Raw genomic sequence first — 115,343 nt, forward strand, 5'->3', positions numbered from 1 at the left:
AAGTGGTGGTGGCCGAGCCGCCACTAGAAACTAACTGAACACCATCAGCATGTATAGTAGTAGAGGTTGCTGAACCGTCACTCTCGACGTGCTGATAGCCTCCACTATTGATGGTAGCAGTAGTGGCTGTGCCGCCACTGAGGATGTACTGTCCACCACCTTCGATGGTGGTAGAATTCGCCGAACCTCCAGCGTAGACGTTCTGATAACCCCAGGTGTTGATGGTGGTGTCACTGGCCATACCACCACTGGAGACGTGCTGATAACCGCCACTATTGATTGTAGTAAAAGTGGCCAAGCCACCGCTGAAGATACTCTGAGTACCACTGTTTATCGTGGTTGTAATGGTCAGGCCGCCATTAGAGACGAGCTGGACTCCAGCGCTTATAGTAGTGCTTGTGGCCGTTCCTCCGCTGACGAACTGGTTACCACCATCAAGGATGGTAATGGTAGCCTCCCCGCCATTATAGATGAGCTGAGAACCACCGCTCATTATGCGTGTCGATGTAGCCGACCCGCCACTGGACACGCGCTGATTACCACTATAAATGGTGGTGCTAGTGGCCGACCCGCCACTGGATACATGCTGAGCACCACCACTGATGGTGGTTTCAGTGGCAGTGGCACCAGTGGAGACGTGCTGATTACCCATGACTTTAATGGTGGTGTCGATGGCAGTGCCGCCATTTGAAACGTGCTGTTCTCCATCAATTCCAACGATAGAGGTATTAACCGCTAGACCGCCATTAGAAACGTGCTGCTTTCCACCGATTTTAATATCAGTAGAGGTTGCCCGGCCGCCACTTGAGATGTACTGAGTACCACCGCTGTTAATGGTAGTAGAGGTGGCTGAGCCGCCTCTGTAAACGTGCTGACTACCACGGTCGAGGGTAGCATTGGCGGCCAAGCCACCACTAGAGATGAGCTGTTCACCACCGTTACTGACGGTGCTATAAGTGGCGATGCCACCATTTGAGACATGCTGAAAGCCACCGCTAATGATGGTAGTAGAATTGGCACTACCACCACCGTAGATGTGCTGGTTGCCATTGCCTCTAATGGTAGTAACATTGGCCCAACCGCCACTGGAGACACGCTGAATGCCACCGCTATTGATAGTGGTGTAAGAGGCCCAGCCGCCATTTGAAACTAACTGAGTGCCACCTGTGTTGATGATGGTAGCAGAGGTATAACCGTCACTAGTGATGAACTGACTACCACCGCTATTAATGGTGGTGGAGATGGCCCTGTCCCCTGAATGAATACCCTGTATGCCCGTTACCGTCACACCCACATAATCCGCAGCCATAACCGGACCTGAAGGCAGCAGCACGGCACCCAGCAGCAACGCCAAAGCACTTTTCTTTGGCGTCAGCTTCGGACGACCGGACCCGGTCGCCAGTTCAGAAGTCACAACCCACTGCTGGCGCGACTCGCACCAGACGGTGGTATATATCTTGTTCATATCTATGTCCCTTACTTATCAACTAATCCTGAATGCAGACGGTCCACCATGCCGATGACCTGTTTACCGGTTATCAGACTCGTGCACTCGTACTGACGTGGGGTGTTCTTGTGATGCGGACACCACAAATAATCCACGTGGTCAAAATCAACGGACGTGTCATCCCAGCAGCCGTTACAGCCATGGCTGCTGAACACCCGCCAGGGGGTGTAAAATTCGCTGTTGGGGAGACTGAATCCGCTGATTAACACCACAGGGATACCGGACGCCCAGGCTAGCCATGACAGCCCGCTGCCAAGTCCGATAAAGAAGCTCGCATGCCTTAACAGGTCCACACGCTCCTGAAGCGGAATATCGCCCGTGAAGTCTTCGGCGCCCTGGGGAATGTGGTTCCAGACGAAGCCCTGGCCGTAATGCGCATGGCGGTCAATGCACAGCACCCGATATCCCAGAGACTTAAGGTGAGCAACTACCTCTGCCCAGCCATGGCCGTTGTTCCAGTACTTGGCCTGGTTAGTGGACTGCACGGCGATGCAGACGTACGGCTCCGCAATTTTTCGCTCTGCATCCAGCTTCAGACGGGGCGGGCACTCCCGCGGATCGACCCCGAGGATATAGCCGGCATTGCGGTGGAAGCCGACCTTCCTGAAGTCAATGGGCTGATGTGTGGTATCACCCTTAAAGAAAAGTCCGACATACCAGGATGCATAGGGATTAACCGTCTGCAGATTGTCCTTAGTGGAGAACGTGATCTCGGGATACTGCGCGCTGAGCAGTTCAATGATTTCCTGCCCCATGACGCACTCAAGCTGACAGCGGTGCAGCTGGCGAAAACGCTCTGCGTAATGGAACCAGCCAAGCATGTCGCCCAGAGTTCCCGTCGGGAAAAAGATGACGACGGGCTTGTCCTTCATATCCAGCGTTTCATCCAGGACCGGGCTCACCGATCCCTGGTGGAATACCTGAATGCGGAAGCGGACGTAATATTTTTTATTACTGGTTACCCAGCCGCCTTCTGAATCACACCTGAAAAGAATATTGCCGCTGTCGTCATCCATTAAGATGACGTGCCATTTTCCTTCCGGAAGCAAAACGCGCGCGCCATAGTTAAAATCATAAAGAATTCCTTCTGGCCCTTTGTATGATGGAAGCTCTGGAGGGTTTGTGAAATTAGCTGACATATATAAATTGTCCTCGGTGGTAATTTTAAATTTGTAACAATTAGGTTGAATGCACTACTGTTATTTAAGTAATGCTTTTCTATGACAGGTTGCGAACTGCTGTATTTATGTTTTTGAAAAGTGTTATATGTGCGTGCAAAACTCGTGCATGCTTACAGGTTTTGAAAATAGATAACCCTGAAAAATATCCACCCCTTTATCTTTCAAAAGCGATAGTTGTTCTTTATTTTCTATACCTTCAGCAATAACATGAATTTGCAGCCGCTCTGCGAGAGTGATAATGGAATCAATCACCGCGGAATAGATTAATGATCCATTGCTGGCAATTGTGAGGCATTTATCAATCTTGATTGTTGAGAAACCTGCATGTTCAATATATTTAAGGCATGAACTCCCGCTGCCGAAATCATCAATCGCAAATCGCACTCCTGACTCAGTAAGCTGTTGCATAGCATCGAGTGCAAAGTCGTCCAGGTTCATTGTTCCGCGTTCGACAATTTCCAGCGTGACAGCAATGCGTCCGTCGAATACTTTCTTAAAGTCCTTCACTGCATCAATAACTCTTGAAGAGTTCAACTGTCTCGCACAGATGTTGAAGGAGAGATAAAAGTCATCAGGTAGAGTACCTTCATAGCCTTCGAAAAATGTTTTAACATCAGACATCAGACTGCAAGTGACATCATTAATCACCTCGCATGATTCCATTGCCGAAAGGTATTTTTCGGGAGATTGGTAAATCCCATCTTTGAGAACTCTGAGTAATACCTCTCCGCCTACGATCTTATCTCCCTTACATACCGGCTGAATGAAGGGAACAAATTCAGCATTGGTCAGTTCCGCTGATAAGATTGTTTCTCTAATCACTGTACGAGCTTTGATGAAGAAACGTTCTGCCTTTATGAGCATTTTGGTGCTTATCATAATGTCGCTCCTTATCTACTGGATTCGCTACCCGAGCGGTCTCTTCGTTACCGGGGCTGTGAATGGCGGTAGGGCGGATGACTGCTCCTGAAGATTAAGAACCTGCTCATTCACTTCTGCGAATAATCCTATCAACCAAAAACACAATGCAGGTATATGTATCGGTGATTTGTTAAATTACAAATTAATATTCTGATAAGGTCCGATTTTACAAGCAATGTAACTGCTAAAGCTGCTGTCACGCCTGGCTGTGCTAGGATGAGACACAGAAGCTGATGGGTTTCCGTAAGTTGGAGAAACGAGAGAAACCATTCAATTACCATCATGGATAAGGAGTCAGAGATGGTTTTCGTGATTGATAATAGGGTTTTCTATCGATCGGAAGATGGTGCTATATGGCCATCCGGAGACGAAGGCTCTACTGTCATTCTGACCCTGACAATGAACAGACTTCTTGCATGTCTTCTGGAAAAGCATGGTCAGGTTCTGACGCGAAATGAACTTCTGGATAGCGTCTGGGATGCTCATGGTCTTCGTTCCTCGAGTCACACCCTAAACAAATACATCTCCGAACTGAGAAAGCATTTCCTACAGTTTGGGATTGTCGATGAGTGTATTACTACTGTGCCTCGCGTTGGCTTTATGTTTAATAGTGATGTCGAGGTAAGGGTTCAGACTCAGCCCATTACTGATGATGAGTCTCGGTTAGAAGATGACAAAAATGACGCGCAAATAGCAAAGCAACGGTCTCCTGTGCGAGTTAAATATAGAAAATGGCCTATTGCTCTGGCATTGGCAGTCGTTTTAATAAGCGCGACCTTGATTACCTTAGGGCTTAGGGTTCCATCAAAAGATCTAGCTCAGGTGAGAGAATTAAAGACTTATTTTCTCTTTAACTATGGATCGTGCCCTGTATACACAGTACAGAGAAACTCCGCATCACTTTCTGAACAAAAAAAGGAATTGTTCATCGAGTTAGCGAAAGAGAATGGAATTAACTGTCTCGAGGGAGCCTCATTTTTGTATCAGGTTTCTGAGTCATATCTTTACGGTAACAAAGGACGCGCTTTCATCAGTCGCTGTACGTCCAGAAACGATAAATACATTTCCTGCCTCAATAACTACTGGAGTGGTTATGAACGCAATTAATAAAAAAACAGGTAGCCTGGCCGTAATTTTACTCGTCGTCCTGGCGTTATCGGTGTGGTTCTATGTTCACATGCGTCAGAAACAGAGTGCGTTAAATGTAAACTGTTCCACAATAGTACGTTATAACCACCATGAACCTGATTTCATCGCTACGCTGGAGTTTGTTTTCCGTTTGGATAAAAATCACGATGGCCAGGCTGTCCTGTCGGGTAATATCCATTCAGAAAGAGGTGTTCATATCATCTCGCGTACAATTCTCTTTAGCTATGAGATGAGCAGGCCAGGTGAGATTTCACTGACAGATACGCGCTACGTTAAAAATCCACGAGATACTGCTGATGATGAAAGTTTCAAAAGCAGCTTCTTTTACGTTCCTGAAGGTACCGTTCGTCCGCTAAAGATAGAGCCTTCAAGTAATGGCTGGCTGATAGGAAATCTGCAATCGCCATTTGCGCTTTGCGTGAACAGGTAAGAATACGTCAGACATTAATCTCGAAAGGAGCCGTAACATGACTCACATTTTTGTGAAGTAATTTATCGGAAGCGAGTCATAAGTGTTGGCTTGAAAAACCGGGCTTCGCGCCCGGTTTTTTATCTTACAACCAGCACAGGGCATTTCGCATGCCGTACCACTGCCGCAGCGTTTGAACCCAACAGATATGTCGATATATCAGGTTTGTGGGAGGCGATGATAATCAGGTCGGCGCCGATCGTGTCAGCGAGCTTAAGGATTTGATCCTTAGGGGATCCCGTCACGGCGTGAGTCTGAATTTTGTCTGCCGGGATTTTGAATTGCTTAACAATTTCATCCAGTTTCGCTAAGGCCGCGTGCTGGAACTCTTTCATCTTCGGCATTTCTACGGAGTAGGCCAGACCTAATGATGAATAATATGGAAGCGATGGAATAACGGTAAGAAAGTGGACTTGAGCTGTGTTAAGTGCTGTATGTGCCTGAACGAAGGGGATAACCATGTGCGTCAGGCTATCCTCCGAAATGTCAATTGGAACCAAAATTGAGTTATACATTTGTCCCTCCTGAGTGTTTTTCACCCACATCAGGTTAGACCGTTAATTTCAGGAAAACAGAGAGCAAGCTGTCATAATGGGGATAAATTTCGGTTATGTGATATTCGTACAGTCAAACCTGCCTGTCATTATGTCGCGACAATGAACATTCTCGCTTCCTGGGCCGCGTTAGGGTCACTGACCGTGCAAACGGCAAAGGCAATACCGGGCGTTAAGCCCGGTAATAGACTTATATTGCGTGACAGCTGACGGACGCGATAATTTTATTTCCGCCCATATTATCCATAATCAGATCGAGCAATTTCCGGTATTCCTCCCGAGTCATCACCTCGGCCCGTATTTCGGTTTTCCCTTCTGCTTGCGCCGTTGCGGAATAAATCGCTTTCAGACTTAACGTTAACTCTTTCGCCATGTTTACGACGCTCTGCCGCACCGCATCTTCATGCTCATCATTGCAGGTGATTTTCAGGACATAGCATTTTTCACCTTCATGGATCGCAGGCAGTTGATTAATCCGCTGCGCGGCTTCGCGAAGCAGGATGTTGGCGCAGAGAATAATTAGGCTGGCCATGGCGGCATTCCAGAACTGGCCTAAACCGCACAGCACGCCAATTCCGGCCGAGCACCACAGCGTTGCGGCGGTATTCAGACCTCGAATATTCATTCCTTCACGCATAATGACGCCTGCACCAAGAAAGCCTATCCCGGAGACGATCTGCGCTGCGATACGCCCCGGGCTATCAGGAGAGGTGGATACAGAACTTAAAATGAACACCGCCGCGCCCGTGGCAACCAGTGCATTGGTACGAAGCCCGGCCATACGCTGGCGCCACTGTCTTTCCGCGCCAATAATTGCGCCCAGCAGCATCGCTGCGAGCAGATGAGAGATATAAGGGAACATCAGCCAATCGCCTGTAACGTTATTAATTAATAAGCGTCAGTGCTTTGCTAAGCACATCATCACGCCGTTTAAATGCTAAGCGTGTCAGGATGACGGTGGCGGAAAGAGTGAATGTGTAAACATGAACATGCGATGCCCCACAAATTGAGTGGTTCTTACTGTATCGGGATACAATCGCTTAAAGAGGATTGCTGCCCACCGTTTCAGGTAAGCAGCGAGAAATTTGCGCTAGCTTACCTTCGTATCGACGATAAAATAACTTTCCAACGAAGGTCTCCTGTGAAAATTTATTGCCAGTATAGGCACGCAAGCTAATGAGTAAAGCAAAAAAACAGCCTCCGTTATGGATTGTTTAAGTTCGGAAGGCATGTTTTTAAGACGTCATCTGATTTTCAAAAATACCCGGTATACTACATTTCCTTTTTTACAGGCGATAACAGACAAAGGCAGGCAGTATGTCTCTTCGTTCGCTGCGGGCATTGTGCCTGACAAGTTTTTTCATTGCGGATGTCCGCGATGGCCTCGGTCCTTTTCTCGGTATTTTTCTGACCGAACGCCACTGGGCTCCCGATGATATCGGCATCCTGATGACGGCCGGTGGCCTGGCGGGATTACTCGCTACGCTGCCCGCGGGATTCATCACCGACACATCACGCAGCAAGCGGACCGTGCTGGCGCTGGTGTGCCTGCTCATCACCCTTAGCACGCTCCTGCTTTGGTTTAGCCAGCAGAGCGGCGTTGTCGCCGTTTCGCAAATTGTCTCCGGTATCTGCGCGGCGTTTGTCGGGCCGCTGATCGCCGGGATTTCGCTGGGCCTGACCGGCCAGAGCGGGTTCAGCGCGCAGATGGGCAAAAATGAGGCGTTCAATCACGGGGGCAATTTTGTCACCGCGGTGATTGCGGGCGGTATTGCCTGGTACTGGGGCGTCGGCGGGATTTTCCTGCTGATGACCTGTACCACGCTGTTAACGCTGTGCGCGCTGCTTGCCATTCGCACCGGCGATATTGATAACGACGCGGCGCGCGGGCTGTCCTCTTCGGCTAATCTGCCGGTCCCTGGTTTTGCCGTGCTGATTAAAAACCGTGCGCTTTTTGTGACCGGACTGACGCTGCTGCTGTTTCACCTGGCGAACGCCGCGCTGCTGCCGATGCTGAGCATGAGAGTGGCCGCAGCTCCCGCCTCGATCAACCCCGGTTTGTACGCGGCGGCCACCGTCATTATCTCGCAGGCCGTGATGATCCCAGTCGCCATCTGGGTCGCCCACAGAATAGACCGCTACGGCTACTGGCGCTTGATTATGCTGGCACTTATGGTGATGCCGGTGCGCGCGGCGCTGGCGGCGTCGACGGACGCGCCGTTAATGATGATCCCGGTACAAATCCTCGACGGATTGGCCGCAGGGATCCTGGGGGTTGTGGTTCCGTCGTTTATCGTGGTGCTGCTACGCGGGAGCGGACACGTCAATGCCGGGCAGAGCGTGGTGATGCTGATGCAGGGGGTTGGGGCATCCATGAGTCCGGCGTTAACCGGCATGATTGCGGGTCATTACTCCTTTGCGGTGGCATTCAGCGTCCTGAGCGCGATTGCGCTGGTGGCCGTCCTGCTATGGTGGTGCTTTGCGCACCGGGCCTGGGAGGCAGACAGTACGCCGGGTGGGGCATAGCCGCCGCCCGGCGTCATGCTTATGCCAGTTCGTTAGGGCACGCTTCGCCCTTTTCCAGCTGCTGCAGGTTACCCAGCGTGGTTTCCGAAATGCTGATCAGCGCTTCGGCCGTCAGAAACGCCTGGTGTCCGGTAAACAGCACGTTATGGCAGGCGGACAGGCGGCGGAACACGTCGTCCTGAATCACATCATTAGACTTGTCTTCAAAGAACAGATCGCGTTCGTTCTCGTACACGTCCATCCCCAGCGCGCCAATTTTCTGGGTTTTGAGCGCTTCGATAGCGGCCTGAGAGTCAACCAGCCCGCCGCGGCTGGTGTTGATGATCATCACGCCATCTTTCATCTGGTCAAACGCCGCCTGGTTGAGCAGGTGGTAGTTCTCCGGCGTCAGCGGACAGTGCAGGGAGATTACGTCAGACTGTGAGAACAGGGTCGGCAGGTCGACGTATTCCACGCCCAGGTCCAGCGCAGCGGCGCTCGGGTACGGATCGAACGCCAGCAGACGCATGCCGAAGCCTTTCAGAATGCGCAGGGCAGCCACGCCAATTTTACCGGTGCCGATCACGCCCGCGGTTTTGCCGTACATGGTGAAGCCGGTCAGCCCTTCCAGCGAGAAGTTGGCGTCACGGGTACGCTGATAAGCGCGGTGAATACGACGGTTGAGCGACATCATCATGCCAATCGCATGTTCCGCCACCGCTTCCGGTGAGTACGCCGGCACGCGCACCACCTTCAGACCCAGCTCTTTCGCCGCGTCGAGGTCCACGTTATTAAAGCCCGCGCAGCGCAGGGCGATGTACTTCACCCCCTGTTTTTTCAACTCTTCCAGCACCGGACGACTGCCGTCATCGTTAACAAAAATGCAGACGCCTTCGCAGCCGTGCGCCGTTTTGGCGGTTTTTTCGGACAGCAGAAAGTCGAAAAATTCAAGCTCAAACCCGTAAGCCTCGTTAACATGTTGCAGATACTTTTTGTCGTACTGCTTTGTGCTATATACCGCGAGTTTCATAAGACTTTCTCCAGTGATTTTGCATTCACGTTAGCATGATTAAAATTATCTTACAATTTCTAAAATATTATTGAATTCAATAAGTTCTATCAATTATTCTAGAGCATCTATCCTTAAAAATGGCATTCCCTTCAACTGACTGGCTAAACATGCGACAATGATCGGCACTGCCGGCTTAATTCTTTCGCTAAATCAGGATATTAACTGCCCATGAAGGGTAAATACAAAGCCGCTCTTGCGCTTTTACTGCTGTTCATATTATTGCCGCTGACGCTGCTGATGACGCTCGCCCAGTGGGTACCGACGCTCGCCGGGATCTGGCTGCCCGTCGGGACGCGCATCGCTTTCGAAGAGAGCCCGAAACTGACTCGCCACGCGCTGGTGATCCCCGATCTTCGCTATCTGGTTGAAGATTGCGAAATTGCCCGCATCGATAACGTGACGCTGTCACATCCGAGCCGCTGGAAGCTGGATATCGGTGCGCTGGATCTCAATTCCGTCTGTCTGAGCAAAATTCCCCAGTCTGCGCCCTCAACGGTCGCCCCCAAAACGCTGGCACAGTGGCAGGCCGTGTTACCCAATACCTGGATCACCGTTCACCGTCTGACGCTGTCGCCCTGGCAGCAGTGGCAGGGCGAACTTCATGCATCGCTGACGCCGTCCATTCAGGAGATCGCCTATAAAGGCGAGCAGGTCAGCATTAAAGGTACGCTTCGCGGTCAAACGCTCTCGGTCAGCCAGTTCGATGTACAGCTCCCGGACCAGCCGCAGCCCATTAAGCTGGTGGGCGAGTTTACCCTGCCGCTGGTTCCGGACGGCGTGCCGGTGAAGGGCCACGCGGTCGCGACCTTTAACGTGCCACAGTTAACGTCTCTGGTCGATGCCGATCTGGACTGGGAAGACAACCAGGGACAGCTGGTGGTGATGGCGCGGGACAACCCCGATCCGCTGCTCGATCTGCCGTGGCACATCACCGCGGAGCAGCTGAACATCAGCGACGGACGCTGGAACTGGGATCTTTCCGGTATGCCGCTGAGCGGACGCGTTTCGCTTCGCGCCGACAACTGGCAGCAGGGGCTGGATAAAACCACCCTGACCGGACGACTGAACGTGCTGACCCACGGTGATGCGGGGAAAGGCAATGCGGTACTGAATATTGGGCCCGGCAGGCTCAGCATGGAAAACAGCGATATGCCGCTGCATCTCAGCGGCGAGGCGAAGCAAAACGATCTTATTCTGTACGCCAAATTGCCCGCCACGCTGACCGGCAGCCTGTATGAACCGCAGCTGGCCTTTGAGCCGGGGGCGCTGCTTCGCTCGCGCGGGCGCATCATCAACTCACTCGATATTGATGAAATCCGCTGGCCGCTGGCGGGCGTGAAGCTGACGCAGAAGGGCGTTGACGGCCGTCTGCAGGCGATTCTGCGCGCCCATGAAAACGAGATGGGTGATTTTGAACTCCACCTGGACGGTCAGGCCAACGACTTTTTACCCGACAACGGCCTGTGGCAGTGGCGCTACTGGGGAAAAGGCGGCTTTACGCCGATGCATGCCCGCTGGGATGTCGCCGGGAAAGGCGAGTGGCGCGACAAGCTTATCGAGCTGACGGCGCTCTCCACCGGTTTTGACAAGCTCCAGTACGGCACGATGGAGGTCAGCAAGCCGCGCCTGGTGCTGGAGCAACCGGTGCGCTGGTTGCGTGACCCGGATAAACCGGCATTCAGCGGCGCGCTGTCGCTCAACGCCGGGCAAACCCGTTTCTCCGGGGGCAGCGCGTTGCCGCCCTCGGTCCTGACCTTCAGCGTCGACGGCACCGACCCGACCATTTTTCAGTTCAAGGGCGACCTCCATGCGGACAAAATCGGCCCGGTACAGGTGAACGGACGCTGGGACGGCGTACGCCTGCGCGGGCAGGCCTGGTGGCCGAAACAGTCGCTCACCGTCTTCCAGCCGCTGATCCCGCCGGACTGGAAAATGACGCTGCGCGACGGAGAACTTTACGCGCAGGTCGCCTTCTCGGCGGCGGCCGATCAGGGCTTTGAAGCGGGGGGGCACGGCGTGCTGAAATCCGGCAGCGCCTGGATGCCGGATAACCAGATTAACGGCGTCGATTTTGTGCTGCCGTTCCGCTTCAGCGAGGGAACCTGGTCCCTCGGTACGCGCGGTCCGGTCACGTTGCGCATTGGCGAAGTGGAAAACTTGGTGACCGCGCGCAACATTACCGCCGATCTACAGGGTGATTATCCCTGGACGGAGGACAATCCGCTGCTGCTCACCAACGTGAAGGTGGAAACCCTCGGCGGGAAGATCACCATGCAGCAGCTGCGGATGCCGCAGCACGATCCGGCCCTGCTGCGCGTGGACAATATCTCCTCCAGCGAGCTGATTAGCGCCGTCAATCCGAAACAGTTTGCCATGTCAGGGCCGGTGAGCGGGGCGCTGCCGTTCTGGCTGGACAATGAAAAATGGATCATTAAAGATGGCTGGCTGACCAACCCGGGCCCAATGACGCTGCGCATCGACAAAGATACGGCCGACGCCATCGTCAAAGATAATATGGTTGCGGGCGCGGCGATTAACTGGCTCCGCTATATGGAAATTTCGCGTTCGTGGACGAGAATCAATTTAGATAACCTGGGTGAATTAACCATGCAGGCGACCATCAAGGGGACCAGCCGGGTGGATGGCAAAAGCAGCTCCGTCAACCTGAACTATACCCATGACGAGAATGTCTTTACCCTCTGGCGCAGCCTGCGTTTTGGGGACAACCTGCAAACCTGGTTTGAGCAACATGCGGCGATACCTGCTCCCCGCAGTTTGACTGGCAAGGAAAGTGAGGAACAACAATGAAAAAGATGGCTGGTGTGCTCACCGTTGCCGTTGCCGCGCTACTGACCGGCTGTACGCCGCGCATTGAAGTCGCTGCGCCAAAGGAGCCGATTACCATCAATATGAATGTCAAAATCGAACATGAGATCCATATTAAGGTCGATAAAGACGTTGAAACCCTGCTGAAATCGCGCAGCGATCTGTTCTGAGGATGTCATGAAACGATTAGCTCTGATTTTACTGGCGCTGGGGATGAACGTGCAGGCGGCCGCGCTGACCTTAAGTGATGCCCGGGCGCAGGGGCGCGTGGGGGAAACCCTGAGCGGCTATCTTGCCCCGATTCAACAGGACGCGGAAACCCTGGCGCTGGTCAATCGTATCAATGCGGCACGCACGGAAAACTACCAGAAGCTGGCCGACAGAAATAATTTGCCGGTCGATGAAGTCGCGAAAATGGCGGGTCAAAAGCTGGTTGCCCGCGCGCAGCCGGGCGAATACGTAAAGGGCATTAACGGAAAATGGCTCAAAAAGTAGCTAGCGGTAGCGCCTGCGGTATTCACCCGGCGAGACGCCAAAACGCTGCTTAAACGCCGTAGAAAAATGGCTATGGTCGGTGAACCCCCAGCTGTAGCCAATGCCCGCCAGCTTTTCATCATCACCGGTAGATTGCAGCGCCTGCGCGCAGAGATCCAGACGACGGTTTTTGATGTACTGCGCCACCACCAGCCCCTTCTCGGCAAACATGCGGTACAGGCTGCGCACGGACATGCCGCTCTCGGCGGCAATCCATTCCGGGCGCAGCGATTCAGACTGAATATGGTCGTCAATCAGCGCCACTACGTGCTGGAACTGGCGCTCCTTGCGCGGCTGAATGATTTCACGCTGCTGGAATGCGGGGCGCAGCAGGCAGATCATCGCTTCAAGCGCCGCTTCGCTCTCCCGGTCACTCAGGTCGGCATTGCTCATGCTCTCCATCAACAGGCGGTGGCTCAGCTGTACGGTGGGCAAGGTGCGGGAAAGGGCGGTCGCGCAGCTTATCTCCTGGAAACGACACTGCTGCTCAATAATCTGACGGGGAACCAGGAGCGAAATCTGGCGGGATTTTTCCCGCCAGTTGATCGAGCAGGGACGCGACGCGTCAATCAGCGTGATATCACCGGTTCTGAGCAGCGCGCGACGGTCATCCTGCTCAATTTCCGCGCTGCCTTCAAGCTGGAACACGGTATAGAACCAGGCATCGTTACTCTGAGCGATCTCCTGACGGGAGCGGAACAGGTTAACGCCGCCTGCGGTCACGGTGCTGAGCTTCAGGCTGCGCGCATAGCTGGTCTCCAGCTCGCCGAAGAACCTCCCCTCGGTGGGCTGCGCGTTAAAGCGCCCGCAAACCTGGTTAATTTGCGCCAGCCACTGCTGATACTGTTCCTGCTCGCTTGCACACGCCATCGTTTCTCTCACTGCACCGTCAACGTTTTCGCATTGTTGCATTTGTGTTGCATTTTGTCAGAGCTATGAGGCTGACTATAGGAAAGAACACTCACCGGTAACAGCGATATAAGCGGCAATTATCGCGATTTGCGGAGCCTGTCACAGGTGGCAAAGCGAATGTCACAGAGACAAAAGCGAGAATGCAAAACCCCACTTAGACTGGATGGACACCCTGCGAAGAATAACGAAGGAGTATCCTATGTCTGAATCACAGGTGGCCATTCAGCCTGCCGTACAACAATTTTTAGACCGACAGCATGGCCTGTGGATTGAAGGGCGTCAGGCCGCGTCGGACAGTGAAAAGCGGCTGAATGTCTTCAACCCGGCCACGGGCGAGGTGATTGCCTCGACCGCCGATGCCAGCGTCGATGACGTTGACCGTGCCGTCATGTCCGGCTGGCGCGCGTTTGTCGCCCGCAGCTGGGCCGGAAAACTCCCGGCGGAGCGCGAGCGGATCCTGCTTCATTTCGCCGATCTGGTTGAACAGCACAGCGAGGAGCTGGCCCAGCTCGAAACGCTGGAGCAGGGCAAATCCATCAACATTTCCCGCATGTTTGAAGTCGGCTGCACCCTGAACTGGATGCGCTATACCGCCGGGCTGACCACCAAAATTTCGGGTAAGACCCTCGACCTCTCCATCCCGCTGCCGCAGGGCGCCCGCTATCAGGCGTGGACGCGAAAGGAGCCGGTTGGCGTGGTGGCCGGGATTGTGCCCTGGAACTTCCCGCTGATGATCGGGATGTGGAAAGTGATGCCTGCGCTGGCTGCGGGCTGTTCTATCGTCATTAAACCGTCAGAAACCACGCCGCTGACCATGCTGCGCGTGGCGGAACTCGCCAGCGAAGCGGGCATTCCGGACGGGGTGTTCAACGTGGTCACCGGGAGCGGCGCGGTGTGTGGCGCAGCGCTGACCTCGCATCCGCATATTGCCAAGGTAAGCTTTACCGGCTCAACGGCGACGGGTAAGCAAATCGCCCGCGCGGCGGCAGATACGCTAACCGGGGTGACCCTGGAGCTGGGTGGGAAAAACCCGGCTATCGTACTGAAAGACGCGGACCCGGCGTGGGTGATAGAAGGCTTAATGACCGGGAGCTTCCTGAACCAGGGGCAGGTGTGCGCGGCGAGCTCGCGCATCTACATTGAAGCACCGCTGTTTGACACGCTGGTCAGCGGGTTTGAGCAGGCGGTGAAATCCCTGAGCGTCGGGCCGGGCATGTCGCCGGAGGCATTTATCAACCCGCTGGTGTCGCGCGCGCACTGTGACAAGGTGCAGACCTTCCTGGATGAAGCGACGTCGCGCAATGCGGAGCTGATCGTCGGTAACCGGGGGCCGGAAGGCAAAGGCTATTACGTATCGCCTACGCTGTTGGTGAACCCGGATGCCTCGCTGCGCCTGACTCGCGAAGAGGTGTTCGGCCCGGTGGTCAACCTGGTACGCGTCGCCGACGGGGAAGAGGCGCTCCAGCTGGCAAACGACACCGAATATGGCCTGACGGCCAGCGTCTGGACGCAGAATATCAGCAAGGCGCTGGAGTACACTGACAGGCTGCAGGCGGGCACCGTCTGGGTGAACAGCCATACGCTGATTGACGCCAACCTGCCGTTCGGCGGCATGAAGCAGTCCGGCACCGGGCGTGACTTTGGTCCGGACTGGCTGGACGGCTGGTGTGAAACCAAGTCGGTTTGCGTGCGGTATTAAAAAACAAGCCGGGTGGCGGCTACGCCTTACCCGGCCTACAACGACTCGCACCGTAGGCCGGGTAAGCGCAGCGCCACCCGGCTTTTATTTACAGCGACCACCTATCCCGCCCGGCCTCCTTCGCCCGATACAGCGCCGCATCGGCGCGGGCGATGATCTCGGTGCCCGCTAACCCCTCCGCCATGCTTGCAATCCCCATGCTCACGGTGACATGGTCGCTAACGGTTGACGCGCCGTGCGGTATAGACTCCGTTCGCAGGCCGTCCTGAATGCGTAAGGCCACCTTTTCAGCGATGTTTTCCGGGCAGTTAAACAGGATCACCACGAACTCCTCGCCACCGTAGCGTGATACCACGTCGTCAGGCGTGCGTACCGACTGCTTCAGCACCCGCGCCACGCGCGTCAGGCAGTCGTCTCCCGCCTGGTGCCCGTAGGTGTCGTTGTAGCGTTTGAAATAGTCGATATCCAGCATAATCACCGAGAAGGTTTTTTTCTGCTCAACCGCGTTCTCCAGCACCACTTCCATTTTCCGGCGATTGGCGGTTTTGGTTAACGGATCCTGATGCGCCAGCGCATCCAGCCTGGAGATCAGCAACTGATTTTGCTGGTTGCGTCGCCAGGCCTCGTCAAACCAGCTCAGCAGGATGAAACGCCCGCAGATCAGGATCAGCGAGAACACGCTCCAGATGACAATGAAGTGAAGGTTGAGGCCATCGTTCAGTGTCCAGTTTGCTATCGGCAGGGTGATCCAGAGCGGGAGTACAAAGGCGAGTAGCCCTTCAGGGTAAAAATAGAGCGCCGTTAAGCCGGCGAGTAACAGAATGACGCACAGCGGCCAGACGTGCGGGAGCAGCAGCTGGGTGATAAACCAGAAGCAGGAGACCGACCAGATGGCGCTGCAGATAAACAACACCACGCTGATGCCGGCGATGCGCCGCCAGGCCATGAGGATCAGCGCGGCGGAGAGGATGATAATGCCGAGCATGGAGGCGTCGACCATTCTCGTCAGATGCGGCGAGTGGGGATAAAGGGGATCGCTGGCCTTAAGCAGGACGTGTCGCAGCAGAATCATCACCGCGAAGCTGATATTGACGAAGGCCAGCCACGGCAGGTTCATCGCCAGCCCGTGCATGACCATGGCATGGCGTGTCGGCCAGGTTGCCCGTTCAAGTGTCGGTTTTTTTCTTTTTTCCATAAAGCCCTTTCCCGTCCGGGGGATAAATCATGCAGGTGAGATATCAGTAACTATAAGCAAGCCAGGACGATCCTCAAATGCAGAGGCAAAAAAAACCGGGCAATTGCCCGGCAGGTGGTTATTTTTCGTCTTTCTTTTTCCCGAGCGTTGGCGTCTCGTCGAAGAAGTTCCACGGTTTAAGCAGGGTATGTACCCATTCCGTCGGCATAATCGGCCATTCCTCCGCGCGGGCGACGTGGGTGGTGCCGGTGGTCATCCAGACCACGTCATCCTGATCGTTGAGCGACTCGTTATCCTTGCTGTACTGCCCCAGGCCCGTGTCGTGTACGGAGCGGTTCGGGAATTTCCCTTCAGGGTAGAGCTCATCCGGGTGGTAACGGGTCACCCACAGCTGTTTGTCCATAAAGCTCAGGCGATGGTAAATCCACTCGTCCGGGGCAAATTTCGCGCCGGTTGCCACCGGGTGCGTACCGCCCGCGTAAGGGATAATCTGATACGAAACCGGGTTGCCCATGCGGTTCTCTTTACTTGTGTTGCTCAGCAGCCGAATGGTGCCCGGGTCGAATTTCTGCGCCGCCTGCTGCTCGGTATCAATATCGTACTGATTAATCTGCATGGTGCTGGTGCGCGGGCCCCCGGCGGTATTCGGTTTCACTTCCGGGTCCATCGCCACCAGCTTGTTGTTGATGCCGTCCACGTCCATATCAAGACGGAAGTTGTAGATGTGCTGGTGCGTGGTGCCCACGATGTTATGGTCGATCAGCGTGCCGTATTTGGTGTCGTCTTTGGCGGTGGCGTCGTGCATGGTTTTCGCCTGAACGCCTTTCACCGCCTCGATACCCGTCGCGCCGGCATCAATGCCGATGGTGCCATTTTCATGGAACACCCAGTCGAAGATGTAATCGTAGTTGCCCACGGTACTCACCCAGCGTACCACCAGTTCACGACGTTCGGTGCTGACGTTCGGTTGGCCCATCTCCTGATGCTTATATTCCGGCCCCGCGTAGCGTTCGAAAATGGCGATCGCGCGCGGGATCTCCATCGGCGCGCCGGTGTAATCCGGGATAGTTTCATTGAGCATCACGGCGTTGGACGGCACGTCTTTACCGCGTACCAGCGGTGAGGTCAGGGTGCCCATGCCGTAGTCGCCGGAGTCGAGATAGGCTTTAAAGTACCAGCCCACGTCCGGATCGCCATAAGGGACGATCATGCCGCCGAGCGACCCCTGATACATAATCTGGCGCTTTTTGCCGTTGTCGTTATAGGTGACGGTTGAAATCATCGGGCCCACGCGGGAGTCCAGGCTCAGATGGAAATCCCAGTTCTGCCAGTGCACCATATCGCCGGTGATGGTGTAGTTCTTGCCTTCCGGCTCGACGATCTCCAGGGGTTTCTTCACCGTTTCAACCCGGTCGCGGCCGTCATACGGGCGCGGGGTGAGCGGAACCGGGATGACCGGGCCTTCTTCGATCTTCTGAATTTTCTTCTGCTCAAGATCGACAACCGCGACCAGGTTCTCAATCGGGTGCGCCCAGTAGTTGCCGTCGCCGACATCCAGATAGCTCACCACCTTCAGCAGGCGATCTTCCTGCTTCAGGCCGTCTTTACCATCGAAATAGCCGACGGTCAGCGGCGTGGTAATCACTTTTTTCGGGTCGGTGATGCCGTGCTTTTTCAGCACTTCGGCGAACTCGGTGCTGTCGTTGATGATCTGCTGAACCGCGGTGAAATCATCCAGCAGCACCATGCCGTGCGCGTCTTTTACCGGTTCCCAGCGCAGGATTTTTTTATCCTTCAGATCCACCACGCTTTCGATAACGTGCTTGCCATCCAGCATGACGATCTTCGCCTGGCGGGGGGCATCCACGGCCGTACCGTTAAGCACAAAGTCCCACACTTTGGCTTTCTCAGGCTCTGCAAGGGCGATTTGGGTAAAGCGGGTATTTGGCTTAAAATCCGCCGAAGCTTTCACAATCTCAACGGCCTGCTTAATTTCGTCCGCCGTTAGCGCGTTTAACGGGTGAGGGCGTTTTTCAACCTGGAAGGTCTGATCGAGGCCAGACTGGAAAACATCGTTAATGAAGGTATCCGAAATAAAGGCTTTCTTGCCCTTCATCACCACCGGCACCTCGAGCCTGAGGGTTTTACCGTTGACGACGGCGGTTTTCGCGCCCGGTTTGACCTTCACAAAGGCACCGTCTTTCGCAATGGTGAACATCTGTGCGTAATCATCCCACTGAACCTCCGCACCGAAGTCCTGCAGCGTTTTGTCCATCGGGACCATATGCGCCTCGCTGCCGTGGGCGAAAACAGGGGATTGCCAGGCGCAACACAGCGCAACGGCCATGGCCAGCGCCGTTCTACGGGCAGAAAAAGAAGAATTGCTTCCCATCGTAGACCTCATCTTGTTGTGTTTATTGTGTTGTGACAGCCTTATCCTGACAGGCCTATGAGAAAAGCGTTTGCCTGCATCTGCCAGGTTATTTGCCAGTCTTGCCAGGTTAAAAAAAGAGCGGGGCGGTGTCACACCCCGGCTGGTCGTCGTAGGCCGGGTAAGCATCGCGCCACCCGGCAGGAAAGGCGGTGAAGGGAAGGTGTCAGAAATCACCCCGCTGGCGCGCCACCAGCGTCAGGATGGAGTAGAGCGCCACGGCCTGCTGGTGCTGGTTGAAGATCTCAACCGCCCATTCCACCACGCCGGTCGGTTTTTCCTCTGCGGTGCGCTGTTTCTTCAGCGTTTTACGCTTGCAGGTCAAACGCACCTGAATGGTATCGCCCGGCTTAACCGGCTCGATAAAGCGCAGGTTCTCCATGCCGTAGTTGGCAATCACCGGCCCGACGCCCGCATCAACAAACAGCCCCGCGGCGGCGGAGATCAGGAAGTAGCCGTGCACCACGCGCTCGCCGAAGATCGACTCTGCCGCGCCGATCTTGTCCATATGGGCGTAAAAGTGGTCCCCGCTCAGGCAGGCAAAGTTCACGATGTCTGCTTCCGTGAGGGTGCGGCGCGGCGTCAGCAGGCTGTCGCCCGGCTGTAGCTCCTCAAAGTATTTGCGGAACGGATGCACGCGATCTTCCTGCACCGTTGCGCCCCGCACCCACTGTTTGCCAATCGCCGCCAGCATCGTCGGACTGCCCTGAATCGCGGTGCGCTGCAGGTAGTGCTTCACCGCGCGCAGGCCGCCCAGCTCTTCGCCGCCGCCCGCGCGGCCCGGGCCGCCGTGCACCAGCTGAGGCAGCGGGGAGCCGTGGCCGGTGGACTCTTTCGACGATTCCTCGTTAAGGATTTGAATGCGCCCGTGGGCGCGCGCCGCACCGGCAATAAACTGGCGGGCAATGTCCTGGTCTGCGGTGACAAGCGTACCCGCCAGGCTGCCGCCGCCCGCGCGGGCAAGCTGCATCGCGTGGCGTGCATTGCGATACGGCATTAGCGTCGCAACCGGGCCGAAGGCTTCGGTAGAGTGAACAGCAGGGGTTTCATCCGGCTGCGGGCAGAACAGCAGGGTCGGCGGGAAGAACGCGCCCGCGGCCTGCATATCCGCTTTGCCACCCAGACGGATCCGGCAGCCTGCGGCGATCAGCTGCTCCACCTTCTCCTGCACGTCCGCGCGCTGTTCGGCGTTGACCAGCGCACCCATCTTCACCCCTTCCTGCGCAGGGTCGCCCACCACCATTTTTTCCAGGCGGGCAATCAGCGCCTGGCTCACGGCGTCAATCTGGTTTTGCGGGACGATAATCCGGCGAATGGCCGTACATTTCTGCCCGGCCTTGGCGGTCATCTCGCGGACCACTTCCCGGACGAACAGCGCAAACTCCGACTGGTCTGGCGTAACGTCTTCCCCCAGCACGCAGCAGTTCAGGGAGTCCGCCTCCATGGTGAACGGAATCGAATTTGCCACGATATTCGGGTGCACGCGCAGGCTTTGCCCGGTACTGGCGGAGCCGGTAAAAGTCACCACGTCCTGGCTGTCGAGCTGGTCGAGGAGATCCCCTGCGCCGCCGCAGATCAGGCTGATGGCGCCGTCCGGCACCAGCCCGCTGTCCACGATGGATTTCACCATCGCCTGCGTCACCTGCGCGGTCGCGGTAGCGGGTTTAATAATGGCGGGCATCCCGGCAAGCCAGGTCGGCGCCAGCTTTTCCAGCATCCCCCAGCAGGGGAAGTTAAAGGCGTTGATGTGCACCGCCACGCCGGACTTCGAGGTGAGAACGTGGCGCGCTGCAAAGCCGCCTTCTTTCGACAGCGGGATTAACTCGTCTTCCGGCCACAGCGTGTCATCCGGCAGCTCGCGGCTGCCCAGGCTGGCGTACGTGAAGAGGGTGCCGATGCCGCCTTCAATATCCACCCAGCTGTCCGCCTTCGTTGCGCCCGTCTGGGCCGACAGGGCATAGAACGTCTCTTTTTCGCTAAGCAGGTGCTTTGCCACCGCCTTCAGCATGGCCGCTCGTTCGATAAAGGTCATCTCGTGAAGCGCTTCACCGCCGCGCTCAATCGCATAGCGACGGGCGGCCGCCATGTCCAGCCCTTCGCTGGTCACGCTCCACAGCGCTTCGCCACTGATGGCGTGATGAATAGTGCGTTCGCGGCCCCGGCCAGACTGCCAGGTACCGGACACGAAGCTGGCTAACTGCTGCATCGCTTATCTCCAAATGTTACGTAATTTACTCATTAATAGTTTAATCATGAATCATAAAAATCAAGCTGAGTTTTAATGAATTGTTAACATTGTGATCCGGTCTGATGAATTGCAGCGCGTAAAGCGAGTGTTCAGGGGGCGTGCAGCAAAAGCCTTGCGAGCAACATCACAAAACCAGGAAACAATTCTTGGGGTTATATTTAACCTTTGTGTAACTTTTAAAAAACAAAGTGATTCAGAATTACGCTTTAATTTGCAAACTAACGAATCATAAAGGTGATGACGTGACGCAAGAACAACGGTTTGAGCAGCGCATAGCGCAGGAGACGGCGATTGAGCCTCAGGACTGGATGCCTGACGCCTACCGTAAGACGTTGATCCGTCAGATTGGCCAGCATGCGCACTCCGAAATTGTCGGCATGCTGCCGGAGGGGAACTGGATCGCCCGTGCGCCGACGCTGCGCCGAAAAGCGATCCTGCTGGCGAAAGTGCAGGACGAAGCCGGGCACGGGCTCTACCTCTACAGCGCGGCGGAAACGCTGGGCTGCGCGCGGGAAGACATCTACCAGAAGATGCTCGACGGCAGGATGAAGTACTCCTCCATTTTTAACTATCCGACCCTGAGCTGGGCCGATATCGGCGTGATCGGCTGGCTGGTGGACGGCGCGGCCATCGTCAACCAGGTGGCGCTGTGCCGAACCTCCTACGGTCCGTATGCCCGCGCGATGGTGAAAATCTGTAAAGAAGAGAGCTTCCACCAGCGCCAGGGCTTTGAGGCCTGCATGGCGCTGGCGCAGGGCAGCGAGGCCCAGCGGCAGATGCTGCAGGACGCCATCAACCGCTTCTGGTGGCCGGCGCTGATGATGTTCGGGCCGAACGACGACAACTCGCCGAACAGCGCCCGCAGCCTGGCCTGGAAAATCAAACGCTTCGGCAATGACGAACTTCGCCAGCGCTTTGTCGACAACACGGTGCCGCAGGTGGAGATGCTGGGCATGACGGTGCCGGATCCCGACCTGCGTTTGGATGAAGAGAGCGGTCATTATCGCTTCGGCGCGATCGACTGGCAGGAATTTGACGAGGTCATTAACGGGCGCGGGATCTGCAACCACGAGCGCCTGGCCGCCAAACGTAAAGCCTGGGAAGAGGGGGCGTGGGTGCGCGAAGCCGCACTGGCGCACGCGGAAAAACAACACGCCCGCAAAGTGGCTTAAGAGGAATCACGATGAGCAACGTCTACTGGCCGCTGTACGAAGTGTTCGTACGCAGCAAACAGGGGTTATCCCACCGTCACGTGGGCAGTCTGCATGCCGCCGACGATCGCATGGCGCTGGAAAATGCGCGCGATGCCTACACCCGCCGCAGCGAAGGATGTTCTATCTGGGTGGTTAAGGCGAGCGAGATTGTCGCCTCCCAGCCGGAAGAGAGCGGTGAGTTCTTCGACCCGGCGGAAAGCAAGGTTTACCGCCACCCGACGTTCTACACCATCCCTGACGGCATCGAGCATATGTGAGGCAAAGAATGAATTCAGTGACTGCCTATGCCCTGCGTCTGGGCGACAACGGTCTGGTGCTCTCCCAGCGTCTCGGCGCCTGGTGCGGCCACGCGCCGGAGCTGGAAATTGACCTCGCGCTCGCCAACATCGGTCTCGACCTGCTGGGCCAGGCGCGCAATTTCCTGACCTATGCCGCGGAGCGGGAAGGCCAGGGCGATGAAGACACGCTGGCGTATGGCCGCGACGAGCGCCAGTTCCGCAACGTCCTGCTGGTCGAGCAGCCGAACGGCAATTTCGCCGACACCATTGCCCGCCAGTACCTGATAGATGCCTGGAACGTGGCGCTGTACGAGCGCCTGACGCAAAGCAGCGACGGCCAGCTTGCGGCCATAGCCGCCAAAGCGATTAAAGAGGCGCGCTACCACCTGCGCTTCAGCCGCGGCTGGCTGGTGCGTCTGGGCGACGGGACCGAAACGTCTGCGCAAAAAATGCAGCAGGCCATCGACAGCCTGTGGCGTTTTACTGCGGAGCTGTTTGAGGCGGATGACGTTGAGCTGGCGCTGATTGATGCCGGCGTGGCGGTTGACCCGCGCGTCCTGCGCCAGCCGTGGGAAAGCGAAGTCTTTGCCGGTTTGAATGAAGCCTGCCTGCAGGTGCCCGAAGAGGTGGCGTACCGCACCGGGGGTAAGAGGGGGCTGCATACCGAACATCTGGGACCGATGCTGGCGGAGATGCAGTATCTCCAGCGCGCCTATCCCGGTCAGCAGTGGTAAAGGAGAACGCTATGCAACGCCTCGTCGACATCGCGCCTGCGCAAATTCCGCAGATCTGGGCGCTGTTAAGCCAGATCCCCGATCCGGAAGTGCCGGTGTTAACCATCACCGATTTAGGCATGGTGCGCAGCGTGAAGGCGCAGGGGGAAGGCTGGGTTATCGGCTTCACGCCAACCTACTCGGGCTGTCCGGCCACGGAACACCTGCTGGGGGCGATCCGCGACGCGATGACCGCGAACGGCTTTACTCCGGTACACATTGTGCTCCAGCTTGAGCCCGCCTGGACCACCGACTGGATGACCGCCGACGCGCGCGAGCGCCTGCGGGCGTACGGCATCAGCCCGCCCGTGGGGCATAGCTGTCACGCGCATATTCCGGCGGAGGTGAGCTGCCCGCGCTGCGCCAGCACCGACACCTCGCTTATCAGTGAATTTGGTTCGACGGCCTGCAAAGCGCTCTACCGCTGCAACACCTGCCGCGAGCCCTTCGACTATTTCAAATGTATTTGAGGCTGCCATGACAACGTTTCATTCATTAACAGTGGCAAAAGTGGAACCCGAAACCCGCGACGCGGTGACGATTACCTTCGCCGTGCCAAACGATTTGCAGGACGCCTACCGCTTCCGTCCCGGCCAGCACCTGACGTTAAAAACGAAGCTGGGCGGGGAAGAGCTGCGCCGCTGCTACTCCATCTGCCGGAGCACCGCCCCGGGTGAGATCAGCGTTGCGGTCAAAGCCATCGACGGCGGGCGTTTTTCACGCTATGCCCGGGATGAGATCAAAGCGGGTATGGCCCTGGAGGTAATGGTGCCTCAGGGGCTGTTTGGCTACCAGCCGCGGGCCGAACGCGAAGGCCACTACCTGGCCATTGCGGCAGGTTCCGGGATCACCCCGATGCTGGCGATTATCTCCGCGACGCTGGCGATCGAACCGAACAGCCAGTTCACCCTGATCTACGGCAACCGCAGCAGCCAGAGCATGATGTTCCGCCAGGCGCTGGCGGACCTGAAGGACAAATACACGCAGCGGCTGCAGCTGGTCTCCATCTTCAGCCAGGAGCGGCTGGACAGCGATCTGCTTTACGGCCGCATCGACGGGGAAAAGCTGCAGGCGCTGGCGAAAACCCTGATCAACTTCCGCCAGTACGACGAGGCGTTTATCTGCGGCCCGTCGGCGATGATGGACGACGCCGAAGCCGCGCTGAAGGCGCTGGGGATGCCGGACAAAGCGATTCACCTTGAGCGCTTTAACACGCCGGGAACCACCGCTAAACGCGCGGTGCACGTCCAGGCGGAAGGGCAGAAAGTGACCGTGCGCCAGGACGGGCGCGACCGCGAAATCACCCTGACGGCGGAGGATGAAAGTATTCTCGATGCCGCCCTGCGCCAGGGCGCGGATCTGCCGTATGCCTGCAAGGGGGGCGTGTGCGCCACCTGTAAATGCAAGGTGCTGCGCGGGAAGGTGGACATGGCGACCAACTACAGCCTGGAGCCGGACGAGCTGGCCGCCGGGTATGTACTGAGCTGCCAGTCGCTGCCGTTAACCGCCGACGTGATTGTCGACTTCGACGCGAAGGGGATGGCATGAGCGAACTGATTGTTACTCGTCATGGCCGCGTGCTGCAGCTGACGCTCAACCGTCCGGCGGCGCGCAACGCCCTCAATAATGCGCTGTTGACGCAGCTTGCCGAGCAGCTTGAGGCCGCCGCCGTGGATGCCGACATCGCCGTCTGCGTAATTTACGGCAGCGAGCGCTGCTTTGCCGCCGGGGCCGATCTCAACGAAATGGCGGAGAAAGACCTGCCCGCCACCCTGAACGATATCCGCCCGCTGCTTTGGGCGCGGATTAACGCTTTTCCTAAACCGCTGATTGCCGCCGTGAACGGCTTCGCGCTGGGCGCAGGCTGCGAGCTGGCGCTGCTGTGCGACGCGATCGTTGCTGGCGATAACGCCCGCTTTGGCCTGCCGGAAATTACGCTGGGCATTATGCCCGGCGCGGGCGGCACCCAGCGTCTGATTCGCTGCGTCGGGAAATCCCTTGCCAGCAAAATGGTGCTGACGGGCGAGAGTATTACCGCAGAGCAGGCGCTGAGCGCCGGGCTGGTCAGCGACGTTTTCCCGGCAGCGCTGACGCTGGAGTATGCCCTGAAGCAGGCGGCGCAGATGGCGCGCCACTCTCCGCTGGCGCTGCAGGCGGCGAAACAGGCGCTGCGCCAGTCTCAGGAGGTGCCGCTCCAGGCCGGTCTGGCCCAGGAGCGTCAGCTGTTTACGCTGCTTTCTGCCACCGAAGACCGCCGGGAAGGCATCGACGCCTTCTTACAAAAACGCACCCCCGACTTTAAAGGACGCTAATTGTGGAATGTATTCTCAGTCATGTTGAGCAGGGCGTAATGACCATTACGCTGAACCGTCCGGAGCGTCTGAACAGCTTTAACGACGTGATGCACCAGCAGCTTGCCGAGTGCCTGAAACAGGCCGAGCGGGATAACACCGTTCGCTGTCTGCTGATCACCGGAGCCGGACGCGGCTTTTGCGCCGGTCAGGATCTGAACGACCGCAACGTCGACCCCAACGGCCCGGCGCCGGATCTGGGGATGTCCGTTGAAACCTTCTATAACCCTCTGGTGCGCCGCCTGGCAAAGCTGCCGAAACCGGTCATCTGTGCCGTTAACGGCGTGGCGGCCGGTGCGGGCGCCACGCTGGCGCTGGGATGTGACATGGTCATTGCCGCCCGTTCCGCCAACTTCGTGATGGCCTTCAGCAAGCTCGGTCTGGTGCCGGACTGCGGCGGCACCTGGCTGCTGCCGCGCGTGGCCGGACGCGCCCGCGCCATGGGTCTGGCGCTGCTCGGCGACAAACTCAGCGCCGAACAGGCGCAGGCGTGGGGGATGATCTGGCAGGTGGTGGATGACGAACAGCTCTCCACCACGGCGCAGCAGATGGCGCTGCATTTTGCGTCTCAGCCGACCTTCGGGCTGGGGCTGATCAAGCAGGCCATCAATGCCGCAGAAACCAACACCCTGGACGCCCAGCTCGATCTGGAGCGCGACTACCAGCGTCTGGCCGGACGCAGCGACGACTACCGCGAGGGCGTCAGCGCCTTCCTGGCGAAGCGCGCGCCGAACTTTACGGGGAAATAAGATGCTGAACATACGGACTGTCGCCGTGATTGGCAGCGGCACGATGGGCGCAGGGATTGCCGAAGTCGCCGCCAGACACGGCCATCAGGTGCTGATCTACGACATCTCCAGCGATGCGATATCGCGCGCCATCGACGGGATCCGCCAGCGTCTGGCCTCCCGGGTGACGCGCGGAAAAATCTCCGCCGATGCCGGGAGCCAGATCCTCGCCCGGCTGCTTCCGGTCACGGATATCGAGGCGCTCGCCGCGGCCGATCTGGTCATAGAAGCGGCCTCCGAGCGTCTGGAGGTGAAAAAGGCGCTGTTTGCACGGCTGGCTGAGATCTGCCCGCCGCAGACGGTGCTGACCAGCAATACCTCTTCCATCTCCGTTACGGCGATTGCGGCGGACGTCAACCACCCGGAGCGCGTCGCAGGGCTGCACTTCTTTAACCCGGCGCCGGTGATGAAGCTGGTGGAGGTGGTCAGCGGGCTGGCGACCTCTGCGGAAGTGGCAGACGCGCTGTGCGAGCTGGCGCTGAACTGGGGCAAACAGCCCGTTCGCTGCCAGTCAACGCCGGGGTTCATCGTCAACCGCGTCGCCCGTCCGTTCTATTCCGAAGCCTGGCGCGCGCTGGAAGAGCAGGTCGCCCCGCCGGAGGTGATTGATGCCGCCCTGCGCGAAGGCGGCGGTTTCCCGATGGGGCCGCTGGAGCTGACCGACATGATTGGTCAGGACGTGAATTTCGCGGTGACCTGCTCGGTATTTAACGCCTTCTGGCAGGAGCGTCGTTTTCTGCCTTCGCTGGTGCAGCAGGAGCTGGTGCTGGCAGGAAGGCTGGGCAAAAAGAGCGGGAAGGGCATCTACGACTGGCAGGGTGACAAACCCGAGGTGCGGTGGGTGCCGGCCGTGAACGACAGCTACAGCCCGATGCGCGTGGAAAAGAAACGTGACGGTGTCACCGAAATTGATGATGTATATCTGATTGAAACGCAGGGGGAAACCGCTCAGGCGCTGGCGCTGCGGCTCAACGGCGCGGTGGTGGTGGTGGACCGCATTGAGCGCGACGTGGCGGTGATTGCCGCGGCGGCAAGCAACCCGCACACCGCGACGCAAAAGGCCATCTGCTACCTGCAACAGCAGGGTAACCGGGTGGTGCAAATCGCCGATTATCCCGGCCTGCTGGTCTGGCGCACGCTGGCGATGATTGCCAACGAAGCGCTGGATGCCCTGCAAAAAGGGGTCGCCAGCGAGAAGGACATCGATACCGCCATGCGCCTGGGCGTTAACTACCCAAGCGGGCCGATCGCCTGGGGCGAGCGTCTGGGCTGGCAGCGCCTGCTGACGCTGCTGGAGAACCTGCAGCGTCATTACGGCGAAGAGCGCTATCGCCCCTGTTCACTGCTGCGCCAGCGCGCGCTTCTGGAGAGTAGCTATGAGTCATAACGCCTGGCATAACGCCCGCGCGATGTACGAACGGGACGCCTGCGCGCAGGCGATGGGGATGGACATTGTCGACATGGATGAAGGCTATGCGGTGGTGACCATGACCATCACTCCGCAGATGCTTAACGGCCACCAAACCTGCCACGGCGGGCAGCTGTTTTCCCTGGCGGACACCGCCTTTGCCTACGCCTGCAACAGCCAGGGGCTGGCGGCGGTCGCCTCCGGCTGCTCGATTGATTTTCTGCGTCCGGGCTTTGCCGGGGACACGCTCACCGCCACCGCGCGGGTGATGCATCAGGGCAAGCTGACCGGCGTGTACGACATTGAAATCCAGAACCAACAACAGAAAACCGTCGCCCTTTTTCGCGGGAAATCTCACCGCATCGGCGGCAGCGTGACAGGAGAGGCAGATGCGTAACGCATTTATTTGTGATGGGGTACGAACCCCGGTGGGGCGCTACGGCGGCTCGCTTTCTGCGGTAAGAACCGACGATCTCGGTGCCGTGCCGCTGCGCGCGCTGCTGGACCGCTATCCCCAGCTCGACCTTGAGCGGATCGACGACGTGATTTTCGGCTGCGCCAACCAGGCGGGGGAAGATAACCGCAACGTCGCGCGCATGTCGTCCCTGCTGGCCGGGCTGCCGCAGGCGGTGTCCGGAACCACCATTAACCGCCTGTGCGGGTCGGGGCTGGACGCGATTGGCTTTGCGGCGCGCGCCATTAAGGCGGGCGATGGCGACCTGCTGATAGCGGGCGGCGTGGAGTCCATGTCCCGCGCGCCGTTTGTGATGGGCAAAGCCACCGCCGCGTTTCAGCGTCAGGCGGAAATCTTTGATACCACCATCGGCTGGCGATTTGTGAATCCGCTCATGCATCAGCAATTCGGAACTGACAGTATGCCGGAAACGGCAGAGAATGTAGCTGAATTGTTAAATATCAGTCGTGCCGATCAGGATGCGTTCGCGCTGCGCAGCCAGCAGCGTACCGCACAGGCGCAGCAGAACGGCATTCTGGCGCAGGAGATTGTGCCGGTGCAGGTGCCGGGCAAAAAAGGGGCGGTCACCGAGTTCAGCGTGGATGAACACCCGCGCGCGGATACCACGCTCGAGCAGCTTGCCGGTCTGAAAACGCCGTTCCGTAAGAACGGGGTGGTTACGGCGGGAAATGCCTCCGGCGTCAACGACGGCGCGGCGGCGCTGATCGTCGCCAGCGAGAAGATGGCGCTGGCGCAGGGGTTAGTCCCGCGCACGAGGATCGTGGCGATGGCGACGGCAGGCGTGGAGCCACGTCTGATGGGGCTCGGCCCGGTACCCGCCACCCGCAAGGTGCTGGAGCGCGCCGGACTCAGTATTAACGATATGGACGTGATTGAGCTTAACGAAGCGTTCGCCTCGCAGGCGCTGGGCGTGCTGCGTCAGCTGGGCCTGCCGGATGACGCTGCGCACGTCAACCCGAACGGTGGCGCGATTGCGCTGGGCCACCCGCTGGGCATGAGCGGTGCCAGACTGGCGCTGGCCGCGAGTAACGAACTGCACCGACGCGGCGGGCGCTACGCGCTGTGTACGATGTGCATCGGTGTGGGTCAGGGCATTGCCATGATCCTTGAGCGTGTTTGAGCATAAAAACAATGTGAGTACCCTACAATGACAAATACAACAAAGCTTGATCCGATTGAAACGGCCTCCCTTGACGAGCTGCAGGCGCTGCAGACCGCGCGTCTGAAATGGACGCTGCATCACGCCTACAACAACGTGCCGATGTACAAACGCAAGTTTGACGCCGCGGGCGTTCACCCTGACGATTTCAACGAGCTGGCGGATATCCGCAAATTCCCGTGCACCACCAAGCAGGACCTGCGGGATAACTATCCGTTCGATACCTTTGCCGTGCCGATGGAGCAGGTGGTGCGCATTCACGCGTCATCCGGCACCACCGGCAAACCGACCGTTGTCGGCTACACGCAGGGCGACATCGACAACTGGGCCAATCTGGTGGCCCGCTCCCTGCGCGCCGCGGGCGGCAGCGCGAAGGACAAAATACACGTGGCGTATGGCTATGGCCTGTTTACCGGCGGGCTGGGGGCGCACTACGGCGCCGAGCGTTTAGGCGCGACGGTGATCCCGATGTCCGGCGGCCAGACGGAGAAACAGGCGCAGCTGATCCGTGATTTCCAGCCGGACATGATCATGGTGACGCCGTCCTACTGCCTCAACCTGATTGAGGAGCTGGAGCGCCAGATGGGCGGCGATGCCAGCGGCTGTTCCCTGCGCGTGGGCGTCTTCGGCGCCGAGCCGTGGACGCAGGCCATGCGTCGCGAAATCGAAAAACGATTAGGCATTACGGCGCTGGACATTTATGGCCTTTCCGAGGTGATGGGGCCGGGCGTGGCGATGGAGTGCATCGAAACCGTCGACGGCCCGACCATCTGGGAAGATCACTTCTACCCGGAGATCGTCAACCCGAACGACGGCACGCCGCTGGATGACGGTCAGCAGGGCGAGCTGCTGTTCACCACGCTGACCAAAGAGGCGCTGCCGGTGATCCGCTACCGCACCCGCGACCTGACGCGCCTGCTCCCCGCCACCGCGCGCAGCATGCGTCGTATGGACCGGATCAGCGGCCGCAGCGACGATATGCTGATCATCCGCGGCGTCAACGTCTTCCCGTCGCAGCTGGAAGAGGAGATCGTGAAGTTCGAGCACCTTTCTCCGCACTACCAGCTGGAGGTGAACCGTCGCGGGCATCTTGATTCACTTTCCGTGAAGGTGGAGCTGAAAGAGAGTAGCCTCACGCTGACGCACGAGCAGCGCTGTCAGGTGTGCCACCAGCTGCGCCACCGCATTAAATCAATGGTGGGGATCTCCACCGACGTGACGATCGTGAACTGCGGCAGCATTCCACGCTCAGAGGGCAAAGCCTGCCGGGTGTTTGATTTACGTAAAGTGGCGGCCAACGGTTAAAACACCTTACCCCTCATCCTAACCTTCTCCCCAGAGGGGAGAAGGGACTGCTCGGTGCGGTCTATTCCCTCTCCCCTCTGGGGAGAGGGTCAGGGTGAGGGGGAAACCCCAGAATCCTATGCTATGATTCATCCAGGACAAAAATAACAACAGAATGAATCACATGAATAAACTCGACGCCTTTATCCAGCACGCGGTCAGCTCCGTTCCCGTCAGCGGGACCTCGCTTATCTCCTCGTTATACGGTGACGCGCTTTCCCATCGCGGCGGTGAGATTTGGCTCGGCAGCCTGGCCGCCCTGCTGGAAGGCATGGGGTTTGGCGAGCGCTTCGTGCGCACCGCGCTGTTTCGCCTCAACAAAGAGGGATGGCTGGACGTTTCCCGCATCGGGCGCCGCAGCTTTTACCGCCTGAGCGATAAAGGGCTGCGCCTGACGCGTCGCGCGGAGAATAAGATCTACCGCGCTGAACTGCCCGCCTGGGACGGCAAATGGTTATTGCTGCTTTCCGAAGGGCTGGACAAAAATACCCTTGCCGACGTCAAAAAACAGCTGATCTGGCAGGGGTTTGGCACGCTGGCGCCGAGTCTGATGGCCTCGCCGTCGCAGCATCTGGCGGACGTGCAGTCCCTGCTTCACGATGCCGGCGTGGCGGAAAACGTGATTTTCTTTGAAGCCCACTCGCCGCTGGCGCTCTCCCGTGCCGCGCTGCGTGCGCGGGTAGAAGAGTGCTGGCAGTTAACCGAACAAAACGCGATGTACGAGTCGTTTATTAACTCGTTCCGTCCGCTGCTGCCGCTGCTGAAAGAGGCCGCGCCGGAGGAGCTGACGCCGGAACGCTGCTTCCAGATCCAGCTCCTGCTGATTCATTTTTATCGTCGCGTGGTGCTGAAAGACCCGCTGCTGCCGGAAGAGTTGCTGCCCGCGCACTGGGCGGGGCAAAGCGCCCGACAGCTCTGCATTAATATCTATCAGCGTGTCGCGCCGGGGGCGCTGGCGTTTGTCAGCGAGAAGGGCGAAACCTCTGTGGGCGAACTGCCCGTGCCCGGCACGCTCTATTATCAACGCTTTGGCGGTCTTACAAGCGCATAAGGAGTGAAGATGCCAGTTTATCAAATTGACGGTCTGACGCCGGTGGTGCCGGACGAGAGCTATGTTCACCCGACGGCGGTGCTGATTGGGGACGTGATTCTGGGCAAAGGCGTTTATGTTGGCCCTAACGCCAGCCTGCGCGGTGATTTTGGCCGTATCGTGGTGAAAGACGGTGCCAACATTCAGGATAACTGCGTGATGCACGGCTTCCCGGAGCAGGACACGGTGGTGGAAGAGGACGGGCATATCGGCCACAGCGCCATTCTCCACGGCTGCGTGATCCGCCGCAATGCGCTGGTGGGCATGAACGCGGTGGTGATGGACGGCGCGGTCATCGGTGAAAACAGCATCGTCGGCGCGGCGGCGTTCGTGAAGGCGAAAGCGGAGATGCCCGCCAACCATTTGATTATCGGCAGCCCGGCCAAAGCGATTCGCGAACTCAGCGAGCAGGAGCTGGCATGGAAGCAGCAGGGCACGCGGGAGTATCAGGTGCTGGTGGAGCGCTGCAAGCTGACAATGCACCAGGTGGAGCCGCTGCGTGAGGCTGAGCCTGACCGGAAACGGCTGGCGTTTGACGAGAATTTAAGGCCGAAGTCGGCGGTGTAGGACGGGAAGTTTTCACCACAGCACTAACGGGAAGATGTTACCCGCCTCGTCGTGCTATTAATCCTCCGATACAGACTCATCACGACAAAGGACGCAGAGTTATGCTGAGAGGTAAACGCGCTGTTATCACGGGTGGTGGCGGAGGATTTGGTCAGGCGCTGTGCGTCTGGCTGGCACGAGAGGGCGTAGAAGTGGATTTTAGCGCCCGTCGGGCGGTGGATATTCAAAAAACCTGCAGCCTCATCGCAGCTGAAGGTGGTGAGGCGAAAGGGTATCTCTGTGATTTAGCCCTGCCGGAATCCATTTCTGAGTTTGTTTCGCAGGTTTTAGATTCAGACAGGCCAATCGATATTTTAATTCTGAATGCTGCTCAGTGGTTGTCCGGGACAATAGACCAACAATCGAGCAATGAAATCGTCAATACCGTCAGTTCAGGCCTGACGGGTTCAATCCTGCTCACCCAGGCAATACTTCCGGGTTTAAGACGCTCAGAGAGTGCAGATATCATTGCGGTTATATCTGCGTGCGGTATTCCGAACTTTACAGATTCGATAGCCCATCCCGCTTTTTTTGCCAGCAAACATGGAATGAGCGGCTTTATCACCAAACTGTCAAAAGAATTGTCCCTCGAAAATATAAGGGTAACCGGCATGTATCCACCTGATTTTGAACTTACCGGGATAGATGCGCTTGTCGACGATCGATCACGAATGGGGGAGCGCTTAATGAATGGACGGTCGGTCTGGGAAACGATGCGTTTTGTGCTGACTCAGCCACGTAGCTGCCATATTGGTACCGTCTACTTTCAGGGACCCACTCGCGAAGATCTGGAATGTCAGTCCTGAACCTCTTATTTTTGTATCCACCTCTTGATTTAGCAGAACAGGGACCACAGAGATGACGCGCTTTTACCAATTTACCGCTACCCGCCTTGATGGCCGACCGATCTCAATGGCCGACTATGCGGGTAGGGTGGTTCTGGTCGTTAATACCGCCAGCCAGTGCGGCTTCACGCCTCAGTACGCTGGGCTTGAAGCGCTATACAAGAAATACGCCGATCGAGGGTTAGTGGTGCTTGGCTTCCCCTGCAACCAGTTCGGTAAACAGGAACCCGGCGGCGCCGACGAAATCGCGAAAACCTGTTACATCAACTACGGCGTGAGTTTCCCGATGTTCGAGAAAGTCGAGGTTAACGGTAGCGCAGCGCACCCGCTGTTTCGTTATCTGAAAAACGAATTGCCCGGCGTACTGGGCGGGCGGATCAAGTGGAACTTTACTAAGTTCCTGATTGGCCGCGACGGTAAACCTCTCAAGCGTTTTGCTCCAATGACGACGCCAGAAAAAATAGACCCTGCAATTCATGCGGCACTGGAGATGTAAGGTTTTTGATAGCCGGACCTTTCTCCTTTAGAGCCGGTCGAAATACTCACACCGGAGAGAAGATAACGTCCGCTCTGCGTGCCTGACGGACTAAACGCTGTTTTTACCGCGTTGTGCCGGGAGCGGACGTTACGAGCTTTAAATTATAACGCTATTTTTTCGACAAGAAAAATGTTTCCTGGATTCGTTGGTTATTATCCTTCACTATTTTGTCTGATGCTTCTAATACGGATTTTAATAGTGAAGTCTCTTTACCAAATTTTATGGACTGGGTATCTATTGTGAGATTGTACACCGGGATGTTTTCAGCGCGATATACATTGTGGACCTTCAGTGTAAGTGTTGCAGGGACTTTTAAAGAAAGTTTGTCGCTAGTTGTTTTTTTATCATCGGGTTTGTCTTTATTATAATCATCAATAATTGACTGAATCTCTCTCTTAATGCCGTCTTGATAAGAACCGACAGATAAATCAGTAAGCTTGAAGAGGGTTGAGTTATCACTGTCTGTTTTTAATTCAACATCAATAAATGCATTTTCACTATAAACTTTTCCTAATGATACATGACCGTTATCATTACTTAAAATGTTCTGTTTCTTAAACTCCAGATTTCCTGATAACATCGCAGATGATAACAACACTGACGCGCCAATGATTACACTTGATATGATGATTTTCATTTTTTTATCCTTGATAACTTAAATTCATTTTTTTTGGCGTGACGTTGTGCGTGAACCAGACTCACCAATACCTAACGCCATGTCCGTAATTGATTGTTTTTTGATCTAAAAATTTCGCTAAGAAATCCCTATCCCTCTTTTGACACGTGGTATTTGAGAAAACATATCACTCCTTTGTTTGTTAGCATTTTGGAACCATATTACAATCTATTATTTTGAGTTAACACTGTTATTTTTTGTAACGCGTCAGCTAAAGGAAATGAAGATGCCAGTAGTGCGGTAAAGAGACAATTATTGTACTTCCAGAATTTGTCGCAACACCTGGAGTTGGATGGCAGGCGTCCTGGGAGTGTCCCTGGCAAGGCATTCGCTCAACGCAACGAAAAAGGCCCCATCAGGGGCCTGGTCTGCTTTAACTATGGACTGAGTTTCGCCTGAATCAGAAGCGGTATTGCAGACCCGCTGTAATCGTATAGTTATGGTTAGAAATACCTGCCGCATCCCCACCAATAGAGCCGGAGTCACCCGTATTGGTATCAATAATCTGCGTACCGCCTTTACCTTCTTCATAACTGCTATAGGTAAATTCAGCAAAAACTTTGGCGTGCGGAGTGACGTAATACCCGGCATCAACAGACGCACCATAATAGCGGGAGTCTGTTGTCTTCTCGCGGAAAGTCAGATCGCGCATGTAGTGTTCGTCGTTATCATGTGCACGCACCCAGTCACTGAATTTGAACAGGGCATTAAATTCAAAGTCATTAAAGCGGTACTGCCCTGCAAGGCCGATGTATGGCATAGAGAAACGCTGGCTATAACCAATACCGCGTTCGCCTGCCGGGAAGTTCCCCTGATAGGCGCCGTTATCATAATTATAAGTACCCCCGGTCGCCGTCCAGCTGAAGCGTGTTTCCTGATAACCTGCGGTTACGCCCGCTTTATAATTATCGCCCTGGAAGATCCACCCTTTTAGGTTGAGATCGTATTCATTGGCGTAGTTAACGTTAGTGGCAGGATGGCTTGAATGGTCTGTCCAGGAGGATTGTTTGGCGTTCATCCAGTCATAGTCATCCATATGACCTGAGCCTGATGCCAGGGATGTCCAGCCTCGAGCGTTCAGTGTCAAGAAGGCGTATGCATCCCAGGAAATATCGCCTTTCAAAATAGCGACATTTTTTATTTTCCAGTCCAGCTGGCTAACTTTTCTTCCTGTGACTTCGTCATAAACCATCTCGTGGGATTTTCCGCTCAGCATCCCGGCAGATGCTGAAACCGTGAAGCTTTCCGGTGAGAAATCCGGTGTGGCTTGTAAGGAACCTGCATATACTGCCCCTGAAAACGCGGCCATCATCATTCCCGCAACAATATTTCTTGTCATTTTTATTTCCCTAAAACAAATTAATCAATGAGTTGCAGGGGAATATTAAAAGTCATACAAATAAGAATCAACTGCCAGTTTTGGTAATTTTTTATAATTTGACGTAAGGAGCAATATTTAACTTTGGGCCGCCTGAAGGAGGCGACCGCTAATATTTACATGACTACTGGCTTGATGCTAAACAACGGTCGTTTGCGGATAAAACGTTGTTATTCACTGTAACCGGCGCCACAAACACATTCCGTTTACCCGCGCAGCCACGGTGTGATCGTCAATCCGGTCAGCAGTCCCTCGGGACTGAGCAGGCGAGTAACGGTCTGGCCCCACGGTTCGGTGCGGTTGGCCACCAGCAGGCGATAGCCTTTTTCACTCAGATTGCGGGTTGCCGAGTCCAGATCCTGAACCTCGTACTCAACCCATCCCTGCGGTATCGGGTACTCAGTGGGCCACTGTTCTTCTCCAAAGCAGGACGCAGCCGCCTGTGCGAGCGGCCAGATGGCGAAATGCTTCACGCCTGCCAGCTGGCCCTCTTCAGTGAGAAGGTAATCGGTATTCCCCTCCATCGGCTTCAGCGGAAGGCCGAGTGTCTGGACATAAAACGCGGTGCTGGTCTCCGTATCCCGCGAAATGGGCCCGAACCCGGCGACGAACAAGACATCAATTTCTGGTAACGTCTGCGACATATCCACTCCTGAATGAGGTGAGATTCACCCTGAATTTATCTTACGACCGACTGAAATACGACTCTCAATTCTGGTCTCGCATTCACCGTGCCTGCACGTCCACGACGGGTTTAAAATTCAGCGCGATGACGATCAGCAGCACGACTCCTGCACTCATGATCAGCCATGCGCTGGTCAGCGAGACCGAACTGTCGCGAACGATCCCCGCAATTAAAGGCATAATCGCGGCGAGCATGTACCCACCGCCCTGAACTTTAGACAGTAACTTCCCGGCCTGCGCGGGCGTTCGCGCATGATCGAAGGTGACGATGAGCGACAGCGGGAAGAGGGCGCCGATCCCGGTCCCGAGCAGCAGCGTGGATAATACCGGCGTCGTACCCGGCGAAAAGACCAGACACAGTAATCCCGCCAGCAGCAGCAACAGTACGGCGATCAGCGGCACGCGACGGTCGGGGAATTTACCGATCAGCGCGGAGACGACAAACCCGGCGACAACCTCGGTTAACGTCAGCCAGGCCAGCATGAAGCCGCTGCTGCGGGCGGACCATCCCGCCTGAATATAGAGCGGGGGCAGCCAGGCTAACACCAGCGTATAGGCTCCCGTTCCCACGCCGAAAAAGATCAACAGTAGGGCTGTACGTGAGGAGGGGAACGTAACGTCTTCGCGTGCCGTTTTTTCACCTTGTGGATGCTTAACCAGGGTTAACCACAGTATCAGCGCCAGCAGCGCTAACACCCCGGCCATTGCCAGCGCGGGCTTCAGCGTGAGCCATGAAAACAACGGCTCGGCGCTGGCGGCGGCGACTGCCGCACCGGCCATAATGCCCGTACTAAATAGCGACATTACCGTGCTGGCCGTTTGCGTATATTCCTTTTTTATCAGGGCAGGCATTAACGCCTGGATCGTGCCTATACTGGCCCCGCCCAGTAACGCGGTGCCCATAAGACTCTCCGGTGAGGCGCTAAAACCGCGTAATAAACAGGCCACAAGCAGGATGAAGAGCCCGAACATAATTCCCCGTACGGCACCGACTCTGGCTAAAAGCGAGGGGCCGCATAAGGCGGCCAGTCCTATCATCGCGACCGGCAGGGTGGTCAGGAGGCTGAATTGCGTAGCGGTTAGCCCCGCTTCGCGCTGCAGCACGGAAAACAGCGGTCCGACAGAAGCCAGAACAGGGCGCAGGTTCAGCCCGACGATAAAAGCGATAACGGCGAAGAGTAAAGGCGACGTGCGTTTCAACATGGAGTCCTTTTTGGTTGTGAATGGCCCGGGCAAATTGCCACGAGCATTTATCTTAACGTTAAGATAAAATCTGTTTTTGCGTAAGATGTACCGCACAACAGGATAAATACCCACGCCACCAGGGGTGAAAATGAAAGACCATGTAGACTTCGTTGTCGACCAGTGGAGCCGTGCCATGCCGGAGCTGGACGCCTCGTCGATGAAAATTTTTGGCCGGATGCTCAGGCTGATGAAGCATCTGGGAAAAGAGCGGGCGCAGGCCATGGCGCAGTTTGGCTTTCGCGAGGGCGAGTTTGACGTGCTCGCCACGCTGCGCCGCGCCGGTGAGCCGTACTGTCTTTCCCCCACGCAGCTGTATAAATCGCTGTTGATTACATCAGGGGCGATGACGAACCGGCTCAGCCATCTCGAACAGCAAGGGCTTATCAGGCGAATTGCCGATCCGGATGATAAGCGCAGCACCCTCGTAAGCCTGACCGCGCACGGGCAGGATCGTATCGAACAGGCGCTGATCGTGCATACGCAAACGCAAAATGCGCTGCTGAGCAGCTTGTCTGACGCGCAGCGCGCGCAGCTTGAATCCCTGCTTAGGGAGCTGCTGTTGACGTTCCCGCCCGAGAGCCTGGGCGACAAGTCATCGAGTGCCGATAATACAAACACTGAATAGTTAAACCTCACAGAAAGGGAACGTATGTCTTTACCGCCACTGTATGCGCTTCGCGCTTTTGAAGTTGCCGCGCGGCTGAACTCCTTCAGCAAAGCGGCTGAAGCACTGAATATCACGCCGGGCGCGGTCAGCAGGCATGTCAGGACGCTTGAAATGTGGTTCGACTGTGAGCTCTTTAAACGTCAGGGGCCAAGAGTGGAGGTCAGCGATGCCGGGCGCGTTCTGGCCGGACATTTGAGCGAAAGTTTCACCAGCATCGAGTGGGCCTGTCGCGCATTCAAAAGTGAAAACCACCTTCTGCGCCTCAAAGCCCCCAGCTCCCTGACGATGCGGTGGCTTCTTGACGTTCTGAAAATCTTTCGTGAAAACCATGCAAAACCACAGGTTGAGATAGCCAGCGTCTGGATGGACGTTGATTCCGTTGACTTCAGCCGTGAGCCCTACGATTGTGCGATCCTGCTCGGTAATGGCTATTTCGGCGAATCAACAGAGAGCAGGCTGCTTTTCAGCGAATGGCTCATTCCCGTTTGTACCCCGTCTTTACTTGATTCTGCCCGGCATCAGCTTGCGCAGTGCGATCTTATTCACCCCTCGCCGGACAGACGGGACTGGAAGCGCTGGCTGAAAAGAACGGGGTTATTCCCCGGGCTCGATGTGAGTCGAGGGATAGTGTTCGACACCCTGGAACAGGGAAGCCGTGCCGCCATGAACGGACATGGTGTTGCTATGGCCGATCTTCGTCTTACGCGTGAAGCGCTGGAAAGTGGGCTTCTCGCTCTGCCTTTCCGGGAAGCTATCGCAACCGGCGAAGGCTACTATCTTGTCTGGCCAAAAAATTCGCTCAGAAGAGAGAGTATCCAACGCCTGATGGCCTGGCTTGATCTCCATACGCCGGTTTTTCCCTCTCTGGATATTGTTTGTCTCGATGAAGATAAGAAACATTTTTAATAAATATAAATGCTGGATATTCCGTCCGGAATATCCAGCATGATGAATGATTTTATGCGTAGGGTATATTCGCCATCTGTTTATATCTTTCTGGCAGGGCGCTGTTCAGGTTAAGTAATTTATCCAGAATATAAAGCGCAGGCGTCCCCTTTGCGCGTTCAGCAGCGATCAGCGCAGCGCGTAACAGATTGGCAGCCGACGTCATTTCACGGAAATACTCCTCAGATTCACGCGTCTGAACTTCGCCTGACGTGGCGTAACGCACCTTTGGCCACTCCGCAAAGTCAAGCAGCGGAAGGATCCCGTCCTCTTTTGGTAAATGCGCCGAGAGCAACTCTTCGGCGTTACCCGGATTGCTTTGGGCGAAAGAGAGGAGGTGCAGGCGATGGATGAAAGGTGAAAGCGCCTCTGAGCTTTCCTTTTCGGCTGAAAGTAACGCTATCAACTCATGCACGTTTGCATGGGCGCTAAATTTATGAGGCGAGATAATATTCATTACAGGGAATAAAACATCGAGTGTCATAGGTGCTCCATACAGGATTGGTATTATTTATTTTTTCTATTCCAGGGATGAATGGATGGTATTTCAGCGGGGGCGCTTTTGAAAAACGATAAATAGTGGGAATTAATGTGAGTTTTACTCAACGTTGCGCTTTGGAGTGCAATCACGCACATCCTCACGTTGCAGCGATTTGTTTCACAAATGCCATCGCTCATCGACCGTTCAGAATGGTATAACGTCTTGCGGCAATCGGGTTGCCGCCCGCTGACTCCATTCACAAAGGTGTATATGAAACAAATTACGTTCAGTGACCTGCAGCAACAAAGCGAGCAGGCTGCCAATTCTCCTCGCTTACGCGCGCATCGCAATTTACATCCTGAGCTGAGCGACCCGGTGCAGCGCCTGGCCATCGCGATGGAGCCTGGCACCTATGTCCGCCCCCATCGCCACCCACACACGTTTGAACTGCTGACCGCTCTGAGCGGTCGCTTTCTGGTGCTGAATTTTGACGATAACGGTAACGTGACCCAGCGCGTGGTGTTAGGTGAAGAGTGCAAAGTGCTGGAGATGGATGCCGGTACCTGGCATGCCGTGCTGTCGCTGGATAAAGGCGGCGTCATTTTTGAGGTAAAACACGGCGGCTATCAGCCTGTCCCTGAGCACGATACCGCCCCATGGTCACCGGCTGAGAACGCGCCCGGTTGCGCGGAGCTGATGAAATGGTACGCCCAGGCGCAGGTGGGTGACGGTGGTTTTACTCTGTAATTGTGTTCTTATGTACCCGGCGCGCGGAAAGGCGCGCCGGGAAAGAGAGACGATCCTGCTAGCTCAATTCTCGCTCGCAGGTTTTATTTAAGGCTCTCTAGCCCCTTCAGGAACGCCTCAACCTGCTCAGGCGTCGCCGTGTCTGCCTGGTAAAGGACATCGAGCGTAACGTTCTTCAGCCCGCAGAAGCCAAACACACCTTCGATAATCTGCGTCTGAATCGCCGTCGAATAGCCGTGTTTGTCGAATCCACTGAGATCGCTGCCGCCGGTGGCAATCAGGCGGACGGGAACATCCCGTAAGTTGCCCACAATCCGGCCGTCGTCGGCTACCTTATACGCCCAGTTCAGGGTTAACACGCGATCGAACCAGCCTTTCAACAGCGCGGGAACCGACCACCAGTACACCGGGAAGACAAACACCAGCATATCCGCGCGCTCGACGCGCTGCTGCTCGCGCAAAATATCGTCGGGCAGGGCGCTCGGATCGCCGTGATACAAATCGAGATCGGCGCGGGTCATCGCCGCGTTAAACCCTTCAGCATGCAGATCGGCGATCTCAACCTGCGTACCTTGCTCGCGTAATTTCCCGGCAATATGGGCTGCCAGCGAATGGGATAACGAATTGTCGACAGGGTGAGCCGTCACGATCAGTGCGTTATTAATGGCATGTGTAGCAGACATAGCGACCTCGAATGGGTGAGTATTGACTTCTATATTACTATTGGTAACTTAGGTGTCAATCCGCCCCGAGCGATCATTTTGTGCTATTCACGTAGGTCTCCAGCACGCCGGTCATGACGCCGCTGAGCGTATCTTCCGCCACGTTCCGGGCGAGCACGCCGTTACCTGCGGCGGTGCTGAGCGCGTCCGCCGCGCCAATGATGGCCGTCAGCGCGGCTTCCCCCTGAACGCCTTTCAGCGCGACGAACGGGGAAAGCGCGGTCCGCAGACAGTCGGCACATTCGGCCACGCATGCCTCACGAAACGTCTGCAACGCGTGGGATCCGGAGAGCGCGGCAGCGATTGGCCCGGTTTCAGGCCCTGCAGTAATGGCGCAGTCGATATAGGCGGCGCTGAAAAAGCGGATCGTCTTTTCCAGCGTTTTGCTGTCGACCGCCAGCGTCTCGCGGAATTTCGCCAGCTGCCGGTCGCTGTAATCCTGGTACAGCGCCATCAGCAACCCTTCACGATCGCCAAAGTGGTCGTAGGGGATAGGCTTGGTCACGTTGGCCCGCTCGGCCAGGTAGCCAAGCGTCAATGCCTCCGTGCCTTGCTGACGAACGATTCCGCGCGCAACCTCCAGCAGCTGCACGCGGCGGTCCTCTTTTCTTAAGCGCTTAACAACCATGCTTTCCTCAAAACTGTTATCTACTCATGGTAGTTTACACGCTTTCTGCGGTGCGCTGCACGCGTTGTTCCGCTGGGCGGATCCGGAACCAGATCGCATACATCGCGGGCAGGAAGACGAGGGTGACGATCGTCCCGCCCAGCGTTCCGCCGATCAGCGTGTAGGCCAGCGTGCCCCAGAACACTGAGTGCGTCAGGGGAATGAACGCCAGCACGGCGGCCATGGCGGTCAGCAGGACCGGGCGCGCGCGCTGGACCGTTGCTTCAATCACCGCCTGGAACGGCTCGAGCCCCTCCTTCTGGTTATGATCGATTTGCCCGATCAGGATCAGCGTATTGCGCATAAGAATGCCGGAAAGGGCGATCAAACCGACCAGCGCGTTGATGCCAAACGGCTGATTGAAAATCAACAGCACGGGCGCTACGCCAATCAGCCCCAGCGGCGCGGTTAAGAACACCATTACCATCGCCGAGATTGAGCGCACCTGCAAAATGATGATCAGCAGCGTCAGGGCAATCATGATCGGGAACAGCGGCAACATGGCCTGCGTGGCTTTACCCGATTCCTCAATCGAACCCGCCATGTCGATACGGTACCCGGCCGGCAGCGCATCAACAATCGGCTGGAGCTGCTTCATGATGGCGACCGACACATCCGGTGGCTGAAGATGGTTAGCGATATCGCCCCGAACGGTTATCGTCGGCGTGCGATCGCGACGACGCAGGATCGGATCTTCCATGCCGACCTCAATCTTGCCGATTTGAGACAGCGGAACGCGCTGTCCCGCATTGCCGACAAGCGTGAACCCCTCGATTTTTTCCGGGTCAAGACGGATATCGCCCGCCGCGCGGCCAATCACCTCTACCGAGCGAATATCCTCCCGCACGGAGGTGACGGGCACGCCAGAGAGCAGGAACTGAAGCTGCTCGGCAACGGCACTGGAGGTTAAGCCGGTCGCCTGCAGGCGGTTTTGATCGAGGGTGAAATGCAGGACGGGAACGCGTGACCCCCAGTCGGTGTTGACGGTTCTCATCAACGGGCTTGCCTGAAGCACGGCTTTCACCTTATCAGCGATGTCATGCACCTGTTCGACATCCGGACCCGACACGCGCCAGGCAACCGGGAAGGGCGAGTAAGGGCCAAACACCAGCTGCGTCACACGCACGCGCGCTTCGGGCGCAAGGCCGTTGGCGACAGCGTCTCTCAGCCGGAGCTTGAGCGCCTCGCGTGACGTCTCGCTGTCCGTCAGGATCACGATTTTCGCAAAAGACGGGTCGGGCAGTTCAGGCGCCATCGCCAGATAAAAGCGGGGCGAACCCTGACCAATATAGGCGGTGACGATTTTGGCTTCCGGCTGCTGGCCCAGCCACGCTTCTATTTTGGCCGCTGCGGCGCTGGTTTGCGCTATCGAGGTACCGTAGGGCATCTGCACCTCAACCAGAACTTCCGGGCGATCGGATGTCGGGAAAAATTGTTTTTTCACCAGACCCATGCCGAGCACGGCCAGGATGAAAATGGCGACCACCGACCCGGCCACCCGCCATTTTCTGGCGATAACGCGGGCAAGCAGCTGGCGAAAACGGTTATAGCGAGGCGTGTTGTAGATGGCGGCATGACCCCCTTCTACTTTGGGGATCGCCGGCAGGATCTTCACCCCAAGATAGGGCGTGAACACCACCGCGACAAACCACGAGGCAATCAGGGCCAGGCCGACAATCCAGAACATATTGCTGGTGTATTCCCCGGCGGTGGACTGGGCAAAACCATTCGGCATAAAGCCAATGGCCGTCACCAGGGTTCCTGCCAGCATGGGCGCGGCGGTATGGCTCCAGGCGAAGGCCGAGGCTTTGATTCTGTCGTAACCTTCCTCCATTTTAACCACCATCATTTCGATGGCGATAATGGCATCATCAACCAGCAGGCCGAGGGCGAGGATCAGGGAGCCCAGCGTCACGCGGTCAAAGTTTATTCCCGCGGCTTCCATCACCACGAAAACGACCGCCAGCGTCAGCGGGACCGCCGCCGCAACAACCACCCCCACGCGCCAGCCCATGCTGACAAAACACACCACCATGACCACAAGCAGGGCGACGAAGAATTTAATCATGAACTCATCGACCGACGAGCGAATATTCACGGACTGGTCGGTAACTTTGGTCAGGGACATGCCAAGCGGCATGCTATCATTTATTTTTGCCGTTTCCGCATCCAGCGCTTTACCCAGCGCCAGACCGTTCCAGCCTTCACGCATCACGATGCCCAGCAGAAGGGCGGGCTCATGCTGATTGCGTATCAGCATCGTCGGGGGATCTTCGTAGCCTCGCTCAACCGTGGCCACATCGGACAGCTTGAGCGTTTTGCCCTGAGCAATAAAAGGCGTATCGCGGATTTTCTGCAGTTCATCGAACGCGCCGTCCAGGCGGATAAAAATCTGCGCGCCTCGGGTCTCAATGGAACCCGCCGCGGCTAGCGCGTTCTGGCTGTTGAGGGCGTTGAAAATATCCTGGGGCGAGAGCCCTATCGTCGCCAGACGGTCATGGGAGAAGGAGATATAAATCCGCTCGGCCTGTTCGCCGATAATGTTCACTTTCTTCACGCCGGGAACGTGCAGAAGCTGCTGGCGCATGCCTTCGGCATCGCGTACCAGCTGCCGCTGCGGTTCGCCTTTTGCTTTCAGGGCAAAGAGGGCAAAGGTGACATCCGAGAATTCGTCATTGATCATCGGGCCGATGACGCCCGCCGGAAGACGCTGCGATTCATCGCCAAGCTTCTTACGCGCCTGATAGAACTCCTCCTGCACTTCGGCAGGCGGGGTCTTGTCCTGCAATGACAACGTAATAAACGCCATGCCGGGACGGGTATAGGTTTCGGTACGGTCATACCATTTGAGTTCCTGCAGGCGCTTCTCCAGCGGTTCGGCGACCTGATCCTGGATCTCCTGCGCGGTGGCGCCCGGCCAGACGGTTATCACCGTCATCTGTTTTACCGTAAAGGGCGGATCTTCCGCGCGCCCGAGCCCAAAGAAGGCGTAAATTCCGGCAATCGTGACCAGAACGATCAGAAACAGCGTGACGGAACGTTCGCGGACGGCCAGCGCTGACAGGTTGAAGCGGCTTCCGCTCATGGTGTGTTCTCCGCCAGGATGGCATTGCGTTGTTTAGCAAGCCTGACGACCTCACCTTCGTGCAGAAGATGCGCGCCTAACGCAACAATCTTCTCACCGGGCTTCACCCCGCCCGTGACCTGCACCGCATCTTCACCCACGCTCAGCACCTTGACGGGCGTCCATGCGACCTTTGCCGGCTGGGCGGAAATACGCCAGACGCCCGGACCTTTTCCTGCATCATAGAGTGAGGCCAGCGGGACCTGCATGACCTGACCTTCTGCCTTATTGTCCTGAATGTTCAGCGTGACGGTCGCCCCCAGCGGCGCGTTCGCCAGCAGGCCATCCAGCACGTAGCGGGCTTCATACGTGCGGGTCGCGGCATCGGCCGAGTCAGACAGCAGGCGCAGCGTTGCGGTGACCGGGTGTTCTTCATTGCCATACAGCGTGGCCTGCGCTTCGCTGCCGACGGCAGGGCGCAGCGTTTCCGGAAGCTGGACCAGCGCTTCACGCTGTCCCGCTCTGGCGAGCCTGATCGTCACCTGTCCGGCACTGACGACCTGACCCGGCTCGGCGAGCGTCTCCACGACCACGCCGTCTGAATCCGCCAGCAGTACGGCATAGCCCGTGGCGTTTTGCGCTACGCTGGCCTGCGCCCGGGCGGCGCTGAGGTCGGCCCTGGCCGTATCGGCCGCCGCTTTGATCTGGTCATACTCCGAGGCAGACACGGCGCCGGACGCCACAAGTCCACGATAGCGCGCCTCATCGCTGGAGGCTTTTCGCGCGCGCGCCTGAGCCGCATCCACCGCGCGCTGCTGCGCCTGGGCCTGTAATTTCAGGTCAACCGGATCCAGGCGCAGCAGGGGCTGGCCCTGTTTGACGGTCTGCCCCGTATCGACCAGTCGCTCAAGGATTTTTCCCTGAACCCTGAAGCCTAAATCGCTTTGCGTTCTTGCGACCACCACGCCCGTGAAGGCGCGGGCGCTAGTGTTCGCTAGCTCGACGGAGGCGGATCTGACAAGCGGTGGCTTTGTGCGCGGATCGTCACTCGCGGAAATATCGCCGCATGCCACCAGGGCAAACGGCAGGAGACAAGCGGCAACGCGGGCTGAAGTGAGCCTGAGCATGGGAAACCTTTTTGACGTAACAGGACGGTATCCGCATTCTCTGACTAGTGACCAAAATTGTCAATGGTCACAAATTAGGGGGCCAGGCTTCTTAAAATCAGTGAAGAGAGAAGCACCGCCGCGGTGGGGGCCATTTCGAGGTTGTACTGCAGCTGAACGGGGTTAATGTAAGGGCACATCACCATGTAGACGGCACTGGTGACCTCATCCAGCGGCGTTTTTCTTTCGAACTCGCCGGCCTGCCTGCCTTCGATAATGATGCTCTCAATCAGCTTCATCAGACTTTCACTGTACTTTTGCGTGGAAGGCCACTGCTCCTGCGCGGCGACGGCGGCGATGTCGTATAGCTTACGGTCGTGGAAAAACAGCTCGCTTCCCGCCTCGGTGAGCGCTTTGAAAAGGCGGCGTAATTTTTCGCTTGCTGACGGCGCATCCTCGATGGCGGAAAGCACTGCCGCCATGATCAGCTCCAGGCGGTTAGCGCAGATCACCTCGCCGATAGCCTGTTTAGAATCGAAAAACTTATAGATGTAGGACTTTGAAAAACCGATAGATTTAGCCAGTTCGGCGACGGTGGTTTTTTCATAGCCGTAGTGACCGAAGTGCTCAAAAGCGGCTTCGACGATTTGCTCTCTGACAGCGTGGTCAAGTGGACCACGTGATGACGGGGGATTCATTTTTTTAGTCATTATTTAAGCTTAGCGTGACAGGCTACGATTAACAACGAGTGACCGTTTGGTACTTTGGTTACCGCCATTCACCATGAACCCTTCAGACGGGACGATCAACCAGGTGGGGTAAGTGTATCACTGTTTTTCGTGCACTATGGCATCTATCTGTCTGCGATAAGCGAGGATTTCAGCGCAACTCCCTTGCGCTGAACAGAGCCGTTTTTGCTTAAGCCGAGCGCGGGCGCAATATCTTTTCAACGATAAGCACCAGTCGCCTGCGCGTCACGAACCGGTGTAGCTGCCCCAGAAGCCAGTAACCGCATCCGGTAATCAGGTAGCTGCGGTTACTCTCCACGGCCTTCAACGCCAGGGTGACCACCTTGTCAGCGGGCATTCTTCTCCCTACCGAGGCTTCCTCAGCATTCACCACATCAAAAAAGGCCGTATCCGTTGCGCCGGGGCAAAGCGCCAGGACGCGGATACCCTTTGAGCGATATTCTCCCCACAGCGCGTTAGAAAACGAGAGCAGGAAAGCTTTGGTCGCGCCATAAATCGCCATATAGGGATCCGGTTGCATCGCGGCCGTTGAGGCAACGTTAATCATCACCCCGGAGCCTTTCTGGAGCATTCCCGGCAGCAAGGCGTGCGTCAGCGCCACGGGGGCCAGGCAGTTCACGTTTATCTCATCACGCTGCCTGTCGATTGACAGCTTTTCGAATGGCCCGTAGGTGGCAAACCCGGCGCAATTAATCAGAATGTCGGGGACGCGTCTTAAGGTTTCAAGCCGTTCCACAATGTGGGGAATGGCTTCCGGCTTCACTAAATCCTGCACGATAATCGTGATGGAGACGCCGTGCTTTTTGACCAACTCTGCGGCAAGCGCCTGCAGCTTTGGCTCGGAGCGGGCGACCAGGATCAAGGCCGTGCCGCGAGCGGCGAGCTGCCGGGCAAAATCACGGCCTATGCCCGACGACGCTCCGGTAATCAGCGCTGTTTTACCTGTATAATCAAAAGAATTCATATCTTTAATCCCGTTTCCCTGATGTATGCTGCACAGGATAAACCGTGCACTTAGGTACACGGTCAAGCGTGATTTTTACAAGGTGAGGGCGACGCGATGCGAATTGGTGAACTGTGTGCGAAAACGGGATTGTCGAAAGAGACGGTGCGTTACTATGAGCGACAGGGGCTGTTAGAGAATATCCCGCAGCCCAATCGCAGCAATAACTATAAAGTCTATTCCGCCGTCGATTTACAGCGTTTAAACATGATCAGGCATGCCAAAATGCTGGGCTTTACCTTAGCCGAAATTGCAGAGGTTTTAGCTGTCTGGGTTGACGACAACTTTACCGCTGAGCAAAAACAGGCGTCTCTGCGCCACAAGCTGCAGCAGCTTGAAGAGAAAGAAGCGGCGTTAATTGAACTCAAAGCCAGGTTGAAAAACGCTATTAATAAGGTCGGCCAGCCTTGCGTCGACACGTTTTGAGTGCCGGGTGAGAGGAGGCCGCTAAACCGATGCGGCCTTATCTGTCAGGCAGCCAGTTCAGGCATCTGTTCCTTCACGAAATTCAATACATTCCTCGCGTCGAGAGAGGCATAGGGCAGGCTCTCAATAATGGCGATTGAACGCGTATTGCCCACCGTTTCTTTTATCTCATCGAGTTTGTACTGAATGTGCGGCGCGATGAGGAAACCATCGAAAGCGGGAGCGACGCTGGCGAAGTTATCCAGCCCAACAGCGCTAATCATCAGCGGATAGCCTTCGCGTTCTGCCAGCGACTGCATTTTTTTGGCGAGAGAGTTTGCGGTATTACCAAACAAACAACAGATCAGAAGCTTTTTCATATTTTGTACCTCCTGAAAACCGCACACAGAGTAGTCCTGAGGTTGTCAGCGAAATGCGCGCTATCTCTTATTTTGGCGAGAAATCAACCGCAGCTGCCTGACGTGATTTAATTTAATGTTTTTTTAGCCAGTCGAGAAAAAACTGGCTAAAAGCCGTGACCTGAAGCGGCTGCAGTTTGCGCTGCGGGTAAACAAACTGCAGCCCGACATCTTTGCGATCGTATCGGCTAAAGCCAGTGAAGCTGTCGGCAAACAGCACCGTGAGCCTTCCGGTGTCAACATCGTCTTTGACGTCCCACCACGATTTCCCCGCGATGCCAGCTCCGCTGAGTGCCCACTGACGAAGCAAAGCCCCGTCGTCGCACACCATGGCAGGCTCTACGCGAACGACGCTTTCCTCGCCATCTTTTTCAAAGCGCCATTCGTTCATCACCACGCCCTGAGACTCAAGCGCCAGGCATCGGTGCTGAGCTAAATCGGCAAACGTGGCGGGGATGCCGCGTTCGTTAAGATACTCCCCGGAGGCGACCAGCACCCGATGGTTCGGACGGATGTTTCTGACGACAAGGCTGCTGTCCGGCAGGTTGCCAAAACGCACGCTCATATCCAGCCGGTTAGCGACCAGGTCCTCAACGTGTTCTCTTAGCGAGATGAAAAATTTAACGTCGGGATGGCGTCGGGAGAATTCCACGACGGCGGGGCTAAGATACTGTCTGCCAAAGTCCGAGGGCGCAGAAAGGCGAATGTTGCCGCTGAGCACGCCTTCCTTTTGCGTCAGTAACGACTCTGCGTGATGCACTTCTTCCAGCACGCGCAGCGCGGCATGGTAAAACTCTTCCCCGGCGCGGGTCAGCGTGATCGATCGCGTTGAGCGGTGAAACAGGCGCGTCTGGTAACGCTCCTCAATCGCCTTCAGCCTGGCCGTCATGGTGGCGGGAGAAAGCGACAGGCGTCGCCCGGCGGCAGAAAGACCGCCGGCCTCGGCAACTTCCACCAGTAACGCCATGTCTTCGAGTTTACCCATTATTCATATTTTCCGAAAAGTGCATCTACTTTTAGCGTAATTATCAAAATCAGATGCCGACTGTAAAGTGATTTCATCCAAACCATAAGGCTGAAAACATGCAACGTATCTCACTTTTTGAACCGCAGGAAATTGTCCGCGCGTTACGTAATATTCTATTGAGGGACATTATGAAATTTTCTACGTATTTCAATTCGACGGTAGCGATGGTTTTTCTTACAGCTCTGTCGGGCACCGCGTATTCGGCACAGGCAGAATGGGTAAAGCCGAAACAGCTTATAGTGGACAACAGCCTGCCGCAGGCGAAATTAAAGGCGAATGAAGCTGTCGCCAGAGAATATGCCTCATTCTGGAATACGGGTAATGAAACCCTGGCGCGTAATGCCCTGGCGGTAAACTTTATTGATAAAACGCCTCCGGGAGAGCGTAAGCAGGGTCCCGAAGGCGCTATTTTAGCCTCCCGGGCGTTTCGTACCGCTGTGCCTGATTTGCGCTGTGACGTTGAGCAAATGATTATTTCAGGCGATCGCGTGGTTTCACATTTACATTTTCACGGCACATTCACCGGGACATTTGGAAAGCTGAAAGGAAAGGGGCAGAAAATAGATTTTATCGCCACCGATATTTATGAGATCGCTGACGGTAAGATTGTGGCTAACTGGCATATTGAGGACAACCTGACGCTGATGAAACAGGTGGGCGCCCTGTAAATTCATCACTCCGGGGCGGCCCGGAGTGATGCGAAAATCCTATAAGCCAAGATCGCTCAGCGAAGGGTGATCGTCCGGGCGTCTGCCCAGCGGCCAGTGGAACAGCCGCTCAGAGGCTTTGATCGGCATATCGTTTACGCAGGCATAGCGGCGCTTCATCAGTCCGTCCGGCTCGAACTCCCAGTTTTCATTGCCGTAAGAGCGGAACCAGTTGCCGGAATCATCATGCCATTCATAGGCATAGCGCACCGCGATCCGGTTCTCCGTAAACGCCCAGAGCTCTTTAATCAGACGATAGTCCAGCTCTTTTTTCCATTTCCGCTCCAGAAACGCCTGCGCCTCTTCACGGTTGGTGGCGAACTCTGCGCGGTTGCGCCATTGGGTATCCAGCGAATAGGCAAGCGCGACTTTCGCCGGGTCGCGGCTGTTCCAGCCATCTTCTGCCAGTCTGACTTTTTCGATAGCGCTTTCACGGGTGAAGGGCGGTAAAGGAGGACGTGTGTTCATTGCGATTACCTCTGTGTGATATGATGTAGACAGATCTGTCTACTTGCGGTAATCTATGCCTGTAAAATAACGCTGTCAACATTCTTTTTGAGGCTACCCAAAAGTGAAAACCGAACCCGCAGGCCACGATACTAAAATCAGCGTCAGAGATAAGATATTACTCACGGCACACGATCTGTTTTATTCCATGGGCTTCAGGGCGACGGGGGTGGATACGCTGATTAAAGCGTCTAAAGTGACCAAGGTGACTTTCTATCGGTATTTTCCGAGTAAGAGCTTGCTTATTCTGGCCTATTTGCACTATCGGCATGAAATATGGATTAACTGGTTTGAGGCCACGCTGCGTCGACATCTCGATGAAGGCGAAATACCTGCTGATGCGATATCTGCAACGCTTCACGAATGGTTTATTTCGCCCGAGTTCCACGGCTGCGCGTTTATTAACGCCAGCGCAGAGGCAAAATCGGAAGATATTGAAAGTGAAATAAAAGAGATATGCCGCAATCATAAATGCGAGACAAAGAAAATTATTGCCTTGCTGACGAAGAATTCTGATGAGCGCGTCGTCAATGAAATCATGCTGCTCATTGACGGCGCAATTATTCATGCACAGATGGGCATGGATACGGATGATGTCGTCACTTCGTTGAAGAGGGCATTAGCCGCAGCGTTATTAGTGGGAAAATAATGTTTACACCTGCGACGACTGACAAACGTCCGCAACACAACAACACTTAGCGTTGAATAACCTTCACACCGGGAATGAGCAAATGGCCTATAACCGTACTTTCGCCCTCGATATAAGCTGGAAAACGCTGCTGAAAGACGCGGGGCTTGAGCCAGAACGCATTCTCCGCAGGGCAGGATTACCTGATGATCTCTTTTTGCAAAAAACGCGCGGACTCGATACGGATGAATACATCCGCTTCTGGAACGCGCTGGAGGCAGAAACGAACGATCCCGCCTTTCCCGTACCACTTATTGAATCGATCTCTGCGGATATATTCGATCCGCCACTTTTTGCCGCACTGTGTAGTAGCAATATGATGCAGGCTGTCCAGCGTCTGGCCAGATATAAACAGCTTATTGCTCCCATGGTTCTGGAGACAACGGTCGACCCAAACGGCAACCTTACCGTTTCACCGCGCTGGCTTTTTGCGACAGCTCTCCCGCCGTTTCTGCAGGTGGCAGAGCTGGGCTTCCTGCTCAAGCTTCTGCGGCTGGGGACCCGCGAACCCGTTAACCCCTTACGAATCTGCGTTTCTGCGCTACCGTCAGCGGTTCAGAACAGCCACTTTTCGCGTTTCTTTGGTACTGACGTGCAATACGGAGAACAGCCTGCCATCAGCTTTTCCGCAGCCGATGCGCTTCGGCCATTTTTAACGGTAAATGAGGGGATGTGGCAGGTATTTGAACCGGAACTGCAGCGTCGTCTCGGTCAGTTAAATGAACAGGCTTCAACCGCCGAGCGCGTTCGTGCGGTACTCCTGGAACTTATTCCCGGTAACGAAGCGACAATTGAAAAAGCGGCGGAGCGTCTGGGAATGAGCAAACGCACGCTGCAGCGCAGGCTTGAGCAGGAAGGGGATAATTTCCGCAATCTTGTCAACGGGTGTCGTGAACACCTGGCCCGTCATTATCTTCGCAATACGCGTCTTTCCGGGTATGAGATCGCATTTTTGTTGGGTTTCGAAGATCCTAATTCATTCTATCGCGCATTTATGACCTGGACGGGCCAGACTCCTGAAGCGGCCAGAACAGCCATGCGCCTTGAATAAATCCGGGCATAATTACCGCTATAATGGCGCATTTTGCGAGTCATATGGCGCGATACGCTAGTTAACGTTGGGCCGAGGGAGGGCAAACTAACGACAGTCTACTCACCGAGGTAATTATGTTTACTCAGGACAAGAAAACCGCGCTGGTCACCGGTGCATCGTCAGGTATGGGCAAAGTCATCGCCCGTCGTCTTATTCAGGATGGCTATCAGGTTTATGCCGCTGCCCGTAGCGTTGAGAAAATGAACGATCTCGCCCAGCTTGGCGCGCGCCCTCTGCGGATGGATATCTCACGTGATGAAGACATTTTGGCTGCAGTGGATACCATCGTGTCGCAGACGGGTGGGGTTGACGTACTGGTCAACAATGCGGGTTTTGGGCTTTATGGACCGGTAGAAGAGATCGGTATTGATGAAGCTCGCTATCAGTTTGAGGTTAACGTGTTTGGCGCAGCCCGCCTTACGCAGCTGCTGATCCCGGCCATGCGCGCCAGACGCAGTGGTTACATTATTAACATCACTTCTATAGGAGGGAAAATTTACACCCCTCTGGGAGCCTGGTACCACGCAACGAAACATGCGCTTGAAGGATGGTCTGACTGTCTGCGTCTTGAAGTGGCTGAATTTGGCATTAAGGTTGTGATTGTTGAACCGGGTTTAATCGAGACAGGCTTTGGTGATGTGGTCAGCGGCAATTTTGTCAAACGTTCAGCAAGTGGCCCTTATGGTCATCTGGTAGCGAACGTGGCTAACTCGGTCAAAAATGCTTATGGAAATGGCAGAGGCAGCGATCCGAAGGTGATTGCGGACGTGGTTGCCCGCGCGGTTAAAAGCCCGCATCCGCGTACACGCTATGCAGCCGGCAAGTATGCCAGGATGCTCATCGGCATGCGCGTCTGGTTGGGTGACCGTCTGTTCGATCGCATTATTCTTAGCCAGACCCGATGACCTGAGCGCCGAGGATTAAAAAACCTCGGCGCCGCATGTGCCGCTACACAACGCTGTAAACCCCCGCGCCCCAGTAACCCTTGCCCTGACGAGTCTGTTCTTTCCAGCCTGATGCGATCAGTTCTTTTGCAATAAACCGATTGATGATCCCATGCCCCATGAGCAAGACGGGGCCATCGGAGTCCTTAGCCGCCGTCACGAGGATCTCAGCCGCCTTAGCGGCACGTTTTTTTGCGACGCTTACGCACTCTGCTTCGCCAGACAGGCCGCAGAGCCAAAGAACGCGAAACAGCGCCGCCCAGTAAAAAGGCGACAACCGTAACCCTGGGATACGAAATACCGGCAGTTCCGCTTCCCGAAAAACCTCATCAATTAAACCCGGTTCACACCCCAGCGTTTTCAACGATGAAAGGGCTCGCGGGAGAGGGCTGCTGAGAAACGTGAGCGCGCGGTACGCGAGGATTTGAGCTATCTCCGAAGGTCTGTCGCTGCCTGTTGAAGAGCGGTTATAGCTGTCGATCCACTCAGCCATTTGCCTGTACGATACTTTTGGCTCACCCCTGTGCTGAGGTTCTCCATGCCGCATCAAAATAATTTCCATATGTTTTTATCACCCATCATCCCTTCATCAGCGGCAGAGTAGCGCGATCGGATGAGGTTTTTCACCCACCCGTTTTAGTGTGTCTGAACCTGGAGCGTACTTAGCAGACCTATCAGTCTGTAAAATATTTTCATGCGCGCGTATTCTGTGAGAAAGCGCTGAGCATAACCATTTAGGGTAAAGGAAACGAAAAAATGAGAACTCAGAAAAGATGCCTGGGCTGTGTGGCTATTGTGGTTGATGACTACGATCGTGCCATTGAATACTACACGGACAAGCTGGGTTTTACCCTCGTTGAAGATACGCCTCAGCCCGGTAAACGCTGGGTGGTCGTCTCACCCAACCCGGAAAGCGACTGCAATATTTTGCTGGCTCGTGCGTCTAACGAGAGGCAGGAAAGCTTTATCGGCAATCAATGCGGCGGCAGAGTTTTCCTCTTCCTTCAGACTGATGATTTTTGGCGCGATTACCGTGCCATGAAAGACAAAGGCGTTCATTTCTGCGAAGAACCTCGTGAGGAAGAGTACGGTACGGTGGTGGTATTTGAAGATATTTACGGCAACCGCTGGGATCTCTATCAAAATGCCCAGCGCGGTTGATTACCAGGGATACTTTTCATGACTCTTCGAATTCGACAGGCCACCGGGGCCGATGCAGCGCTTTTAAGCGAGCTGGGATACCGAATCTACCCCGCCCATTTTCAGCATTTGTGGGTGTCAGGGGCAGAGATGAAGGATTTTCTGCATGGCGATTACGCGCTTTCCGTACTTGAACAGAGCCTGAAAGATAACGCTGTTTCCTGGTATGTTGCCGAGACCGATCGGCCCGTGGGATTCATGAAAGTGACCTGGGAGGCCATGATTCCAGAAACGGATAAGCAGGGCGTGCTCCTCAACAAGCTTTACCTCGATCCCGCCGAGACCGGCAAGAACTTCGGTCAGGTGATGTTCAACAGCATCACCGACATGGCCCGGCGCAGGGGGAAGGAGTATCTCTGGCTGGAAGTGCTGGAGCAGAACGTTGGAGCGCACCGGTTCTACCGGAAGCAGGGCATGCTCTGCGTTAAGAACGTCCTTTTCGAAACCGCTTCACAGCAGAGCATTCTCAGAATTATGGGGATGTCGCTTTAGGGCGACTCTCGTCGCGCTGTGCCAGCGATAGCGCGCTGGCGCTGGCGGGGTCGAACAATGAGATGCTCTCGATCTGATTGAGTAAAATCACCTTCCGGAATGACATGGCGCTTCTGGGTTCGGAGTCGAGCGTGATGTCATGCTCCGCATACCACTTGCTGTAATTATTCTCGATGCGAAAGTTCATCGTCTTCGCGTCTCTGTACCCGCTTAACATCGGGATCAGCACAATATTGGCCGTTTTTTCATATTCCAGCGTCGCGGTGTGGATCATGCCGACGTAAATCCGTCTGGACCGGAGCGTGACCTGCGCCAGTTCGCCTTGCTCCATACACTGGTAAAGCAGTTGTTCAATACCGCTCGACTGCGCCAGACGCTTGTAGAGCTTTTTCCGGCTTTCGCCGTCCAGGCTGGCGCTGCCTGCCCAGTTAGAGCGGTAGAGGCAAAACAGAATGGCAAACGCCAGCATCACGACCACCGGCGCCTGAATGCCTAAAAAGCTCCAGTTCATAAAGTCGATTTGCCAGTCGGTATATTTCGGCGAGGCAAAGTGAAAAGCGTTATTGGCGGCGGAAAGGGCGAGCAGCAGCACCCAGAGCAGACCGGTGGCAATCACGCCCTGCAGAACGAAAATACAGCCGTACAGCGCCACAAGAAAATAGACGTCCCAGCCGAAGGAACGCTTGATTTTAAAGCGGGTCGACAGGTCGCGGCTGGTGTACCAGTACCCGCATACCATCAGCACCATAAATATCGCCGTTCCCATATCAGGCCCTCTTCAGCGTGTTGACGTGACGCAGAAAATCCTGCCGCACTTCGTTGCTTTTGTAGTTCACCGAGGCGTTTCCGTCCTGGTCGATGATGATGCGATCGCCATCTTCCACGGCTTCAATGATTTCCTGCTGACTCATCACCTGGAGCAAAGATTCGGGGCTGGAGAAAAGGGAGAAAAAGAAACGTTTCATGCAGGCATCCTTATGAATAAAAAGGATAAGCCTGGAAGAAGACCGACGAATTTGCCTTAAGGATATCCTGAAAGTTAAAGCCGGGTGGCGGCTGCGCCTTACCCGGCCTACAAAACCTACTCTTTTGTCTATCTTTAAGTTATTGATGTAGATATAAAATAAAAAATAAATCACCACAAACTTGGACAAATAACGTTAATTGTGTAAGTTTTAATTATGCGATTACGCCACGTTGTTTACAGCCAGGATGTGACCCATGAGCACTTTGCCCTCTGTCGTGAGTCGGTTTGTTGAGTACTACGCCGCACTGGATAGCCAGCCGCCGTCCGCGCTGGTGGGGCTGTACCATTCGAATGCCACGCTTATCGATCCGTTTGGCGAGCATGACGGGATTTTCGCGCTTCAGCGCTATTTCACCCATCTGCTGGCCAACGTCGAGCATTGCCGTTTTACCATCGATTCGCCGCTGTGCAGCGGAAGCCGGTTTGTTGTCACCTGGGTGATGCACTGGTCGCACCCGCGCATCGCCGGGGGAGAGCCGCTCGAACTGCCGGGGTGTTCAGTGGTGCAGACCGAAAACGATCTCATCACGCACCAGCGCGACTATTACGATGCGGGAGAGATGATCTACGAACACCTTCCTCTGCTGGGCTGGGCGGTACGCGGCGTGAAGCGGAGGGTCAAATCATGAAGACGGTGCTGATTACCGGGGCAAGTTCGGGCATTGGCGCCGGGCTGGCGAAATCCTTTTCCGCTGACGGCTACCATGTGATTGCCTGCGGGCGCGATCCGGCGCGTCTCGAAGCGCTGCATCAAACCTGCCCCAATCTCACCGTTCGCCTGTTCGATATGACAGACAGGGACGCCTGTCGCCAGGCGCTGACCGGCAGCTATGCCGATCTGATTATTCTCTGCGCCGGGACCTGCGAATACCTCGAGCAGGGCGTGGTGGACGCCGCGCTGGTGGAGCGGGTTATGAACACCAATTTCCTCGGGCCGGTGAACTGCCTTGAGGCGCTACAGCCGCAGCTGGTTGCGGGCAACCGCGTGGTGCTGGTGAGTTCCATGGCCCACTGGCTGCCTTTCCCACGGGCAGAGGCCTACGGCGCGTCCAAAGCGGCCCTGAGCTGGTTTGCCGAAAGCCTGCGATTGGACTGGGAGCCAAAAGGAATTACCGTCACGGTTGTCTCGCCGGGCTTTGTTGATACGCCCCTGACGCGGAAAAACGATTTTGCCATGCCGGGTAGGGTGACCGTCGACGAGGCGGTGAAGGCGATCCGTATCGGGCTGGCGGCTGGGAAAATGCATATCGCATTTCCTGTCGGGTTTGGCTTCATTTTGCGGCTCCTCTCCGGACTGCCTGCGTTTCTTCAGCGCACGCTGCTGCGCAGGATGGTGCGTTCATGAACATTGCGATTATCGGCAGCGGCATCGCCGGGCTGACCTGCGCCTGGCGCCTGGCCGGACACCATCAGGTGACCCTGTTTGAAGCGGGCGCCACCCCCGGCGGCCATACCGCAACGGTTGACGTGACGACGCCACAGGGCACATACGCGATCGATACCGGGTTTATCGTCTACAACGATCGCACCTATCCGCGCTTTATGGGCCTGCTCAGCGAGCTGGGTATCAGCGGGCAAAAAACGCAGATGAGCTTTTCGGTGCACAATCCCGCGACCGGGCTGGAGTACAACGGACACACCCTGACGTCGCTGTTTGCCCAGCGTCGGAACCTGGTGAATCCAGCATTCTGGCGGCTGCTCGGGGAGATCGTCCGCTTCAATCGTCTGGCGAAACAGGCGCTGGACGGGGAGGTGGACCCGAACGCCACGCTGCAAACGTTTCTGGAACAGCACGGCTTCACGCCGTTTTTCGCGCGCCACTACATTCTGCCGATGGGGGCCGCCATCTGGTCATCGTCGCTGCAGGAGATGAAGCGTTTCCCGCTGCCGCTCTTCCTGCGATTCTTCCACCACCACGGCCTGCTGGATATCACCCAGCGCCCGCAGTGGTACGTGGTGCCGGGCGGCTCGCGGGAGTATATCCGCGCAATGATGGAAAAACTGGGGGACCGCCTGACGCTGCACCTCAACGCGCCGGTGCAGCGGGTGAGCCGCCACGCGCACGAGGTCACGCTTCAGCTTGAAAACGGCAGCCATACCTTCGATCGGGTGATTTTTGCCTGCCACTCCGCCAGCGCGCTGGCGATGCTTGATGACCCGACGCCCGCAGAGCGCGAGGTGCTGGGCGATATTGGCTGGCAGCGCAACGAGGTCGTTTTACACAGCGATCCGCGCTGGCTGCCGGTGCGGCAGCGCGCGTGGGCCAGCTGGAACTACCGCCTGAGCGCGCAAGACCAGGCCAGCGCCTGCGTCACCTACAACATGAACATCCTGCAGGGGCTGCCTGCGGGCAGTCCGCTGTTCTGCGTCACCCTGAACCCGGACGCGCCGGTGGACGAACGCTTCGTCTGGCAACGCTTTGTCTACGAACATCCGCTGTTTAACCCGCAAAGCTGGCGGGCGCAGGCGCGGCGCGGCGAGATCAACGGTCATAACCGGAGCTGGTACTGCGGGGCCTGGTGGTACAACGGTTTTCATGAAGATGGCGTGCGCAGCGCGCTGGACGTGGTCAATGCGATAGCGGCCGGAGAGGGGGGGAACTGAGATGAACAGCTGCCTCTACCACGGCGTATTACGCCACCGCCGCCTCCAGCCGAAAACCCATGAATTTAGCTACAGCGTGTTTATGGCCTGGCTGGATCTGGATGAACTGCCGCTGCTGTCGTCCGTCGGCGTGCGGCGCAATCGCTTTGCCGCCGCCTCGTTCCACGACGCTGACTATCCGCTCGGCACGCCGCTCAAAGAGAACGTGCTGAGCAGGCTGGAGAGACTGACCGGGGAACGTCCGGACGGGCGGGTGATGCTTCTGACGCAGCTGCGCTATTTCGGCTTTCATTTCAATCCGGTCAACTTTTACTACTGCTATGACAGGAAGGGAACGCTGCGCTGGGTGCTGGCGGAGGTCCGCAACACGCCGTGGAATGAACGTCATTACTATGCCGTCAACGGACAGAATGCGCAGCCCACGGAAAAAGCGTTTCACGTTTCCCCCTTCAACCCGATGGACATGATCTACCACTGGCGCTTTAACGACCCGGATAACTCGCTGCATATGCACATTGAAAACCATCAGGAAGCGAAGGTCTTTGACGCCACGCTCGCGCTGCGCCGAGAGCCTTTGACGCGCCCCGCGCTGCGCTCGCTGTTGCTGCGCATTCCGCTCATGACCCTGAAAACCGTTTTTGCCATTTACTGGCAGGCGCTGCGCCTGTGGCTCAAGCGCGTGCCGCTGTATAACCATCCCGTCAGCAGGAGTGAACGCTCATGACCGATCCCGTCTTTGCGTTAGAACCCGATATTCCGCGCAACGTCCGCATCGCGCGATGGCTGCTGTTTCGTCTGTTAAGCGGCATCCGCGGCGGCTCGCTCACCCTGCGCGAAGGGGCCCAGACCTTCCATTTTGGCGAGACATCCTCCGCGCTGCATGCCGACGTGCAGATCCTCACACCCGGCGTCTACTGGCGCGTTTTAACGGGCGGGAGCCTTGCTGCGGCAGAAGCCTGGATGGACGGCGAATGGGAAACCGCGTACCTCACGCCGCTTCTGGAGCTGCTCGCGCTCAACGGCGAGGTGCTTGGCCGTCTGGAAAACGGGTTCCGTCTGCTCGGCAGGCCGCTGGAGCGGATACGCCACTGGACCCGGCGTAATTCTCGAGCCCAGGCCCGCGAAAATATTGCCGCCCATTACGATCTGGGCAATACCTTTTATGCCCATTTCCTGGATAAGGAACTGCTCTATTCCAGCGCGCTGTTCACCGCTGACGAGCAGGATCTGACGGCGGCCCAGCAGGCCAAAATGGCGCGCCTGTGTGAGCAGCTGGCGCTGAGTGCGAGCGACCACCTGCTCGAAATTGGCACCGGCTGGGGCGCGATGGCGGAATACGCGGCCCGTCATTATGGCTGTCGGGTAACGACCACCACGCTGTCGCAGGAGCAATATCTCTGGGCGACCGAGCGGATCGCCCGCGCCGGGTTACAGGATCGCGTTGAGGTACTGCTCTGCGACTATCGCGACCTCACCGGACAGTACGACAAGCTGGTCTCGATAGAGATGATTGAGGCCGTCGGGAAACGCTATCTGCCGACGTTCTTCCGCACCTGCCAGGCGCGGCTGCGCCCCGGAGGACGGATGGCGATTCAGGCCATCACTATTCAGGACCAGCGCTATCGCGACTACAGCAAAAGCGTTGATTTTATCCAGCGCTACATTTTTCCCGGCGGCTTCTTGCCGAGCATTACGGCGATGAACGAGCTGATGACGCGGCACACCGATTTCGTGGTACGTAATCTCTTCGACATGGGCCCCGACTATGCCCGCACGCTGGCCCACTGGCGGCAGCGCTTTGTCCACGCCTGGCAGGAGATTGAAAAGCTCGGCTTCGATGAACGGTTCCGCCGCATGTGGCTGTACTACTTCGGCTACTGCGAAGCCGGGTTTAACGCTCGCACCATCAGCGTGGTGCAGCTGACCGCCGATCGCGTATGAGACGTTACCTTCAGGTCTTCCTGCTGGCCATTGCGTTCGATCTCTACTGGACGCTGGTGGTGCTCTTTCGCGAACAGGGCCTGATTATCTGGATCGCTCTGGCGATCCTGGCGTGCCTGCTTTTGCCGCCTGCTTACCGTTATTATGCTATTGGGCTGGCCGCGGCGGGCAGTCTGCTGGACGCGCTCTGGGCCCTGACCGGGCTGATTGCCTTTACGGGCGAGTCCCTGATGCCGTTATGGATGGTGGCACTGTGGCTGATGTTCGCCACGGTCTGGACGCAGCTGACGCGCACCACCACGTTGCCCGGCTGGCTGCTGACCCTGCTGGCCGCCGTGGGGGGGCCGGTGGCCTACCTGTTTGGCGAGCGGCTAGGGGGAATTACCTTTCTGGAGCCGACCTTTATCGTCGTCAGCTGGATGGCGCCGGGCTGGCTGGTGTTGATGCTGTTTTTCCACCTGCTGATGGGGAGACAAAAATGAGAGCTGCGGTTTTGCTGCTTTGGCTGACGCTGGTTGTTCCTGTTGCTCAGGCTGCCGACTGGCTTGCCTGGCGGAAGGTGGGGGACGCCACGCTCACCTGGGGACCTTTCACCGTCTATACCTCCCAGCTGCGCACCCCGGATGGCCGTTACAGCCGGGACCAGGATCAGGCGCTGATTATTACCTATGCGCGCGACATCGATCGCGATGAACTGGTTGAGGCGACCCGCGACCAGTGGCAGGCGCAGGGGATCCTGGCGCAGGAACCGCAAAGCGAAGACTGGCTGCGGATGCTCCGGACGCTGTGGCCGGACGTCCGTCCGGGCTCACAGCTGGCGTTTGTTCTCAACGATAAGCAGGGGCAGTTCTGGTACCGCGCGTCAGCGGCGCAAACATCCTTTATTCCACTCGGACCACGCCAGTCGGAAGCGTTCAGCACCCGTTTTCTGGCCATCTGGCTCGATCCCCGCACGCAATATCCTGAGCTGCGTCAGCAGTTAATCGGAGGCCAAAAATGAAACGTATTCTGATGATGGCGCTGGCATTCACGATGCTGCTGGCGGGCTGTAGCACGGAGGTGGCCGAGTATCGCCAGCAGCAGCCACGGCTTGATATTTTCCACTACTTCCAGGGCAAAACCGAAGCGTGGGGGATGGTACAGGATCGCAGCGGCAAGCAGATCCGCCGTTTCCACGTTGAGATTGCCGGGGATGTTATTGGCGATACGCTGACGCTGAATGAACACTTTGTTTACGACGACGGCGAGAAGCAGCAGCGGGTCTGGCATATTCGCCGGGTAGGAAACGATCGCTACGAGGGAACGGCAGGGGATATCGAAGGGGTTGCCACGGGGCAGGCCGCAGGCAACGCGTTCAACTGGCATTACAGCATGAACGTGAAGGCCAACGGCAGCACCTGGCTACTGAACTTCGACGACTGGATGTACCTGCAGGATGAGACGCATCTGTTTAACAAAACCGAGATGAAGAAGCTGGGCGTCACCGTCGCCACGGTGACGCTGTTCTTTACCCGGAAGACGTAAGCTCAGTCGCGGACGCTGCCGGTTTTACTGCTGGCGTAAATAAAGTACAGGGCAATCCCCAGGCACACCACCGCGCCCAGACGGCTCAGCGAAAACGGAATAGCGGGATTGCCCAGCCAGCCAAAGTTATCAATCAGCATACTCATGGCGAGCTGGCCGAATATCACCGCCACCGTGGCGACGGCGGTGCCGATGCGCTGCACCGCCAGGACCATGATCACAATGTAAGGCACGCCGAACATCGCCCCGAGGAGCTGCCATTTCGGCACGTCCAGCAGCGTGACCGCCTGCTTAGGCTCAAAGAAGAAAATGAGCAGGGCGGTCACCAGCGCACCGACGGAAAACGTCAGGAACGCGCTTTTAAATACGCCCACGCTGCTGCCGAGCTGCCCGTTAATGGCGGCCTGAATGCTCAGCGTTGCGCCGCCACACACGGCCAGAAGAATCATCATCAGTGTCATACGTTACCCCTGCGCCACCAGAACCAGTGCGGCAATAATAAAAACCAGCGCCACGATGCGTTTCGCGTTTATCTTCCTGTGCGGCGTACCCAGCAGGCCAAAGTGGTCAATGATCAGGCTTTTAAAGACCTGACCGGCCAGAATGCCAATCATGGTCATCGCGATGCCGATAGCGGGGGTCGCAATGGTCAGAATGACCACGTAGACAGGGCCAAGCACGCCGCCGAGCAGCTGCCAGCCGGGCTGTGCGAAAAACGACGGGCTGTTGCGCGGGCTAAAAAACAGCATCAGCAGAAACGTCAGCGCGGCACCCACGCCGAAGATGCTGAACGTCGCCCATAGGTCACCCACTTCGCCGCCCAGCGGCCCCAGCAGGCCCGCCTCTACGGACAGCCCCATCCCGCCGGCAATCACTAGGAAAATCAACACAAACTGCATTACGCTTCCTCCTTTTTCTGGCGAAGAAGATTACGTCGTCAGTCTCGTGAGAAAAATGCCATAATGCTGGAAACACCTTTGCAGGATATGCATTAATGGTCGACGCTAGTAACATCAACGTCCGCGCGCTGATGATCTTTATTGACGTGTATGAAGCGCAGAATTTCTCCGTCGTGGCGCGGCGGCAGGGGATATCGGCCTCGCAGATATCGCGCGTGATCTACCAGCTTGAGGATGCGCTCGGTCAACAGCTTTTCTACCGCAATACGCGGGCTGTCATCCCGACGGAAAGCGGTCATCTGTTTATTCGCTATGCCCGGTCGATGGCGGAAAATCTGGAAGAGGCGCGACGGGAGCTGGACGCGCGTGCGGTGGAACCTTCCGGCGCGATCCGCATTAACGGACCGGTGTTTTTCGGCCAGAAGCATATTGCCCCCGGCCTTCCCGGCCTGTCGGAACGCTATCCCCGCCTCAGCATAGAGTTGACGCTGACCGATGATTTTATCGACCCCCATCGGGACGCCGCCGACGTGATCTTCCGGATTGGCGTGCTGACGGACTCCTCGTTTCATGCGCGGGTGTTTGGGCGGCAGGTTTATCATCTGGCCGCGTCGCCAGACTACGTGCGAAAACAGGGGGCGCCCGAAGGGCCGGATGACCTGAACCGTCATCACTGTCTTGTCTATCGCGGATCGTCAGGGCCTAACCGCTGGCTGTTTCGCGGGAAGGGTGAAGCGTGGATACACTATCCCGTTACGCCATTGATGACCTCGAATAATGCGGAAGCGTTACTGGCTGCGGCGCTGGGTGGAATGGGGATTGTGCTGTTCCCGGACTGGCTGGTGAGCGAGCAGCTCCAGCGCGGCGAGCTGATTTCGCTCCTGCCCGCGCTGGAGTGCGCGATCAATACAGAACAGCAGGCAATCGCGGCGATCTATCCTGATGCCCGTCATCCGCCCCTGAACGTCAGGGCGGTGATTGATTATTACGTCGAGCGCTTTGGCACGCCGCCGTACTGGCAAACGTAAGGGATTACGCGGCGAGCTCTTTGCGGATAATCTCTGCGCCGGCGCTCAGCGCGTTCAGCTTGCCGTTAGCGACCTGGCGGGAAAGAGGAGCCATGCCGCAGTTGGTTGACGGATAAAGCTTGTCCGCATCGACAAACTGCAGCGCTTTACGCAGCGTATCGGCGACTTCCTCCGGCGTTTCAACCGCGTTGGTTGCCACGTCGATCGCGCCGACCATCACTTTCTTACCGCGGATCAGCTCCAGCAGATCCATCGGCACGCGGGAGTTGTGGCACTCCAGGGAGATAATGTCGATGCTGGAGGTCTGCAGCTTAGGGAAGGCCTCTTCATACTGTCGCCATTCTGAGCCGAGCGTCTTTTTCCAGTCGGTATTAGCTTTGATGCCGTAGCCGTAGCAGATGTGTACGGCGGTTTCGCACTTCAGCCCTTCAACGGCGCGTTCCAGCGCGGCGATACCCCAGTCGTTCACCTCGTCAAAAAAGACGTTAAATGCCGGTTCATCAAACTGGATAATATCGACGCCTGCGGCCTCTAACTCACGCGCTTCCTGATTGAGGATTTTGGCGAATTCCCAGGCCAGCTTTTCACGACTTTTATAGTGCGCGTCGTAAAGGGTGTCGATCATGGTCATCGGCCCGGGCAGGGCCCATTTGATTGGCTTGTCCGTCAGCTGGCGCAGGTACTTTGCATCGTCCACGAAGACCGGCTTCTGACGCGCAACGGCTGAAACCACGGTCGGCACGCTAGCGTCATAGCGGTTACGAATGCGCACCGTCTGACGATTTTCAAAATCCACGCCGCTCAGGTGTTCAATAAAGGTGGTGACGAAATGCTGGCGGGTCTGTTCCCCGTCGCTGACAATATCGATTCCCGCACGGATCTGCTCATCCAGAGACAGGCGCAGCGCATCCTGTTTACCCGCCAGCAGTTCCTGATCCTGTAATTTCCAGGGTGACCACAGCGTTTCAGGTTGTGCAAGCCAGGTCGGCTTAGGGAGGCTGCCAGCGGTAGAAGTCGGGAGCAATGTTTTCATAATAAAAGACCTTTTTGAATGAATTAAAGCGTGTAGTTATCAGACCACTGCTCAAGAATATGTTGGTAAGGCTTAATGAAGTACGCTTCGGTAAAACGGCCCTGTTCAATCGCCAGCTGGCTTCGCTCTTCCCGGTCATAAACAATTTTGGTTAAGGAGTGATCCTGCTGGTTCAGATCCGGTCGGTAGCACAGCCCCGCCGCCGAGTTTGCGTTATAAATTTCCGGGCGATAGATTTTCTGGAAGGTCTCCATCGTGCTGATGGTGGCAATCAGTTCCAGATCGGTGTAATCACTCAGCAAATCCCCGGTAAAGAAGAATGCGAAAGGCGCCACGCTGTTTTCCGGCATGAAATAGCGAACCTGCAGGCCCATCTTCGCGAAGTACTGCTCCGTTAGCGACTCGCCATCCGGCTGATACTCAATGCCCAGCACGGGGTGCTGGTTACCGGTGCGGCGGTAGGTGTCTTTGCTGGAGACGCTCAGACAGATCACCGGTCCCTTTCTGAAGTTCTCTTTGTATTCCGGCGAATTCACAAAGTGGCGGAAAATATTGCCGTGCAGTTCGCCAAACTTTTCCGGAATGCTGAAGTGCTGCTGGTTCTTGTTGTGTTCCAGCAGAAGGACGCTGAAATCGTAATCCCGCACGTAAGAAGAGAAGTTATTCCCGACGATGCCCGGGATACGCAGGTTATTTTTTTTGTCGACAATCGTGGTTTGCAATATCTCGATGGCCGGAAACGGTTTTTCCGCGCCAATGTTCAGATCGACAGAGATGATTTCAAGCTCAACCGCGTAGCGATCGGCGTTTGGGTTATCCCAGCGCGCTAAGGCGTTAAAGCGATTGTTGATCATCACCAGCGTATTGCGCAGGTTCTCCTGACGCTTTTCCCCGCGCGCCAGGTTGGCAAAGTTGGTGGTCGTACGCGTATTTTCTGACGGGTTGTAATTCTCATCGAAGCAACTGCGCTTAAGGGTATATGTGAAAGCTTTGCTCATTGTGGTTATGCATCCTAAGTTCATGTTGCTAAGAAGTTGCCGATGCATAATTTATGCCTGAGCCCGTGGCGCAGGGGAAGTGACTTAATTTCAATGCAACATGAGGGAAGTTCATGAAGTGTAATGCTTAAGGTGTTGCTGACTTCTTGCCGGGTGGCGCTGCGCTTACCCAGCCTACGGTTCAGCGTTGTTTGTAGGCCCGTGCAAGCGCAGCGCCGCCGGGCGAAGCTCGCAATATGTCTATGACATGCACTTTGCCCTCGTCCTTAACCGACTGCAGGGGAGAGGGATTTTTTATTTCCGTTCAATTCCCGCTATAATCCCCAAAATTTCCAACCGGTTTAGAAACAATCATGACAAAACTCACCTTACAAGAGCAGATGCTGAAAGCGGGCCTGGTCAGCAGCAAAAAAGCGGCGAAAGTGCAGCGCACGGCAAAGAAATCACGGGTTCAGGCGCGTGAGGCTCGTGAAGCGGTAGAAGAGAATAAGAAGGCGCAGATCGAGCGTGACAAGCAGCTGAGTGAGCAGCAGAAGCAGGCCGTGCTGGCAAAAGAGTTTAAGGCGCAGGTGAAGCAGCTGATTGAGATGAACCGCATCACCGTGGCGAGAGGCAACATCACCTTTAACTTCACCGACGGTAATCTGATCAAAAAAATCGACGTCGACAAGCAAACCCAGGCTCAGCTGATCAACGGCCGTCTGGCGATTGCCCGTCTGGTCATTAACGCCAGCGGCGACTGTGAATACGCGATTATCCCGGCGGTGGTGGCTGATAAAATTGCCCAGCGCGATGCCGACAGCATCGTCTTAAACAGCGCGCTCAGCCAGGAAGAGCAGGACGAAGACGATCCGTACGCGGACTTCAAAATCCCTGACGATTTGATGTGGTAAACCGCCTTCAGAACGGGGCGGCGTGACGGGCGTTAACCGGCTCTCCGCTCACGGGATGAATAAAATTCAACTCGCTTGCATGCAGCATCAGCCGGGGCGCGTCTTCCGCCCCCGGCGCGTCAAGACCGCCATACAGATCGCAGCCCAGAATCGGGTGCCCTAGCTGCTGGCAGTGAATACGCAGCTGATGGGTTCGTCCGGTCTCCGGGGTAAGCATCACCCGCGTTAACGGCAGATCTGCACCCTGATAAAACCGTTCCACCACCCGATAGCGGGAGCGGGCGGGTTTACCGCTGATGGCGCAGATCGACATCAGCGGAAACAGCGCCGGATCTTTAGCAATCGGCGCGTCTATGACTCCTTCATCGTTTTCCAGATGCCCGCAAAGCAGGGCGCTGTAGGCTTTCTCCACGCTGCGCTGGCTGAACTGCTGGCACAGCGCGGCGTTAATGGCCTTATTGCGCGCAACCACCATCAGCCCGGACGTGCCGAAATCCAGACGATGCACCAGCGTGCAGCCGGGGAAGGACTGAACCAGACGATAGTGGACGGAATCGAGGTTTTGCGGATTTTTGCCCGAGAGGCTGAGCAGGCCGGAAGGCTTATTGATGAGCAGCAGATGTTCATCCTGCCAGAGGATCTCAATGTCGTCGTGACACGGTGGGGCAATAAAAGAATCAATAATCGCAGACATCAGGCCGCCCGGCTGGAGAGTGGGAGCGGATGATAACGAAATGCGGGGGAAAAGAAAAACCCTCCCACCTGGCGGTGAGAGGGTGAAATTTTATGCTGCTACCAGGCTGTCGATCGCGGCTTTCGCATCGGTCTGCGCTTTGGTCGCCACTTCTGGACCGTAAGCGATGCCTTCCGCAAACACGAAGTTCACGTCAGTGATGCCGATGAAGCCCAGGAACAGGCTCAGGTACGGCGCAACCAGGTCGGTTGGGGTGTCTTTGTGGATGCCGCCACGGCTGGTCAGGACGATCGCACGTTTACCTTTCACCAGACCTTCAGGACCGTTCTCGGTGTAACGGAAGGTAACGCCAGCGCGTGCCACCAGGTCGAAGTAGTTCTTCAGCTGGGTAGGGATGTTGAAGTTGTACATTGGGGCGTTGATGACGATAACGTCGTGCGCCTGCAGCTCAGCAATCAGCTCGTCGGACAGGGCCAGCGCTTCCTGCTGACGTGGGCTCAGCGGAGCATCGCTTGGGCGCAGCGCGCCAACCAGTTCGCCGTCCAGCACAGGAATTGGGTTTGCAGCCAGGTCACGCACGGTGATTTCGTCAGCAGAATGCTGTTCACGCCACTGTTCAACGAAGTAATCAGACAGCTGACCAGACTGAGAGTACCCTGCCAGAATACTGGATTTCAAAACTAATACTTTGCTCATGGGTGATTCCTGTTGTTGCATTTGATTGAAGGGGGTTGCCCCGTTGCTTGTTGACACTCTATTCACAATCCTGCCACAGAGATAGCGCAATATATCGAAGCCTATGTTCGAATTTTTTGAATAAGGCGCGAAAGGCGTCAATGTGGTACTCTATAGCAATCATTAAAACGAGAGTTTATCAGGGCGTGTACTGCCCTTTAACGCTATGACAGAACAACAAAAATTAACCTTCCCGATGCTCCTGCAACAGCTTGATTCTCTGACGCTGCGCGATAAACAGCGCTTTGCGCGCCGTCTGCACGGCGTCAAGAAGGTTAAAAATCCTGATGCACAACAGGCCATTTACCAGGAGATGGCGAAAGAGATTGAACAGGCGGCAGGGAAGGTTGTGCTGCGCGAAGCCGCGCGCCCGGCGATTACCTACCCGGAAAACCTCCCCGTTAGCCAGAAAAAACAGGACATCCTCGAGGCCGTACGCGACCACCAGGTGGTGATTGTCGCGGGGGAAACCGGCTCGGGGAAAACCACCCAGCTGCCGAAAATCTGTATGGAGCTGGGCCGCGGTCTAAAAGGGCTGATTGGCCACACCCAGCCGCGTCGACTGGCGGCGCGCACCGTGGCGAATCGTATTGCCGAAGAGCTGCAGACGGAGCCGGGCGGCTGCATCGGTTACAAGGTGCGATTCAGCGACCACGTTAGCGATAACACCATGGTCAAGCTGATGACGGACGGTATTCTGCTGGCGGAAATTCAGCAGGATCGCCTGCTGATGCAGTACGACACCATCATCATTGACGAAGCGCACGAGCGCAGCCTGAACATCGACTTCCTGCTCGGCTACCTGAAAGAGCTGCTGCCGCGTCGCCCGGATCTGAAAATCATCATCACCTCCGCAACCATCGACCCGGAGCGCTTCTCGAAGCATTTCAACAATGCGCCGATTATCGAGGTGTCAGGTCGCACGTACCCGGTGGAAGTGCGCTATCGCCCGATTGTGGAAGAGGCGGATGATACCGAGCGCGACCAGCTGCAGGCCATTTTTGATGCCGTTGACGAGCTGGGCAACGAAAGCGCGGGCGACATTCTGATCTTCATGAGCGGCGAGCGCGAAATCCGCGATACCGCCGATGCGCTTAGCAAGCGCGACCTGCGCCACACCGAGATCCTGCCGCTGTATGCCCGCCTGTCCAACAGCGAACAGAACCGCGTGTTCCAGCCGCACGGCGGACGACGTATCGTTCTGGCAACCAACGTGGCGGAAACCTCGCTGACCGTACCGGGGATCAAATACGTTATCGACCCGGGCACGGCGCGCATCAGCCGCTACAGCTACCGCACGAAGGTCCAGCGGCTGCCGATTGAGCCGGTCTCCCAGGCTTCCGCCAACCAGCGTAAAGGCCGCTGCGGCCGCGTGTCGGAAGGGATCTGTATTCGCCTCTATTCCGAAGATGATTTCCTGTCGCGCCCGGAGTTTACCGACCCGGAAATTCTGCGCACCAACCTGGCGTCCGTTATCCTGCAGATGACCGCGCTGGGGCTGGGCGACATCGCGGCGTTCCCGTTTGTCGAAGCGCCGGACAAACGCAACATTCAGGACGGCGTGCGTCTGCTGGAAGAGCTCGGGGCGATTACCACCGACGAGCAGGCGACGGTCTACACGCTGACGCCGCTGGGCCGCCAGCTCAGCCAGCTGCCGGTGGATCCGCGCCTGGCGCGCATGGTGCTGGAAGCGCAAAAGCACGGCTGCGTGCGCGAGGCGATGATCATTACCTCGGCGCTCTCCATTCAGGATCCGCGCGAGCGTCCGATGGACAAACAGCAGGCGTCTGACGAAAAGCACCGCCGCTTCCACGACAAAGAGTCCGATTTCCTCGCCTTCGTAAACCTGTGGAACTATCTCGGCGAGCAGCAGAAAGCGCTCTCCTCGAACCAGTTCCGACGCCAGTGCCGCGTGGATTTCCTCAACTACCTGCGCGTGCGCGAGTGGCAGGACATCTACACCCAGCTGCGCCAGGTGGTGAAAGAGCTGGGCATTCCGGTCAACAGCGAGCCTGCGGAGTACCGCGAGATTCATATCGCACTGCTGACCGGCCTGCTGTCCCACATTGGGATGAAGGATGCCGAAAAGCAGGAGTATACCGGCGCGCGCAACGCCCGTTTCTCCATCTTCCCGGGTTCCGGCCTGTTCAAGAAGCCGCCGAAATGGACCATGGTTGCCGAGCTGGTGGAAACCAGCCGCCTGTGGGGGCGCATTGCCGCACGTATCGATCCGGAATGGGTTGAGCCTGTAGCGCAGCATCTGCTGAAACGCTCGTACAGCGAACCGCACTGGGAGCGCGCGCAGGGCGCGGTGATGGCGACCGAGAAGGTGACCGTTTACGGCCTGCCGGTGGTTGCCGCGCGGAAGGTCAACTACAGCCAGATTGACCCGGCGCTCAGCCGCGAGCTGTTTATCCGCCACGCGCTGGTGGAGGGCGACTGGCAGACGCGCCACGCCTTCTTCCGCGAAAACCTGAAGCTGCGCGCCGAAGTAGAGGAGCTTGAGCACAAGTCCCGCCGCCGCGACATTCTGGTGGACGACGAGGCGCTGTTTGAGTTTTACGACCAGCGCATCAGCCACGATGTTATCTCCGCCCGCCACTTCGACAGCTGGTGGAAGAAGGCCAGCAAAGAGACGCCGGACCTGCTCAACTTTGAAAAGAGCATGCTGATTAAGGAAGGGGCGGAGTCGGTCAGCAAGCTCGACTACCCGAACTTCTGGCATCAGGGCAACCTCAAGCTGCGGTTGACCTATCAGTTTGAGCCGGGTGCCGACGCGGATGGCGTGACAGTCCACATTCCGCTGCCGTTGCTAAACCAGGTTGACGAGAGCGGGTTTGAATGGCAAATCCCCGGCCTTCGCCGTGAGCTGGTGATTTCGCTGATCAAATCCCTGCCGAAACCGGTGCGCCGTAACTTTGTGCCTGCGCCGAACTACGCGGAAGCGTTTTTAGGCCGCGTCACGCCGCTGGAGCTGCCGCTGCTGGACGCGCTGGAGCGCGAGTTCCGCCGCATGACCGGGACGACCATCGACCGCGACGACTGGAACTGGGATCAGGTGCCCGATCACCTGAAAATCAGCTACCGCGTGGTGGATGATAAAAACAAAAAGCTGCTGGAAGGACGTTCCCTGAGCGAGCTGAAAGAGGCGCTAAAAGGCAAAGTCCAGGAGACGCTGTCTGCGGTGGCCGACGACGGTATCGAGCAGAGCGGGCTGCACATCTGGAGCTTTGGCCAGCTTCCGGAAAGCTATGAGCAGAAGCGCGGTAACTACAAGGTCAAAGCCTGGCCTGCGCTGGTGGACGAGCGCGACAGCGTGGCAATCAAACTGTTTGATAACCCGCAGGAACAGCAGCAGATGATGTGGCGCGGGCTGCGTCGCCTGCTGCTGCTCAACATCCCGTCGCCGATTAAGTATCTGCACGAGAAGCTGCCGAACAAGGCCAAGCTGGGGCTGTACTTTAACCCGTACGGCAAGGTGCTGGATCTGATCGACGACTGCATCTCCTGTGGCGTGGACAAGCTGATCCACGATGCGGGCGGTCCGGTCTGGACGGAAGAGGGCTTTGCTCAGCTGCATGAAAAGGTGCGCGCGGAGCTGAACGACACCGTGGTGGAGATTGCCAAACAGGTCGAGCAGATCCTCACCGCCGTGTTCAATATCAACAAGCGCCTTAAGGGGCGCGTGGATATGACCATGGCGCTGGGTCTGTCGGACGTGAAGGCGCAGATGGCGGGGCTGGTCTATCGCGGCTTCGTCACCGGCAACGGCTTCAACCGTCTGGGGGATACGCTGCGCTATCTGCAGGCGATTGAAAAACGTCTGGAGAAAATGGGCATCGACCCGCACCGCGATCGCGCGCAGATGCTGAAAGTGGAAAGCGTGCAGCAAGCGTGGCAGCAGTGGCTGAACAAGCTGCCGCCAGCCCGCCGCGATGATGAAGACGTGCAGGCGATCCGTTGGATGATCGAGGAGCTGCGCGTCAGCTTCTTTGCTCAGCAGCTCGGTACGCCGTATCCCATTTCGGATAAGCGTATCCTGCAGGCGATGGAGCAGATTTCCGGTTAAAACACTTGCCCGGTGGCGCTGCGCTTACCGGGCCTACGGGAGAATATGTAGGCCGGGTAAGGCGTAGCCGCCACCCGGCTGGTTATCGTTCTACAAACGCCAGCGTAAACCCATCCCATCCCTTAACCCCCACCGTTTGCAGCGCGGTGGCGGTTAAGCGCGGGTTATCCCCTATCATCTCAATAAAACGCCGCACGCCCTGTACGCGCGCGTCGTCGCTTTGCCCGTTAATCACTTCGCCGTCACGCACCACGTTATCGCCGATAATCACCGTGCCGGGGCGGGAGTAGTGCAGCGCCCACTCCAGATAGCCGGGGTTGTTTGGCTTATCCGCATCGATGAAGATCAGATCGAACGGCGGAACCTCGCCGAAATTCTCCAGCGAGCTCAGCGCCGGGCCTTCAATTAATTCAATGCGATCGTTAAGACCGGCGAGGTGAATATTCTGGCGGGCAACATCGGCATGCGTCGGGTCAGCCTCGAGCGTAACCAGCTTTCCGTCCGGCGGCAGGGCGCGCGCCATCCAGATTGAGCTATAGGCACCCAGCGTCCCGATCTCAAGAATGCGTCGTGCCTGCGTCATGCGCACGAACAGCGCCAGCAGCTGCCCCTGATTGGCCGCCACGTCGTGTTCGGGGAGCCCGGCGCGCTTGTTGTTTTCCAGTACCTGACTCAGTACGTCATCTTCAGGAATAAGCGAAGAAATCATGTAATTATCTACTGCAGACCATTTTTGTTGCATAGATTGACTCCTTGGGAGGGATTGCCGGGTGGCGGCTACGCCTTGCCCGGCCTACGGGGTGAAATATAGGCCCGGTAAGCGAAGCGCCACCGGGCAGGTTTTCAGGCACTGGCCCAGCCGCCGCCCAGCGCCCTGTACAAATCGATCTGTGCCAGCAGCAGACTATTTTTTACCTGCACGACGCTGGTCTGAACCGAGTACAGCGTGCGCTGCGCGTCCAGCACGTCCAGATAAGAGGAGTAGCCGTTGCGATTACGATTCTGCGCAATGCGCAGCGTCTCCTGCGCTACATTCTGCTGGGCAAGCAGCTCGGTCAGCTGTTCCTGATAGCGCGTAATCGCATCAAGGCTGTTGTTCACTTCGGCAAACGCGTTACGCACGGTTTTTTCATAGGCGTACAGCGCCTGGTTTCGCTGGGACTGGGAAATGTCCACCTGCGCATTCAGCGCCTGGCGGTTCAGCAGCGGGGCAAGAATACTGCCTCCGACGCTCCAGAGCTGAAGCGGGTTGTCCAGCAGGCCTGAAAGGGTACGATCCTGGACCGATCCGGTCGCGGTCAGGTTGATCGACGGTAGCAGGCTGGCGCGTGACGCGGCAAGCGAGGCGTCCGCCGCAACCAGCAGTCGTTCAGCCTGAACGATATCCGGCCGACGATTCAGAAGCGAAGAAGGCAGCTGTGACGGCAGCGACAGCGGCGTCAGTGCCGCGAAGCTTTCGCTGCGCACTACCGCGCCGGGATTGCTTCCCAGCAGCAGGCTCAGGGCATTCTCCTGCTGTGCAATCTGGTGTTGCAGCACCGGGACCTGCGCCCGCGTTGAGCGCAGTTCGGAATCCGACTGCATCAGCTCCAGACGCGAGCTGTAGCCCGTCTCAAACTGACGTTTCGCGAGGTTAAATGCCTCTTCGCGCGATTTCAGCGTGGATTCGGTCACGCGCAGCTGTTCGTCAAGCGAGAGCAGGGTGACATACCCGGATGCCACGGACGACGCGACGGTCAAATCCGCGGCGGCAGCGGCGGCTTTTTGCGCCTCCAGCGAGGCCTCGGCAGCATTGGCCGTGCTGCGGTTGACGCCCCAGATATCAACGTCATAGCTCGCCGTCAGGCTTCCTCTGTAGAGCGTGCCGTAGACCGGCAGCCCGGTCGCGGCGGATTGCGAACGGGCGCGCGTCCCGGTTACGCCCGCGTCAAGCGACGGAAACAGGCTGCCGTCGGCCGCAAAGACCCGCGCCTGATACTCGTTAATTCGTTCGCGGGCGATCAGCACGTCGCTGTTGTTCTTCAGCGCCCGATCCACATAGCGGTTGAGGTTGTTGTCATGGAAATTGCGCCACCAGAGCTGCTCCGCCGGGCTGGAAGGGCCGGCGTCAGCACGCCACTGGGCGGGAATTTGCAGCGTCGGCTGCGCCGGTTTGACGTCGACGGACTGGCATCCGGCGAGCATGACCGCCAGCACCAGACCGGCTATCGGGCGAAGGATCATGGCTTCGCCTCCCGCGTATCAATGGTCACCTGCACCGACATGCCCGGACGCAGCAGCGCGATCGCCTCTGGCTTGCCGAGCACCTCGATGCGCACCGGAATACGCTGGGCGATTTTGACAAAGTTGCCGGTGGCGTTGTCCGGCGTGATGGCGCTGAATTCAACCCCGGTTGCCGGCGAAATACTCTCCACGCGGCCCTGATACGCTTTGTCGTTCAGGGCATCGACGGTGAATTTGACAGGCTGACCGACGCGCAGCTCCGCAAGCTGGGTTTCTTTAATATTGGCAATAACCCAGTGCTGAGGTGGCACAAGGGTAGTGAGATGGGTCCCGGCGGTGACATACGCCCCGAGACGCACGGCAATCTGGCCGAGCTGACCGTCTCGCGGGGCCACAATACGCGTGTTTTGCAGGTCAATCTGCGCCAGCTCCAGCGCCGCTTTCGCGTTTTCGACATCCGCCTCCAGCGCACCGCGATTGACAATCACCGTCTGCAGGTCCTGACGCGACATCTCAAGCGTGGCTTTGGCCTGGTCGATATCGGCGCTGCCCTGGGCGGCGCTGGCCAGCGCCGCGTCGCGTTCGCGTACGGAAAGCGAACCGTCCGCCGCCAGATCCTTCACCCGCTTTAAATCCGCCTGCGTTTTCAGGCTCTGGGCGCGGGCATTTTTCAGCGCCGCGTCGTTTTTAGCGATCGTTGCTTCGGCGCTTTTACGCTGCTGCAGGTTGTTATTGAGCGCGGCAATTTTCATCGCCAGCTGTGCCTCGGCCTGATGCACGCGCTGACGATAGATGCGGTCATCAATCTGCAGCAGCAGGTCGCCTTTTTTAACCTGCACAAAGTCCTGAACCTTCACCTCAGTGATATAGCCATTCACCTGGGGGCTGATAAACGTCGTCTGACCGCGCACGTAGGCGTTGTCGGTAAACTGCGTGTGGCGGGTGAACGGCGGCAGCTGCCACGCATAAAGGATCACCAGTACGCCGACAATACCGATGGCAGCGGCGGTGAAAACGGAAACAATGCGCACATTTTTGCGGGTGTTGGCCTGCTCTTTGGCGGCATCCTGCTGACTCATAAACTCTCCAGAACTATTTCAATTATTTGTTGCCGGTGGCGTTCTTAAGCGCCATGCGGGCAGTGATGCGCAGGCGCAACAGGCGCCATAAAATCCAGACCAGCGTGGCGGCAGCAATGCTCGCCGTCAGCAGATAAGTATCGTTGTAAGCCAGAATGTTCGCCTCCAGCGTGGTGACCGTTTGCAGCTGCGTTATCGCCTGCGTTCCCAGCAGCGAACTGTCGCCAATCAGGCTTCGGTACATCTGGGTGTAAATCTGGATACGCTCGTTGACCAGCGGATTGAGCGTGGTGAGCTGGTCCGCCAGCAGGCTGGAGTGGTACTTCTCGCGCCAGGTCTGGAAGGTCCCGAGGATCGCGGAGCCCAGCAGGCCGCCGAGGTTCTGGCTCATGCCGAACATCACCGAGAAGCTGACCAGGTTGCGCGGGTCAGCGATCACCCCGCCAATGGCGGCCAGCATGGCGGGCGCCAGGAAGAAAGCGCTGCCGAAGCCCAGCAGGAACTGGCTTAGCATCAGCTGATCCGGCCGGGTCAGGTTGTTGGACTGGCTGTCCAGCAGCGAGGCAACAATCATCAGCGCCAGAGAGGTGATGATGGGCCACGCAAGTTTCGTTGGCTTGATGGTGAGACAGCTGGTGACGATCCCGCAGACGATCCCGGCGAAAATGGACCACGCCAGGTGGGTCATCTGCTCATTCTGTAACCCCACGTATTGCAGCCAGCCGATGACGCCGGTGTTTTGCTCTGCCAGCACGATACGGATCAGCAGCATAATCAGCCCCAGACGGATAATGCTGCCGCTCGACAGCCAGCGGGTGTTCAGCAGCGGGTTAGTGCGGTTATGTTCAAAGACGATGGCAGACACAATCAGCACCAGCGATAGCGCCAGCGACCAGCCGATCCACGGCGCCTCGAACCACCAGTCAAGACGGCCCAGGGAGAGTACGGCGCAGAGCAGGGCCATTCCGGGGGCCATTAAAAAGAAGGTGATGAAGTCTTTTTTCTCAAAGACCTTGCGCCTGTCGCCCGGCGGCAGTTTTAAGGCGATTACGCAGGCGAGGGAGATCAGCGCCAGACCCAGCTCGAAGAAATAGAGTCCGCGCCATTCGTCAAGCTGCAGCAGTTCGGTCGAAAACAGGCGGGCAAGTGGGATTGCGAGTGACGACCCGGTAATCCCGATGGTGAGCGCCTTCAGGCGGTGCTTCGCAGGCCAGGCCTGGATCTGATAGTAAATCCCCAGCGAGCTTAGCGCGGCGGCCACCATCCCATGCGCGGCGCGAACCATCAGCGCCGAGCTGAGATCGTTCACAAACAGATGGAAGAAGGTGACCAGCACGTACAGCACCAAAAAACCTTCGGTGAAGGCGCGCAGACCGTACTGCTGGCGGAACTTGACCAGCAGCAGGTTGATAGAGATGTTGGTCATCACGTAGACCGCGGGCAGCCAGGCGATTTCGGTCGACCAGGCCCCGAAGGTCCCCTGCAGGTTTTGCAGATTGGCGGTCACCACCGCATTTCCCAGCGCTCCCGTCAGGCACACCAGCAGGCCAACGACGCCGTAGGCAATACGTTTTGGGGTAGTGTGCTCGGGTGTGGAAGGCGAACCCAGCAGGGCGGGTTTCTCATGTGGCTGCCACTCGCGAGGAGCATAAGGGTCGCGTTCGGGCAGGCGCATAACGTCGTTTACCTTAGAAATAATTGAATAATTAGCGGGCTAGCGATTCTACGTCTGCCGCAAATGATAATTCAAGTGAATATGATTTACGCATGTTAATCAAATGTAGAAGGGAAGTTTAAGGAAAAAGAGCGGCCCGAAAATCGGGCCGATACTGGTCAGAGATGTTCGGGCTGCGCCTGCAGGTGGGACGCTCGCTTAACGCGGCTGGCGCAGAAAATCGCGATTAAGGAAATGACCACCGTGACGGCAAGATACCATGCCACCGGAACCCAGTCGCCGTCATATTTTGCCAGCAGTCCGGTGGCAATCAGCGGCGCGGTACCGCCTGCCAGCGCGGCACCCAGCTGATAACCGAGCGTAATGCCGGTGTAGCGTACGTTTGCACTAAAAATTTCAGAGCACAGCGTGCCGAGTACCGCCGTTACCGGTGCCCACAGCACGCCAAAGGCGATGCCCGTCGCAAGCACAATGCCCCAGGTTGTTCCGGTATTGAGCAGCATAAACCACGGCACGATAAACAAACCCAGGATGAAGACGCTCGCGGCATACATGCGTTGACGGCCAATTTTATCCGAGAGTAGCCCCATTAACGGGATCATCACCGTGGCCACCAGGGCTCCCAGCGTCACGGCTTCCAGCGCCTGCGATTTTTGATACGTCAGCGTCGTGGTGGCATAACTCACGACGAACGTCGAGAAGATATAGAACGGCGCGGTTTCTACCACCTTCAGACCGGCGGCAATCAGCACTTCGCGCCAGTGATGTTTCAGGGTATCGCGCAGAGGCGCTTTCGCCACCTGGCCCGATTGTTTTACCTTCTTGAAATCAGGCGTCTCGTCGATGTCCTTACGGATCCACAGCCCGAGCAAGACCAGAACCGAGCTCAGCAGGAACGGAATGCGCCAGCCCCAGGAGAGGAAATCCTCCTCGCTGAAAAGCGTCATCAGCGAGACGATAAAGGTTGCCATCAGCATGCCGATGGTCACGCCCGCCTGCGGAATGCTGCCGAAGAAGCCTTTACGTTTTTCGGGCGCGTATTCATAGGCCAGCAACAGCGCGCCGCCCCATTCACCGCCGATGCCCATCCCCTGAATGATACGCATCAGAATAAGCAGAGCGGGCGCCCACAGCCCAATCATCTCATACGTGGGCAGCAGGCCAATCATAACGGTTGCACCTCCCATCAAAGAGAGGGTCAGTACGAGCGTTTTTTTACGGCCGATGCGGTCGCCGATATGGGCGAAAAGTACCCCGCCAATGGGGCGAATAAAAAAGGTTAATGAGAAAGAGAGATACGAGAGAATGAGTCCGATCACCGGGTCGACCATCGGGAAAAAGATCTTATTAAAGACCAGCGCGGCCGCCGTACCGTAGAGAAAATAGTCAAACCATTCAATGGCGCTTCCGGTAAGGCTGGCGATTAACACCTTCTTATTTTTTCGTAATACCGTCGTCGTACTTTCATGCTCTGTCATGACCTGAAACCCCGCTACGTTGATATTGAGAGAGGTGCCACCTGGCGCGCTTCAGGTGCAACCCGTGATGATAAAAAAGGTTGTGAAATTGTTAAGCAACTTAGGGTTGGATGTTGTGTTTGGCAAGCGTAGGGGGGATAAAACTGGTCAGATCACGGTGAAATAAGCAGCGCTGGGTGCTTTGTCATGACGCCTGCACAATACAATGTTTTGTTAGGCTGGAAATCAAAAGCATAATAGGCAGGTGCAACCCGATGATTTTTGGATGTTTCTGGTTATTTCAGAAAAATGATAAATTCGGCGATTCAACAACGTGAGGAGTTCATCATGGTTCAGCCCCATTTTCCCCTTCTGGCGGATGCCACGCTGGCGGCAATTAATACTGTCGGCGTATGGCTGGCGCAGGACGAACTGAGCGCGACGCGTCAGGCTCCGGAGATTGATGCGGTGATTCTCGCTGGAAACGCGGTGATCCCGACCATTGAGGCTGCCTGCCGAATAGCCGCGCAGAGAGACGTTCCGCTCCTGATTAGCGGCGGTATTGGCCATTCAACCGCGTTTTTATATGCTGCCATCGGCAGTCATCCGCGTTATCACACCTTACAGGTCGAAGGGCGGGCCGAAGCGAGCATTCTCGCCGACATTGCGCGGGATTTCTGGCAGATCCCCGAGGCGCGTCTGTGGATTGAAGATCGCTCCACCAACTGCGGTGAAAACGCGCGCTTTAGCTGGAACATGCTGAAACAGCATCAGCGAGCAACCGGGCGGATGCTGGTGGTGCAGGATCCGACGATGCAGCGCCGTACGATGGCGACGTTTGCCCGCGTTTGTCAGGATGAACCCGCGTCACCGCAGTGGATAAGCCATCCCGGGTTTACGCCGATACTGCATAACGGCAACGAGGGCGTGGAGTTTAGCGCGGGCAATAGCGGACTGTGGCCCGTTGACCGCTACCTGTCACTGGTTCTGGGGGAGCTACCGCGGCTGTATGATGACGTTAACGGCTACGGCCCGGTCGGGCGCGATTTTATCGCGCACGTCGACTTTCCTGAGGCGGTGATTGCCGCGTGGAAACAGCTGCAGCAGGATCCGGTTCTCAAGGGGGCACGCAAAATAATCTAAGCACGGAACCATTCCCTCGCCCCATTGGGGAGAGGGTCAGGGTGAGGGGGGAAATCACAGCGCAGCAAACTTATCCAGCGTCCGCACCAGCTGCGTCACAAAACCGTACTCATTGTCATACCACGCGACGGCTTTCACCAGCTGCAGCTCTCCCGCTTCTGACACCTCCGTCTGCGTGGCGTCAAACACCGAACCATAGTGCGAGCCAATCACATCGGACGACACAATCTCTTCGTCGGTATACCCGAACGACTTATTGCCCTGCGTCGCCTTTTTCAGCGCGGCGTTGATCTCCTCAACGGTTACTTTCTTGCCGAGAATCGCCACCAGCTCGGTTACCGAACCCGTTTTAACCGGCACGCGCTGCGCGTGGCCCTTCAGCTTGCCGCTGAGTGCGGGGATCACCAGACCAATGGCTTTGGCGGCACCGGTGGTGTGGGGAATGATATTCTCTGCCGCCGCCCGTGAGGCGCGAAGGTCTTTCCCGCGCGGGCCATCTACCAGCGCCTGCGTACCGGTATAGGCGTGAATGGTGGTCATGGTGCCCACCTTGATTTCAAACGCATCGTTCAGGGCCTTCGCCAGCGGGGCGAGGCAGTTGGTGGTGCAGGATGCGACGGAAATAATGGTATCACCGGCGTCAATGGTGTCGTCATTCACGCTGTAGACGATGGTTTTCATGTCACCCGCAGGGGCTGAGATCAGCACTTTCTTCGCGCCAGCGTCCAGGTGCGCCTGTGATTTCTCTTCAGAGGTATAAAAACCGGTGCACTCGACGACGATATCCACACCTGCGGTTTTCCACGGAATGTGCTTCGCCTCTTTTTCGGCGTACACCGCAATGGTTTTACCGTCAACAATTAGCGCATCCTCGGTGAAATCCACGCTCCACGGGAAGCCACCGTAGTTAGAATCATGCCTGAGCAGATAGGCCAGCACTTTCGGGGAGGTGAGGTCGTTGATGGCGACGACGGTATTACTGTCCTGGGTTTCAAGAAGGCGACGAAGTACAAGGCGTCCAATACGTCCAAAACCGTTAATGCCAATTTTACTCATGGTGTTCTCCTGTAAACGTGTCGATGCGACAGTTTGAACTCATCCAGGCTTAGACCATCACGGGCAGGGCGGCAATTGAAGATGCTTCATGCGGGAGGAAGTATTTGAAAACCCATACAGAAAAGTTAATGAATTTTTAAGGAAAGGGGATTATGTTGGCGCGATAACTGTTTTTAATCGGGAAATGACATGCGCACTAAATATACAAGCCTGCAAATCGGCATCCACTGGCTGGTGTTTCTGTTAATCATCGTCGCCTACTGCGCCATGGAGTTCAAAGGTTTCTTCCCGCGCACCGCGCGCCCGGCGATCAATATGATCCACGTCTCGTGCGGTATCAGTATTCTGGTGCTGATGGTGACGCGTCTGCTGGTTCGCCTGAAATTCCGCGCGCCCCCGATTCAGCCGAAGCCAAAAGCAATGGTGACGGGGCTGTCTCATCTGGGGCATCTGGTGGTGTATCTGCTGTTTATTGCGCTGCCGCTGATTGGCATTGTGATGATGTATAACCGAGGCAGCGACTGGTTTGCGTTTGGCATGGTGATGCCGCATGCGGCGGAGTCAAATTTTGACCTGGTTGATGTGCTGAAAGAATGGCACGAGACGCTGGCGAACCTGGGCTATTTTGTTATTGGCCTGCACGCGGTGGCGGCACTGATGCATCACTATTTCTGGAAAGATAATACCCTTCTGCGCATGATGCCGAAAAAGCGTCAGTAATCTTTAACTCTTGCCGGGTGGCGCTGCGCTTACCCGGCCTACGATTCAGAACCGTTTGTAGGCCGGGTAAGCGCTAGCGCCACCCGGCTTATTTTTTTAACCCAGCAGCGCACGCTCTTCAGCCGTTAATGCCAGCGGCTGCGTTGACCCCGTCTCCGACGACGTCACCGCCGCTTCCAGCACGGCCATGACCGCCAGTGCCTCAACAGGGTGGACAGGGTTGGCGATTTTCCCGAGCAGCGCATCCCGTACGTTGACGTAATACTGGCGCTGATCGCCTTTCGGGGTAGGGATCGTCTGCGGCGCGCCGTCGGCCCCAAAGAAGACCATGCTGTCGCTGTCTTCGCCCCAGGTTTCACTGCCGGGAATCACCCCTGAGAGCAGCTGCGCTTCCTGCTGATCGATTCTGGCTTTCACCACGCTGCCCTTGTCCCCGTGGACGGTAAAGCGTGCCGTACCGCCAGCCACCAGCATGCTGGCGTGCAGAACAACCTTGTGCTCCGGGTAGTTTAAGACCACGTGCGCCCAGTCGTTTATTTCTGCACCGTCGCGCAGCGTCGCGATATTCCCCTGAACCGACTGCGGCAGGCCAAAGAGCTGCAGCGTCTGGTCAATCAGGTGGGGACCCAGGTCAAACCACAGTCCGCTCCCGGGGACGTTCTGCTCGCGCCAGCGCACGCGCACTTCCGGGCGGAAGCGGTCGATATGCGATTCCAGGTGTTTAACCTTGCCGAGCGTGCCTTGCTCAATAACCTGCTTAATGCCGAGGAAATCACTGTCCCAGCGGCGGTTGTGGAAGACGGAGAGCAGAAGCTGCTTTTCATCCGCCAGCGCAATCAGGTCGCGAGCTTCCTGCATATCGAGGGTAAAAGGCTTATCCACCACCACGTGTTTACCCGCGTTCAGGGCCAGCGTCGCCAGCGGGGCGTGCGTGGCGTTGGGGGAGGCAATCACCACCAGATCGATATCAGGATGCTGAATGGCCTCTTCCGGTGTCGCGACTACCTGTACATCCGGCAGATCGCGTTTAACCTTCTCTTCATCACGAGAAGAGACCACGGCCAGCTTAATCCCGTCCACCGACTGGATCAGCGGGGCATGGAAGGTTTTGCCGACAAATCCATACCCGATCAGCGCAATGTTAATTGTTTGAACGTTACTCATGACCTTCTCCACGTTAATTCGCGCATACCGTGACCTGCAATGCGCTATGGTCCCCAAGCTCAGGCCAGGGACGATCTAAAAAGAGTTGTTGAATACTGGATAACCCGGAAACCAGATACGGCTCGCAGCGGTTAATTTTCAGGTGATCGGCAACAATCCAGTGCGCGTGACTTGCGTCGAGCATCGCGCGTTTCACCTCGGCATCCGCTTCTTTACCGGCGCTCAAACCGAGTTCAGCATGAATGGCGCACGCCCCAAGAATGGCGATATCTGCCCGATAACGCGACAGCAAAGACAGCGTGGCGCTGCCGGCAAACAGCCGCTGCTTAGGGTCCCATTTCCCGCCGAGCAGGATCAGCTCAACGTCTTCCCGGTCGCTAAAATGTTGGGCGATATCCAGCGAGGGGGTAATGACGGTAAGCGGCCCCTGAAGAAAGGTGGCGACCGCCATCACCGTGCTTCCGGCATCCAGAAACAGGGTGGAGCCCGGCGGAACCTGCTGTGCGACCTCTTTACCCAGACGCTGTTTAGTCTCCGGCAGTAGCGTATTGCGGCCCTGACGGTTCATGGCGGAGAGGTTAAGCGCGATGGCTCCGCCGTGGTTCTTCTGCGCAAGGCCCTGCTTTTCCAGGTCGGTCAGATCCCGACGGATGGTATCTGCCGAAACCTTCAGCTTCTCAGCCAGGTCGGTGATGCTGGCCTGGCCTTGCTCACTGAGAAGATCCAGGACGTAGCGTTGACGAGCGGTTTTGTGCATGGGCGTACGTTCCTGCAAAATGTCGCAATAGTTTGCATAATACAGCATTTTGACGCAGAGAGAAGGGGAATGTCGTCAGAATAATGTGCAGCAGCGTGATGATTCAGATGGGTGATTATTAAGATTTTATTAAGCAGGTATAAGCAAGCCGTTTTGAATGTTAATCACAATGTTATTGTTATGTTTTATTTAACGATTTGGGTTATGTAACCAGTGTATCGTCATTGTATGGTGTTAAATTCTGTTTAATTTAAATTATTCAGGTTTTAATTGCTTTAATTAGTTTTTTAATGGTTTTTAATTTTAAATATACCTCTTAGGCTACGTAAATTGACACTTCTTTGAAAATCTTTGTGTCTGACCCGAGCTGAAATTAACGCAAAAATGTGCATAGAAAGAATTAAGAATTTTCCTTAGATAACAGGGGGTTTATATGTTTCATTTGAAAGGATACTTTAAGACTTTTGTCCAGAAACCCCATATTTTTTCTTACTTGTAACACCACATTAACATTGTGGCTGTAGTGGGCTATACCACATTTTGTTATGCTGCTAACCAGTTTAAGAAATAAGTAAATTCTTAATTGAAATAAGACACAAGCAGATCTCATCTCCAACGGAAATGGGTATGGGAAGTATTACCTAAAATCCAGCACGGTAGCTAAATAAGATATTTGTCTAATTATCTATACCTCTTTTTGGGTATTTGCTTGAGTATCACTCAGAGTCAGGGAGATAACATGACGATATTACGAAAGCCTATGTTATGCCGATTTACAGCAGCGCTGGCATTCATTTCATTAGCCATAAATACGGCGTACGGCAATAGTAATCAGGTGGGTATTGCCCCGGTGGCAACCACAACCTTAAAAGAAAGTATTCTTTTTGCTATCGATCGCGATCCGTCAATTAGTCAGCAGGCCGCGCAATTAGGTATTGGCCAGGCACAAATAGATGAGGCGCGCAGCGGCTGGATGCCGCAGATATCGCTGAACGGGAGTACAGGGCACAGCCAGACCACCGATTCCAGCGGGTCGCTGAAGAATTCAGCCGCATGGGGGCTGAGCCTGACGCAGCTGCTGTACGATTTTGGCAAGACCAATAACAGCATCAGCCAGTCTTCCGCCCAGCGCGATAGCTACCGCTATCAGCTGATGGGCACGCTTTCCGATGTGGCGGAAAAAACGGCGCTGAGCTATGTAGAGGTCAAACGCTATTCCGACCTGCTGCAGGCGGCAATAGATAATGTGCAGGCGCTCAAAAACGTCGAACAGCTGGCAAAGCTGCGCGCAGACGCGGGCGTGAGCTCCACCTCCGATGAGCTCCAGACCCGCACGCGTATTGCCGGCATGCAGGCAACGGTCGCGCAGTATAACGCCGCTTTAAACAGCGCGCGCGCAAGGCTGGCGGTATTAACCGGGATGCAGGCAGAAGCTTACTCGCCGGTACCTGAGAACCTCGCGGTAGAGCCAGATTCGCTCAACCGTATTGATTATTCGTTAATACCGGCGGTGATGGCCGCGCAGAACATGGAACGTTCTGCTCAGTATGGCGTGGAAACGGCGAAGTCCCAGCACTGGCCGACGTTAAGCCTGAAAGGGGGACGTACCCGTTACGAATCGGACAACCGTTCATACTGGGACGACCAGATACAGCTCAATATCGACGCACCGCTGTATCAGGGGGGCGCGGTTTCCGCTCGCGTTCGTCAGGCGGAAGGCGCACGGGCCATGGCCTCCTCTCAGGTCGATCAGGCACGTTTCGATGTACTGCAAAAAGCGTCCGTCGCGCAGGCTGACTGGACCGGCGCACGGGGAAGAATGGAGGCCGGGAAGCAACAGCTGGAAAATGCGCTGCGCGCCCGCGATGTTTATAAAAATGAATACACCCTGAGCAAGCGGAGCATTAACGATCTGCTCAGCGTTGAGCAGGATGTCTGGCAGGCCACTTCAGCGAAAATAATCGCTGAGTATGATGGCTGGAGTTCGGCAATTAATTATGCTTCCGCAGTTGATAATTTAATGCCGCTTATTGGAATAGAGAAAAACGCTGCCGCAAAATTACCCGATTTGAGTTAATAAAAGACGCGCAGTGTTGCGCAAAGTAAGACTGAAAATAATGGGTGTTTTTTCCCAGGGATAGCTACATCCGTCTGGTGGACATATCCACAGGAATCCGTACACCTGCAAGGAGAGAAATATGAGTAACGTAAAGGTTGTTGATGTCATCATTCGCAAAACGGCGGAGAAAACGAAATTAACCGGCGAAGGAAATCTGTCGGTCTCTATTTCATCGCCGAGCGTGATTGAAATCCAGGGTTCTGCTCAGGATGTGGTGCGTTATGTCCGCCAGGGTAAAGACCTCCTCATTTATATGAAAGATGGCAGCGTTATTCGCTGCAATAACTATTTTGTTGAAGATCCAGAAACGCATAATCAGTCAGAACTGGTGTTCAACGACCGTCAGGAACTGACACATATTTCTTTTGCCGATGCCGGGGAAGCGTCAGGCGCTGCGGTGACCGAGTTAACCGCGCAGGCCACACCGATTAGCAGCATTCAACCTTTCCTTGAGCAGGAAAGTGTTTTAAGCGACGCGCCGTGGGGCTGGATTGCGGGAGCTGCGTTAGGCGGCGGTGCCATCGGGGCGCTGCTGGCAAACGGCGGTGACGGCGAAACTAAAACAAAAGTCATTGATAACACGAAAGAAGTGGAAAGCGCGACGCCGACCTTCTTGCTATCGGATAAAGCGGGTGACAAGCAGGGCGTGCTGAGTGCAAAAGAGGTCACGGATGATAACACCCCAACCTTTAGCGGTACGGGGCAGCCTGGGGCGACCATTCAGGTCAAAGACAGCAGCGGCAGCACCATTGCCAGCACTATGGTCGCGAAGGACGGCACCTGGACGGTAAAACTCCCGACCCAGACCGACGGGGAACATACCTGGTCCGTCGTGCAGATCGACGGCAGCAAAACGACCTCTGCGGGGAGCATTACCGTAACCGTGTCGACGGCTGATGCCACGTTAACGCTCGCCACCACGGCGGGTGATAACGTGATCAACGCCAGCGAACAGTCTGCGGGCTTCACGCTCTCCGGCGCCAGTAAAAACCTGGCGCAGGGTACCGAACTCACCGTGACGCTGAACGGCAAGACCTATTCCGCAGAAGTGGGAGCAAACGGCGCGTGGAGCGTGAAGGTGCCTGCCGCAGACGCGCAGGCGCTGGGCGACGGCACCTGGACGGTTAACGTTAGCGGTAAAGACGCGGCGGGTAACACCGTCAGCGGCAGCCAGACGATTGGCGTTGATACCGTAGCACCGACGCTGTCCGTCGACGCAATCGCGCAGGACAACGTCATTAATGCCGCTGAACACAATCAGCCGTTAACGCTGACGGGTAAAACCGATGCGGAAGCGGGACAGATTGTCACGGTTACGCTGAACGGCAAAAACCACACCGCGACCGTGGGCAGCGACGGCACCTGGTCCGTCACGCTTCCCGCCAGTGAAGTACAGGCGATGGCGAACGGCGGGCATACCCTGACGGTCAACGTCAGCGACAAAGCGGGTAACGGTTCTACCACCACAGCCGATTTTACCGTCGATACCGCAGCACCCGTTGTGACGATCAACACCGTCGCGGGTGACGACATTCTGAACACCAGCGAGCAGGGCCAGGCGCAGATCGTTTCCGGGCAGGCGAGCGGTGCCGCCGCGGGCGATGTGGTCACCGTGACCCTTGGCGGCCAGACCTTCACCGGTGTGGTGCAGGCCGACGGCAGCTGGAGCGTCGGCGTGCCTGCCTCCGTCATCGGCGCGCTCGGTGAGGGCAGCCACACGATTTCGGTCTCCGTCACTGACGCGGCAGGCAACACCGGCAGCGCCACGCACGGCATTACGCTGAGCGGACACCCGCCGGAATTTACGATTGACGCCATCAGCCAGGATAACGTCCTGAATGCCCAGGAGGCGATGCAGCCCCTGAGCCTGACCGGCACCAGCAATCTGCCGGACGGCACCACCGTCACCGTGACGCTGAACAACGTCAACTATCAGGCTACCGTCGAAAACGGTATCTGGGCGGTCCAGGTGCCGGTGTCCGACGTCCTGAATCTGGCGAACACGCTTTATACCGTCAGCGTCAGCGGTACCGATAGCGTGGGTAACAGCGGTTCTGCCGAAGCGAATCTGCTGGTGGATACCGTCCTTCCGCAGGTCATTATCAATACGTTTGCGGGCGACAACCTGGTCAATAACGCCGAAGCGGGCGTCGATCAAACCCTCAGCGGTCGCGTCAGTGGCGCGGCGGCGGGCGATACCGTCTCTGTCACCGTCGGCGGCAAGAGCTATACCGCAACGGTTGGCAGCGATCTGACCTGGAGCCTGAAAATTCCGTCAGCGGATCTTCAGGCGTTCGGCGATGGGGATTTAACCTTCAGCGCCTCCGTCACCAACGCACACGGCAATACCGGCACCGGCGAGCGTGATATCAATATCAACGCGGAGCTGCCGGGCCTGCGCGTGAACACCATTTCCGGCGATGATGTGATCAACGCCATTGAACAGCAGCAGGATCTGAGCGTCACCGGTTCCAGTACCCATCTGGCCGCGGGGACGCAGATTGTCGTCACCATTAACAACGTTGAGTACGTTACCGCGGTTAACGCCAGCGGCAACTGGCAGATCGGCGTTCCGGCGGCGGACCTGCAGGCCTGGACGGCGGGCGGCATGACGGTTAGCGTCAGCGCTGAAGATGCCTGGGGCAATACCGTTGCGGCTGAACACCCGATTGAACTCGATCTGAACGCCGTCGCGGTCACCATTGATACCGTCTCCGGCGACGACCTGCTGAATGCGGCGGAAAAAGGCGCGGACTTAACCCTTTCCGGCCAGACGCAGGGCGTGGAGGCAGGGCAAACCGTGGTGGTGAAATTTGCCGACCAGACCTTTACCGCACAGGTGCAGCAGGATGGCTCCTGGAGCCTGAGCGTACCCGCCAGCGCCATGGAAACCCTGATCGACGGGCGCGCGCAGGTGAGCGTCAGCGTCACTAACGTCAGCGGCAACAGCGCGGACGCTGCGCGCGTGGTCACGGTGGATACGCAGCCACCGGCGATTACGCTCGATAACCTGACCGACGACAACATCATCAACGCGGCGGAAGCGCAGCAGGATTTAGCCTTAAGCGGCAGCAGCACTGCGGAACCCGGCCAGACGGTCACCGTGACGCTGAACGGCAAAACGTATCAGACCACGGTTCAGGCGGACGGTACCTGGCAGCTGAGCGTCCCGGCGGCAGACGTGGGTGCCCTGACGGATGGCATCGTGACCGTGACGGCAACCGTGAGCGACGTGGCGGGCAACAGCAGCAGCGCCGATCGCGTGGGACTGGTGGATGCCACCGTACCGCAGGTGACCATTAACGACTTTGTCACCGACACCAATACCGTTAATCAGCTCGCCCATTCACAGGCGCAGATCCTGAGCGGCTCCGTCACCGGGGCGGCAGCGGGCGATCGGGTGACCATCACCATTAACAGCGTCGATTACACCACCGTGGTGGATGCGGCGGGGAACTGGAGCCTTGGCCTGCCGGCATCCGTCGTGCAGGGGCTGGCGGACGGCACCTGGACCATCGATGTTTCCGTGACCGACCGATCCGGCAATACCGGAAGCAGTTCACTGGATGTGGTAGTGAATACCGTGACGCCTGTCATCGGTATCAGCACGCTGGCGGCGGACGATGTGATTAACGCGACCGAGAAGGGCGAAGATCTGCTGCTCTCCGGCACCAGCAACCAGCCAGAAGGGACCAGCATCACCGTTAACCTGAACGGCATCAACTACACCGCTACCACCGACGCCAGCGGTAACTGGAGCGTGACCGTACCGGCCTCGGCCGTCAGCGCGCTGGGAGAAGCCCATTACACCGTGACGGCGAGCGTCACGGATAACGTCGGCAACAGCGCGTCAACCTCACACGATGTGCTGGTGGACAGCTCGCTGCCGGTGGTGACGATCGACACGCTGGCGGGCGACAATATCGTTAACGCCGCGGAAGTGGCGGCAGGACAAACCCTGACCGGTAAGGTGACGAACGCGGCGTCAGGTGACACTGTCACTATTATTCTTGGCGGCCAGACCTACACCGCTACCGTGCAGGACGATCTGACCTGGAGCCTGCCGTTAAGCGAGAGCCAGCTTACCGCGCTCGGCAACGGCGGCCTCACGGTCTCCGCCAGTGTGACCAACGCGCACGGTAATACCGGCTCTTCTTCTCTCGACTTTAGTATCGACGCCCAGCTCCCGGGCCTGCGTATTGATACCGTCGCAGGTGACGACGTCATCAACGCGATCGAACACGCTCAGAACCTGATTGTGTCCGGCACCAGCACCGATCTGGCGGCGGGCAGCACCGTGACCGTGACCATCAACGGCAAGGATTATTCAGCGTCGGTCATGGCGGACGGCACCTGGCAGGCGGCGGTACCGGCGGCGGACGTGTCGCAGTGGGCCGACGGTTCGCTCACCATCAGCGCCAGCGCGCAGGACGCTTCCGGCAACCCGGTGGCTATCGGCACCGTTGTGGATGTGGATCTCACCCCGGTTGCCATCAGCATCGACAGCGTGACCGACGATAACGTGCTTAACGCGGCGGAAAAAGGCCAGGATCTGGTGCTTTCCGGCACCACCTCCAACGTTGAAGCGGGTCAGACCGTGACCATTACCTTTGCGGGTAAAACCTATACCACCACGGTGGATGCCAACGGCGACTGGACCTGGACCGTTCCGGCTGCCGATCTGAGCGGCCTGAAAGACGGCGACGCCAGCGTGCAGGTTAGCGTCACCAACGTGAACGGCAACGCGGCGTCTTCGGCGCAGGAGTTCAGCGTCGATACCACCGCGCCGACGGTGACCATCAACACCATCAGCCATGACAATATGCTGAACGCGGCAGAGGCGGCGCAGGATCTGACCCTGAGCGGTACCTCTACTGCCGAAGCGGGCCAGACGGTCACCGTGACCTTCAACGGCAACACCTATACCGCGCAGGTGCAGGCGGACGGCAGCTGGACGCTCGACGTGCCGGCGGCGGACATGGCAGGCATCAGCGACGGCAATGCGGCGGTCACGGCGACCGTGTCCGATAAGGCAGGCAACCCGGCCAGCGCGGGCTCCACGGTGCTGGTCGACACCACCGTACCGCAGATTTCGTTCAACATCGTTGCGGGTGACGACGTCATCAATATTGCCGAGCACGGCCAGGCGCTGATCGTCTCCGGTAAGGTGACGGGCGCGCAGGCGGGCGACGTGATTACCGTGACCCTGAACGGGAAAGACTACACCGCGATGCTGGACGCGTCCGGCAGCTGGAGCGTGGGCGTTCCGGCGGCGGACGTTGGCGCGCTGGCAAATGGCGACCAGACGATCTCAGCGACCCTCACCGATAAAGCCGGTAACAGCACCACCGCGACGCACGCGTTTGACGTCTCCCTGACCGCGCCGGTGGTTGCCATCAATACCCTGGCGGTTGACGACGTGATCAACGCAACCGAGAAAGGCCAGGATCTGCTGGTGTCCGGCACCAGCAACCAGCCGGACGGAACCACCATTACGGTGACCCTGAACGGGATTAACTATACGGCGACTACCGACGCCAGCGGGAACTGGAGCGTGAACGTTCCGGCGGCAAACGTCTCTGCGCTGGGCGAAGCAAGCTACGTCGTGACGGCGAGCGTAACCGACGCCGCAGGCAACAGCGCGAGCACCGGGCACAGCGTGCTGGTCGACAGCGCGCTGCCGCAGGTCACCATCAACCCTGTCGCCACGGACGATGTCATCAACGCAGCGGAAGTGGCTGCCGGGCAGACCCTGAGCGGGAAAGTGAGCGGCGCGGCCAGCGGTGACACTGTCACCATTTCAGTCGGCGGCAATACCTGGACCGCGACGGTACAGGACGATCTGAGCTGGTCGGTCAACGTGCCGTCTGACGTTTTAACCGCCATCGGTAACGGCGATCTGACGGTGTCAGCAAGCGTGACTAACGGCCACGGCAACACCGGCTCCGGCGAGCGCGACATCACCATTGATGCCAACCTGCCGGGCCTGCGCGTCGATACCGTGGCGGGTGACGATGTCATCAACAGCATTGAGCACGCGCAAAACCTGATTATCACCGGCTCCAGTGAAGGACTGGCAACGGGCGCGGCGTTAACGGTGACCGTCAACGGTAAAACCTACGCCGCAACCGTGCTGGCGGACGGCACCTGGACGGCGGCCATTCCGGAAGCAGACGTCAGCGCGCTGAACGCGGGCACGGTCACCGTGACCGTGGAAGGCCAGAGCGCGGCGGGTAATCCGGTTTCCATCAGCCACGACGTAAAGGTGGATCTGGCGGCGGTCGCCATCAGCATTGACCCTATTGCATCGGACGACGTAATCAACGCGGCGGAGAAAGGCGCGGACCTGGTGCTGTCCGGCTCGACCACCAACGTGGAAGAAAACCAGACCGTTACCATCACCTTCGGCGGCAGGTCATACACCGCGACGGTGGATGCCAGCGGCAACTGGACGGCGACCGTACCGTCTGCCGATTTGGGCAGCCTGAAAGACGGCGATGCCAGCGTGCAGGTGAGCGTCACCAACGTGAACGGCAACAGCGCGTCGGCGGGCCGCGAGTACAGCGTGGACGCTACCGCGCCGACGGTGTCTATCGAGATCGTCAGCGATAACAACATCATCAACGCCGCCGAAGCGCAGCAGGATCTGGTCGTTAACGGCGTGACCAACGCCGAAGCGGGCCAGACCGTCACCGTGACGCTGAACGGCGTGGACTACACCACCACCGTGCAGGCAAACGGCAGCTGGAGCGTAACCGTGCCGTCTGCAGACGTGGGCGCGATTACTGACGGCAACTACACCATCAGCGCCGCCGTGTCTGATAAGGCGGGCAACCCGGCCTCTGCGGATCGCGACGTGCTGGTCGATACCACCGTCCCGCAGCTGACTATTAACACCGTTTCCGACGACGACGTGATCAACAGCGCCGAGCACGCGCAGGCGCTGATTGTCACCGGTTCCGTGACCGGCGCGGCGGCGGGCGACGTGGTCACCGTCACCCTCAACGGCAAATCGTACACCGCCACACTGGATGCCTCCGGCAACTGGAGCGTGGGCGTGCCTGCGGCGGACGTCACCGCGCTGGCCGCCGGGGATTACACCATTACCGCGGCGCTGACCGATAAAGCGGGCAACAGCAACAGCGCCACGCACGGCGTGGAGGTGAACCTGACCGCGCCGGTGCTGACCATTGACACCGTTTCCGGTGACGATGTGATCAACAACAGCGAGAAAACCCAGGATCTGACGATCTCCGGTACGGCTTCCGGCCTGGCGGCAGGCGCGGAGGTAACCGTGATGCTGAACGGCAAAGCGTACAGCGCGCAGGTGGATGATAACGGGAAATGGACCACCACCGTTCCGGCGGACCAGGTGGGCCAACTGGGTGAAGCGTTGTACACCGTTACCGCCTCAGCAACGGACGGCGTCGGCAACAATACCAGCACGTCGCACACCGTGAACGTGGAGTCCGTTCTGCCGGGCGTGATTATCAACACCATTGCAGGTGACGACGTCATTAACGCGGCGGAGCTGGCAGCCGGCCAGACCATCAGCGGCAAGGTGGTGAATGCCGAAGCGGGCAATACCGTGACCGTGACGATTGGCGGCAACAGCTACACCGCAACGGTGCAGAGCGATCTCACCTGGTCCGTGAACGTGCCGTCCGACGTGCTGACCGCACTGGGCAACGGTGATTTAACCGTGTCAGCCAGCGTCACGAACGGCGTGGGTAATAGCGGAACGGGCGAGCGCGAAATCGTGATAGACGCTAACCTGCCGGGCCTGCGCGTGGATACCGTGGCGGGTGACGATGTGATCAACAGCATCGAACACGGGCAGAACCTGATTATCACCGGCACCAGCGACGGGCTGGCGGCGGGCGCGGCGCTGACCGTGACCGTCAACGGCAAAACCTATCCGGCGACCGTGCTGGCGGACGGCACCTGGAGCGCGGCGATCCCGGCCGCAGACGTCGGCGCACTGAGTGCCGGCACGGTTACTGTATCCGTTGCTGGCCAGAGCAGCGCCGGTAACCCGGTTTCTATCAGCCACGATGTGACGGTGGATCTGGCGAGCGTTGCAATCAGCATCGACGCCATCGCCACCGATGACGTGATTAACGCCGCCGAGAAGGGCGCTGATCTGGTGCTCTCCGGCACTACCTCGAACGTCGAGGAAAACCAGACCGTTACCATCACCTTCGGCGGCAAGTCATACACCGCGACGGTGGATGCCAGCGGCAACTGGACGGCGACCGTACCGTCTGCCGATTTGGGCAGCCTGAAGGACGGCGACGCCAGCGTGCAGGTGAGCGTCACCAACGTGAACGGCAACAGCGCCTCGGCGGGCCGGGAGTACAGCGTGGATGCGACCGCACCGTCCGTGACCATCAATACCCTGGCGAACGACGACATTCTGAATGCGGCAGAAGCGCAGTCCGATCTGACCGTATCCGGCACCACCACCGCCGAAGCGGGCCAGACCGTGACCGTATCGCTGAACGGCAAAGACTACACCACAACCGTCAGCGCAGACGGCAGCTGGACGCTGAACGTCCCGGCGGCGGATCTGGCTGGATTAACCGACGGCAGCGTCACCGTTACCGCATCGGTTAGCGACAAGGCGGGTAACCCGGCGTCGGTGGACCACAACCTGGCGGTAGATATCACCGCGCCTGCGGTGACCATCAACACCGTGGCGGGCGACGACGTCATTAACATCGCAGAACACGGCCAGGCGCAAATCATCAGCGGCACCGCCACCGGCGCGGCGGCGGGCGATAAGGTCACCGTCACGATTGGCGGGCAGACCTACACCACCGTGCTGGACGCGGCGGGGAACTGGAGCGTGGGCGTCCCGGCGAGCGTGATTTCCGGCCTCAGCGACGGCACCGTGACCGTCACGGCGTCAGTCACCGACGCGGCGGGCAACACCGGCAGCGGCACGCATAACGTGACCGTCGATACCGGTCTGCCATCGGTGGCCTTCAACGCTATCAGCGATGACAACGTCCTGAACGCGGTAGAAAAAGGTCAGGACCTGAGCGTCAGCGGCACCAGCGCCAACCTCGCGGAAGGCACCGTGGTGACCGTAACCCTGAACGGCAAAAACTACACGGCGACGACGGCGGCAGACGGCACCTGGAGCCTGACGGTTCCGGCAGCGGATCTGGCCGGTCTCGGCCAGGCCAGTTACACCCTGAATGCGACCGCCACCAACGGCGTGGGCAACAGCGTGAGCAACGCCGCGAACCTGCTGGTCGACACCGCGCTGCCGACCGTCACCATCAACACCGTGGCGGGCGATAACGTCATCAACGCGGCGGAAGTGGCGGCAGGCCAGACCCTGAGCGGCACCGTGGCGAACGCTGAAGCGGGCAATACCGTGACCGTCACCCTTGGCGGCAACAGCTACACCGCAACGGTGCAGAGCGATCTGACCTGGTCCGTGAACGTGCCGTCTGACGTGCTGACCGCGCTGGGCAACGGCAGCCTGAGCGTGACGGCGACCGTCACCAACGGCCACGGCAATACCGGCACCGGCGAGCGCGAGATCGCTATCGACGCTAACCTGCCGGGCCTGCGCGTTGACACCGTCGCGGGTGATGACGTGGTCAACACCATCGAGCACGCGCAGAACCTGATCGTCACCGGTTCCAGCGACGGGCTGGCGGCAGGCACGGCGCTGACCGTGACCGTCAACGGTAAATCCTATGCGGCGACCGTGCTGGCGGACGGCACCTGGAGCGCGGCGATCCCGTCCACCGACGTGAGCGCGTGGCCGGAAGGCACCGTCAAAATCAGCGTTACCGGCGACAGCTCGGCGGGCAACCCGATTACCATTAGCCACGACGTGACGGTGGATCTGGCGACCGTTGCCATCAGCATCAATTCCATCGCCACCGACGACGTGATTAACGCGGCGGAGAAGGGCGCGGATCTGGTGCTGTCCGGTGCGACCACCAACGTGGAAGCCGGGCAGACCGTGACCATCAGCCTGAACGGCAAAATCTATACCGCGACAGTAGACGACAGCGGTAACTGGACCTACACCGTACCGTCTGCGGATCTGGCACACCTTAAGGATGGCGACGCCAGCGTGCAGGTGAGCGTCACCAACGTGAACGGCAACAGCGCCTCGGCGGGCCGCGAGTACAGCGTGGATGCGACCGCGCCGTCCGTGACCATTAATACCCTGGCGACGGACGACATTCTGAATGCCGCCGAAGTTCAGGCCGATCTGACCGTGTCCGGCACCACCACCGCCGAAGCGGGCCAGACCGTGACCGTGACGCTGAACGGCAAAGACTACACCACAACCGCAGGCGCGGACGGCAGCTGGACGCTGAACGTTCCGGCGGCGGATCTGGCTGGATTAACCGACGGCAGCGTCACCGTGACAGCGAGCGTCAGCGATAAAGCGGGTAACCCGGCGTCGGTCGATCACACTCTGACGGTGGACGTGACCGTGCCTGCGGTAACCATCAACACCGTGGCGGGCGACGACGTGATTAACATCACTGAGCACGCTCAGGCACACATCATCAGCGGCACCGCCACCGGCGCGGCGGCGGGCGATAAGGTCACCGTCACCCTCGGCGGCCAGACCTACACCACCGTGCTGGACGCGGCGGGGAACTGGAGCGTGGGCGTCCCGGCGAGCGTCATTTCCGGGCTCAGCGACGGCACCGTCACCGTCACGGCGTCAGTCACCGATGCGGCGGGCAATACCGGCTCCGGCACGCATAGCGTGACCGTCGATACCGGCCTGCCGTCCGTGGCCTTCAACGCCATCAGCGATGACAACGTCCTGAACGCGGTGGAGAAAGGTCAGGATCTGAGCGTCAGCGGCACCAGCGCTAACCTCGCGGAAGGCACCGTGGTGACCGTGACCCTCAACGGTAAAAACTATACCGCGACCACTGCGGCGGACGGCAGCTGGAGCCTGACGGTGCCGGCGGCGGATCTCGCAGGTCTCGGCGAAGCCAACTACACCCTGAGCGCCGCCGCGACCAACGGCGTGGGCAACAGCGTGAGCAACACCGCGAACCTGCTGGTCGACACCGCGCTGCCGACCGTCACCATCAACACCGTGGCGGGCGACAACGTCATCAACGCGGCGGAAGTGGCCGCAGGCCAGACCATCAGCGGCACCGTAGCGAACGCGGAAGCGGGCAACACCGTGACCGTGACGATTGGCGGCAACAGCTACACCGCAACGGTGCAGAACGACCTGACCTGGTCCGTTAACGTGCCGGAATCCGTCCTGACCGCGCTGGGCAACGGCGAGTTGACCGTGTCGGCGACCGTCACCAACGGCCACGGGAACACCGGCGCGGGCGAGCGCGACATCGTGATAGACGCCAGCCTGCCGGGCCTGCGCGTCGATACCGTCGCGGGCGACGATGTAATTAACAGCATCGAGCATGGACAGAACCTGATTGTCACCGGCTCCAGCGACGGGCTGGCGGCAGGCACTACGCTCACCGTGACCGTCAATGGCAAAACCTATGCGGCCTCCGTGCTGGCAGACGGTACCTGGAGCGCGGCGATCCCGGCGGCAGACGTCGGGGCCCTGGCTGCGGGCACGGTTACCGTGACCGCTGCAGGCCAGAGCGCGGCGGGCAATCCGGTGACCATCAGCCATGACGTGACGGTGGATCTGGCGGCAGTCGCTATCAGCATCGATGCGATTGCCACCGACGACGTGATTAACGCGGCAGAAAAAGGCGCGGATCTGGTGCTGTCCGGCAGCACCTCGAACGTGGAGGAAAACCAGACCGTTACCGTCACCTTCGGCGGCAAGACGTACACCGCGAAGGTCGATGCCGACGGTAACTGGACGGCCACCGTGCCGTCTGCGGATCTCGCGGGCCTTAAAGACGGCGATGCCAGCGTGCAGGTGAGCGTCACCAACGTGAACGGCAACAGTGCCTCGGCGGGCCGCGAGTACAGCGTAGACGCCACCGCGCCAAGCGTGAGCATTGATACGGTCGCTGGCGATAACGTGATTAACGGCAGCGAAGCCGCTGCGGGCGTGGCCATTTCCGGCACCACCACGGCGGAAGTCGGTCAGACGGTCACCGTGACGCTGGGCGGGAAGAGCTATACCGCGCAGGTGCAGCAGGGCGGTATCTGGAGCGTGAACGTGCCGGGCGCCGACCTGTCCGCTCTGGCGGATAACGGCTACACCGTGCAGGTCAGCGTGAGCGACGCCGCGGGTAACCCGGGCAGCGCGGGCAAAGCGATTACGCTTGATACCACGCCGCCGATCGTCAGCTTTAACGTCGTGGCAGGCGATAACGTCATCAACAGCGTGGAGCACGGACAGGCGCAGATCGTCAGCGGCACCGCAACCGGCGCGAGCGTCGGCGATAAGCTGGTCATCACCATCGGTTCGAACCAGTACACCACCACCGTTGACGCCAGCGGTAACTGGAGCGTGGGCGTTCCGGCCAGCGTAATTTCCGCGCTCAACGACGGCACCGTGACCCTCAGCGCGACCATTACCGACAGCGCGGGCAACAGCAGCACCCAGACCCACGACGTGGTGGTAAACACGGCCTCCGTGGCGCTGACGGTGAACACCGTTAGCGGTGACGACGTCATCAACGCGGCGGAAGCCGGTTCGTCCCTGGTGATTAACGGCTCCAGCGCCCAGTTCGCCAGCGGGACGCAGGTCACCGTGACGCTGAACGGCAAAACCTATACGGCCACCATCCAGAGCGACGGCAGCTGGACGACCACCGTTCCGGCCGCCGACGTGGGCGCCCTGGCCGATGGCGCGAGCTATCAGATCTCCGTGGCGGCGCAGGACAGCGCGGGCAACAGCGCCTCTGCAACGCACGGCATCAGCGTGGATACCACTGCGCCGGTCGTGAGCATTGCGACGCTGTCGGGTGACGACATGCTGAACGCGCTTGAAGCGCAGCAGCCGCTGAGCGTGCATGGCGCTTCCAGCGCGGAAGCGGGTCAGACCGTCACCGTGACGCTGGGTGGCAAATCCTACACTGCAACCGTGGCAAACGACGGCACCTGGACGCTCGACGTGCCGGCAGCCGATCTGGCTGCGCTGAGCCAGGGTGCGCTGACGGTGACCGCCTCGGTCAACGATAAGGCCGGTAATAACGGCCAGACCACGCACACCTTAACGGTCGATACCGTCGCGCCAACCGTGACCATCAGCACCGTGGCCGATGACGATATCGTCAACAATGTGGAGCAGCTGGCGGGCCAGACCATCAGCGGCACCACTACGGCGGAACAGGGCCAGACGGTGACCGTCTCCTTCAACGGGCATAGCTATCAGGCGACCGTCGGGGCGGACGGATCGTGGTCGGTCTTCGTGCCGGGCCGTGATTTCCTCGGCCTGAGCGACGGGGATTACACCATTACGGCTACGGTGAGCGATAAGGCGGGTAACCCGGGCAGCGCAACGCACGACGTGACGCTGAACGGCGATGTCCCAACCATCACCGTTAACACCTTTGCGCAGGACGATATCGTCAACGCCGCCGAGCACGGCACGCCGCTGGTTGTCAGCGGCACCACCGACGCCCCGGCGGGCCAGACGGTGACCATCACGCTGAACGGTAAAACCTACACGGCGACCGTGCAGGCGGATGGAAGCTGGAGCTATACGGTCGGCAGTGCAGACGTGACCGCGCTGGCGGACGGCGGTTCGTACGTGATTAACGCGCAGGTGAGCAACGCCATCGGCAACAGCGCCAGCGATAACCACACCGTTACCGTGGATCTCACCGCGCCGTCGATGGGCATCAGCATTGATTCGCTGCAAAACGACACCGGCCTGAGCGCGAGTGATTTCATCACCAACGATGCTCATATCGCGATTAACGGCTCGCTGACCGCGCAGCTCGGCAATAACGAGAAGGCGCAGATCAGCCTCGACGGCGGCACCACCTGGATTGACCTGACCGTGACCGGCACCACCTGGCGCTACACCGATGGCCGCACCCTGACGGACGGTACGTACCAGTACCAGGTGCGCGTGATCGATAACGCCGGGAACGTGGGGGCGACGGACAGCCAGGACGTGGTGATTGACCTGACCATGCCTGTAGCAACGACGATTACGGTCGATTCCATCACCCAGGATACCGGGCTGTCCGGCAGCGACTTTATCACCAGCGACAACCAGATCAGCCTGAAAGGGACGCTCGGCGCGGCGCTGGGCAGCGGCGACCACGCGCAGATCAGCCTCGACGGCGGCGTGACCTGGACCGACGTCAGCGTCAGCGGCCTGAGCTGGACGTATGTAGACGGTCGTACGCTGGCCGACGGGGATTACAACTACCAGCTGCGCGTGATTGACGACGCGGGCAATATCAGCGCCACCGCCAGCCAGGTGGTGACTATTGATACGGTTGCGCCGGACGCCAGCAAAACCATCGCCATCGACAGCATCAGCGACGATACCGGCCTGAGCAGCAGCGACTTTATCACTAACGATACGTCCCTGACGCTGCACGGCTCGCTCGGCGCGACGCTGGCCGACGGCGAATATGCCCAGATCAGCCTCGACGGCGGCGTCACCTGGCAGAACGTGATCGTCACCGGCAACAGCTGGTACTACGTCGATAGCCGCACGCTGGGTAACCAGACCTATGACTACTACGTTCGCGTGGTGGATGCGGCGGGTAACGTGGGCGCCAGCGCCCATCAGCAGGTGACCGTCGATACGGTCGCCCCGGATGCGGCGATTACGGTGACCGTGGATAACATCACCGTGGATACCGGCTTTGACAATAACGACTTCCTGACCAGTTCGACCTCGTACACGCTGCACGGAACGCTCGGCGCCGCGTTGGGCGCGGGTGAATTCGTGCAGGTGAGCATGGACGGCGGCAGCACCTGGGTGTACGCCACCGTGAGCGGTACGCAGTGGAGCTACAGCGACACCCGTACCCTGACCGACGGCAGCCATAACTATCAGGTGCGGGTCGTCGACCAGGCGGGGAACGTAGGAGCAACCACCTCGCAGGCGGTAACGGTGGATACGCAGGCGCCGCAGTACGGCATCACCGTTGACAGCATCAGCGAAGATACCGGGCAGTCCAGCAGTGACTTCATCACCATGGACACAACGCTGACGATCAACGGCTCGCTGGGCAGCGCGCTGGCAAGCGACGAGCGCGTGCAGATCAGTCTGGACGGCGGAAACACCTGGCTCGATACCACGGTCACCAACCAGCGCTGGAGCTACACCGATACCCGCGATCTGCCTGACGGGGACTACACCTACCAGGTGCGGATTATCGACCAGGCGGGCAACGTCGGCTCCACCGCCTCTCAGGTGGTGACGGTAGACACCACGCCGCCAGCCACGGTGGGAACCGTAGTGAGCTATACCGACGGCGAAGGCGAGCGTCAGGGCACCTTTGGCAGCGCGGTGGCAACGGACGATAACTCGCCGCTGATCAACGGTACGCTTAACCGCGCTCCGGACGACGGTGAAATTGTGCAGCTCTATCGTGACGGGGTCCTGCTCGGCCAGGTGACCATGAACGGCAGCGCAAGCTGGTCCTTCCAGGACAACGGCCTGAGCGATGGCAATCACACCTACATTGTGCGCGTCACCGACAGGGCCGGTAACTACACGGAATCCGACGGCTTTGTGCTGAACGTTGATACCAGCATCCCGACCACCACGGCGGCGATTACCGCGCAGACCACGTCGGACACCACGCCGATCGTCAGCGGGACCGTCTCCGCCGATCTGGTGAACGGTGAATATCTGGTGGTAACGGTGAACGGGAAAACCTACACCTCCCAGACGGGCGGCGCGGTGGTGGTCGATCCGGATCACAACACCTGGTATCTGCAGATCCCGGACGGCGATGCGCTGAGCGTGTCGAGCTACAGCGTGACGGCGCAGGTGAAGAGCAGTGCGGGTAACGGCAACACGACCGGAACGGCGACCGGCAGCCTGGTGATTGATACCACCTCGGTGAATACCGACTGGGCGACCACGGCGGGGAACAGCAACAACTCCACCATGACGGTGGGGACGAACAGCAGCGGCCTGTGGAATATCATTGCTAACGGCCAGTCTTACTCCAGCAGCGATAGCTCGACCTATGCCGGGAATACGCTGACCAACACCCGCAGCTACTACGTGGTGAGCCAGACCGCCGCCGACTTTGACCGTAACGGCACGCAGGATATCTTCGCGACGGAGACCACCTACGCCGGATCCACGCAGGTGATGTGGACCTACGATGGCAGTACCTATAACGCCAGCCAGCTGGCGATGGGGACCACCATCTGGTACGGCGGCGTGATTGCGTACGACAAAACCGGCGATGGCTATCTGGATCTGGCGTACGGCGATGCCGGCATGGACTCACTGACCTACCTGGTGAACAACAACGGCGTTCTGTCGCCGGACGGCACCGGTGGCGAAGGCGGTTTCTACGGTCAGTTCGATTCCGGGCGCGAAATCTCCGGCGTCGACCTGAACAACGACGGCACGGTGGATATCGTTCAGCACACCAACCGCAGCGGCGCGTACTCGTTAACCGTGATCAACAACAACGGCAACGGCACGCTCTCTATCGGTCAGAACCTGACGAACGTGTTTGTGGCAAACGCCTCGAATACCACCACGGCGGCATCCATGACGTGGGCGGACTTCAACGGCGATGGCTACATGGATCTGTACCTGGGCAGCAGCTACAACAACAACGGCGGGGTGATTTACTACAACGACGGCACCGGTAAGCTCTCTGCTACCAAGAGTGCGGTGGAAGCCTCTAACGCCACGGCGGGCTATCTGTCGGTGGCGGTGGACTGGAACGGCGACGGGCAGATGGACATCATCAAGCTCAGCACCTACGGCGGTTCGCAGACGGCGACCCTGTTCACCAACAACGGTTACGGCTCCACCTGGACCTCAAGCCAGCTGGCTTCGGGCCTGGCGAACGTCACCGGCGTGGCGGCAGTGGACTACAACTGGGACGGCGCGCAGGATCTGCTGGTCTCTCAGCAGAACGGCAAGGTGGTGCTGGTGCAAAACAGCAAAACCATTGCTGACGGCACCGCGATGCATCTGCACATTGTCGATAGCGAGGGCATCAACGCCTACTACGGCAACACGGTCAATCTGTACAACGCCGCGGGCGTACTGGTGGCCTCGCAGATCATCAACGCCCAGTCCGGTATCGGCTCGAACGATACCTCTGCGCTGGTGAGCTTCTACGGGCTGGATCCGAATGAAACCTATTCGGCTGAGATCCTGAAGATTACCAACGGCGTGTCGGATAACGTCACCTGGAGCGGTCTGGAGGCGGGCAACGGCAAAGAGGGCTACGTCCTGACGGCCGAAGCCGCCACCGGCGGCCACAGCGGGACCATTACCGGTACCGGGTATAACGACACCTTTATCGCAGAGGACGGCACCTATACCTATAACGGCTCCGGCGGCTGGAATACCCATTCCGACTACGACACCTGGAGCAACACCGGCGGGATGGACGTGGTGGATTACCGCAATGCGACCTCCGGCGTGACCGTTGACCTGCGCCTCTCTACCGCGCAGGACACCGGGTTCGGCACGTCACGACTGCTCAACATTGAGGGGATCAACGGCTCGAACTTCGACGACGTCATTACCGGCAACAGCGGTGATAACCGGTTCGAAGGCCGCGGCGGGAACGACACCTTCAACATCGGCAGCGGCGGTCACGATACGTTGCTCTACAAGCTGATCAACGCGTCTGACGCCACGGGCGGTAACGGTCACGACGTGGTGAACGGCTTTACGGTCGGCACCTGGGAAGGGACCGCGGACACGGATCGTATTGACCTGCGCGATCTGCTCTCCGGCAGCGGCTATACCGGCACGGGCTCGGCGAGCTACGTGAACGGCGTGGCCACGCTGGACAGCAGCGCGGGCAATATCAGCGATTACATCCGCGTGGTGCAGAACGGCAGCAATACCGAGATCCAGGTTGACCTGGACGGCACGGGCGGCCAGTTCTCGCCAACCACGCTGGTGACGCTGAACGGCGTGCAGACGGATCTGGCGACGCTGCTGGCGAACCATCAGCTGTTAATTGCGTAAAACAACGCCGCGGGGAGCGATCCTCGCGGCTTTTTGCGTTTCTTTACATGAATAGCGATAACCCTATATTTCACAAGATTATTTTGCGGGGTCGTTTAGAGAATGTTCGATTTTAAATCATCCCGTAAAGGTATCATTTCAGTGCGAAATTACCGCACTGGACAGGACGTAGCATTATGAAGACACATCCACAGTACGAACCCTGGCTGCAGGGCATGCTCATCATCGCGAAGCACTACCGGCTGGATTTCTCAGCGGAGCATGTTCGGGTCACGATTAACCATGAAAGCCAGTCTCCACGCCAGCTGGTGCTGGAGGAGATGGCGCGTCAGCTTGGGCTGGGGATGCGTGTGGTGGCGGCTGAAGCGGTATCCCTCGATCCCTGGCGCGTGCCGCTGCTGGCGGAATTCACCGGCGGACAAATCGCGGTCATTAACCGCATGGACAGCGAAGGTAACGTCAGCCTGCAGTTTAGCGGTGACGCGGGGCTGGAGACGACCCTGACGCGTGACGAACTCGGTGCGCGGCTGAAAGGGCTGATGGTGTTGCGCCCGCTCGAATCCACGCCGGATGCCCGCGTGGACGACTACATCAAACCGTATGAGAAAAACTGGTTCTGGCAGCTGGCGCTGAAAGACTGGCGCCGCTACAGCGACATTATGCTGGTGGCGCTGGTGGCCAACGTGCTGGCGCTTTCCGGCATGGTCTTCTCCATGCAGGTGTACGACAGGGTGGTGCCGTCCCAGTCGGAAGCCACGCTGTGGGTGCTGTTTGGCGGCGTGATGATTGCCATCGTGTTCGAATTCATCATGCGCATGCTGCGCGTGCACATTTCCGACGTGGTGGGGAAACGCGCCGACCTGCGCATCTCTGAACGCGTCTTCGCCCACGCGCTGCGAATTAAAAACGGCGCGCGATCCAAATCAACCGGTTCGTTTATCGCGCAGATCCGCGAGCTGGAGTCGGTGCGCGAGCTGATCACATCCACCACCATTGCGGCTATCTCCGATCTGCCGTTCTTCCTGCTGTTCGTTTTTATTCTGTGGATGATTGGCGGCCCGCTTGTGCTGGTGGTCCTGCTCGCCGTGCCGCTGCTGCTCATCCCCGGCCTGCTGGTGCAGCGCCCGCTGGGGAAACTCTCCAGCGAAGGGATGCGTGAATCCGCCATACGAAACGCCACGCTGGTGGAAGCGGTGCAGGGCATTGAGGACATCAAGCTCATGCGCGCCGAGCAGCGTTTCCAGAACCAGTGGAACAACACCAACGACGTCGCCGCCAGCGTCGGCATGAAGCAGCGCTGGCTGACGGGCCTGCTGCTCACCTGGACGCAGGAGGTGCAGTCCATCGTCTATGCGGTGGTACTGCTGGTGGGCTGTTATCTGGTTATCAGCGGCGACATGACCACCGGTGCGCTGGTGGGAACCTCGATTCTGGCATCGCGCACCATCGCGCCGCTGTCGCAGATCTCAGGCGTGCTCTCGCGCTGGCAGTCGGCAAAGGTGGCCCGCAAGGGGCTGGACGACCTGATGCAGCGTCCGATTGACGATCCGCAGCACGGCAAAAAGGTGCACAAAGCCCACCTGCGCGGCGACTATAGCCTTGAGGACGTCGGGTTTTATTACGACGAGGAAGAGAAACTCACCGTGCTCAACATCAGCAAGCTGCAGATCCGCGCCGGAGAGCGCGTGGCGGTGCTCGGGCGCAATGGTTCCGGTAAAAGCACGCTGCTACAGCTTCTGGCGGGCATGCAGGAGCCGCAGCAGGGCAGCATCCTGCTCGACGATATCGCCCTCAATCATCTGGACCCGGCCGACGTGCGTCGCGACATGCAGCTGCTCGGCCAGCAGGCCCGGCTGTTCTTTGGCTCCGTGCGGGACAACATTCTGATGGGCAACCCGCTCGCCACTGACGATGAGATTCATCAGGCGCTGGTCAACAGCGGCGCGCTGGAGTTTGTGCGCAAGCAGAAAATGGGGCTGAACTATATCATCAACGAAGGCGGGGCTGGCCTCTCCGGCGGGCAGCGTCAGGCGCTGCTGCTGGCGCGCGCGCTAATCACCTCCCCGAATATCCTGCTGCTGGACGAGCCTACCGCCTGGCTGGACGAAATGAGCGAGAAGCAGTTTATACAGCATCTTCACAAATGGCTGGGTAAACGCCGGACGCTGGTCGTGGCGACGCATCGCCTGCCGATTCTGGACCTGGTCGACCGCATCATTGTGCTGGAAAACGGCAAGGTGGTGATGGACGGCCCGCGCGATGCGATCCTGCATCAGCACGGTATGGCGCCGCAGAAAGCCGCGCAGCGCACCGTGACCATGAAGCCGGCGGCGGTTGCCGAGGAGGGTGCGGCATGAATGATTTGTCTCGTTTCAATAGCCGACTGAAGGAGCCGCGCCTGCCGCGCTCGTCACTGGTGGCATGGTCCCTGTTCGCCCTGCTGGCGGTGTTTATCGTCTGGGCAAGCCTGTTCCATCTTGATGAAGTGACGACCGGCAGCGGCAAAGTCATACCGTCTTCTCATGAGCAGGTCATTCAGTCCCTGGAAGGCGGCATTATCCACAGCCTGATGGTGCGCGAGGGCGATATTGTTGAACGCGGCCAGCAGCTCGCGCAGCTTGACCGGACGAAAACCGAGTCCAGCGTGCTGGAGAGCGAGTCTCGTCTGAATGCGGCGCTGGCAACGGCTGCGCGCCTGAAGGCCGAGGTGAACGATACGGAACTTGCGTTCCCGGAAGAGCTGGATGACGACGTTGAGCTGGTTAAACAGGAAACGGCGCTCTACCAGTCCCGTCGTGAAAGCCTTGAAAAAGGGCTGGCCGGATTGCGTCAGGGCGCCGAGCTGGTGCAGCGCGAGCTGTCGTTAACTCGTCCACTGGTGACCCAGGGGGCGGCCAGCAAGGTTGAGGTATTACGTCTTGAGCGTCAAAAAAATGAGCTTGAGAACAAAATCACCGAGATGAAAAACCAATATTACGTTCGCGCCCGTGAAGAACTGGCGAAAGCCAATGCGGAGATTGAAGCCCAGCGTTCGGTGATGAAAGGGCGTGAGGACTCCCTGACCCGGCTGACCTTCAATGCCCCGGTTCGCGGGATCGTGAAGGATATTGACGTTACGACCGTGGGGGGCGTTATCCCGCCGAACGGCAAGCTGATGAGCCTGGTCCCGCTTGACGATCAGATGGTGGTCGAAGCGAAAATCTCGCCGCGCGATGTGGCGTTTATTCATCCTGGCCAGAAAGCGCTGGTGAAAATTACGGCCTATGACTATTCCATCTATGGCGGACTGGAAGGGGAAGTGACCATGATTTCCCCGGACACCCTGCAGGATGAGGTGAAAAGGGATGTTTACTACTATCGCGTTTATATTCGTACCGACAGTAACCATCTGACCAATAAGCAAGGTCAGGAATTTCCGGTCTTTCCGGGCATGATTGCTACCGTTGATATTAAAACCGGCAGTAAAACCATTCTGGATTATCTGTTGAAGCCGCTGAACAAGGCAAAAGAGGCGCTGCGCGAAAGATAAAATAGTGGCGTTCGGGATCCCGAACGCCATGTGAATTATAAATTATACCGTTGACGTCACGTTGTTGAGGTGGCGTCGTTCTTTCGGAACCACGTTGATGTAATGCGTGACATACGCAAAATACAAACCGGCATAATTTTCCACCAGTTCGATAAAGGCCGGGTAAATCGACATCCTTCCATCACCCCTATCTTTAAGATAGCCCGCCTCTTGCGCCGTTTTGATAATTCGGTTGACGTGAATGCGTGAAACGAAAAATTCCTTAGCGAGAGTGCTGGCAGAATAATCAATAATTGCACCGTGTGCTGATTTGTTTTTTACCGCCTGCAGATAAAGATATAGCATAATCATTCGGCCTCCGTCTTTATCGATAAATAACCCCACTTCCGGTAAAACCTTCCTGAACGTTAATCCCCGAAAGAGGTATTCCGCCGCGCGGCGGAAAAAGTTATTTCTTAAAATGTCATTGTCCAGCAAATTGACGTCAATATTAAATGCAGGATACAGAATGCTGACGGGTATAAATGCGCCGGACATATAGCGTTTAAGTTCATTCAATCCTTTTTCGGTTGGGGCAATTCTTGTTTTTCGCCTGTCTTCCGTACAGCGCCAGGTCTTGATGCGCCCGGTGGTTCTCAGTATCGTAATGATCGCAATAACGCTGTTGGGGCTGGCTATCTTATAGCGAGAACATAACTCTTTAATCTCTGAAACTGACTCGGCCTGATTTCCAAAAATAAAACAACACATGGAGAGGATAATGTTAAATCGTGATTCCTGCAGCATCGTTTTGTAGAACAGAGGTTGTTTTTTGTAGATGGTGTCATTAATTGTGTAGTGCTCTAATATTGCCTCACCGAATCGTGGATTGTTTTTTATAACATCCCTTCGATGTAGCAAGGCCCTGGATGAGATGTGATTATCCATAGCATTTTCTCGTATTTGAATGAGCCGATAGATGAAGTGTTTAGTCTTCTTTTTCGGACTTCTCATTATACCTGAGAATGAGAGGTTTGCCGTTGTTATTTGAAAATAAAAGTATATTTCAATGGCGGTGATTAACGCAAAGATGTTCCTGTGAGTTCAGTTGATAACGGTTTCTTAGTCTCAGGCTGTACTGTAAAATTAATGTTTATAACAGGTGCGTTAAATTTTGCACATTCACAGATGGACATGGCGCTTTAGTGCCCAGGAGCAGGTTATGACCCACAAAATTTCTCTCAGAAATGGGGCGTGCGACGAACAAAAATTTGTCATTTCAGCCTGCGGTTTTACGTTCCAGGGATACAGTCTGATCCTTAATCAGTATGGTATTCAGGCTTCGCGTATTCACTTTAACGGGGATGAGGCTTCTCATGAAGATATTGAAAATATTCTTATAAATCAGAATGCTAATATTGTGGTGTTCCTCGGAAAAGGTATCGTTACTCTCCTGGAGAGCCTGAAGCGACTGGCATCCGTGCTCAATGCGCTTCCCGTTATTCGACGCGTCACCCTGTACGGAGACATGCCGGATGGCTGGTTGTATCGTACCCTGACCAGTCTTTTAAATAACAGTTATCAATTATCATTAATTCGTGTAGCCCGCGTTTCAGATGTCATAAGCTGTATTCATACGAAATATAACGTCTTTAAGGATCGTTCGTACCTGTTACGCGATCGCTGCAGAGATAATGCTTCGCAAGAAAACGTAAAGTGGTTAACAAAAAGAGAAATTGACGTTTTGTTAAATTTCTACCGCGGCATGTCCGTAAAAGAGATGTGTGACGAAATGGGGCTTTCAAATAAAACGGTTTATACCCATCGCAAGGAAGGCGTGCTGAAATTACGCTTAATTAAGCGATGGCTACACGATCCACATAATTTTAAAGCGGAAGGAGGGGTTAAACATCAGCGTCCAAAAAAAGAGTTTACGAATAAGGAAACAGAAATCTTCAATGCGCTACTTAAAAGAGAGATCTTTCCTGCCTATCAAATAATTACCGATCGCGACAAAAAGGGTGTTGGCTTTGAAATACTGATTCGCTGGAATAAAAACGGTAAAATTGTCAAGCCAGCCAGCTTTCTCGCGGATATCTCCAGTCATGAAATATGGTTAAAAATAACAGCGCTAGTCATCCATGCTGCCGTGTCGGGGATTAATAAATATAATGGAAAATACTATTTTTCAGTGAATATCCCACCACGCCTGGCTTCCGGAAACGCATTGCCTGATATGGCGAAAAAAGCTATCGACATGCTGCTCAAACCACAATGGGCCGAAAAGCTGGTCTTTGAATTTGCTGAAGATATTGACGTGACGAAGGACAAAAGGATCCCTGAAACCATGCGGCATTTACGTAACACGGGGTGTCGATTGTTTCTGGATGACTGTTTCTCTAATCATCAAACCATGTTCCCGGTGCGGCAAGTGCATTTTGATGGTCTTAAGCTGGATCGGGACATCGTTGAGCATTTTGTGGCAAATGACAATGACTATAACCTGATTAAAGCGATACAGCTTTATAGCGAGATGACCGGAACGGACTGTATTGCGGAGGGGGTTGATAGTGAAGAAAAATTTGAGAAATTAGTCGCGCTGGGCGTCAAGAATTTTCAGGGTTATTATTTATCGCGAGCCGTGAAAGAGGAGGAGTTAGATCGCATGGTGAGGTTGTTTAGTTAATAAAAAAAGCCCCGAAGGGCCTTTCATTATTTTCGACCCAGCAGCAGGCCGAGAACAATACCGACCGCACCTGCTGCAACGAGGCCGGTGAGGGGATTATTTCTGACAGCTTCAGTAACGTCGGTAACGGCATCGCTGGCCTGCGCGGCATATTTTTTAGCTGCACCTTTGACCTGATGCTTGGGTGAATCTACAAAATCACCGAACTGCTGTTGCGCTGAACCTGCAAGTTCATCAAGTTTATTTTTTGCTTTGTCTTCAGCAAACTGGGTGTTTTTATCAGTACCGAAATCAGACATTTTTGCCTCCTTTTGTTGATAATTAAAGGATAGCCGCTCTTTGCAGATGTGGGAGGCGAAAGGTTAATTTCGGCACCTGACAGGGCTGTTTTAGGATATATCTCTATACCGGGAACCCGTTATTTCTCATTGTCATCCTGACCATAATACAGTTTCCCGATGCGGATCAGCGGGCGGCCCTGAGACTTACGATGCAGGTTACTGTCCCTGAGCGAATAAACGCACCCGCAGTATTCCTGCTGGTAAAACTGCTCCCGCTTGCTGATCTCAATCATGCGAGAGGAGCCGCCCTGTTTACGCCAGTTATAGTCCCAGTAAACCATACCCGGATAGCGCGCGGCAGCACGCTGGCCGCAGTCATTTATCTGCTGCATGTTTTTCCAGCGGGAGATCCCCAGCGAGCTGCTGATGACGCTGAATCCATTTTCTGCTGCATAGAGCGCCGTACGCTCGAAACGCATATCGAAGCACATGGTGCAGCGGACGCCACGCTCGGGTTCCCATTCCATGCCTTTCGCGCGCTCAAACCAGTTATCGGTGTCGTAATCGGCATCAACAAACGGCACGCCGTGTTTTTCCGCAAAGCGAATATTCTCCTCTTTCCGAATAAGGTATTCCTTTTGTGGATGGATATTAGGGTTGTAGAAGAAAATCGTGTAGTCAATCCCCGACGCCTGGATAGCCTCCATCACTTCACCCGAGCAGGGGGCGCAGCAGGAGTGCAACAGCAGCTTGTCGGCACCGTCTGGCAGGGAAAGTTGTGGGCGGATAAAAGGGGCTGTCGTCATGGCGTTCTGCACTATGTTTATGAAATTTATGGAAGGGTAGCATAAATTCAGAATCTGTTGAGGCGGGATAAAGGCAGGACAGAGCGATCCCGCGGGCGGGATCTTCTCCGATACCACGTGTCGCTATTCGGCAAATTTCAGCAGCGCTTCGGCATCAAGACGATAGCGAACCCATTCGGACTGCGGCAGCGCGCCTATGCTCAGGTAAAAATCAATGGCGGGCTGGTTCCAGTCCAGCACGCTCCATTCAAGGCGCCCGCACTGCCGTTTTACCGCGAGCTGCGCAATATGTTTCAGCAGCGCTCTTCCCGCGCCATTACCGCGATAGTCCGGTGAAACGTACAGGTCTTCCATGTAAATACCGTTGCGTCCGAGCCAGGTCGAATAGCTGGTGAAGAACACGGCATAGCCGGCGATCTTACCTTCATATTCCGCGATCAACGCTTCGGTTTTACCGCCGGTGCCAAAGAGCGTTTCCCGGATCTCCTCTGGCGTGGTCACCACTTCTTCCGGCGCTTTTTCGTACACCGCGAGCTCGTAGATCATGGCGTAAATTGCCGCTGCATCTTCGGGACGGGCCTGACGAATGGTTATGCTCATTGTTTTTCCTGTTTTTTAGCCTGTGTTTCAATTGATGGCGTTAAGCATACGGAGTATTGTCCGAAGAATTAAGTGCAATGAAATCAACAAATGATGAATATTATGCATCCGGTACTGAGACGTCTTGATTTAAACCTGCTGCCCGTTTTCGACGCGATTTACCGCCACCGTACCGTTCGGCTTGCCGCTGATGAGCTGGCGATGAGCACTTCAGCGCTGAGCCATGCGCTGTCGCGATTGCGCATCACCCTTAATGACCCGCTCTTTTTTCGGGAAGGGCATCGCATGTCCCCCACCGTGTATGCCTCTCAGCTTGCGCCTTCCATTGCTTCCGCACTGTCGTTCCTGAATCATGAGCTGACCCCGCAGCCGGAGTTTGATCCTGCCAGCAGTACCGAAAGCTTACTCATTGGGATTACGGACTTTACCGCGCTGTGCATTTTCCCGGCGCTGATGCACAAACTGCAGCTTGCTGCTCCGGGTTTGCGTTTCGAATTACGCTATCTTCCGCACAGCCCGGCGCTGACGGAACTGCTGGCGGGCGAAGTGGATCTCGCGCTGGGGTTCAGCACTCAGGATGATATCCGGCACCCGGAACTGGAAGAGATCGACTGGTTTGAAGATGAGTATGTGGTCATCAGCAACGCGCGCCGAACGCGTCTTACGCTGGAGGATTATCTCGCAGCCCGACACCTGGTGGTGACGCCATGGAATGAGAAGCAGGGCGTTCTGGACGTGCGGCTTGAGCAATTGGGCTATACCCGACAAATCGCGATCAAAACGCCGTCGATGCTCAGCGCGCCGTTTATCGTTGCGGAAAGCGACCTGCTGATGGCAATCCCCCGTTTTGCCGCTGAGAAGCTAGCTGCGGCAGCGGACCTGAGGATTTTTCCTTTACCGTTTTCGATACGCACGTTTGAGGTGAAAATTTACTCGCACAAACGCAGCGGACAGCGGGGCGCAACGCGCTGGCTTAAGGAGGCGCTGCAAACGCTGGCGCGTCATTCCGGGCTGTCTGGCTCCCGGGAGGAAAGTACGATATCGTAACTCTATGATTGAATCAGGAGTTCGCAGGAACGCCTTCGCAACAGGACGATAAATGATTGATGACATCCGTTATCTGATAGTGTTTGCAAAGATTGCTGAGGCAGGATCCATTTCAGGCGGGGCAGAAGCGCTAGGGCTTACAACTGCAACGGCAAGCACGCATTTAACAAAGCTGGAAAAAAATCTTGGCTGCGCGTTGCTCTACAGAAACACGCGTAAACTCTCTCTGACTCACGATGGCGCAAGCTTGCTGGAAACGGCCAAATCGATGCTGGCGCTTTATGAGCAGGGGGTCATTGAATTTAAGCAGCGTTCGATCTCAACGGCGAATAAGCTTACGGTTTCTCTTCCTGCCGTTTTTTTGAAGAGTGCGTTTACCCGCCATCTGGCCGATTTTATAAAACGTCATCCGGGCATTTTACTGAATATCTCTTACAGCGATACGCGCAGAGATATTATTGCCGACGGTATCGATGTGGCATTTCGAATCGGCGAACTTCCGGACAGTTCTCTTAAAGCGCGCCATCTTTTTGTGCTGCCGCGCCAGGTAGTCGCTTCCCGTGATTTGCTCAGTCATTACCCGACGATTACGCATCCTGATGACCTGGCGAAACTGCCGTGGATTGGACTTAATATGAGGCAGAATAACCGGGAATTCCGGCATAAATCTGGGGAGGTGGCTGTCGTAACGTATACGCCTGAGGTGTATGTAGATAATGTCGAAGCCGCGTATGCCCTTGCCAGGCAACAAATTGGACTCGCCGCACCTCCTCGCTATTTAAGCGAAGAGGACGTTAAGCGTGGAGAAATGCAGGAAATACTTCCTGACTGGTCATTAGAACCGCTGAAAGTGTATGCCGTATGGCCTTCTAATATGTCGACCAGCAGTATTGCCTACAAATTGATTAATGATATTTATAACGCGATTGAGTTTCACACGTTATAAAGGTTTTAAAATGCTAAAGAGAGCATGTAGCACGCCGTAATAAGCAGCAGCCCACCCATCAACACGTTAAACGTACGGAGATGCCGTGTGCTCCTGAGCAGCACCGACACCTTTTCTCCCATCAATGCCCATGCCGAAAGCGACAGGTAACAGACTAAAAAATAGATTGTTATAAAGACGAGTGCTGTCGCAGGGTTTGCGGGTTCTGAAAACAACGCTGCCCCTGAAGCGCACGCGGTCCATGCTTTGGGATTGATCCACTGCATGACAAAACCCTGAACAAAACCGGGTGAATCCGTTTTGGTTAATGACATATCGGGCCGGGACGATGCTATCCTATAGCCCAGATACATAATAAATAAAGAACCGGCAATATTAAGATAACGGAAAAATACAGGATATTTTTCGATTGCAGCGTAAAAACCGAAACAAATAAAGATAAGTAATAACGTAAACCCTATCGTTGCACCGGAGACAAATGAGAAGGTATTTTTAAAACCGTGAACGGCACCAGACGATATAATCACCATATTAACCGGGCCAGGAGAAAATGAAAGCGTCAGTGAAAATATAAACATTGTAAAAAGTAACAGCATTTTATCTCCGTGGGTTGGCTTATCTGCATTAGAGGTACCGCGACTATTAAGTCACGACTTTACTGGTTATGTTTCTGAATACTATCTGGGAACGTACGACAGAGTAAGTGGCCTTTATCTAAAGGTGTGTTTGATTTTTTGCTCCGACCGCGCAGGCGCGGGTGGCCCATTAGTGATAGGGTTTCCGTTATTTACTCTGTGGTCTGCGAGGGCGACTCGCTGGCTTGCGACGCAGGCTGGCAGGAGACTGTAGGCCGGGTAA

98 protein-coding genes are annotated in these 115,343 nt (G+C 57.0%); 52 read left to right on the forward strand and 46 right to left on the reverse strand.

Translation table 11 applies throughout. From position 1 onward, the window contains the following. The 3 genes from N037_RS03960 to N037_RS03970 all read right to left on the reverse strand — a co-directional run. Positions 1-1,465, reverse strand: a 1,465-nt coding sequence (locus N037_RS03960; protein WP_032639190.1) for an AIDA repeat-containing protein, incomplete at its 3' end; no start/stop codon positions are given. Positions 1,466-1,476: 11 nt separating this feature from the next. Then, positions 1,477-2,646, reverse strand: coding sequence for an autotransporter strand-loop-strand O-heptosyltransferase (locus N037_RS03965; RefSeq protein ID WP_082440882.1), 1,170 nt, complete (start codon positions 2,644-2,646; stop codon positions 1,477-1,479). A gap of 123 nt (positions 2,647-2,769) precedes the next feature. After that, a complete protein-coding gene (locus tag N037_RS03970; RefSeq protein WP_032639194.1) occupies positions 2,770-3,567 on the reverse strand; it encodes an EAL domain-containing protein in 798 nt (265 codons plus the stop codon). 342 nt (positions 3,568-3,909) lie between these two features. Between N037_RS03970 and N037_RS03975 the strand changes: the two genes are divergently transcribed. Both N037_RS03975 and N037_RS03980 read left to right on the forward strand, forming a co-directional pair. Next, the gene (locus N037_RS03975) at positions 3,910-4,716 is read left to right on the forward strand and encodes a winged helix-turn-helix domain-containing protein (protein WP_032639196.1); all 807 of its coding nucleotides are present in this window, start codon (positions 3,910-3,912) and stop codon (positions 4,714-4,716) included. Continuing rightward, a complete protein-coding gene (locus N037_RS03980; protein WP_032639199.1) occupies positions 4,703-5,188 on the forward strand; it encodes a hypothetical protein in 486 nt (161 codons plus the stop codon). The genes N037_RS03975 and N037_RS03980 overlap by 14 nt, the downstream gene beginning before the upstream one ends. 119 nt (positions 5,189-5,307) lie before the next feature. On the opposite strand, the gene uspF is transcribed toward N037_RS03980, so the two are convergent. After that, complete coding sequence (gene uspF, locus N037_RS03985; protein WP_032639201.1) at positions 5,308-5,742, reverse strand: universal stress protein UspF; 435 nt, start codon at positions 5,740-5,742, stop codon at positions 5,308-5,310. Between the two features lie 229 nt (positions 5,743-5,971). Beyond that, positions 5,972-6,643, reverse strand: coding sequence for an MgtC family protein (locus N037_RS03990; RefSeq protein WP_023335556.1), 672 nt, complete (start codon positions 6,641-6,643; stop codon positions 5,972-5,974). A gap of 455 nt (positions 6,644-7,098) precedes the next feature. Here N037_RS03990 and N037_RS03995 point away from each other — a divergent pair, with 455 nt between their 5' ends. Continuing rightward, entirely contained in the window at positions 7,099-8,307 is a 1,209-nt protein-coding gene (locus N037_RS03995; RefSeq protein ID WP_032639203.1) for an MFS transporter, read from the forward strand. A gap of 19 nt (positions 8,308-8,326) precedes the next feature. Here N037_RS03995 and N037_RS04000 read toward each other — a convergent pair whose 3' ends face one another. Then, a complete protein-coding gene (locus tag N037_RS04000) occupies positions 8,327-9,316 on the reverse strand; it encodes a 2-hydroxyacid dehydrogenase (RefSeq protein WP_008502392.1) in 990 nt (329 codons plus the stop codon). Between the two features lie 210 nt (positions 9,317-9,526). On the opposite strand from N037_RS04000, the gene N037_RS04005 reads away from it, so the two are divergent. The 3 genes from N037_RS04005 to N037_RS04015 are packed head-to-tail and all read left to right on the forward strand — an operon-like array spanning position 9,527 to position 12,679. After that, positions 9,527-12,166 (forward strand): YdbH family protein, encoded by a 2,640-nt coding sequence (locus N037_RS04005; protein WP_032639205.1) that lies wholly within the window; start codon positions 9,527-9,529, stop codon positions 12,164-12,166. Beyond that, on the forward strand, positions 12,163-12,354 hold the full coding sequence (locus N037_RS04010) for a YnbE family lipoprotein (protein WP_014169918.1): 192 nt from the start codon (positions 12,163-12,165) through the stop codon (positions 12,352-12,354). Before N037_RS04005 ends, N037_RS04010 begins: the two co-directional genes overlap by 4 nt. Positions 12,355-12,361: 7 nt before the next feature. Continuing rightward, positions 12,362-12,679: a YdbL family protein gene (locus N037_RS04015; RefSeq protein ID WP_032639207.1), complete on the forward strand. Its 318-nt coding sequence runs from the start codon at positions 12,362-12,364 to the stop codon at positions 12,677-12,679. On the opposite strand, the gene feaR is transcribed toward N037_RS04015, so the two are convergent. Continuing rightward, positions 12,680-13,588 (reverse strand): transcriptional regulator FeaR, encoded by a 909-nt coding sequence (feaR, locus tag N037_RS04020; RefSeq protein ID WP_032639208.1) that lies wholly within the window; start codon positions 13,586-13,588, stop codon positions 12,680-12,682. Between the two features lie 241 nt (positions 13,589-13,829). Here feaR and N037_RS04025 point away from each other — a divergent pair, with 241 nt between their 5' ends. Next, positions 13,830-15,329, forward strand: coding sequence for an aldehyde dehydrogenase family protein (locus N037_RS04025; protein WP_032639210.1), 1,500 nt, complete (start codon positions 13,830-13,832; stop codon positions 15,327-15,329). An 88-nt stretch (positions 15,330-15,417) separates the two neighbouring features. Here N037_RS04025 and N037_RS04030 read toward each other — a convergent pair whose 3' ends face one another. The 3 genes from N037_RS04030 to paaZ all read right to left on the reverse strand — a co-directional run bounded on the left by N037_RS04030 (position 15,418) and on the right by paaZ (position 21,161). Continuing rightward, positions 15,418-16,524, reverse strand: a complete 1,107-nt coding sequence (locus N037_RS04030) for a GGDEF domain-containing protein (RefSeq protein ID WP_032639212.1) — start codon at positions 16,522-16,524, stop codon at positions 15,418-15,420. A gap of 118 nt (positions 16,525-16,642) precedes the next feature. Further along, positions 16,643-18,916, reverse strand: coding sequence for a primary-amine oxidase (gene tynA / locus N037_RS04035; RefSeq protein ID WP_032639214.1), 2,274 nt, complete (start codon positions 18,914-18,916; stop codon positions 16,643-16,645). Between the two features lie 205 nt (positions 18,917-19,121). Continuing rightward, positions 19,122-21,161 (reverse strand): phenylacetic acid degradation bifunctional protein PaaZ, encoded by a 2,040-nt coding sequence (paaZ, locus tag N037_RS04040; RefSeq protein ID WP_032639216.1) that lies wholly within the window; start codon positions 21,159-21,161, stop codon positions 19,122-19,124. A 284-nt stretch (positions 21,162-21,445) separates the two neighbouring features. On the opposite strand from paaZ, the gene paaA reads away from it, so the two are divergent. The 15 genes from paaA to N037_RS04115 all read left to right on the forward strand — a co-directional run bounded on the left by paaA (position 21,446) and on the right by N037_RS04115 (position 34,030). Next, positions 21,446-22,375 carry a 1,2-phenylacetyl-CoA epoxidase subunit PaaA gene (gene paaA / locus N037_RS04045; protein WP_032639218.1) on the forward strand — a complete coding sequence of 310 codons (930 nt, stop codon included), beginning with the start codon at positions 21,446-21,448 and terminating at the stop codon, positions 22,373-22,375. An 11-nt stretch (positions 22,376-22,386) separates the two neighbouring features. Further along, positions 22,387-22,674: a 1,2-phenylacetyl-CoA epoxidase subunit PaaB gene (gene paaB / locus N037_RS04050; protein WP_003857353.1), complete on the forward strand. Its 288-nt coding sequence runs from the start codon at positions 22,387-22,389 to the stop codon at positions 22,672-22,674. Positions 22,675-22,682: 8 nt separating this feature from the next. After that, positions 22,683-23,429 carry a 1,2-phenylacetyl-CoA epoxidase subunit PaaC gene (gene paaC / locus N037_RS04055; protein ID WP_032639220.1) on the forward strand — a complete coding sequence of 249 codons (747 nt, stop codon included), beginning with the start codon at positions 22,683-22,685 and terminating at the stop codon, positions 23,427-23,429. Between the two features lie 11 nt (positions 23,430-23,440). Continuing rightward, positions 23,441-23,938 (forward strand): 1,2-phenylacetyl-CoA epoxidase subunit PaaD, encoded by a 498-nt coding sequence (gene paaD / locus N037_RS04060; protein ID WP_023335567.1) that lies wholly within the window; start codon positions 23,441-23,443, stop codon positions 23,936-23,938. Positions 23,939-23,945: 7 nt separating this feature from the next. After that, positions 23,946-25,016, forward strand: coding sequence for a 1,2-phenylacetyl-CoA epoxidase subunit PaaE (gene paaE / locus N037_RS04065; protein ID WP_032639222.1), 1,071 nt, complete (start codon positions 23,946-23,948; stop codon positions 25,014-25,016). Further along, positions 25,013-25,780 (forward strand): 2,3-dehydroadipyl-CoA hydratase PaaF, encoded by a 768-nt coding sequence (paaF, locus tag N037_RS04070; RefSeq protein WP_032639224.1) that lies wholly within the window; start codon positions 25,013-25,015, stop codon positions 25,778-25,780. Before paaE ends, paaF begins: the two co-directional genes overlap by 4 nt. Next, entirely contained in the window at positions 25,780-26,568 is a 789-nt protein-coding gene (paaG, locus tag N037_RS04075; protein WP_156369704.1) for a 2-(1,2-epoxy-1,2-dihydrophenyl)acetyl-CoA isomerase PaaG, read from the forward strand. The genes paaF and paaG overlap by 1 nt, the downstream gene beginning before the upstream one ends. 1 nt (position 26,569) lies before the next feature. Beyond that, positions 26,570-27,994: a 3-hydroxyacyl-CoA dehydrogenase PaaH gene (paaH, locus tag N037_RS04080; protein ID WP_032639228.1), complete on the forward strand. Its 1,425-nt coding sequence runs from the start codon at positions 26,570-26,572 to the stop codon at positions 27,992-27,994. Continuing rightward, complete coding sequence (paaI, locus tag N037_RS04085; protein ID WP_023335572.1) at positions 27,984-28,412, forward strand: hydroxyphenylacetyl-CoA thioesterase PaaI; 429 nt, start codon at positions 27,984-27,986, stop codon at positions 28,410-28,412. Before paaH ends, paaI begins: the two co-directional genes overlap by 11 nt. Next, the gene (pcaF, locus tag N037_RS04090) at positions 28,405-29,610 is read left to right on the forward strand and encodes a 3-oxoadipyl-CoA thiolase (protein ID WP_032639230.1); all 1,206 of its coding nucleotides are present in this window, start codon (positions 28,405-28,407) and stop codon (positions 29,608-29,610) included. Before paaI ends, pcaF begins: the two co-directional genes overlap by 8 nt. Before the next feature lie 27 nt (positions 29,611-29,637). After that, positions 29,638-30,954, forward strand: a complete 1,317-nt coding sequence (gene paaK / locus N037_RS04095; protein ID WP_023327374.1) for a phenylacetate--CoA ligase PaaK — start codon at positions 29,638-29,640, stop codon at positions 30,952-30,954. Between the two features lie 154 nt (positions 30,955-31,108). After that, positions 31,109-32,044 carry a phenylacetic acid degradation operon negative regulatory protein PaaX gene (gene paaX / locus N037_RS04100; RefSeq protein WP_032639231.1) on the forward strand — a complete coding sequence of 312 codons (936 nt, stop codon included), beginning with the start codon at positions 31,109-31,111 and terminating at the stop codon, positions 32,042-32,044. A gap of 9 nt (positions 32,045-32,053) precedes the next feature. After that, positions 32,054-32,650 (forward strand): phenylacetic acid degradation protein PaaY, encoded by a 597-nt coding sequence (gene paaY / locus N037_RS04105; RefSeq protein WP_023335575.1) that lies wholly within the window; start codon positions 32,054-32,056, stop codon positions 32,648-32,650. A gap of 101 nt (positions 32,651-32,751) precedes the next feature. Further along, positions 32,752-33,495, forward strand: a complete 744-nt coding sequence (locus N037_RS04110) for an SDR family oxidoreductase (RefSeq protein ID WP_032639234.1) — start codon at positions 32,752-32,754, stop codon at positions 33,493-33,495. Between the two features lie 52 nt (positions 33,496-33,547). After that, positions 33,548-34,030: a glutathione peroxidase gene (locus N037_RS04115; RefSeq protein ID WP_032639236.1), complete on the forward strand. Its 483-nt coding sequence runs from the start codon at positions 33,548-33,550 to the stop codon at positions 34,028-34,030. 151 nt (positions 34,031-34,181) lie between these two features. Here N037_RS04115 and N037_RS04120 read toward each other — a convergent pair whose 3' ends face one another. From N037_RS04120 to N037_RS04135, 4 genes are all read right to left on the reverse strand, one after another. After that, positions 34,182-34,709, reverse strand: a complete 528-nt coding sequence (locus N037_RS04120; protein ID WP_032639239.1) for a hypothetical protein — start codon at positions 34,707-34,709, stop codon at positions 34,182-34,184. A gap of 439 nt (positions 34,710-35,148) precedes the next feature. Continuing rightward, positions 35,149-36,087 (reverse strand): omptin family outer membrane protease, encoded by a 939-nt coding sequence (locus tag N037_RS04125; RefSeq protein WP_023335579.1) that lies wholly within the window; start codon positions 36,085-36,087, stop codon positions 35,149-35,151. Between the two features lie 245 nt (positions 36,088-36,332). Then, positions 36,333-36,770: a VOC family protein gene (locus tag N037_RS04130; protein WP_023335580.1), complete on the reverse strand. Its 438-nt coding sequence runs from the start codon at positions 36,768-36,770 to the stop codon at positions 36,333-36,335. An 82-nt stretch (positions 36,771-36,852) separates the two neighbouring features. Next, positions 36,853-38,013 (reverse strand): MFS transporter, encoded by a 1,161-nt coding sequence (locus N037_RS04135; RefSeq protein ID WP_032639241.1) that lies wholly within the window; start codon positions 38,011-38,013, stop codon positions 36,853-36,855. A 130-nt stretch (positions 38,014-38,143) separates the two neighbouring features. Between N037_RS04135 and N037_RS04140 the strand changes: the two genes are divergently transcribed. Both N037_RS04140 and N037_RS04145 read left to right on the forward strand, forming a co-directional pair. Next, entirely contained in the window at positions 38,144-38,680 is a 537-nt protein-coding gene (locus N037_RS04140) for a MarR family winged helix-turn-helix transcriptional regulator (RefSeq protein ID WP_032639243.1), read from the forward strand. A 24-nt stretch (positions 38,681-38,704) separates the two neighbouring features. After that, the gene (locus N037_RS04145; protein WP_032639245.1) at positions 38,705-39,628 is read left to right on the forward strand and encodes a LysR substrate-binding domain-containing protein; all 924 of its coding nucleotides are present in this window, start codon (positions 38,705-38,707) and stop codon (positions 39,626-39,628) included. A gap of 52 nt (positions 39,629-39,680) precedes the next feature. Here N037_RS04145 and N037_RS04150 read toward each other — a convergent pair whose 3' ends face one another. Further along, a complete protein-coding gene (locus N037_RS04150) occupies positions 39,681-40,151 on the reverse strand; it encodes a hypothetical protein (RefSeq protein ID WP_023335584.1) in 471 nt (156 codons plus the stop codon). A 267-nt stretch (positions 40,152-40,418) separates the two neighbouring features. Between N037_RS04150 and N037_RS04155 the strand changes: the two genes are divergently transcribed. Further along, positions 40,419-40,895: a WbuC family cupin fold metalloprotein gene (locus tag N037_RS04155; RefSeq protein ID WP_032639246.1), complete on the forward strand. Its 477-nt coding sequence runs from the start codon at positions 40,419-40,421 to the stop codon at positions 40,893-40,895. 83 nt (positions 40,896-40,978) lie between these two features. Here the strand turns inward: N037_RS04155 and N037_RS04160 are convergent, their stop codons facing one another. From N037_RS04160 to N037_RS04185, 6 genes are all read right to left on the reverse strand, one after another. Further along, entirely contained in the window at positions 40,979-41,578 is a 600-nt protein-coding gene (locus tag N037_RS04160; protein WP_032639248.1) for an NAD(P)H-dependent oxidoreductase, read from the reverse strand. A gap of 73 nt (positions 41,579-41,651) precedes the next feature. Beyond that, complete coding sequence (locus tag N037_RS04165) at positions 41,652-42,245, reverse strand: TetR/AcrR family transcriptional regulator (protein ID WP_032639250.1); 594 nt, start codon at positions 42,243-42,245, stop codon at positions 41,652-41,654. A gap of 34 nt (positions 42,246-42,279) precedes the next feature. Continuing rightward, the gene (locus N037_RS04170) at positions 42,280-45,369 is read right to left on the reverse strand and encodes an efflux RND transporter permease subunit (protein WP_032639252.1); all 3,090 of its coding nucleotides are present in this window, start codon (positions 45,367-45,369) and stop codon (positions 42,280-42,282) included. Then, positions 45,366-46,475 (reverse strand): efflux RND transporter periplasmic adaptor subunit, encoded by a 1,110-nt coding sequence (locus N037_RS04175; protein WP_032639254.1) that lies wholly within the window; start codon positions 46,473-46,475, stop codon positions 45,366-45,368. Before N037_RS04175 ends, N037_RS04170 begins: the two co-directional genes overlap by 4 nt. 74 nt (positions 46,476-46,549) lie before the next feature. Next, entirely contained in the window at positions 46,550-47,164 is a 615-nt protein-coding gene (locus N037_RS04180; RefSeq protein ID WP_032639256.1) for a TetR/AcrR family transcriptional regulator, read from the reverse strand. A 208-nt stretch (positions 47,165-47,372) separates the two neighbouring features. Beyond that, on the reverse strand, positions 47,373-48,167 hold the full coding sequence (locus tag N037_RS04185) for an SDR family NAD(P)-dependent oxidoreductase (protein ID WP_032639258.1): 795 nt from the start codon (positions 48,165-48,167) through the stop codon (positions 47,373-47,375). 96 nt (positions 48,168-48,263) lie between these two features. On the opposite strand from N037_RS04185, the gene N037_RS04190 reads away from it, so the two are divergent. After that, a complete protein-coding gene (locus tag N037_RS04190) occupies positions 48,264-48,632 on the forward strand; it encodes a MerR family transcriptional regulator (protein ID WP_032639260.1) in 369 nt (122 codons plus the stop codon). 44 nt (positions 48,633-48,676) lie between these two features. On the opposite strand, the gene N037_RS04195 is transcribed toward N037_RS04190, so the two are convergent. Together N037_RS04195 and N037_RS04200 are read right to left on the reverse strand one after the other, a co-directional pair. Then, positions 48,677-48,991: a PTS sugar transporter subunit IIB gene (locus N037_RS04195; RefSeq protein ID WP_032639262.1), complete on the reverse strand. Its 315-nt coding sequence runs from the start codon at positions 48,989-48,991 to the stop codon at positions 48,677-48,679. Between the two features lie 112 nt (positions 48,992-49,103). Beyond that, positions 49,104-50,015 (reverse strand): LysR family transcriptional regulator, encoded by a 912-nt coding sequence (locus tag N037_RS04200; protein ID WP_032639264.1) that lies wholly within the window; start codon positions 50,013-50,015, stop codon positions 49,104-49,106. Between the two features lie 170 nt (positions 50,016-50,185). Here N037_RS04200 and N037_RS04205 point away from each other — a divergent pair, with 170 nt between their 5' ends. Further along, entirely contained in the window at positions 50,186-50,725 is a 540-nt protein-coding gene (locus tag N037_RS04205; protein WP_032639375.1) for an ester cyclase, read from the forward strand. 39 nt (positions 50,726-50,764) lie between these two features. Here the strand turns inward: N037_RS04205 and N037_RS04210 are convergent, their stop codons facing one another. Continuing rightward, a complete protein-coding gene (locus tag N037_RS04210; protein WP_032639266.1) occupies positions 50,765-51,232 on the reverse strand; it encodes a nuclear transport factor 2 family protein in 468 nt (155 codons plus the stop codon). A gap of 103 nt (positions 51,233-51,335) precedes the next feature. On the opposite strand from N037_RS04210, the gene N037_RS04215 reads away from it, so the two are divergent. From N037_RS04215 to N037_RS04225, 3 genes are all read left to right on the forward strand, one after another. Beyond that, on the forward strand, positions 51,336-51,920 hold the full coding sequence (locus N037_RS04215) for a TetR/AcrR family transcriptional regulator (protein ID WP_032639268.1): 585 nt from the start codon (positions 51,336-51,338) through the stop codon (positions 51,918-51,920). 82 nt (positions 51,921-52,002) lie between these two features. Then, the gene (locus N037_RS04220; protein ID WP_032639271.1) at positions 52,003-53,010 is read left to right on the forward strand and encodes an AraC family transcriptional regulator; all 1,008 of its coding nucleotides are present in this window, start codon (positions 52,003-52,005) and stop codon (positions 53,008-53,010) included. Positions 53,011-53,126: 116 nt separating this feature from the next. Next, positions 53,127-53,957 carry an oxidoreductase gene (locus N037_RS04225; protein ID WP_023335604.1) on the forward strand — a complete coding sequence of 277 codons (831 nt, stop codon included), beginning with the start codon at positions 53,127-53,129 and terminating at the stop codon, positions 53,955-53,957. Between the two features lie 43 nt (positions 53,958-54,000). Here the strand turns inward: N037_RS04225 and N037_RS04230 are convergent, their stop codons facing one another. Continuing rightward, a complete protein-coding gene (locus tag N037_RS04230; protein ID WP_032639377.1) occupies positions 54,001-54,543 on the reverse strand; it encodes a hypothetical protein in 543 nt (180 codons plus the stop codon). Between the two features lie 209 nt (positions 54,544-54,752). Between N037_RS04230 and N037_RS04235 the strand changes: the two genes are divergently transcribed. Together N037_RS04235 and N037_RS04240 are read left to right on the forward strand one after the other, a co-directional pair. Continuing rightward, positions 54,753-55,157, forward strand: coding sequence for a VOC family protein (locus N037_RS04235; protein WP_032639272.1), 405 nt, complete (start codon positions 54,753-54,755; stop codon positions 55,155-55,157). Between the two features lie 18 nt (positions 55,158-55,175). Further along, a complete protein-coding gene (locus N037_RS04240) occupies positions 55,176-55,688 on the forward strand; it encodes a GNAT family N-acetyltransferase (RefSeq protein ID WP_032639274.1) in 513 nt (170 codons plus the stop codon). Here N037_RS04240 and N037_RS04245 read toward each other — a convergent pair. Further along, on the reverse strand, positions 55,669-56,454 hold the full coding sequence (locus N037_RS04245) for a hypothetical protein (RefSeq protein WP_032639277.1): 786 nt from the start codon (positions 56,452-56,454) through the stop codon (positions 55,669-55,671). The two genes, N037_RS04240 and N037_RS04245, sit on opposite strands and share 20 nt — an antisense overlap. Before the next feature lies 1 nt (position 56,455). After that, the gene (locus N037_RS04250) at positions 56,456-56,653 is read right to left on the reverse strand and encodes a hypothetical protein (RefSeq protein ID WP_032639280.1); all 198 of its coding nucleotides are present in this window, start codon (positions 56,651-56,653) and stop codon (positions 56,456-56,458) included. 256 nt (positions 56,654-56,909) lie between these two features. Between N037_RS04250 and N037_RS04255 the strand changes: the two genes are divergently transcribed. Genes N037_RS04255 through N037_RS04290 form a run of 8 tightly spaced genes read left to right on the forward strand, consistent with a single transcriptional unit; the run spans position 56,910 to position 62,784 of the window. Next, the gene (locus tag N037_RS04255) at positions 56,910-57,344 is read left to right on the forward strand and encodes a nuclear transport factor 2 family protein (RefSeq protein ID WP_023335610.1); all 435 of its coding nucleotides are present in this window, start codon (positions 56,910-56,912) and stop codon (positions 57,342-57,344) included. Continuing rightward, positions 57,341-58,060: an SDR family NAD(P)-dependent oxidoreductase gene (locus N037_RS04260; RefSeq protein WP_032639282.1), complete on the forward strand. Its 720-nt coding sequence runs from the start codon at positions 57,341-57,343 to the stop codon at positions 58,058-58,060. The genes N037_RS04255 and N037_RS04260 overlap by 4 nt, the downstream gene beginning before the upstream one ends. Further along, a complete protein-coding gene (locus tag N037_RS04265) occupies positions 58,057-59,319 on the forward strand; it encodes an NAD(P)/FAD-dependent oxidoreductase (protein WP_032639284.1) in 1,263 nt (420 codons plus the stop codon). The genes N037_RS04260 and N037_RS04265 overlap by 4 nt, the downstream gene beginning before the upstream one ends. 1 nt (position 59,320) lies before the next feature. Next, entirely contained in the window at positions 59,321-60,043 is a 723-nt protein-coding gene (locus N037_RS04270) for a DUF1365 domain-containing protein (RefSeq protein ID WP_032639286.1), read from the forward strand. Further along, entirely contained in the window at positions 60,040-61,260 is a 1,221-nt protein-coding gene (locus tag N037_RS04275; protein WP_032639288.1) for an SAM-dependent methyltransferase, read from the forward strand. The genes N037_RS04270 and N037_RS04275 overlap by 4 nt, the downstream gene beginning before the upstream one ends. Further along, complete coding sequence (locus N037_RS04280) at positions 61,257-61,742, forward strand: DUF2878 domain-containing protein (protein WP_032639290.1); 486 nt, start codon at positions 61,257-61,259, stop codon at positions 61,740-61,742. The genes N037_RS04275 and N037_RS04280 overlap by 4 nt, the downstream gene beginning before the upstream one ends. Further along, positions 61,739-62,260 carry a hypothetical protein gene (locus tag N037_RS04285; protein WP_032639292.1) on the forward strand — a complete coding sequence of 174 codons (522 nt, stop codon included), beginning with the start codon at positions 61,739-61,741 and terminating at the stop codon, positions 62,258-62,260. The genes N037_RS04280 and N037_RS04285 overlap by 4 nt, the downstream gene beginning before the upstream one ends. Continuing rightward, positions 62,257-62,784, forward strand: coding sequence for a DUF3833 domain-containing protein (locus tag N037_RS04290; protein ID WP_032639294.1), 528 nt, complete (start codon positions 62,257-62,259; stop codon positions 62,782-62,784). Before N037_RS04285 ends, N037_RS04290 begins: the two co-directional genes overlap by 4 nt. 2 nt (positions 62,785-62,786) lie before the next feature. On the opposite strand, the gene N037_RS04295 is transcribed toward N037_RS04290, so the two are convergent. Beyond that, positions 62,787-63,245: a DMT family transporter gene (locus N037_RS04295; protein WP_023335618.1), complete on the reverse strand. Its 459-nt coding sequence runs from the start codon at positions 63,243-63,245 to the stop codon at positions 62,787-62,789. Between the two features lie 3 nt (positions 63,246-63,248). After that, positions 63,249-63,683 carry a DMT family transporter gene (locus N037_RS04300; RefSeq protein ID WP_032639296.1) on the reverse strand — a complete coding sequence of 145 codons (435 nt, stop codon included), beginning with the start codon at positions 63,681-63,683 and terminating at the stop codon, positions 63,249-63,251. 95 nt (positions 63,684-63,778) lie between these two features. Between N037_RS04300 and N037_RS04305 the strand changes: the two genes are divergently transcribed. After that, positions 63,779-64,711, forward strand: coding sequence for a LysR family transcriptional regulator (locus N037_RS04305; protein WP_032639298.1), 933 nt, complete (start codon positions 63,779-63,781; stop codon positions 64,709-64,711). 4 nt (positions 64,712-64,715) lie between these two features. Here the strand turns inward: N037_RS04305 and N037_RS04310 are convergent, their stop codons facing one another. Continuing rightward, on the reverse strand, positions 64,716-65,744 hold the full coding sequence (locus tag N037_RS04310) for a methionine synthase (RefSeq protein ID WP_032639300.1): 1,029 nt from the start codon (positions 65,742-65,744) through the stop codon (positions 64,716-64,718). A 23-nt stretch (positions 65,745-65,767) separates the two neighbouring features. Further along, positions 65,768-66,742 (reverse strand): DUF1852 domain-containing protein, encoded by a 975-nt coding sequence (locus N037_RS04315; protein ID WP_032639302.1) that lies wholly within the window; start codon positions 66,740-66,742, stop codon positions 65,768-65,770. Positions 66,743-67,095: 353 nt separating this feature from the next. Here N037_RS04315 and N037_RS04320 point away from each other — a divergent pair, with 353 nt between their 5' ends. Beyond that, entirely contained in the window at positions 67,096-67,635 is a 540-nt protein-coding gene (locus N037_RS04320) for a DUF2058 domain-containing protein (protein ID WP_032639304.1), read from the forward strand. A 7-nt stretch (positions 67,636-67,642) separates the two neighbouring features. On the opposite strand, the gene N037_RS04325 is transcribed toward N037_RS04320, so the two are convergent. Both N037_RS04325 and azoR read right to left on the reverse strand, forming a co-directional pair. After that, positions 67,643-68,329 carry an RluA family pseudouridine synthase gene (locus N037_RS04325; protein WP_032639306.1) on the reverse strand — a complete coding sequence of 229 codons (687 nt, stop codon included), beginning with the start codon at positions 68,327-68,329 and terminating at the stop codon, positions 67,643-67,645. A gap of 90 nt (positions 68,330-68,419) precedes the next feature. Then, on the reverse strand, positions 68,420-69,025 hold the full coding sequence (gene azoR / locus N037_RS04330; RefSeq protein ID WP_008502313.1) for an FMN-dependent NADH-azoreductase: 606 nt from the start codon (positions 69,023-69,025) through the stop codon (positions 68,420-68,422). Positions 69,026-69,230: 205 nt separating this feature from the next. On the opposite strand from azoR, the gene hrpA reads away from it, so the two are divergent. Next, the gene (gene hrpA / locus N037_RS04335; protein WP_032639308.1) at positions 69,231-73,133 is read left to right on the forward strand and encodes an ATP-dependent RNA helicase HrpA; all 3,903 of its coding nucleotides are present in this window, start codon (positions 69,231-69,233) and stop codon (positions 73,131-73,133) included. Between the two features lie 82 nt (positions 73,134-73,215). On the opposite strand, the gene N037_RS04340 is transcribed toward hrpA, so the two are convergent. The 5 genes from N037_RS04340 to N037_RS04360 form a co-directional block, all read right to left on the reverse strand. Then, positions 73,216-73,875 carry an O-methyltransferase gene (locus tag N037_RS04340; protein ID WP_032639310.1) on the reverse strand — a complete coding sequence of 220 codons (660 nt, stop codon included), beginning with the start codon at positions 73,873-73,875 and terminating at the stop codon, positions 73,216-73,218. Positions 73,876-73,976: 101 nt separating this feature from the next. Continuing rightward, positions 73,977-75,356: an efflux transporter outer membrane subunit gene (locus tag N037_RS04345; protein ID WP_032639312.1), complete on the reverse strand. Its 1,380-nt coding sequence runs from the start codon at positions 75,354-75,356 to the stop codon at positions 73,977-73,979. Next, complete coding sequence (locus N037_RS04350; protein WP_032639314.1) at positions 75,353-76,435, reverse strand: HlyD family secretion protein; 1,083 nt, start codon at positions 76,433-76,435, stop codon at positions 75,353-75,355. The genes N037_RS04345 and N037_RS04350 overlap by 4 nt, the downstream gene beginning before the upstream one ends. 22 nt (positions 76,436-76,457) lie before the next feature. Beyond that, complete coding sequence (locus tag N037_RS04355) at positions 76,458-78,110, reverse strand: MFS transporter (protein ID WP_032639316.1); 1,653 nt, start codon at positions 78,108-78,110, stop codon at positions 76,458-76,460. 158 nt (positions 78,111-78,268) lie between these two features. Beyond that, positions 78,269-79,588: an MFS transporter gene (locus N037_RS04360; RefSeq protein WP_032639318.1), complete on the reverse strand. Its 1,320-nt coding sequence runs from the start codon at positions 79,586-79,588 to the stop codon at positions 78,269-78,271. Between the two features lie 327 nt (positions 79,589-79,915). On the opposite strand from N037_RS04360, the gene N037_RS04365 reads away from it, so the two are divergent. After that, the gene (locus N037_RS04365) at positions 79,916-80,710 is read left to right on the forward strand and encodes a YdcF family protein (RefSeq protein ID WP_032639320.1); all 795 of its coding nucleotides are present in this window, start codon (positions 79,916-79,918) and stop codon (positions 80,708-80,710) included. Positions 80,711-80,764: 54 nt separating this feature from the next. Here the strand turns inward: N037_RS04365 and gap are convergent, their stop codons facing one another. Beyond that, positions 80,765-81,766, reverse strand: a complete 1,002-nt coding sequence (gene gap, locus N037_RS04370; RefSeq protein WP_023335634.1) for a type I glyceraldehyde-3-phosphate dehydrogenase — start codon at positions 81,764-81,766, stop codon at positions 80,765-80,767. A 189-nt stretch (positions 81,767-81,955) separates the two neighbouring features. On the opposite strand from gap, the gene cybB reads away from it, so the two are divergent. After that, a complete protein-coding gene (gene cybB, locus N037_RS04375) occupies positions 81,956-82,486 on the forward strand; it encodes a cytochrome b561 (RefSeq protein ID WP_023335635.1) in 531 nt (176 codons plus the stop codon). Positions 82,487-82,582: 96 nt separating this feature from the next. Here the strand turns inward: cybB and N037_RS04380 are convergent, their stop codons facing one another. Together N037_RS04380 and N037_RS04385 are read right to left on the reverse strand one after the other, a co-directional pair. Further along, positions 82,583-83,650, reverse strand: coding sequence for an oxidoreductase (locus N037_RS04380; protein WP_023335636.1), 1,068 nt, complete (start codon positions 83,648-83,650; stop codon positions 82,583-82,585). A gap of 13 nt (positions 83,651-83,663) precedes the next feature. Then, the gene (locus N037_RS04385) at positions 83,664-84,407 is read right to left on the reverse strand and encodes a DeoR/GlpR family DNA-binding transcription regulator (protein ID WP_023335637.1); all 744 of its coding nucleotides are present in this window, start codon (positions 84,405-84,407) and stop codon (positions 83,664-83,666) included. Between the two features lie 739 nt (positions 84,408-85,146). Between N037_RS04385 and N037_RS04390 the strand changes: the two genes are divergently transcribed. The 4 genes from N037_RS04390 (at position 85,147) to N037_RS04405 (ending at position 108,140) form a co-directional block, all read left to right on the forward strand. After that, positions 85,147-86,484 carry a TolC family outer membrane protein gene (locus N037_RS04390; protein WP_023335638.1) on the forward strand — a complete coding sequence of 446 codons (1,338 nt, stop codon included), beginning with the start codon at positions 85,147-85,149 and terminating at the stop codon, positions 86,482-86,484. 121 nt (positions 86,485-86,605) lie between these two features. After that, the gene (locus tag N037_RS04395; RefSeq protein WP_032639322.1) at positions 86,606-104,611 is read left to right on the forward strand and encodes an Ig-like domain-containing protein; all 18,006 of its coding nucleotides are present in this window, start codon (positions 86,606-86,608) and stop codon (positions 104,609-104,611) included. A 176-nt stretch (positions 104,612-104,787) separates the two neighbouring features. Beyond that, entirely contained in the window at positions 104,788-106,968 is a 2,181-nt protein-coding gene (locus tag N037_RS04400; RefSeq protein ID WP_023335640.1) for a type I secretion system permease/ATPase, read from the forward strand. Continuing rightward, complete coding sequence (locus N037_RS04405; protein ID WP_023335641.1) at positions 106,965-108,140, forward strand: HlyD family type I secretion periplasmic adaptor subunit; 1,176 nt, start codon at positions 106,965-106,967, stop codon at positions 108,138-108,140. The genes N037_RS04400 and N037_RS04405 overlap by 4 nt, the downstream gene beginning before the upstream one ends. A 42-nt stretch (positions 108,141-108,182) precedes the next feature. On the opposite strand, the gene N037_RS04410 is transcribed toward N037_RS04405, so the two are convergent. After that, positions 108,183-109,067 (reverse strand): hypothetical protein, encoded by an 885-nt coding sequence (locus tag N037_RS04410; protein WP_032639379.1) that lies wholly within the window; start codon positions 109,065-109,067, stop codon positions 108,183-108,185. Between the two features lie 274 nt (positions 109,068-109,341). Here N037_RS04410 and N037_RS04415 point away from each other — a divergent pair, with 274 nt between their 5' ends. Then, positions 109,342-110,805 carry an EAL domain-containing protein gene (locus N037_RS04415; RefSeq protein ID WP_032639325.1) on the forward strand — a complete coding sequence of 488 codons (1,464 nt, stop codon included), beginning with the start codon at positions 109,342-109,344 and terminating at the stop codon, positions 110,803-110,805. Between the two features lie 26 nt (positions 110,806-110,831). On the opposite strand, the gene N037_RS04420 is transcribed toward N037_RS04415, so the two are convergent. The 3 genes from N037_RS04420 to N037_RS04430 all read right to left on the reverse strand — a co-directional run bounded on the left by N037_RS04420 (position 110,832) and on the right by N037_RS04430 (position 112,492). Then, positions 110,832-111,104, reverse strand: coding sequence for a DUF883 family protein (locus tag N037_RS04420; protein WP_032639327.1), 273 nt, complete (start codon positions 111,102-111,104; stop codon positions 110,832-110,834). Positions 111,105-111,223: 119 nt separating this feature from the next. Further along, positions 111,224-111,892 carry an epoxyqueuosine reductase QueH gene (locus N037_RS04425; protein ID WP_023335645.1) on the reverse strand — a complete coding sequence of 223 codons (669 nt, stop codon included), beginning with the start codon at positions 111,890-111,892 and terminating at the stop codon, positions 111,224-111,226. Positions 111,893-112,015: 123 nt separating this feature from the next. After that, a complete protein-coding gene (locus tag N037_RS04430) occupies positions 112,016-112,492 on the reverse strand; it encodes a GNAT family N-acetyltransferase (protein ID WP_032639332.1) in 477 nt (158 codons plus the stop codon). Between the two features lie 90 nt (positions 112,493-112,582). Between N037_RS04430 and N037_RS04435 the strand changes: the two genes are divergently transcribed. After that, positions 112,583-113,539, forward strand: a complete 957-nt coding sequence (locus tag N037_RS04435; RefSeq protein WP_050511214.1) for a LysR family transcriptional regulator — start codon at positions 112,583-112,585, stop codon at positions 113,537-113,539. Between the two features lie 52 nt (positions 113,540-113,591). Further along, positions 113,592-114,485, forward strand: a complete 894-nt coding sequence (locus tag N037_RS04440; protein WP_032639335.1) for a LysR family transcriptional regulator — start codon at positions 113,592-113,594, stop codon at positions 114,483-114,485. 5 nt (positions 114,486-114,490) lie between these two features. Here N037_RS04440 and N037_RS04445 read toward each other — a convergent pair whose 3' ends face one another. Next, complete coding sequence (locus tag N037_RS04445; protein WP_032639338.1) at positions 114,491-115,081, reverse strand: LysE family translocator; 591 nt, start codon at positions 115,079-115,081, stop codon at positions 114,491-114,493. Between the last annotated feature and the right edge of the window lie 262 nt (positions 115,082-115,343).

Source organism: Enterobacter sp. EGD-HP1, assembly GCF_000733275.2.
Classification (GTDB): domain Bacteria; phylum Pseudomonadota; class Gammaproteobacteria; order Enterobacterales; family Enterobacteriaceae; genus Enterobacter.

Coding starts and splice junctions, on each gene's coding strand:
- N037_RS03965 (WP_082440882.1), bottom strand. CDS start 2,646: ATGTCAGCTAATTTCACAAACCCTCCAGAGCTTCCATCATACAAAGGG.
- N037_RS03970 (WP_032639194.1), bottom strand. CDS start 3,567: ATGATAAGCACCAAAATGCTCATAAAGGCAGAACGTTTCTTCATCAAA.
- N037_RS03975 (WP_032639196.1), top strand. CDS start 3,910: ATGGTTTTCGTGATTGATAATAGGGTTTTCTATCGATCGGAAGATGGT.
- N037_RS03980 (WP_032639199.1), top strand. CDS start 4,703: ATGAACGCAATTAATAAAAAAACAGGTAGCCTGGCCGTAATTTTACTC.
- uspF (WP_032639201.1), bottom strand. CDS start 5,742: ATGTATAACTCAATTTTGGTTCCAATTGACATTTCGGAGGATAGCCTG.
- N037_RS03990 (WP_023335556.1), bottom strand. CDS start 6,643: ATGTTCCCTTATATCTCTCATCTGCTCGCAGCGATGCTGCTGGGCGCA.
- N037_RS03995 (WP_032639203.1), top strand. CDS start 7,099: ATGTCTCTTCGTTCGCTGCGGGCATTGTGCCTGACAAGTTTTTTCATT.
- N037_RS04000 (WP_008502392.1), bottom strand. CDS start 9,316: ATGAAACTCGCGGTATATAGCACAAAGCAGTACGACAAAAAGTATCTG.
- N037_RS04005 (WP_032639205.1), top strand. CDS start 9,527: ATGAAGGGTAAATACAAAGCCGCTCTTGCGCTTTTACTGCTGTTCATA.
- N037_RS04010 (WP_014169918.1), top strand. CDS start 12,163: ATGAAAAAGATGGCTGGTGTGCTCACCGTTGCCGTTGCCGCGCTACTG.
- N037_RS04015 (WP_032639207.1), top strand. CDS start 12,362: ATGAAACGATTAGCTCTGATTTTACTGGCGCTGGGGATGAACGTGCAG.
- feaR (WP_032639208.1), bottom strand. CDS start 13,588: ATGGCGTGTGCAAGCGAGCAGGAACAGTATCAGCAGTGGCTGGCGCAA.
- N037_RS04025 (WP_032639210.1), top strand. CDS start 13,830: ATGTCTGAATCACAGGTGGCCATTCAGCCTGCCGTACAACAATTTTTA.
- N037_RS04030 (WP_032639212.1), bottom strand. CDS start 16,524: ATGGAAAAAAGAAAAAAACCGACACTTGAACGGGCAACCTGGCCGACA.
- tynA (WP_032639214.1), bottom strand. CDS start 18,916: ATGGGAAGCAATTCTTCTTTTTCTGCCCGTAGAACGGCGCTGGCCATG.
- paaZ (WP_032639216.1), bottom strand. CDS start 21,161: ATGCAGCAGTTAGCCAGCTTCGTGTCCGGTACCTGGCAGTCTGGCCGG.
- paaB (WP_003857353.1), top strand. CDS start 22,387: ATGAGCAACGTCTACTGGCCGCTGTACGAAGTGTTCGTACGCAGCAAA.
- paaC (WP_032639220.1), top strand. CDS start 22,683: ATGAATTCAGTGACTGCCTATGCCCTGCGTCTGGGCGACAACGGTCTG.
- paaD (WP_023335567.1), top strand. CDS start 23,441: ATGCAACGCCTCGTCGACATCGCGCCTGCGCAAATTCCGCAGATCTGG.
- paaE (WP_032639222.1), top strand. CDS start 23,946: ATGACAACGTTTCATTCATTAACAGTGGCAAAAGTGGAACCCGAAACC.
- paaF (WP_032639224.1), top strand. CDS start 25,013: ATGAGCGAACTGATTGTTACTCGTCATGGCCGCGTGCTGCAGCTGACG.
- paaH (WP_032639228.1), top strand. CDS start 26,570: ATGCTGAACATACGGACTGTCGCCGTGATTGGCAGCGGCACGATGGGC.
- paaI (WP_023335572.1), top strand. CDS start 27,984: ATGAGTCATAACGCCTGGCATAACGCCCGCGCGATGTACGAACGGGAC.
- pcaF (WP_032639230.1), top strand. CDS start 28,405: ATGCGTAACGCATTTATTTGTGATGGGGTACGAACCCCGGTGGGGCGC.
- paaK (WP_023327374.1), top strand. CDS start 29,638: ATGACAAATACAACAAAGCTTGATCCGATTGAAACGGCCTCCCTTGAC.
- paaX (WP_032639231.1), top strand. CDS start 31,109: ATGAATCACATGAATAAACTCGACGCCTTTATCCAGCACGCGGTCAGC.
- paaY (WP_023335575.1), top strand. CDS start 32,054: ATGCCAGTTTATCAAATTGACGGTCTGACGCCGGTGGTGCCGGACGAG.
- N037_RS04110 (WP_032639234.1), top strand. CDS start 32,752: ATGCTGAGAGGTAAACGCGCTGTTATCACGGGTGGTGGCGGAGGATTT.
- N037_RS04115 (WP_032639236.1), top strand. CDS start 33,548: ATGACGCGCTTTTACCAATTTACCGCTACCCGCCTTGATGGCCGACCG.
- N037_RS04120 (WP_032639239.1), bottom strand. CDS start 34,709: ATGAAAATCATCATATCAAGTGTAATCATTGGCGCGTCAGTGTTGTTA.
- N037_RS04125 (WP_023335579.1), bottom strand. CDS start 36,087: ATGACAAGAAATATTGTTGCGGGAATGATGATGGCCGCGTTTTCAGGG.
- N037_RS04130 (WP_023335580.1), bottom strand. CDS start 36,770: ATGTCGCAGACGTTACCAGAAATTGATGTCTTGTTCGTCGCCGGGTTC.
- N037_RS04135 (WP_032639241.1), bottom strand. CDS start 38,013: ATGTTGAAACGCACGTCGCCTTTACTCTTCGCCGTTATCGCTTTTATC.
- N037_RS04140 (WP_032639243.1), top strand. CDS start 38,144: ATGAAAGACCATGTAGACTTCGTTGTCGACCAGTGGAGCCGTGCCATG.
- N037_RS04145 (WP_032639245.1), top strand. CDS start 38,705: ATGTCTTTACCGCCACTGTATGCGCTTCGCGCTTTTGAAGTTGCCGCG.
- N037_RS04150 (WP_023335584.1), bottom strand. CDS start 40,151: ATGACACTCGATGTTTTATTCCCTGTAATGAATATTATCTCGCCTCAT.
- N037_RS04155 (WP_032639246.1), top strand. CDS start 40,419: ATGAAACAAATTACGTTCAGTGACCTGCAGCAACAAAGCGAGCAGGCT.
- N037_RS04160 (WP_032639248.1), bottom strand. CDS start 41,578: ATGTCTGCTACACATGCCATTAATAACGCACTGATCGTGACGGCTCAC.
- N037_RS04165 (WP_032639250.1), bottom strand. CDS start 42,245: ATGGTTGTTAAGCGCTTAAGAAAAGAGGACCGCCGCGTGCAGCTGCTG.
- N037_RS04170 (WP_032639252.1), bottom strand. CDS start 45,369: ATGAGCGGAAGCCGCTTCAACCTGTCAGCGCTGGCCGTCCGCGAACGT.
- N037_RS04175 (WP_032639254.1), bottom strand. CDS start 46,475: ATGCTCAGGCTCACTTCAGCCCGCGTTGCCGCTTGTCTCCTGCCGTTT.
- N037_RS04180 (WP_032639256.1), bottom strand. CDS start 47,164: ATGACTAAAAAAATGAATCCCCCGTCATCACGTGGTCCACTTGACCAC.
- N037_RS04185 (WP_032639258.1), bottom strand. CDS start 48,167: ATGAATTCTTTTGATTATACAGGTAAAACAGCGCTGATTACCGGAGCG.
- N037_RS04190 (WP_032639260.1), top strand. CDS start 48,264: ATGCGAATTGGTGAACTGTGTGCGAAAACGGGATTGTCGAAAGAGACG.
- N037_RS04195 (WP_032639262.1), bottom strand. CDS start 48,991: ATGAAAAAGCTTCTGATCTGTTGTTTGTTTGGTAATACCGCAAACTCT.
- N037_RS04200 (WP_032639264.1), bottom strand. CDS start 50,015: ATGGGTAAACTCGAAGACATGGCGTTACTGGTGGAAGTTGCCGAGGCC.
- N037_RS04205 (WP_032639375.1), top strand. CDS start 50,186: ATGAAATTTTCTACGTATTTCAATTCGACGGTAGCGATGGTTTTTCTT.
- N037_RS04210 (WP_032639266.1), bottom strand. CDS start 51,232: ATGAACACACGTCCTCCTTTACCGCCCTTCACCCGTGAAAGCGCTATC.
- N037_RS04220 (WP_032639271.1), top strand. CDS start 52,003: ATGGCCTATAACCGTACTTTCGCCCTCGATATAAGCTGGAAAACGCTG.
- N037_RS04225 (WP_023335604.1), top strand. CDS start 53,127: ATGTTTACTCAGGACAAGAAAACCGCGCTGGTCACCGGTGCATCGTCA.
- N037_RS04230 (WP_032639377.1), bottom strand. CDS start 54,543: ATGCGGCATGGAGAACCTCAGCACAGGGGTGAGCCAAAAGTATCGTAC.
- N037_RS04235 (WP_032639272.1), top strand. CDS start 54,753: ATGAGAACTCAGAAAAGATGCCTGGGCTGTGTGGCTATTGTGGTTGAT.
- N037_RS04240 (WP_032639274.1), top strand. CDS start 55,176: ATGACTCTTCGAATTCGACAGGCCACCGGGGCCGATGCAGCGCTTTTA.
- N037_RS04245 (WP_032639277.1), bottom strand. CDS start 56,454: ATGGGAACGGCGATATTTATGGTGCTGATGGTATGCGGGTACTGGTAC.
- N037_RS04250 (WP_032639280.1), bottom strand. CDS start 56,653: ATGAAACGTTTCTTTTTCTCCCTTTTCTCCAGCCCCGAATCTTTGCTC.
- N037_RS04255 (WP_023335610.1), top strand. CDS start 56,910: ATGAGCACTTTGCCCTCTGTCGTGAGTCGGTTTGTTGAGTACTACGCC.
- N037_RS04260 (WP_032639282.1), top strand. CDS start 57,341: ATGAAGACGGTGCTGATTACCGGGGCAAGTTCGGGCATTGGCGCCGGG.
- N037_RS04265 (WP_032639284.1), top strand. CDS start 58,057: ATGAACATTGCGATTATCGGCAGCGGCATCGCCGGGCTGACCTGCGCC.
- N037_RS04270 (WP_032639286.1), top strand. CDS start 59,321: ATGAACAGCTGCCTCTACCACGGCGTATTACGCCACCGCCGCCTCCAG.
- N037_RS04275 (WP_032639288.1), top strand. CDS start 60,040: ATGACCGATCCCGTCTTTGCGTTAGAACCCGATATTCCGCGCAACGTC.
- N037_RS04280 (WP_032639290.1), top strand. CDS start 61,257: ATGAGACGTTACCTTCAGGTCTTCCTGCTGGCCATTGCGTTCGATCTC.
- N037_RS04285 (WP_032639292.1), top strand. CDS start 61,739: ATGAGAGCTGCGGTTTTGCTGCTTTGGCTGACGCTGGTTGTTCCTGTT.
- N037_RS04290 (WP_032639294.1), top strand. CDS start 62,257: ATGAAACGTATTCTGATGATGGCGCTGGCATTCACGATGCTGCTGGCG.
- N037_RS04295 (WP_023335618.1), bottom strand. CDS start 63,245: ATGACACTGATGATGATTCTTCTGGCCGTGTGTGGCGGCGCAACGCTG.
- N037_RS04300 (WP_032639296.1), bottom strand. CDS start 63,683: ATGCAGTTTGTGTTGATTTTCCTAGTGATTGCCGGCGGGATGGGGCTG.
- N037_RS04305 (WP_032639298.1), top strand. CDS start 63,779: ATGGTCGACGCTAGTAACATCAACGTCCGCGCGCTGATGATCTTTATT.
- N037_RS04310 (WP_032639300.1), bottom strand. CDS start 65,744: ATGAAAACATTGCTCCCGACTTCTACCGCTGGCAGCCTCCCTAAGCCG.
- N037_RS04315 (WP_032639302.1), bottom strand. CDS start 66,742: ATGAGCAAAGCTTTCACATATACCCTTAAGCGCAGTTGCTTCGATGAG.
- N037_RS04320 (WP_032639304.1), top strand. CDS start 67,096: ATGACAAAACTCACCTTACAAGAGCAGATGCTGAAAGCGGGCCTGGTC.
- N037_RS04325 (WP_032639306.1), bottom strand. CDS start 68,329: ATGTCTGCGATTATTGATTCTTTTATTGCCCCACCGTGTCACGACGAC.
- azoR (WP_008502313.1), bottom strand. CDS start 69,025: ATGAGCAAAGTATTAGTTTTGAAATCCAGTATTCTGGCAGGGTACTCT.
- hrpA (WP_032639308.1), top strand. CDS start 69,231: ATGACAGAACAACAAAAATTAACCTTCCCGATGCTCCTGCAACAGCTT.
- N037_RS04340 (WP_032639310.1), bottom strand. CDS start 73,875: ATGCAACAAAAATGGTCTGCAGTAGATAATTACATGATTTCTTCGCTT.
- N037_RS04345 (WP_032639312.1), bottom strand. CDS start 75,356: ATGATCCTTCGCCCGATAGCCGGTCTGGTGCTGGCGGTCATGCTCGCC.
- N037_RS04350 (WP_032639314.1), bottom strand. CDS start 76,435: ATGAGTCAGCAGGATGCCGCCAAAGAGCAGGCCAACACCCGCAAAAAT.
- N037_RS04355 (WP_032639316.1), bottom strand. CDS start 78,110: ATGCGCCTGCCCGAACGCGACCCTTATGCTCCTCGCGAGTGGCAGCCA.
- N037_RS04360 (WP_032639318.1), bottom strand. CDS start 79,588: ATGACAGAGCATGAAAGTACGACGACGGTATTACGAAAAAATAAGAAG.
- N037_RS04365 (WP_032639320.1), top strand. CDS start 79,916: ATGGTTCAGCCCCATTTTCCCCTTCTGGCGGATGCCACGCTGGCGGCA.
- gap (WP_023335634.1), bottom strand. CDS start 81,766: ATGAGTAAAATTGGCATTAACGGTTTTGGACGTATTGGACGCCTTGTA.
- cybB (WP_023335635.1), top strand. CDS start 81,956: ATGCGCACTAAATATACAAGCCTGCAAATCGGCATCCACTGGCTGGTG.
- N037_RS04380 (WP_023335636.1), bottom strand. CDS start 83,650: ATGAGTAACGTTCAAACAATTAACATTGCGCTGATCGGGTATGGATTT.
- N037_RS04385 (WP_023335637.1), bottom strand. CDS start 84,407: ATGCACAAAACCGCTCGTCAACGCTACGTCCTGGATCTTCTCAGTGAG.
- N037_RS04390 (WP_023335638.1), top strand. CDS start 85,147: ATGACGATATTACGAAAGCCTATGTTATGCCGATTTACAGCAGCGCTG.
- N037_RS04395 (WP_032639322.1), top strand. CDS start 86,606: ATGAGTAACGTAAAGGTTGTTGATGTCATCATTCGCAAAACGGCGGAG.
- N037_RS04400 (WP_023335640.1), top strand. CDS start 104,788: ATGAAGACACATCCACAGTACGAACCCTGGCTGCAGGGCATGCTCATC.
- N037_RS04405 (WP_023335641.1), top strand. CDS start 106,965: ATGAATGATTTGTCTCGTTTCAATAGCCGACTGAAGGAGCCGCGCCTG.
- N037_RS04410 (WP_032639379.1), bottom strand. CDS start 109,067: ATGGATAATCACATCTCATCCAGGGCCTTGCTACATCGAAGGGATGTT.
- N037_RS04415 (WP_032639325.1), top strand. CDS start 109,342: ATGACCCACAAAATTTCTCTCAGAAATGGGGCGTGCGACGAACAAAAA.
- N037_RS04420 (WP_032639327.1), bottom strand. CDS start 111,104: ATGTCTGATTTCGGTACTGATAAAAACACCCAGTTTGCTGAAGACAAA.
- N037_RS04425 (WP_023335645.1), bottom strand. CDS start 111,892: ATGACGACAGCCCCTTTTATCCGCCCACAACTTTCCCTGCCAGACGGT.
- N037_RS04430 (WP_032639332.1), bottom strand. CDS start 112,492: ATGAGCATAACCATTCGTCAGGCCCGTCCCGAAGATGCAGCGGCAATT.
- N037_RS04435 (WP_050511214.1), top strand. CDS start 112,583: ATGATGAATATTATGCATCCGGTACTGAGACGTCTTGATTTAAACCTG.
- N037_RS04440 (WP_032639335.1), top strand. CDS start 113,592: ATGATTGATGACATCCGTTATCTGATAGTGTTTGCAAAGATTGCTGAG.
- N037_RS04445 (WP_032639338.1), bottom strand. CDS start 115,081: ATGCTGTTACTTTTTACAATGTTTATATTTTCACTGACGCTTTCATTT.